The following is a 115,343-nucleotide window of genomic DNA, read 5'->3' on the forward strand; positions in this document are numbered from 1 at the left end:
GATCCAGCCACACGTGATACGCCACCACCAACAACACAGCCAACGCCCGCAACCCCTGAACCTCCGGGCGATACTTCCGCGCCACCCCACCCGAGGACGGCTTGGTGGGGACAGCCACGGGCTCGGCCGCTCGGGACTGCGTCATCGCTGTTGGCCTCCGGTTCTCGGGATCTGCCAGGGGGTGGGTGCAACTGGCCGCTATGGATTACACCGTTCGGGTAGTCGGGCGGGTCGCGCGGGGGTGCAACGGACGCAAAACGGACCACCCCACCAGGCGAAAGTCCGGCTGTGTCGGGGTGCGTGGCTACGCTTCCGCCGTGCAACGCGAACACGAGTACGAGCTGGCCGTCGAATGGCAGGGCAACCGGGGGACGGGTACGAGCGGCTACCGCGATTTCGACCGCACGCACGAGGTACGCGCGGTCGGTAAGCCGGTGTTGTTGGGCTCCGCTGATCCCGCGTTCCGCGGCGACACCGACCGGTGGAACCCCGAGGAACTGCTGGTCGCCGCGCTGTCTCAGTGCCATATGTTGTGGTACCTGCACTTGGCGTCCAGCGCCGGGGTAGTGGTCACCAGCTACCTGGATCGCCCGACCGGCACCATGGTGATGGACGAGCGGGGCGGCGGCGGTGCCTTTCGTTCGGTGACGCTGCGTCCGGAGATCATGGTGACCGAACAGTCGATGGTGACCAAGGCCGAAGAGCTGCATGGCGACATCGGCCCGAAGTGCTTCATCGCGCGTTCGGTGAACTTCCCGGTGCACCACACGCCAGTGGTGCGGGTCGGGTAGCGCGAATGTATCGATGATGTAGACGGTCTCCCTAGGTTGCGATCTGTTCGAGAATCCGGGCACCTAGGGAGCAGCCGTCATGAACCGTATTTCCATCAAGCGGTCGTTAGCCGGGGTCGGTACGGCCGCGGCCGCGCTGGTCGTGCTGGGCACGGCCGCACCGACCGCGGCGCAGAGCGCCGAAACCGCGGAGATCAACTTCCGGACACCGTTCGAATGCAACCAGGAGTGGAACGCGAATACCCGCGCCAACCACAATCCGCAGAATTCGGTGGATTTCCAGCGCGCCGATGCCGACGGGCAGCCGGTGCTGGCGAGCGCGGACGGCACCGTGAGCAGGGTGGAGGACCTGGGTGGCGAAAGCTACGGGAAATTCATCGTGATCGAGCACGCCGATGGCTGGACCACCTGGTACGCGCATCTGAGCGCGCAGGACGTCCAGGAAGGTGACGCGGTGAAAACCGGCGACCCGATCGGAAAGGTCGGTAACACGGGCGGTTCGACCGGACCTCATCTGCACTACGAACAGCGGTCTGGCAGCAGCGTCGAGCGGGTGGTGCTGAACGGCGTGGCGATCAAGTACTACGGCGACACCCCGATCACCAGCAGCACCGGCTGCTGATCGGCGGGAAGCGGGCATCCCGGGGCAGGTGGGTTCACGCGCCCCGGGTACTACCCGCCTCGAGCGAGGCCCAGAGGGATCGTGCCCGCGTTCGGTAGCCGAGCGCGCGGTCCGGGCGGCCGAGTGCTTCGTGGAGCCGGCCGAGCAGTTCGGCTACCTCGGCCGCTCCCCTGCGGTCCGCCCGTCGCTGGTGCACCCGCAGCGCGTCAACCAGCAGCGGTTTTGCCCGCGCCAACTCGCCATCGTCCAGGAACACCGCGCCCAACTCCTGTCGGGCGTAGCTGACGCACTGCTCGTCGCCGAGCTCTTCGAAGATCGTGATCGCCTGCTGGAGGTGTTCGCGGGCGACCTGGAGCGCGCCGGTGAGCCTGCGTAGCCCGCCCAACCGGCTGTTCGCATGCGCTTCGCGGTGCTGGTCGCCGATCCGCGCACACAGCTGGCGCGCCGAGTCGAACCAGTCGGCCGCGGCGGGATAGGCCGAGCGTTCCAGCCACACCGAGCCGATGCCGAGCATGGCGACGGCCGAACCGGACAGATCGTCCATCGCCCGGAACCCGCTCAGCGCGGTCTCGCAGTGCGCGAGGGAACGCTCGTTATCGCCCTGGTGGCGTGCCACGGAGGCAAGGCCGGTACGGGCGACCGCGGCACCATGCTTCTGACCAAGCGATTCGAACAGGTCATGCGCGGCCTCGAAGGCGATCCGCGCCTGCGGGTACAGATCCTGATACAGGTAGAGCTGGCCCTGGTTGCGTCGGATCACCGCTTCGCCGTGGCTGGAACCTGCTTCGCGGGCGGCGCGCAGCGCGATCTCATGGCTGTCCCGCCAGACATCGCGTAGCCCGCGCAGGTCGAAGTACGGCGTGTAGGCGGCGGCGAGTCGCCAGGCCAGATCGGGAAGTCCGCCTTCGGCGGCAACCGAGACCAGCGCTACGACGTTGGCGATTTCGGCACCCAGCCAGTCCAGCGGCGCCGTGCACGGCTGTCGGGGCGCGCTCGGCGCGGCCGGCCGCCAGTGACCGTTCTTTGGCCCCGGGGTCAGGCCGAGAAACCGTGCCGGGATCCGGCTGGTCGCGTCGCCAATCAGAGCAAGGTAGCCCTCGAGCACTCTGCGTAGCGCGGCGAGCCGGTCGCCGATGTCGTCCGTATCGGCGCATTCGATGGCGTGGCAGCGCACCAGCTCCGGTAGGCGGTAGCGGGGCTGGCCGCAGGCATCCGTGCCGGCGAGTTCGACAAGGCTGGCATCCACCAGCGTGTCCAGCACGTGCTCGGCGCCAGCCAGATCGAGCAGGGCGGCGAGTACCCAGCTGGGAAACCGCAGCTGGCCGAGGGTGCTGAGGAGTCGGAAGCCACGTGCCGCCGTGGTGTCCAGCAACGCGTAGCTGAGTTCGACGGCTGCCCGGACCTCGAGATCGCCGATCCGTAACTCGTCGAGCCGATCCCGTTCGTCCCGCAGCCGCTCGGCGAGTAACGCGAGCGACCAGTCGGACCGGCCAGCGAGCTTCGCTCCGGCGATCCGAACCGCCAGCGGCAGCCCGCCACAGGCCCGCACGATCTCCTCGGCGCTTGGTTGCTCGGCCGCGATCCGGTCGTGGCCCGCGACCGCCGCCAGTAGCCGCAGCGCCTCCTGCTCGGGTAGCGCGGGCAGCTGCACGCTATACGCGCCGGCCAGGTCCGGCATCCGGTTCCGGCTGGTCACCAGTACCGCACTGCGGCTGGTGCCGGGTAGTAGTGGGGCAACCTGGGCCGCGCTGCTGGCGTCCTCGAGCAACAGGCACACGCGGGCGCTTGCCAAGCGGGAGCGTAGTAACGCCGCGCGTTCGGCCTGGCCGGCAGGCAGCGCCGATCCGGCTACGCCGAGTCCACGCAGCAGCTCGGCAAGTACATCGCTCGGCTGTCTCGGATGCGCCGCCGTACCACCCAGCTCGACGTGCAGTTGCCCATCTGGATACAGCCCACGCGCGGCATGCGCCAGATGTACGGCCAGTGCGGTTTTCCCGATACCTGGCGCACCGGTGAGCACGACGAGCGCCGGCTGATCGCGCAGCGCGCGGTCCCGCAGCAGTGCGGTGAGCTCGGCCACCGTGGTGTGCCTGCCGGTGAAATCCGGTACATCGAAGGGCAGCTGCCGCGCCGGTGGGATGCTCGGCGGCGCGCTGGTATGCGGCTGGAGCGCCTGGGTGTCGGCCGGGCCAGCCCGGTTGGCCAGGTCGGCGCGTAATCGCCGTAGTGGTGCCGAGGGTTCGGTGTCCAGTTCGGCGCGCAGCATCTGTTCGAGATCGGCATAGGCCTGCAGTGCCTCGGGAACCCGGTCCTGCTCGCGCAGTATGTTGATCAACTGATGCCAGAACGGCTCGTGCAACGGATGCTCGGTGAGCAGGCCACGTAGCTCGGCAAGTACCGAGGGGGCATCGGCATCCAGCTCCGCGCGCAGCGCCAGCCGGCGCTCCTGCGCCCACAACCATTGCTCACCAAGGCTGGCCACCACTCCGTCCCACGCCGGCGTGCCGGGTAGGCCGGCGAGCACCTGGCCACGCCACAGCGCGCAGGCGTTGTCCAGTGCGGCGAGCGCGGCCACCGTGTGTGCGCCGCGCAGCGCTTCACGCGCGGTATCGCAGGCAGCGCGGAACTGGCGCATATCCAGGTGCTCGTCCGCGAGTTCCAGCTGGTAGCCGGACGATTCACGGACGATCCGGGGCGCGCCGTCGACGGTCGGGGCGGGGGTAATCAGCCGGCGCAGCTGATGCACGTAGGTATGCACGTTCGCCGTCGCCGAGGCAGGCGGTCGATCCGGCCAGAGCACATCGATCAACGTGTCGGTGGATACCGTGCTGGACGGATGCAGGAGCAGCGTGGCCAGCAGTAGCCGAGGCTTCGGGCCGCCGAGCGGCAGCACGGCGCCGGCCCGCTCTACCTGGAGCGGACCAAGCACGCGAAACGTCGTGGCAGATGTCAACGGCGCACCACCGGTCCAGCAGGGTCGTGCCGGAATGGTATGCCGGAACTAGCCCAGGTTCACACCAGAATCGACAAATGTCGGTGAATATCTTTCGAAATCGTCGATTGCCTGTGCCGAATGGTGCACTCCAGGCCGAAAAGTGCCCATCACAACACGTACGAGAGGTAACCCACGATTCGTTTACCGAGCGTTTCATCGCCGCTGATCCGAACCTCGTCGAGGTGTTTCGCGGGATCCAGCCGGCCCGCGGCGAGCCGGATGAACAGGCCGGCTGGCAGCTCAAGAGTGGTGCTCGGCTGGCCGGGTAGCTGATCGACCACCTTCGCTCTACCGTCCACAACCACGTGCATCGTCCGCCGCGGCCCGCCGTGGACCTGGATCGTCACCGAATCGCCGTCTGGCACGCCGGCTCGTTTGCCGACGATGAAGCCGAGCGCGCGGGTGATCTCGTCGAGGACCTCTTCCGCGCTCGGGCCCGATTCACGACCAGGAATGCCCGCGGTGTCCCGAATGTCCTGTTCGTGGATCCAGCAATCGAAGTGCCGAAACTGCATGAACCTGCCATAGGTTCCCGGCCCCGCTGGAGTCCATGATGGACCATCAAAGTCCTCTTGCGACATGGCGCGTAGCGCGGCCACCCGTTGCGTGGTGACCTCACGGAACCGCTCGCGCATCGCGGCTGGCTGGTGATCACGAAACGACCGCACCCACCGCTCGTTCATCGCACCGATCTCATTGTGCACATGCGACAGTTCGGTGACGTCGGAATCGTCGTCCGGTGGAGAGTTTCCGAGCAGCGACAGCTCGGTGCCGAGCATATGCGCCACGATGTCCTGAATGGTCCAGCCGGGCAGGTTACTCGGCGCGGTCCACATGGCCGTGGGCAGCTCGCCAAGCAGTTCGTCCAATGCGGACCATTCGGCGGCGAGCAGATCGACGAGCGGCTCTTTGGTGATTGCGGGCGCGGGCATCGGCTGCTCCTAAGATGTATGCTGGAATTCGACGATCTGACCCCGATTCACGCTGTGCCAGTCGCGGCCGGCGAGGTAGGGGCGTAGCGCGGTTTCGATGGCCGCCTGGTCTACCGCGCTCTTTGGTCGCTGTAGCTCGAAGACGTTCGGGAACTGGGACATTCCGGTAACCACTCGCCACAGCTCGACGGCGCGCTGCCCGGTTGGTGGGTCGATCAGCACCGGGCCGAACAGGCACTGCGCGGAGCCGGAGTCGGTGCCGCGCAAGAACAGCGTGGGCACCCCGAAGCCGCCCGCGTCGATCACTCGCTGGTGGTCGGCATGCACGTCCTGATGGGTGCTTTCGTCCTCGATCGCGACCTCGAGTAGCGCGGGGTCGTGGCCGAGTTCGGCGAGCAGCGCCCTCGCCACTTCCGGGTCATGCGGTTTGCCGCCAGCCACGTGCAACGTGTGACCGATCTTCGCGTACCAATCATCGACGAGGGCGTTGTCCGTGCGCCGTAGCAACGCACCGATCCGCATCAGCGACCAGCCGTACGACCAGGGACGCTGCCAGGGGTGTTTCTTGCCCTCGGCGCGGTTGATCTCCTCGAGGCTGAAGAATCGCCAGCGTACGGCGAATCCGAGTACCTCCCGCACCTCCCGCAGCCACACGGAGGTGTGATAAGCGAAGGGGCACATCGGGTCGAAGTGGAAATCTACGGTGTGTACCGCGCTATCGCCCATGACCGACTCCTTGGTGTTCGGCGCCTTGCCTGCCGTCCAGGTGAAGATGCGCGTCGATCAGCTCGCGCAGCGCCGCCGGTACCTCGCTCGCGGGCGAGCCGGTGGCCTTGGCGAGCAGGATGGCGCCTTGTGCCTGCCCAAGGATCAGCTTGGCCAGCCGGTCCGGGTCGGTACGCAGCGCGCCCTCGGCGGCCGCACGATGGCAGGCTTCGGCGATGCGCCGCTCCCAGCGTTGAAAAGCCCCTGCCAGATGCTCGCGGATCTCGTCATCGGTGGTGGCGACCTCGGCCGCGAGGTTGCCAAAGGGGCAGCCGACGACCCTGCCGAACCGTTGCTCGAACCGGGCCTGGATCGCGCCGATCGCCTCGGCGGTAGCCCGCAGGCGTTGTACTGGATCGTCCGTGCGGTGCTCGCTCAGTCGCGCGTCCAGCGCCTCGATATGGAGGTCGATGACCGCTTTGACCAGATCTGCCTTCGAAGGGAAGTAGTGATAGAAGCTGCCCTTGCGCACGTCCGCCGCCGCGCAGAGTTCGGTGACGCCGACGATCTGGTAGCTGCGCGTCAGAAACAGCTTCGCGGCGGCGCGGACGATGCGCTCGCGTGCGTCCGACGGCCGGCCCATAGCCGCCGACGGTAGCGAGTAGTTGACCAGTCAGTCAAGAACTCGTCGGTGTCACCAGGCGCGCCCCACCGTGTAGGAGTCCGTCCAGATCTGCTGCAGCCGGACGTGGTCGCCCGGTTCGGGCGCGCCCCAGATCTTGCCGTTGCCGGCGAAGATGCCCACGTGGTAGACGCTGCCACCGTCGTGGAAGAACACCAGATCGCCAGGGCGCATCCGGTCCCTTGCCAGCTTCGAGGTGGCTTGCCGTTGATCGCTCGAGGTGCGCGGCAGGTTGATGCCGAGACGCTTGTGCACGTACTGGGTCAGGCCCGAGCAGTCGAACTTGTTCGGGCCCGCCGCGCCGTAGGAGTACGGCTTGCCACGTTGCGCGGCGGCGGTTTCCACGATCCGCTGATTGATCGGTTTGCTCGGCGGCGGTGGCTTGGTCGCGGTGATCTGGACGGTTTTCGAGGCGCCGGGGTCGTACAGCCGGTCGCCTCGGTAGTGCAGTCGCCATTCGGCGGTGGCGGTGATCTTCGCCGGAATCGAGGCGATGCCCTCGTCGTTGGTCTTCCCGGTGTTGGCGCTCTGCCACGCCTGGTCGGCGTTGGCGCGGTGTTCCAGGACGACTTCCTTGTCGGTGAGCGGGCGATCGCCGATACCGGTGAGCTTGCCGCTGAAGGTGACGCTCTTACCCGACGTGATCGACTCCGGCGTTGCGTTGATGGTTTGTTCGCTTGGCACGACGGCCGCGGCCGAGGGGGCGGTGCTGATCAACAACGCACCGGTGAGCGCGGACAACAGGACGGCGCCGGTACCGCGGCGTACCGCGCGGGACCTCGGCCGGGGGCTGGCGGAATCGGATAACGCAGAGGTGGACAACGGGTTCTCCGGTGAGCTCGGGGTCGGATTCCGCGTATCGACTAATCGGGGTTGCGCCGATACGCGGAATCGCTCAATCACGGAACAATAAACACATGGCCCACGGAAAGCGCTAGACGAAACTCTGAATTCATTCGGTCAGGGGTACTCACTGCCCGTAGTTTCCCTGCATATGGCCAGTTCAAAGAGCTCGATCAGGGTGGGTTCGCGTCCCGTGCCGCGACCGGCTGTGATTCGTGTTACCGCGCCTTGGTGATCAAGATCGCCATATCACGTGACTATTTCTTTCGCCTTGCGTGCGCATATTATTGACTGTTCTGTCAATCCTGCCTTGCGCGACTGGGTGCTACTCGGGGTGGTTCGTTTGGCTGTTTTGGATACACCGGTGGCCACGGTGCGTCCATCATTCCGGCCGCGAGGTCCCGTTCGGACATCTCGAGTAACGGTTCGAGCGATTGTCCTCGCTCGTTCGCGTCCGCCCAGGGATCACCGAGTGTCGCGACACGGTCGGGAACCGTTGCGATGGTCAGCTCGGCCGGTCGCACCGACTCCAGCTCCGCCCAGCTGATCGGGGTGGACACCACGGCGGCGGCCGTGGGACGGACGCACCAGGCGCCGAATACCGTCTTATGCGGGGCGTTCTGGTTGAAGTCCACGAAAACCCGGGAGCCGCGCTCTTCCTTCCACCACTGTGCGGTGATCAACTCGCCATGCCGGCGCTCCAGCTCGCGAGCCAGCGCCACCGCGGCCGCCCGGACCTGGTAGCCGTTCCACCGGGGGGCTAGCGCGACGTAGACATGCAGGCCTCGGGAACCGGAGGTCTTCAGTCGGGCTTCGATGCCCAGCTCGGTGAGCAGTTCCCTGGTGCGCAGCGCGGCGAGCACAACCTGCTCGAACCGGACACCAGGCGAGGGGTCCAGGTCGATGCGTAGCTCGTCAGTGATGTCCGGATTGTCCGCGCGGTAGGGCCAGACGTGGAAACCAATGCAGCCGAGGTTGACCGCCCAGATGAGATGGGCGAGATCGGCCGCGACCAGCGCATCGCTTGTGGTGCCGTTCGGTGTGGCCACCACGGTGGTGGTCAACCACTCGGGCGTCGACTTCGGCACGCGCTTCTGGAACCAGGACTTGCCACCCGCTCCGTTCGGATAGCGTTCGAGTAACAGTGGCCGACCGCGCAAGGTGGCCATGATCGGGTCGGCGACGGCCTGGTAGTACCGGACCAGATCGAGCTTGGTTTCCCCGCGTTCAGGGAAGAACACTTTGTCTGGACTGGACACCGTGACCTCGGTGCCGTCGATGTCGATGCTGACCGGTTCGCTCATACCCGTCCGTCCCTCCCGGTACCGCCTGTCCCAGATGGACGGCGCGGGTCACCGAGGGCAGGCCCGGATTCCTGCGCGGTTCGCGGTCGTCTCCCGAGTGGGATCCTACGCGGACGAGCGCGAGTTCGGCCAGATTCAGCCGGTCTCCACCGGCTCCGCGGCGGTGGCTCTGGCCGTACGGCGCTCGGCGAGCAGCGCGCGGATCGCGATCGTCAACGCGGTAGCCCAGCCAGCGAGGATTACCACGAGCACGGTGATCGTGGTGGCCGTGTCCACATTCCACGCGGAGAGCAGCGTGTTCGAGTTGGTGAGCACGATCAGGCCGCCCGCGGCGGCACCGAGGATGCGAGCCGGCATGATCCGCACCAGCCAGGCGGCGAACGGAGCCATGATCGCGCCACCGATCAGCAATCCGGCGATCGTCGTCCAGGACAGTTCCTGACCGCCGAGCGCGAACAGGAAGCCGATGCTCGCGGCCAGCGCGACGACGAACTCCGAGGTGTCCACCGAACCGATGACCTTGCGCGGTTCCAAGCGGCCGCTGGACAGCAGGGTGGTTGTGGCCACTGGTCCCCAGCCCCCGCCACCGGTGGCGTCCACGAAGCCGGCCACCAGGCCGAGCGGGCCAAGGAAGCGCATCCCTGGCCGCGGTTTGCGAAGTTTTTCCGCTACGTTCAGGAAGCTGAACCGGATAATCACATAAAGCCCGAGTACCAGAAGCAGTCCGGCCATCCAGGGTTCGGCGAACTCGGTGGACAGCGACGAAAGTACATAGGCGCCAAAAATGGCGCCGAGCGCGCCGGGCCCCGCGATGCGTACCACCACTCGCCAATCCACGTTCTGGAACTTCCAGTGCGCAATCCCGGAAACCAGGGTGGTGCCCACCTCCGCGAAATGTACGGAGGCCGAGGCGATCGCCGGGGTGGTGCCCGCGGCGAGTAGCAGCGTCGTGGACGTGACGCCGTAGGCCATGCCGAGCGTGCCGTCAACGAGTTGGGCGGCGGCGCCGACGAGCGCGTAGATCAACAGCAGCTGCATGGTTTCCTCAACGGGGATCGGACTGGGTGGGGACCGCTTCTGGGGTCGGATTCTCGGTATGCGCGGCTTTGCGCTGCCTGCGGAATACGGCGCCGAGACCAGTCGAGGTTAGGGTTCCTCGCGAATGGCCGGCAAGTTTTCATAAAGCCATGAAAATAACGGGTTCCGGTTTTCTCATATCCCGGAAGCGATTGACGACGGCATTCCGATGCGGCAAAGCTTGCGCACGGGAACCGGCATGTCGCCTGCTGCCGGTCAATCCGGCGGATGGTGGAGGATCGGTTACCATAGACAACTGGACAGAACGGACACCGAACCGGTTTCGCGGAATTTCTTCCGGAAAGAACCGAACGGCCCGGAAGTCGAACAGCTGAGCCGACCGAACCCTCGGCACTTCGAAATTATGAGGTTGACTCCCAATAATGCGCATATCGGAAAATGCCAGGGTGGGTAATCGTGCGGACAACGTGCGGGAATCGAATGCCGCGGCGGTGCTGGCGACCATCCGGAGCCGTGGCGCGCTTTCCCGTGCCGCGATTGCCAGGGCTACCGCGCTGAGCATGCCGACGGTGAGCCGGCAGGTCGCCGCGCTGATCGAGCGTGAGCTGTTACGCGAGCTGCCTGATCGTTCGCCGAATGGTGCGGTTGGCCGGCCCCGGGTGCCGGTGGACATCAACAACGAGGTGGTGGCCGCCTGTGGTGTGCACATCGGCGTGCGGACCACCACCTACGGGCTCGCCGATCTGCGCGGTGGGGTGCTCGATTCGCAGACCTTCGAGACGCCGGGCGGTGGCGCCGAAGACGCGCTGGCGCAGATCGCCGGCCGGGCGCGCGCCTTCCTGCGCCGCTGGCCACGTCGCAAGATCATCGGGATCGGCGTCGCCAGCGGTGGTGCGACCGACCCCACGCGGGGCACGCTCGCGCACGAGGGGCTCGGCTGGCGGGAGGTGCCTGCGCAGACGCTGCTTGAGCGGGCGACCGGCTTGCCGGTGCGGCTGGACGGTCACGTGCCCGCGATGGCAAGCGCCGAACTGCTTTTCGGGTCGAGTACCGGTTCGGGCAGCATGCTGTACTTCTATGCCAGGCAGATGGTCGGCGCGGCATTCGCCGTGCACGGTCGACTGCATCGGGGTCCGGGTAGGGCATCGACGATCGCGCATCTGCCCGTCGGCGGTGACGTCCGCTGTTCCTGCGGAAGTACCGGCTGTCTGGAAGCTAACGTCGCCGAGCTAGCCGTGCTGCGTAAGGCGATCCGCGCCGGGGTGCTCACCGAACCGAGTATCCGACTGCTCAGGGAGGCGGCCAGGGATGGCGACCAGGAAGCCGTCCGGATCCTGAGCGAGCGGGCGCGGACCCTTGGCAGGGCGGTGGCGCTGCTGCGGGATGCCATCGATCCGGATGTGGTGGTGCTCGGTGGACAGGCCATCACCGATGCGCCGGACTACCTGCCCGAGCTACTGGACAGCTTCGCCGCGCATACCGCGTTGCCGGGTACGGATCTGGTGCGGGTGACCGGATTCGGCCCCGACGTGCAGGCAATCGCGGCGTGTACCGGTTTGCTCACCCAGCTGTACGAGTTCCCGCTTTCCGTGGTGCCAAGGGTTTTCGAGTCGAACTGAGCGCGCGCCGGGCGGATTGTGGCGCGGCGCACATGGTGTGCCTGGGAATAGATGCGCGCCTGGCTTCGCTGCACTCGCCGGAGCGTTCGCGGCTCGATGTGGCGCGGCGGGCACGGCTCGACCGACCACGGCCAGGTACCAGCTTGGGGGTTTTATGGACAAGACGGCAGCGCGCGATCCGGGTGCCGTGACGGCGCCGGTCGGATCACCGGAGCTGGCCGAACCTAGTGGCGCGCGACGCATCCGGCTGATTCTGGTGCTCGGCGCGCTGGTCGCGCTTGGGCCGCTGACGATCGATATGTACCTGCCCGCGCTGCCCGCGATCCGCGACGATCTGCTCGCCTCCGACGCGGGGGTGCAGCTCACCCTGACCGGCACCCTGCTCGGCCTCGGGTTTGGCCAGCTGGTCATCGGTCCGTTCTCGGACGCGGTCGGCAGGCGAGTTCCGCTGATCGCGGGTACCGCGTTGCATATCGCGTCCTCGCTGTTGTGCCTGCTGGCGCCGAACATCGTGGTGCTCGGCGGTTTGCGGGTGCTCCAGGGCATTGGTACCGCGGCAACCGCGGTGGTGGCGCTCGCCGTAGTGCGCGATACGTTCAGCGGCCGGTCCGCGGCGACCGCGCTGTCCCGCCTGATGCTGGTGATGGGCGTTGCGCCAATTCTCGCGCCCACCGTTGGCGGCGCCGTCCTGCGGTATACCTCCTGGCGCGGCGTGTTCGGCGTACTGGCGGTGCTCGGCGTGGTGCTGCTTGTCGTCGGGTTTTTCGCGCTGAAGGAGACGCTGCCACCGGAGAAGCGGCGTTCCGGGGAGATCCGGCCGGTGCTGCGCACCTATCGGTCACTGATCACCGACTGGGAGTTCGTGGCGCTTGCGCTGACCGCCGCCATGGCGATGTCCGCGCTGTTCTCCTATGTCTCCGGGTCTTCTTTTGTCCTGCAGGAGCAGTTCGGTCTGGGGGAACAGCAGTTCGCGATCGTGTTCGGGCTCGGCGCGGTGTCGATCATCCTGGCTTCCCAGCTGAACGTAGTGCTGCTCAACCGGTATAGCCCCAAACAGATCGTCTTCACCGCACTGCTCGCGGCCACGGGCTTCGGTGCGGCGCTGGTCGTCGTCGCGGTGCTGGAGATCGGCGGGTTGGTCGGGTTCATGGTGCCGCTGTGGTTGATGCTCGGTGCGGTGGGTTTCGTCATGCCGAACGCTCCGGCGCTCGCGCTCTCCCGGCACGGCGAGGCGGCGGGGACTGCCGCGGGCATGCTGGGCACCGGTCAGTTCGGCTTGGGTGCGCTGTTCGCGCCGCTGATCGGGCTGTTCGGCAATGACGGGCCCGCGCTGGCGATCGCGATGACGGCTGGCGTGGTGATCGCGGTCTGCCTGCTCGGTTCCGTGGTGCGCGGTCAGCGACAGGCAGTGCTTGCCTGATCTCGACTTGTGGCGAACGATGTCGGTTCGCTCTACCGGGCTGTGACAACGATCATCGGATAGCGGACAGTCCGCCACCAACGTGGTTAGTTAGGCTAGGCAAATCTAACTACCGCGGAGGTGTCCGATGCGCCGTCGTGCCGGCACGATGTTGACGATCGCCGTGGCGGGAGCGCTTTTCGCGGCTTCGGCCTGTAGCACGGAGACGCCCGACGCGGGGTCCGGCCAGTCGGGCGCCGGCGATGCCGCTGCCTACCCGGTCACCATCGACACCGAGTTCGGTGCGGTGACGATCGAGGAGCCGCCGCAACGGGTGGTCGCGCTCGGCTGGAGCGATGCGGAGGTGGCCCTCGCGCTCGGCGTGCAGCCGGTTGGCGCGGCCGACTGGTTGGATATCGGTGGGGATGGCCTCGGCCCGTGGGTGGAGCAGAGCTACCAGGAGCCACCCGAGATGCTTGGCACTCTCGAGGTGAACAGGGAGAAGCTGGCCGAGCTCAATCCCGACCTCATTCTGGACACTCGGGCGAGCGGCGAGCAGGAGCGCTACGACCAGCTCAGCGAGCTCGGTGTGCCCGTCGTGGGTCCACCCGAGGACGCGAATGCCTATCTGACCAGTTGGCAGGATCAACTGGCGATGATCGGCAAGGCGCTCGGCAAGCAGGCCGAGGCAACCGAACTGCGCGAGGGACTGGAGGCCGAGTTCGCTACCGCGGCACGGCAGAATCCCGAGTTCCGGGACGCCAGCGTGGTGCTCGGGGTACGCAGCGCGAGCAGCTATGCCGCCTACGTTCGCGGCGGTGGCCGGGTCGAGTTCATGGAGGAACTCGGTTTCCGCAATTCGCCCGCGATCCAGCAGCTCGCCGGCGAGGACTTCTCGGTACCCGTTTCCGAGGAACGTCTCGATCTGCTGGACGCCGATCTCACGGTGATGTTCCTGATCGGCGTTGACGCCAAGGAAGTCACCCAGGATCCGCTCTACCAGGCAGTTCCTTCGGTCCAAGATGGACGATCGGTCGTGTTGTCGGAGGAAACGGTTTCCCAGGCCTTCTCCAGCGCCTCCGTCGCGGGCCTTTCCTACGCGCTGGACAAGACGGTGCCGATGTTCGCCGAAGCGCTCCGCGGCTGATCGGCCTCATGTCGACGGTCGAGGCCGCCACGCGGATTCCCGGCAGGCGCCGACCGGCGCTGGTGGCGAGCCTGTTCGGACTTGGCGCCCTGCTCGCGCTGGTCGTGCTCCTCAGCATCGTGGTGGGTACCAAAGGGCTACCGCTGGGAACCGTGCTGGACGCGCTGCTTCGCTTCGACCCGGCAAACCCGGACCATCTGATCGTCCGCCAACTCCGAGTGCCCAGAACCGTCGCCGGGCTGCTCGTCGGTGCCGCCCTCGGGTTGGCCGGCACGGTGATCCAGGGCGTTACCCGCAACCCGCTGGCCGATCCCGGCATCCTCGGGATCAACGCGGGCGCGGCACTGTGTGTCGTGCTCGGCATCAGCGTGTTCGGTATCGCCAGTCTTTCCGGCTACGTCTGGTTCGGCCTCGCCGGCGCGGCGATCGCCGCCGTCCTGGTGTACGCGGTCGGCTCGCTCGGCAGAGGCGGCGCCACCCCGTTGAAACTCGCCCTTGCCGGGGCCGCGCTGACCGCCGCACTCGGTTCGTTCACCAATGCCATCCTGCTCACCGATACGGTCGCGTTCGACCAGTTCCGGTTCTGGCAGGTCGGCGCGCTCACCGGCAGGGATGCCACGATCGTCGCGCAGGGACTGCCGTTCCTGCTTGCTGGCGTGGCGCTGGCACTCGGGCTTGGTCGGGTCCTCAATGGACTCTCGCTCGGTGCCGATGTGGCTCGCGCCTGGGGGCAGAACGTGGTCGCCAACCGGATCGTCAGCGCGGTCGCCGTGGTCGTGCTCTGTGGCGCGGCGACCGCGATGGCCGGTCCGATCGGTTTCCTCGGCCTGACGGTGCCGCATATCGCGAGGATGATCACCGGTCCGGACTACCGGTGGATCCTGCCGTACGCGATGGTGCTGGCCCCGATCTTGTTGCTGGTCGCCGATGTGCTCGGCCGGATCGTGGCCCGCCCCGCGGAAGTGCAGGCGGGCATTGTCACCGCGGTGATCGGCGCGCCGGTGTTCGTGGCACTGGTGCGGCGCAGGAAGTTGGCGACGCTGTGACCGGGCCGGCAGTCCAGGTGATCGCCAGGGCGCGCGGGCGGGAGACCGCGCGCGTGCGGGTGGTCTCCGCGGGGCTCGCGCTCGCCGTGCTCGGCGTGTTCACCGCGGGCATTGCCTACGGGGATTTCACCATCGGGGTGCCCGATCTGCTTGGCTCCCTGGTTGGGAGCGCGCCGGGGCCGGTGGAGTTCGTCGTACATCGATTGCGGTTACCGCGTGCCCTCACGGGCTTACTGGTGGGTTTCGCGTTCGGTCTTGCCGGCGCGATCTTTCAGCGGCTGCTGCGCAATCCGCTCGCCAGCCCGGACGTGATCGGGGTGACGTCGGGAGCGAGCGCGATCGCGATGCTGAGCATTCTGGTGCTCGGCGCAACGGGTGCGGTCGTCTCGTTCGCCGCGTTACTCGGTGCCGTGCTCGCCGCGAGCGTGATCTACCTGCTTTCCTGGCGCGGCGGGATCAGCGGGTACCGGCTGGTGCTGATCGGAATCGGCATCGGTGCCGCGCTGACCAGTATCGTGTCGTTCCTGCTGACCAGGGCGGGGATCAACGAGGCGGCCAGGGCACTGGTGTGGCTCACCGGCAGTCTCTACGGCAGTTCGTGGGAACGGATCGTGCCGTTGGTAGCTTTTCTCGTCGTGCTGGTGCCAGCCGCGTTCCTGGTGAGTCGCATGCTGCCCGGCCTGCAACTCGGTGATGACCAGGCGCGCGGGCTCGGTCTGCCGGTGGAGCGCGCCCGGCTGGGCTTGTTGCTGACCGGTGTCGCGCTGGCCGGGGTGGCCACGGCGAGCGCGGGCCCGGTCGCCTTCGTCGCCTTCGTGTCCGGACCGATCGCGGCCCGGCTGGTCGGCGGCGCGCGGGCGGCGCTGCTGCCTTCGGCCCTCGTCGGGGCGCTGGTGACGTTGACCGCGGATTTCGTTGCGCAGCACCTGTTCGGCGGTCAGCAGTTCCCGGTTGGGGTGGTGACCGGGGTGGTCGGCGCGCCCTACCTGCTGTGGCTACTCGCGATGACCAACCGCGCGGGGCGCGGTGGATGACGGAGGTGGAGATGGCGGAAAGCGCTGGCGTGCACACCGAGCGGCTGCGTCTCGGGTACGGCGATCGCGAGGTTGTCGCTGGGCTGTCGACCCGGATTCCAGCCGGCCAGATCACCGTGATCGTGGGCCCGAACGCCTGCGGTAAATCAACGTTCCTGCGCGGCGTTGCCCGGCTGCTGCGGCCAAGCTCGGGCGCGGCGTATCTGGACGGCAAGAGCATTCACGCGATGCCGAGCAAGGATGTCGCGAAGAAGCTCGGCATCCTGCCGCAATCGCCCTCGGCGCCGGACGGCATCACCGTGGTGGATCTGGTTGGTCGGGGCCGTTCGCCGCACCAGGGCTGGTTCGATCGATGGTCTGCTGTGGACGATGAAGCGGTGGCTTCGGCGATGACCGCAACCGGCACGCTGGACCTCGCCGATCGCCAGGTTGATGAGCTCTCAGGTGGGCAGCGGCAGCGGGTGTGGATCGCGATGGCACTCGCGCAGCGCACCGGCGTGCTGCTGCTGGACGAGCCGACCACCTTCCTGGATGTGACCCACCAGGTCGAGGTGCTCGATCTGCTCGTCGACCTCAATCGCACGCAGCGTTCCACGATCGTTCTCGTGCTGCACGATCTGAACCTGGCCTGCCGGTACGCGGACAACCTGATGGTGTTCTCCGCGGGGGAACTGGTCGCCGAAGGCGCACCCCGCGAGGTGGTTTCGGAGGACCTGGTGCGCGAGGTGTTCGCGCTGTCCTGCCGCGTCGTGCCCGATCCGGTCGCGGACACCCCGATGATCGTCCCGATCGGACGGCACGATCCGCAGCCGCAGCGCGGGCCAGACGCACACGACGTCTCGAGCGAGGAAGAGCTGCGCTCGGTGGTGCCCGAACCGGCGCCGGCGATCAGGAACAAGGCGGTGGCCGGGATCGACGAGCAGACCAAACGGTTTCTCCGCGAGGCCAGATTCTTTCTGCTCGCCACGGCGAACACCGACGGCAGCATGGATGTGTCACCACGAGGTGATGTGGCCGGCGGCCTGTGGTTCGCCGAGGACGGCCGCGCGCTCGCCTTCGCCGATCGGGCAGGGAACCGCCGGCTGGACAGTATGCGCAATATCCTGCGCCAGCCCCGGGTCGGCATGCTGTTCCTGGTACCCGGGGTCGGCCATACGGTGCGGGTGAACGGCCGAGCCCGGATCACCAGGGACCCCACCCTGCTCGAGCACCTGGCCACCAGCGAGCACCGCCCCGTACTGGCGACGGTGATCGATGTGGACGAGGTGTACGTGCACTGTGGACAGGCGTTCGCGCGCAGTGCGTTGTGGGAACCGGAAAGTTGGCCGGACCGGACCGGCCTACCCAACCCCGGCGAACTGTTCAAGGCCCAGGCCGCACTGCGCGATGGCCAGTCCTAGCCCATATGCGGGTAGGTGTGCTTGGTCGGCGCGTTGAAGGTTTCCTTGATCGCCCGGGGACTGGTCCACCGCTGGATGTTGAACAGCGAGCCAGCCTTGTCGTTGGTGCCCGAGGCGCGACTGCCACCGAACGGCTGCCGGCCAACGATCGAACCGGTTGGCTTGTCGTTCACGTAGAAGTTGCCCGCGGCGTGCCGCAGCTTCCGGTGCGCCTGCTCGACCGCCGCGCGGTCGGTGGCGAACACGGCACCGGTCAGCGCGTACGGGCTGGTCTCGTCCACCAGATCCAGGATCTCGGAGTACTTGGCGTCCTCGTACACATGCACCGCGATAATCGGTCCAAAGTACTCGGTGCTGAACACCTCGTCGGTGGGGTCGCTGCCGACCAGCACGGTGGGCTGCACGAAGTAGCCAACCGAGTCGTCATAGCCGCCGCCGGCCAGCACCTCGAGCGTGGGTTCGGCCGCCGCGCGGTCGAGAGCGGCCTTGTGCTTCGCGAAAGCACGGGAGTCGATCACCGCCCCGCCGAAATGCGTGAGGTCGGTGACATCGCCGTAGCTGATTGTCCGCGTCAGGTCGGCAAGTTCCTCGCGAAGCCCGGACTCCCAGATCGAGCGGGGCAGATAGGCGCGGCTGGCCGCGGAGCATTTCTGCCCCTGGTACTCGAAGGCGCCACGCACCAGCGCGGTCGCCAACGGGGCAGGGTCGGCAGAGGGATGCACGACGACGAAATCCTTGCCACCGGTTTCGCCGACAATGCGCGGGTAGGCGCGGTAGCGGTCCAGATTCTCCGCGATACTGCGCCAGAGCAGCTTGAAGGTCGCGGTCGAGCCGGTGAAGTGCAACCCGCCGAAACCGGGGTCGGCAAGGGCAACCTCGCTCACGGCCTTACCGTCGCCGGTGACCATGTTGATCACTCCCGGCGGCATCCCGGCCGCCTCCAGCAGACGCATCGTGAAGTGCGCGCTGAACTGCTGCGACGGGGTCGGCTTCCAGATGACCGTATTGCCCATCAGCGCCGGCGCGGTGGGCAGATTCCCGGCGATGGCGGTGAAGTTGAATGGAGTGATCGCGGTGACGAACCCGTCCAGCGGCCGGTACTCCATCCGGTTCCATTCGCCAGGAACCGAGTTCGGCTGCTCGGCCATGATCTGCCGCGCGTAGTGCACGTTGAACCGCAGGAAGTCGATCAGCTCGCAGGCCGCGTCGATCTCCGCCTGCTGGATGGATTTGGACTGGCCAAGCATGGTCGCCGCGTTGATCGTGTCCCGCCACGGACCGGCGAGCAGATCCGCCGCGCGCAGGATGACCGCCGCGCGCTCGTCGAATGACGTAGCCGCCCAGTCCGCGGCCGCGCCGGTTGCCGCCTTGACCGCCGCGGTGACATCCTCGGCCGTCGCATTGGCTGAGGTGCCAAGCACATGCGCGTGGTCGTGCGGCTGCACCACATCGAACCGCGCACCACTTGCCAGCCGCTGCTGCCCGTCGATCGTGGCGGTCAGCTCGATCCGATCGGATTCCAGTTCGGCAAGGCGCTTCTGCAGGCTGGCGCGTTCGGCCGAGTCTGGCGCGTAGCCGTGCACCGGCTCGTTCGCCGGGGCTGGCACGTTGGTAATGCCATCAAGCATGACAGGCTCTCCTTGGTGGTCTCGGAATTGGGATCAGCGACTGACCAGCGAGCGCAGGAAGAATCCGAGGTTCGCCGGGCGTTCCGCCAACCGCCGCATGAAATAGCCGTACCAGTCCGCGCCATAAGGTACGTAGACGCGTATCCGGTTGCCGGCGTCGGCGAGCGCACGCTGCTCAGCGACGCGGATCCCATACAGCATCTGGTATTCGAAACTGTCTGACGGCCGGTCGTATGTGCTGGCCAGCGTACCCGCGATAGCGAGCATGCGCGGATCATGCGTGGCGATCATCGGGTAGCCCGAACCGGCGAAGAGTGTATGCATGCAGTGCACATACGCTTGATCCACCGCATGCTTGTCCTGGTATGCGACCGAGGCCGGTTCGGCGTAGGCACCCTTGACCAACCGCACCCGGGAGCCAGCGCCGGCGAGATCGGCGCAGTCGCCAAGGGTTCGCTTCAGGCAGGACTGCAGCACCGCGCCAACCCAGGGGAATTCCGCGCGCAACTGGCTCACCGTAGCCAGCGTCGCGTCCACAGTGGTGTGATCTTCCATGTCCACGGTCACCGTGGTGCCTACCGCCGCGGCCGCCTGGCAGATCGCGACCGCGTGCTCCAGTGCGATGCGCTGCCCGTCCACTGGGAGAGCCTGGCCAAGCGCGGACAGTTTGAGCGAGACCTCGGCGCGGGCCGCGAGACCGGCATCGGCAAGGGTGGCCAGCAGCGTGCGGTAGGCGTCCCTGGTGGCGGCCGCGGCCGCCACATCGGTGGTGTCCTCGCCGAGGTGATCGAGGGTGACCGTGAGCCCGTCGTCCACAAGGGACCGCGTGGTGGTCAGCGCGTCGGCGGTGGCTTCACCGGCGACGAACCGATCGACCAGCTTCCGGGTGGCGGGAAAGGTCGTGACCAGCTGACGAATCCGTGGACTGCGCGCGGCTACCAGCAGCGAGGAACTCAAGAGCATGGCGGAACCTCCGGGGCACGGAACGCGGTATGGCCCCGACAGTAGGCCGACCAGATGGACCAGTCCCATAGACATGTGTAACGGAATTCCGCGCCTGTATCATACAAATGCACAAGCTATTGGCGGGAGGTGCGGTATGCGGCCGGAACTGCAGGACATCGTGGACGATGTCTCCCGGCTACTGTCGGCTCCCACCACGCTGGAGGACCGGGATTTCCACCTGGTCGCCTTCGGCTCGCAGGCCGCGGTGATCGATCGGGTTCGGCAGGAATCGATCCTGCAGCGGCGTTGCTCGCCCGAGGCGCAGGCCTGGTTCGAACAGTTCGGCATCGCGACCAGCGAGCAGCCGGTGCGCACCCCAGCCGACGACGCACTCGGCGTGCTGCCAAGGGTGTGCCTGCCGGCCCGCTGGCATGGGGTCACCTATGGCTACCTGTGGTTACTCGACGAGCACCGGCTGCTCGAGGACACCCTGCTGGTCGCGGCCATGCACCGGGCGGCTCGGGCCGGGGCGGTGATGGCCCAGCAGGCGCGCGCCCGCGAGGATCTACAGGACACCGTGCAGGATCTGCTCGCCACGGACACCACCACGGTGGAAGCCGCCGCGGATCGGATCGCCGAGCTTGGCGCGCTTGGTCGCCATGTCGAGCTCAGCGCGGTGGTGTTACGGCTGGCCGGGCCGCGGCCGCGCACCGTACCGATGAATCTCTGGCGGTTACCGCGTTCGGTGGTCGCGGCTCCCGCCGATGACCACACCACGCTGCTTGTGCCGGGGGAGTCGACCGCGGCCGTGCGGATAGCCGAGCAGGCATGGCGGTTGCACGCGGACCGGCTGACCGACGAGGAGCGCGCCGGACTCGTCGCGGGGGTGGGCGCCCCCGTCGCCGATCTCGCCGCGGTACGGGCCAGTTGGCGACAGGCCAGCCTCGCGGTGCGCGCCGCGCATGCGGTGTCCGCCGTACGTCCGGTCGCGGTGTGGTCCGAACTCGGGGTTTACCGGTTGCTCGGCTGTGAACCCCGGCAGCGACTCGCCGAAGCGGTGCTGGACGCGCCGGTGCGGCGACTGCTGCGAGCTGAGCCAGAGCTGGTGCGCACCGCGAGCAGCTATCTGGACAACGCCGGGCATGTGCAGCGCACCGCGGCGGCGCTCGGTATCCACCGGCAGACGCTGTACTACCGGCTGCAGAAGATCGAACGGCTCACCGGGTTCGATCTGGCTGATGGCCAACACCGGCTGCGTCTGCATCTCGGCCTGACCATGGCGCCGGTACTCCCCGATGGAGTCAAGGCAGATGGAGTCAAGGCCGATGGGGTCAGGAGCTGATGGGCGCGCTCAGGAACTGAGCCGAGCGAGCCGGCCGTGGACCTCCCGCAGGGCGTGATAGCTGGACCGGTAGAGCTCATACAGCTGGTCGTAGCGCGTTCGCACGGTGCGGTCCGGCTGGTAGTCCGCGTCGTACTGGGTCAGCTCGGCCGCGCGCGCCCAGGGATCGGTGCCGGTATCCGCGCTCGCGGCCAGCACCGCGGCGCCAAGGACGGCCGTATCGGTGTTCCGGGTGCGCCGTGCGGGCCGACCGGTGATGTCCGCGATGATCTGGCACCACAGTGGATCGCGCGAGCCACCGCCGGAGATCACCAGCCGCTCGGCCCTTGCTCCTGCCGCGGCTTCGACCGCGTCGAGCAGTTCCCGCACCGAGTAACCCACGCCTTCCAGTACCGCCCTGCTGAGCTCGGCGAATCCGGTGCTCGCGTGCATCCCGGTGAACCAGGCGCGTACCTCGGTGTCCCACAGTGGCGCGCGTTCCCCGAGTAGATGCGGGGCGAAGATCACCCCGCCGGCGCCTGGCTCGGCGGTGCCCGCGGCACCGAGCACGCCGGCGACCTCGTGCCCGGTCGCCGTTGCCCACCACCGCAACGAATCCCCGCCGGACTGGGTGGGTGCGGCGTGCACCTGCCGGCCCCGATACGGCGCGAAGGTCACCACATCGGCACCGTCGGTTCCACCGATACCAACGGTGGCAACCACCGCGGTGGTGCCGAGGATCACCAGTGTGTCACCGGCTTGCCGGAGTCCGCTGCCGAGCACATCGCAGTAGGCATCCATTGTCCCGGTGGCTACCGGCGTTCCCGCCCGGACCCCGTGCCAATCCCGTCGTAGCCGGCCAACCGGATGATCGGGCTCGTACAGCGAAGGTAGGCGCTCGGCAAGCCCTGGCGCCTCGGCGATACCCGGCAGGTAGCCAGCTCCATTGGCGATCTTGAACGAGGCGAGCGGGTCACTCGCGAACTCGCCGGTCAGCCAACCGTTGATGAAGTCCTTCGGGAGCAGCAGCCACCGGGCACGGCGCCAGGCGGCCGGTTCGTGTTCGGCGAGCCAGAGCGCACGGGGGACCGGATTGGACGCATCGATCGGTTGACTGCTTGCCCAGCCCTTGGCGCGGCCGTGCGGGCCGAGCCGGGCATTCAGCGACTCGACGACAGCCGAGGTGCGCACGTCCTGCCACAGCAGTGCGGGCGCAGTCGGTTCACCAGCCTCGTCGACGAGCACATGGGTGTCCACCTGCCCGGTGACGCCGATACCGCGAACCGAGCCGAGGTCGGTATGGCGCGCCAGCTCGGCGACGCATTCCTCGGCGGCGTTGCGCCAGTCCCGCGCGTCTTGCTCGGCGCGGTCTGCTGCCGGTCGGCTGATCGCGTAGTCCACCGAGGCACCGCGTATCGGGGTGCCGTCCGGAGCGAAGGCGACCGCCTTGGTCGCCGTGCTGCCGATGTCGATGCCGAGGTATCCGGCCACGGCCGGCTCGGTGTGCGCTGACGGAGAAGTCACAACGGATATTGTGGGCCATGACGTGCACAGGCGAAGGGTGGTCGCGATGCGCAGCATCAGGTTGGAGTTTCCCGGCTCGCACGGTGCCGCTTTGGCGGCCCGGCTGGAACTGCCGGAACGCCGGCCGCGCGCTTTCGCGCTGTTCGCGCACTGTTTTACCTGCGGCAAGGACCTCGTCGCGGCCGCGCGGATCGCTCGCGCCCTGACCGCGCACGGAATCGCGGTACTGCGGTTCGACTTCACTGGGCTCGGCGAGTCAGGTGGTGATTTCGGTCATACCGATTTCTCCTCGAATATCGAGGACGTGGTCCTCGCCGCGGACTACCTGCGCGCGCACTACGACGCGCCGAGTATCCTGATTGGACATTCGCTCGGCGGTGCCGCTGTGCTCGCCGCGGCGCACTGGATTCCGGAAACGCGTGCGGTGGCGACCATCGCCGCGCCAGCAGATCCGGCGAACGTGCTTGGCCAGTTCGCCGACGACCTCGCGGAGATCGAGCAGACCGGCAGCGCCATGGTGACCCTGGCCGGGCGACAGTTCCCCGTTCGCCGGGAGTTCCTTGCCGATGTCACCGCGCAACACCAGGAGGAGCGGATTCGCGGGCTCGGCGCGGCACTACTGATCATGCATTCGCCAACCGATGACACCGTCGATGTCGAGCAGGCTCGCCGGATATACGACACCGCGCGGCATCCGAAGTCGTTCATCGCGCTGGACGGCGCGGATCATCTGCTTCGCGACCCCGCGGATGCCGCCTTCGTCGCCGATACGGTAGCGGTCTGGGCCGAGCGGTACCTGCCCGAACCGGAAAGCGCCGCCGAGCCGGCGGAAGGCTACGTGGTGGTCTCGGAAAACGGCGAGGGGGCATACGGCCAGTCGATTTCGGCCGGTACGCACGAGTTCCCCGCGGACGAACCGCGACCGATCGGTTTGGACACTGGCCCTTCGCCCTACGATCTGCTGCTTGCCGCGCTCGGTGCGTGCACCTCGATGACGTTGCGGATGTATGCCGAGCGCAAGAAGTTGCCGCTGGAGCAGGTGACCGTGGCGTTGCGGCACGAGAAGGTGCATGCCAAGGATTGCGCGGAATGCGAGTCCACGGAGGGCAAGGTGGATCGCATCGATCGAACCGTGCGGTTGGTTGGCGAGCTCACCGACCAGCAGCGTGCCCGGCTGCTGGAGATCGCGGACAGCTGCCCGGTGCACCGGACGCTGCGTTCCGAGACGGTGATCCATACCGTGGCCGAGGACGCCTAGCACGCGCCGCGGGCGCCGCTATTTCAGCGGGCCCGCGGCAACCTGCTCACCAGGGGTGATCGGCTACCTCGCCGGTCTCCCTGTTCCAGGTGATGTAACCGCCCTCGAAGTTGCTGCGCTTACCGGTCGGGGTATCCAGCTCGTCGGTGGTCGGGTAGCCGAGGTACGAGCCGGTCGCCCCGTTGACCGCCCAATGCGAACGGATGCGTCCCTTGATCCCGTTTGCCCCCGTTTCCTGTGACCAGTAGATCGACGCGCCCTGACCGTCATCACCAACGAAGTCACTGAACGTTCCCCGTCCGTCCGGTGTGGACTCCGTATTGGAGATCGGGTATCCATAGGTACCCGCCTCCCATTGCGCATCCTCCCAGTGCTTCCGAACGGGGCCGTACAACAGTTTCGCGCCGTACTCCGGGTGCCAGTAGATCGACGTGGTACCGCTGCTTTTCGTCCCGACGAAATGGTTGTACCTGCCGACGCCGTCGGCCGTCGGGCATTCGTCGGTAATGGGTGCGCCGAATGCCTTGTGCCCGCCCTGGTCGAGGTAGGTGCCCATGATCTGGCCGCGTATCTCGTGCACGCCGGTCTCCGCCGACCAGTACAACCGACCGTTCTGGTAGACCTTGTAGGAGATCGGGCCGTCCACGATCTCCTCCGAGATCGCCGGGCCGAGCAGTTCCCGCAGATCGGGTTCGGCGTTGTAGCGCTCATCGATTGGCGATGCGGCGGAATTCTCCGCGCTGGCCGGCTGGTAGTCACAGATTTGCCTGGCTGGAGCCGCGCTGGACTCGGCGGGGGTTGAGCCGGCCGGTCCGGCGAACAGCGTGAGCGCAAGCAGTGCGGAACCCGTTACCGGCAAGGACATTCTCGCGTATCGGCGTAGTTCGGTCATCGAATTTCCCCTTATTCCTGATGTCTGTGGACGAACACCTGAACGACGCGAGCCGATCGCCGAGGGTTGCCCTGATTCTCTCGTTTCTGTTGGATTTCTCGGTTCCCGCAGGTCATCACGAGCAACGCTCAATAGTCCACAGTGGATCTATTAAGCAGAGCGGGGCGAATCGTGGGACCTGCACCGGCCGTGCCGTTGGCTGGCGTCGTGGACCTTGCCTGTCCCGCGTTCGGTTGATAGACACGCATCAGTGGTGTGCGATCAGGTGGGAGGCGCCGGTGGACCGCGACGATCAGGACGCCCGGTTGGCGGAGATGGCCCCGGATGTCGACTTGACCAGACCGAACTCGGCCCGGATGTACGACTACTACCTTGGCGGATTCGCCAACTTCGCGGTTGACCGGGATGCCGCCGAAGCTGGTCTGGCCGCGATGCCCTACGCCAGGGATTACGCGCTGGCGAACCGGGCCTTCCTCGGCCGCGCCGTCCGGCACCTGCTCGATGCCGGCGTACGCCAGTTCCTTGACCTTGGCTCCGGTATCCCGACCGCGGGCAATGTGCACGAGATCGCGCAGGCACTCGAGCCGGAAGCCACGGTTGCCTACGTGGATCACGAGGCCGTCGCGGTAGCGCACGCCCGGTCGCTGCTCGCTGGCAATCCGCGAGTGTCCATCACGCAGGCCGATATCCGGCGCCCGGACGAGGTGCTGACGGCGCCAGGCGTGGCCGAGCTGATCGACTTCCGGAAACCCGTGGCGATCCTAGCCGTAGCGATCCTGCCCTTCGTGCCTGATCAAGCCGAAGCGGTCGCGTTGGTCCGGGCCTATCGGGAGGCCTGCGTGCCGGGGAGTTACTTCGCCGTTTCGCATATCTCCCAGCTCATGGCCTCTGATGCGCAGGTGGCGGCCGCCGAGGACGTCATGGCCCGAACCCCAACCCCGGTGCGCTGGCGGGACCGTACGCGGATTGCCGAGCTGCTGGACGGCTACGCTCTGGTGCCGCCCGGCCTGGTGCCAAGCCCGGAATGGAATCCGGAGTTCCCGCCCAGTGACGAGGAGATCGGCCGGGCCAATGCTTACGTCGCCGTAGGCCGCTGCTGACTGGGAGTAATCGTTCGGCTGGCGCCGTGGGGGCGTGTTACCGTTGCGTATCCGGATCGGATAACGGAGATATCAGGGAGGTGTGGTCATGGCTGTCGTTGCGGTCGCCGCTGGGCAAATGTCGACCAACCACACACTCCCGGTCCTCGGCTGAGCGTTCGCACCACTACTCGCTCGCCGCGGCCCTGAACGCAAGGGTGCTACTCCGTTGTCTACTCATGAGAATTCTTCTGCTGGCATGCCTTCTGGCGTGCCGGACAATACCTGCTATCTAGATCAGTTCGGCTGGAACGACGCGGTGGCTCGTTCTTTCGCCGAATACCGCGCCGAAGGGCTGCGGCCCGCGCGGGTAGCCAGGACCGAGCGGGGCCAGTGCATGCTGGTCACCACGGACGGTGCACGAAGCGCTGAGCTGGCTGAGGCGTTACGCGGCGCTGATCCCATGTCCGCGCCCTGTACCGGCGACTGGGTAGCCTGGCAGCCGGGTGACCCGGACACCGTGCGCGCGGTGCTGCCGAGGCAGACCACACTGGCTCGCTCCTCGGCTTCCGGGCGTTCCGAAGGTCAGGTGCTGGCGACCAATGTCGACATCGTGGTGATCGTCGCTTCGCTCACCGCCACCATCGTGCTCAGCCGGATCGAACGGTTCCTCGCGCTCGCCTGGGAAAGCGGGGCGCAGCCCGTCGTCGCGCTGACCAAAGCGGATGAGGCCGAGGATCCGGATGGCGCGCTCGCCGAGGTTTCCTCGGCGGCGGCCGGCGCGGAGGTGTTCGCGATCAGTGCGGTAACCGGATCCGGAATGGCCGAACTGACCGCCGCGCTCACCGGCACAATCGTGCTGATTGGACCGTCCGGTACCGGAAAGTCCACCCTCGGCAACGCGTTGCTTGCCGAGGATCGGCTAGCCGTTGGCCGGGTCCGCGGCCAGGACGGGAAAGGACGGCACACCACGACGAGCAGGGAGCTGGTCGCCCTGCCGTCCGGTGGGGTGCTGATCGACACTCCCGGACTGCGCGGGGTGGGCCTATGGGCGGCCGAAGACGCGACCGGGAATGGGGTGCAGCAAGCGTTTCCGGAGATCGAGGAGCTGGCCGAACAGTGCCGGTTCCGCGATTGTGGCCACGACGCCGAACCGGGCTGCGCGGTACTCGCCGCGCTGGATGCGGGCGAGTTGCCGATGCGCAGGCTGGCCAGCTACCGGAAGTTGTTGCGAGAGAACGAATGGATCGCTTCGCGCAGCGACGCGCGCAAGCGAGCCGAGCGGACAAGGCAGACCAAGGTGATTACCAAGTCGCTCAGGCAGACCTACAAGTTCCGCAACCGCTGATCGGCGGGGCCGGCCGTGCCGCCTTCCCGGCAGGACTCGGGGAGGCGGCACGTGCTTACCGTGCTTTCTTTGGCAGGGCGAAATCGATGGTCTCGGTGGCCACCCTGCGCTCGTGGGTCGAGACGGGGCCGAGTCCACCCAGTGCGCTGATCACCTCATCCACCAGCCGCGGTGGCGCCGAGGCGCCCGCGGTCAGGCCAATCGTATGTCGATCAGCCAACCATTCCGGCCGGATCTCCTGGGGTGTGTCGATCCGTTCGGCCGCGACCCCCAACCGGTGCGCGAGTTCCACCAGCCGCACGGAGTTGGACGAGTTCGCGGAACCGACGACCAGCACCAGATCCGCATCGGCGCAGACCGCGTGCAACGCATCCTGCCGGTTCGTGGTGGCATAACAGATATCGTCGGAGTTTGGCCCGCGAGCGGCGGGAAACCTGGCGCGCAGGGCGCGGACGATCTGCTGTGCTTCGTCCACCGCGAGCGTGGTTTGCATCAGATAGCTGATCCGCCGTGGATCGGGCACCTCGAGGGTGGCCACCTCGTCGACGCTTTCCACCACGACGGTGTGTTCCGGCGCCTCGCCACGGGTGCCGACGACCTCCTCGTGTCCACGATGGCCGATCAATACGATGGTATCGCCCCGAGCCGCGAACCGGCGAGCTTCGTGATGCACCTTGCTGACCAATGGACAGGTCGCGTCAATCACGTCCAGTTCACGCTCGCGCGCCTGGCTGTGTACCTCGGGCGCGACGCCGTGCGCGGAGAACACCACCGTCGCACCAGCCGGCACCTCGTCCAGCTCCTCGACGAATACCGCACCCCGTTCGGCCAGATCATCGACGACCGCGGTGTTGTGCACGATCTGCTTGCGCACATACACCGGACTTCCGCGTTTTTCCAACACTCGTTCGACAACATCGATGGCTCGTTCCACTCCGGCGCAGAACGATCGTGGCCCGGCGAGCAGGATCCGGCGGGGGTGGGCGACCGCGGACCACGCGGCGATACTTGTGCTCATCGCGGTGAGCTCCGGGCGGGTTTCGGCCGCGGCCGCGAACAGCCCTGGGCCGTCGAAGGGATTTGGCGCGCGCAGCCCAATGAGATCGGCGAACCCTGATCGGTCCAACTGGGTGAGTATCACCCTTCGGGTCGAGATCCCCTGCCGGGCCATGCTGCCTTCCAGCAGCGGCATCGCTGGGTAGTCCTCAGGATCTCCTCCGGCGTGGTTCAGTCGGGTGGCCAGCGCGACTGAACCAGATCCTGGTGGGTCCGCGTGCGCCGGAAACAGTTCACAATCGAGCGTGTTCATGCGTGGCACGGCTCCTAGTGATCGCGGGCGGTGATCAGCTCGGCGAGGCGGTGCAGATCCTGAGCCGCCCGCGGCTCCGGGTTGGCCGCCGCCAAGTAGTCGAGCGCGGCGCGATGTCGTTGCGCGATCTGCTCGAGCGCCCAGGCCCGGCCGCCGGCACGTTCGACCAGTTCGGCCGCGGTGCTCAGCTGTGCGGTGGAAAGCGCGGTTGGCCGTGCGTAGAGTTCGGTGAACTCCCGCGCGGCCGCGTTATCCGCGTTCATGGCCGCGGCTACCGGCAGCGATTTCTTGCGTGTGGCCAGATCCGAGTACACCGGTTTACCCGTTCGTTCCGGCGAACCCCAGATGCCAAGGAGATCATCCACCAGCTGGAAAGCAATGCCCAGCTGGGTGCCGAAGGAGCCGAGCAACCGGACCTGTTCGGTTGTGCCGCCACCGACTAGTGCGCCAAGTTCGCAGGCGCAGTTGAGTAGCGCGGCGGTTTTGCATTCGGCCATGGCGAAACACTCGGCAACGGAGACGGTTTCCCGCCCCTCGAAGGCAACATCACGTGCCTGGCCGTCACAGAGCCGAAGTAGCGCGGTGGACAGCTTCGGGACGGCGGCACTGGATTCGGCCGCGAGAATCTCGGTCGCGAGCATCAACAGCGCATCGCCGGCCAGAATCGCGGCCGAGTCGCCGAATACCGTCCACACCGTCGGTCGATGGCGGCGGGTGCTGTCCCTGTCCATCACATCGTCGTGCAGCAGGGTGAAGTTGTGCGCAAGCTCGACCGCGACGGCGGCTTGCAACGCAGCGGTTTCCCGCCCGCCGACCGCCCGGGCGCAGGAACCGACCAGCAGCGGACGGATTGCCTTGCCAGATGGCGCGGAGATGGGTTCGCCAGCTTCGTTCTGCCAACCGAAGTGATATGACACGCAGTCACGCACGGACTCGGGCAAGCGGGTGATCGCGTCCCGCAGCTCGGTCACCACGAGTTCCCGAAAATGATCTCGCTGTGGTGGCACCCTCGCTGAGGTAGGGGAAGCGGTGGTGGTTTCGGCCGTCATAGGCGGCCTCCATTCGCACGCGTTTTGTGGTTACACCATCACCCAGAGTACAAAATGGTTGGCGGCTAACGCTAGCGTACGTTTCAGCGAATCAGACGAGTCGCACTTTCTTCCCGATCCGAACTGTCTACAGTGTACTGATGAGATAGGGTGGCAGATCAGTGCTAGCCGAGCGAGATCCGAACCTCGCCGCCGTCCGGTCGTGCACCGGAAAGCATCTCGCTCGGAATCCGGAACACCCTGCCCGGCACCGCTGGCCAGGGCAATCGACGTTGCGCGATAACCCGGCCGCCTTGCCGTGCCACGACTTTCGGGAACGGGACGTAGCCGTCGACCCAGGCGAGCAAGCGCTTGCGGGCGGGTGGTCGCGCGCCGACTCGCTGGATCATCGGGGCTATCCACCGCAGTGGTTGATCCGCCGTGATCCGCACATGCTGGCCATCACGCCGTTGTTCGGCAAGATAGTCAAGGACACCCGCTGCCACCTGCACCCCGTCGAGCGCCGCGATATCGGCGGTGTCCACCGGATGCAGCACATTACCTGCGGCGAACAATCCCGGTCGGTCGGTACGCAGCTCGGTATCCACGACCGGCCCACGCGTTGCGGGATCCAGCGCTATCCCCGCGGACCGGAACAACTCGTTGTCCGGAATCCAATCACCGGTCAGCACCACGGTATCGCACGGTATGGTCGTGCGGTTACCGCTCGGCGACTCCTCGATTTCCACCGCCCGCACCCGTGGGCTGCCGATGATCCGGGTCACCCTAGTGCTGGTACGCACCGGGACTCGCAGTAAGTGCTTGCCAGGCAGGGAAAACAGAGAGTACGCCTCGACGCGCGGCTGCTCGCTGGTCATCAGCACGGTTTCGCAGCCCGCATGCCGCAGGGTCAGCACGGCCGACCAGCTCACCAGCTCGCTACCGACGATCACGGCGCGACGACCGACCGCGCGCTCCTGCAAGTGCACCATATTCTGCAGGTAACCGGTGGTGTAGACGCCATCGGCGCGATCACCGGGGATCATCCGCGCGCTGCGCGGCCGCTCCCGCGCGCCGGTCGCCACCACCACCGCTCTGGCGTGTACCTCGAAAAGCCCGTCCGGACTGGTCACCTCGAGACCACCGGTGGCCGACCAGCCGGTCACCATCGCCGAGCTACGCAGTACGGCGCCGGCGCGCTCCGCCGCGCGGACCATCCGCGTGGCGTACGCCGGACCACCGAACATCCTGCGCTCATCCCGGATGCCGAAGCCAGTATGCGCGCAGTGCCGGGGAATTCCGCCCGCGCGTGACTCGCGGTCCAGCACGAGTACAGCGCCGGAAACGGCCGGCGCCAGCTCGCGAGCGGCCCGCAGCCCTGCCGGGCCACCGCCCACGATGGCCACGTCCGGTTCCAGCCGGGCACGTGCCGCGGTCATCGGGACTCCTCCTCGTTGGCAGGTGCATCGGCGGGTTCTTCGTTGATCGCTTCGGCGAGCATGCCGGTCACCGTGGCGCCGCAGTAAAAGCCTTGGCAGCGACCGTTCATCGCCCTGGTCCGCCGGCGCAGCCCGCCGAGGTCCCGTGGCGGGATGGTGCTGTGCAACGCATCGCGGATCTCTCCCCGGGTGACCCGTTCACAGAAACAGGTCACCGTGCCGTACTCCGGATCGCGCGCGATGCGCTCCGCGTCCGCGTACGGGCGCAGGCCGGCCTCGCCGATGTTCGGCATCCGCGGTGGCGCGGGCAGGGCGGTTCGTTCGGTGAGCCGGAGCCCAGCCTTGCCCAGCTGGTCCACCAGGTACTCCGCGACGGCCATACTGGAAGTCAGCCCGGTGGAACGAATCCCGCCGGCCACGGCATAGCGCTGTCGATCGTCCACCTCGATGAGGTAGTCGCCAAGATTGCTTGCCGCGCGCAACCCCGCGTAGCTCGCGGTCACCTCCTCGTCCAGCAACGCCGGCATGATTCGCTCGCCCTTGTCCCGCAAGAAAGCAAAACCATCGGCGGAGGTCGAGCTGTCCTCGCGATCCTCGCGGTCCTCGGCGGTCGGGCCGAGCATCACGTTGCCATAGATCGTGGGACTGATCAGCACACCTTTACCGAGTTTGCTCGGCACGGGCAGGACAATCGGGTCCACCAGCGACCTTGCCTGCTTGTCGTAGACGAGCAGTTCGCCCCGGCGCGGGTGTAGCTGAAAGCGGTCGAAGCCGAACAGGGCGTCGATCGTGTCGGAGCCGAGCCCGGCGGCGTTCACCACCCAGCGGGCACGCACCTCACCCGCGTTGGTGTGCAGCACCGTGTACTCGGACTCGCGGCGGACCGAGCTGACCCGATGTGCCCGGCGCAACCGGGCGCCACGGTTGACCGCATCGGTGGCCAGCGCCAGAGTGGCGGTCCAGGTACAGATGATCGACTCGTCGGGCACGGTCAATCCGCCAAGCGCGCCGGGGCCGAGCGCGGGAATTCGCCGGTACACCTCGTCCGCGTCGATGATCTCGGTTTCCCGGTAGCCGTTGCGTTCGGCCTTCTCGCGCAGCCCCGGTAGGGCCGCCAGTTGCTCGGCGTCCCAGGCAACCAGCACGGCACCGGTTGGTTCGTACGGGATACCCGTACGGTCGGCGTAGTCCTTCAGCAGGTGGTAGCCCTCGGCGACCAGCCGGGACTCCAATGTGCCCGGTGCCGCGTCGAACCCGGTGTGCAGGATCGCGGTATTGGCCTTACTCGTCCCGTCACCCACGTCATCGCGCGCGTCCAGCAGCGTCACGTCCAGCTGGTATCCGGAAAGCAGCCGGGCTATCGCCGAACCGACGACCCCGGCGCCGATCACCGCGACGTCGGCTGGTTCACTGCCGGCGTCCTGCGGGGCAATCATGGTGTCTCCTTGCTGATCGCTGCCCGATCAACCGCATCGCGCCAGCGAGCGCGGAACTCCGCCGCGGTCCGTTCGGGTAGTTGGGGGGAGAAACTGGTACTTGGCGCCCAGCTGACGATCGCCTCGGGCAGTGCCAGCTCCGGCGCGTACGCGGTGCGCGCGAAGGCGGCGGCGCCCAACGCGGTCGCATGCGCCGAGGGATACACCTCGACCTGGATCTGTAGGAGATCCGCGAGGGTTTGCAGTAGTACCCGACTTCGGGTGAGTCCACCGTCCACCCGCAGGCTGCGCAGCGGGCGGCCGAGGTCCCGGCTCGCGCAGTCGGCGAGCTCGGCGACCTGCGCCGCGATCCCGTCCAGCACCGCCTTGATCACATGTCCGGCCGAAGTGGACAGTGTCATGCCGGTGAGCGCCGCGGTGGCGGTGGGTTCCCACCATGGCGCGGACAGTCCGGCGAGCGCCGGCACGCAGAGCACGCCGCCCGCGTCGTGGGCGGCGAGCCGGTCCAGCTCCGCCGCGTCACCGAGCAACCCGAGGTCCTGTAACCAGCGCACGGCCGAGGCGGCGGTGGGAACCTGGCCGTCCAAGCAGTACGTGGTTTGCCCACGTACCCGCCAGGCGACCGAGGAAGCCAGTCCGGCGGTCGATCGTGCCGCGGAGGTGCCCATATTGGTCAGTAGGAAGGCCCCGGTGCCGAAGGTGCATTTCGCTTCGCCGGGGTCGAGACAGGACTGGGCAAGCAGTGCAGCCTGCTGGTCGACGACCAGACCACCAACCGGAATCGCCCTGCCGAACGCGGTCGTCTCGCCGATCACCTCGTCGCAGGCGACGATCCGCGGCAACCGCTCGCCGTCAAGGCCGAACAGCGTGAGCAGTTCGGCGTCCCAACCTCCGTCGGTATCTCCAGCCAGGGAGTCCAGATTCGTCAGCAGCGACCGGGAAGCGGTGGCCGCATCGGTGACGAACTCGCCGGTGAGCTGGTGCAGCAACCAAGTGTCCGATGTGGTCACTACGCCGCCCGTGCCGTGGTTGTCGCGAATCCATCGCATCTTGGGCGCGGAGAAGTACGGGTCGAGTACCAACCCGGTCCGCTCGGCGACGAGTTCCGCCGAATCACTGAGGTTGCGGCAGATATCCGCGGACCTCCGGTCCTGCCAGACCACCGCGTTGCTCAGTGCTCGTCCCGTCGCAGGATCCCAGGCAAGTACCGTCTCGCCCTGGTTCGCGAGGGTGACGCAGTCGATCGGCACACCGGCCTGGGCGACGGCGGCACGTCCGGATTCCAGTACCGATTCCAGTAGCTCGGCGGGATCCTGCTCGACGCCGCCGCCGGCGAGATAATCGGGGCGAACCGGCAGTTCCACCACACCGCGCACCTGATCGTCGCCATCCACCACCATCGCCTTGGTGCCCGAGGTTCCCTGGTCGATGGCCAGTACGACGGTCATACCGACTCTCCCTTGGCCGAGTCCGGGCAGATGATCCGGCCCCCGGCGCCAGTGATCGTGCGGGCCAGTTCCTCGGGTGGATAGCGATCAGTGATCACGCCGCCGGTCTGTTCCAGTGGCGCCACCCGGTAGGGCGCGATCCGCTGGTGCTTACCGCTGTCCGCGAGTACGTAGTTCATCGCGGAGTTGCGCATGATGATCCGGCGGACATGACATTCGTCGAGATAGAAGTCGGTCAGCCCGGCTTCGGCGTGTACCCCGCCGGAACCAAGGAAAGCCACGTCCGCGAATACGTCGTCGAAGAAGTTCTGCGCGGCTGGGCCGGACAGTGCCAGGTCACCCTTGCGCATCCGGCCGGCGCTGAGGTGGACCTCGATACCGCTTGCCTCGGCCAGCTCGTTGGCCACCAGTACCGAGCAGGTCAGCACGACGCCGGTGAACTCACCAGCCAGCGCGCGGGCCACCTGCATCGCCGTGGTGCCCACGTCGATGACGACGGTCTGTCCTGGTTGCAGCACGCTCAGGGCGAGCGTGCCAATCACCGATTTGGCCTCGTTCGCGGATCCGGACCGTTCCGCGAACGGCGCTTCGTCGCCAAGGTGGTTGGTGCGAGTGGCGCCACCGCGAACGCGTCGCAGCAGGCCCTTGGTCTCGAGCTCGGCAAGATCGCGGCGAATGGTCTCGGTGGAAACCCGCAGCAACTCGGCAAGCTCCACGGTCGATACGACGCGATCGCCCTGGACGGCTTGGGCGATTCGAGCGTGCCGTTCGGCTGCGAGCATGGCGTCCGACCGTTTCTGTGGAAAGTTGTGACTAGTTGTGGAGAGTATGGCCAGTGCTGGCTGTTCTCGTCAAGGCGGCAGTCCGGGCCGTAAGGGCATCACCTCGGGTATTCGGTGCGTATCCGACGGTGAACAGGGTGTTTCGAAATGATCTCCAGCACAAGAGGGGCTTGCCAATAACCACAGAAACAGTCAACATTGCTCATCTAAAGGCAGAAACACACGCTTTCAGTCATGGTGTTCGCCGTACCCGCTGTGCCTGTCGGGAGGCACGACATAACCCAGGAAGTGTTATGACCGAGAAGTACGCGATGGTTATCGCTTTCACCGTCTTGTTGATTGGTCTTGCCTACCGGTCGTACCGGCGGATCAAGAGCTACCAGGACTACAACCTGGCAGGGCGAAACACCGGGTTTCCCGCGTTGGTCGCCACGTTGGGCGCGGCGGAGTTCAACACCGCGACGCTGATTGGTGGCGCCTCGGTCGCCTACCTGTATGGCACCGTGGGGCTCTGGTACACGTCGTTCATCTTCGTCTTTGTCTTCGGGATCTACGCGTTCACCGTGGCGAAGCCCTATCGCCGACTGCGTATCGCGACGATCGCGGAGTTCTTCGAGCGGCGTTTCCACGGCCGACTGGCAGAGACGACACGGGCACTGGCCAGCGTGGTCACCCTGACGTTCACCTGGATCGCGCCGGCCACCTATCTTGCTGGACTGTCCGTTGTGGCCTCCGTGCTGCTCGGGGTCGATCCACTCACGACGGTCATTGTGATCACCACGCTGTGTCTGTTCCTGGCACTGGCCGGTGGGTTCATGACCGCCGTCTCGTTCGACGTCGTCGCCTACACGATGATCGTGATCTTCGTGCCAGTGATCTTCTTCGTCGGCTTCTTCAACGCGGGAGGGTTCGGCGAGCTGAGCAAGGTCTTCGATCCGGAGTACCTGTCCTTCGAGCCCATCTGGGACCTGGACAACTACGGTTTCGCCGCGATCATGACCTGGTGTTTGCAGAACATCCTGCTGTATGTCGCGGCGCCGTGGTACGGCCAGCGGATCTTCTCCGCGCGTAACGAACGCATCGCCTACCGCGCGATGCTCACCAACACCGTGCTGATCGTGGTGCTCTACGCGCTGGTCGCACTGGCCACGATGTTCAGCAGGGTCGTGTTGCCCAATCTGGACAACCCAGAGGAAGCGCTTCCCAGACTGGTACTCGAGTACACGCCGCCCATCATTCAAGGGCTGCTACTGGTGACGTTGTTGCTGGTCGGGATCAGCACGATGGTCGCGATCTGGAACTCCGCGGTGTCGATCGTGGTCAACGACCTGCTCAAGCGGTACCTGTTCCGGGCGCGTACCGACCGGTTCTACGTGCTCTCCAGCCGGGTCGTCTTCCTCGTGCTCGGCGCCTCGACGTTGGTCTTCGCGCTCACCTTCGTCGGCAATATCCTGCTCGCGCTCACCTATGTTTCGGTGTACACGGCGATGCTCGCGTTCCCGATTCTCGCCGGTCTGTACTGGAAGCGGTTCACCACCGAGGCGGCACTGAGCTCGCTTGCGGTCGGCGTCGGGTACGTGACCGTGGCGTTGCTTGCCAACTTCCCCTATCACCTGGTCAGTCCGGTTGGGATCGTGCTGAGCGCGATCGTCGGCACCACGGTGACCTTTGCGCGGCGCAAGACGACGGTTGATCCTAGGGTAGAAGAGTTCTTCGCGATCGCGCACGGCAGGAAGGAGCTCAACCATGCAGAGGTCTGATCGCGACTACCTTCGGATGCGAGAACAGGGCGATATCCTGAATATCACCGGTTACGCGAACCGGTGGGGCGTTCGTGCGGGAGAGTCGATCGCGTTCTGCGTGAGTACCAACCGGGATACCTACGATGCCGATATCGTGGAACTGCTTGGTGGGATGACCGATCCGAGCTCGACGGAACTGCCGCTGCGCGAAGTCGCCACCCCGGTCAGCGGCAGCTACCCGGGCGCGATCCAGCACACCGACCCCGGTTCGTACGCGACGTTGCCGCTGCCGGCCGACTGGCTCGGCACCAAGGCCTTCAGCCTGCAGCTGCGGTTTCTGCCCACCTTGCCAGAAGCTGGGCACGAGCAGGTCATTTTCAGCTCGGCGGACGCCGAGCAGCGTAACCAGCTCAAGCTCGCGCTGAGCGCCGAGGGCCAGCTGCGATTCGCCCTGCGCGGGGTGGACACCCCCGAGGTCGAGTTGGTCTCGGCTATCGAACCGCGCGCAGGGTGTTGGTTCTCGGTGAGCGTGGTCGGGGATGCCGGAACCGGACTGCTGCGGCTGCACGCCGCACAGGAATCCGGGTGGCAGCGCCACATCCAAGCGGAAACGACGGAAACCTCGGGGACGACGGTAAGCGCCGTGCTGGCCGCGCTCGCGGGTGCCCGGCTCACCGATACACATCTGGCTGGCGCGACCGTGTGGATCGACGGTTCGCGATACGTCGACGATCACTTCAACGGCAAGGTCGAGAACCCGCGGTGCTACGCGCGTGCGCTGACCGGAGCCGAGGTGGCCGCGGCGCGGAATGGTGCCGCCGTACGCGCGACCGGACTGATTGCCGACTACGACTTCGGAGCGGAGTTCGCCGGTACGACATTGCGGGACGTATCCGGGAACAACCGGCACGGTGTGCTTTACCAGTCCCCGCAGCGTGGGGTCACCAGCAGCGCCTGGGATGGGCGCTTCACCGATTACACGGTGGCTCCTGAGCACTATGCGGCCGTGCACTTTCACGAAGACGACCTCGAGGACGCCGCGTGGCAGCAGTCCGTGAGTTGGGACGTGCCAAGCGATACCCCACCCGGTGCATACGCGCTGCGGCTGCGGATCGACGGCGAGCTCGACTACATCCCGTTCTTCGTGCGGCGCCCCGCGAACGCGTCGGCCAAGGTGCTCTTCCTGGTGCCCAGCTTCACGTACCAGGCCTATGCGAACGAGCAGCTGTTCCAGTCGGGCCTGCAGGAAGACTTCATGGTTCACCGGATGTCCCTCGCCCCGCAGGACGAGTTCATGGTCAGCCATATGGAAGTGGGGAAATCGCTCTACGACACGCATTCCGACGGCAGCGGGGTGACCTACTCCTCGCGGTTGCGTCCGGTGCTGAACATGCGTCCGCACTACCACAACTGGCTTTCCGGGCATGTCCGGCATCTGGCGGCAGACCTGTTCATCCTTGGCTGGTTGCGCTCCTTGGGCGAGGATTACTCGTTCGACATCGCGCTCGATGAGGACCTGCACCGGGAAGGTCCGAGCCTGCTTTCCCGCTACCGCACCGTAGTGACCGGCTCGCATCCCGAGTACTGGACCCGGAACATGATGGATTCGCTTTCCGGCTACCTTGGCGATGGCGGCCGGCTCATGTACCTGGGTGGGAACGGGTTCTACTGGGTCACCAGTGCCTTCGAGGACCGGCCGCATCTGGTCGAGGTTCGCAGGGGCAATTCGGGAACACGGTGTTGGGATTCGCCACCCGGCGAGCTGGTGCACAGTGCGAGCGGCGATCGTGGTGGGTTGTGGCGATTCAACGGGTATGTTCCGCAACAGCTGGTTGGTATCGGTATGGCAGCCCAGGGTTGGGGGAAGGCGGCAGGATACGAGCGGCTACCGGACAGCTTCGACGAGCGCGCGACGTTCATCTTCGCCGGGTTGGCCGACGATGAGCCGATCGGCGAGTTCGGCTACGTGCTCGGCGGCGCGGCCGGCGATGAGGTTGACCGGTTCGGTTTCGATCTCGGCACACCCGCGCACGCGCTGCGGTTGGCGACCTCGACCGAACTGGACGATCGCTATCAGATCACGCAGGAAGAGCTGCTGATGACCGCGCCGGGACAGGGCGGTACGGAGAACGAGCTGGTTCGCTCCGATCTGACCTACTTCGAGATCGACGGTGGGGGAGCGGTGTTCTCGGTTGGCTCGATCTGCTGGGCGGGCAGCCTGGCGTGGAACGACTACCAGAACAACGTAGCCACACTCTCCGGCAATGTCCTGGCCAAGTTCGTCCAGGACTGATCGCGACCCCGTTCCGTGACTCACGCCCGCGCTTTCGCGCAATAAACGGAGTCCCGGGTATTGGGTAGGCGAGCCACAGCCCCTATCGTTGGATGACGAGTCCTAGCGTGCTACGCCGGGAATATTGTCAGCGCGCCCGTGGTTGTCGCGGGTACTTCGGCGCGACAGCCGGCCGGTAGCCACGGCTGGACCCGTGGGTCCGGTAGTCAGGGGCGAGAGGCGATGTGGCATGCCTAGCGTGTTTCAACGGGTATGGCGCTGGCTGCGCGATTTCGAGCGAGAAGTCCAGCGCGGGTCTGACCTGCGACCGCTACGGGCGGACGAATCGACACAGCGGCTGTTCACACCGTGGGAACCAGCCGTTGACTGCATCGAGCAGCGCGACCGGTTCGTGATCCGCGCTGACCTGCCTGGGATCCGGGCGGCCGATCTCGACTACCGGCTGACCCGCCGGGGCTTCACGCTTTCCGGGATTCGCCAGGCGGCGCCCCGCACGGGATGCTGCCTCGGCGATGTGCCGGTGGGTCCGTTCCGCCGGATCGTGACGATCCCCTCGGCGCTCACCGAGACCAAGATCCTGTGCGCCACGCTGCACGACGGGATCCTCGAAGTGACCATCGGCGGTCGTCGTGGCATCGGGCGGGGCGCCACGGAATGAGACGGTTGCCTTCTCGTGTACGGCAACGTTTAGCGTCGGGTAAATGCGGATCGGTGAACTTGCCAAGCGTGCTGGGACGACTACCCGTGCGTTGCGCTTCTACGAGTCTTTGGGGCTGCTGGGGGCGCGGCGCGCCGCGAACGGCTACCGGGAGTACGACGAGGCGGACTGCCGGTTAGTTCGCGAGATCCAGATGCTGCAGGCCATCGGATTCAGCCTGGAGGACACCAAACCCTTCGTCGCTTGCCTGCGAGCAGGAAACGAGATGGGTGATTCGTGCGCCGATTCGATCGCCGTCTACCGGCGCAAACTGGGCGAGGTGGATGCCTATATCGCCCAGCTCGAAGCCGTTCGCGCGGACCTTTCGGCCAAGCTGGCCGGCGCGCTGCACCGGGAGACCGGGCGGTGTCCAGTCGGGCGAACCGTAGGCGCGAGCGAGGATGGGCAGGACTGATGGTGACGGCGAGATCCGGCGAGATCACGACGGTTTCCGAAGCGACCTTCGAGGAGGCCGTGCTCGGTTCGCGGGGCCCGGTGGTGGTGTACTTCTGGGCGCGCTGGTGCCCGCATTGCCCGATGATCGCCGCGGTCCTCGGGGAGATCGCCGCAGAGCGAGCGGATTCGCTTGCGGTGTGCAAAGTCGACGCGGACGCGAATCCGTTGCTGACGCGCGGCTATCAGGTCATGTCGCTGCCTACCGTACTGCTGTTCGTCGCCGGGCAGCCGGTGCGTTCGGTGGTTGGCGCGCGGTCGAAGTCTCGGCTGCTCGCCGAGCTGGACGACGCGCTGCGACTGGAGCTCGGCTAATCCTGGTACGTCAGCCCGAGCATCCCGCTGAGTTCGCGCAAGCACTCTTCGAAGACCGGCTCCGCATCGGCGTAGGCGAAGTCCAGCTGATGCAGCACTTCCATGCACAGCAGGCCGTAGAGCCGGATCCAGCAGGTGAGGTACACATGCGCGGCCGCCGGCGGCAAGCGGGATTCGATCGTCGTCACGTAGTCCGTTAGCTGCGCGCGCATACTCGGCGCCAGCTCGTCGAGTTCGGGAACCTCGAACGGGCGCTGCTGCCAGAGCACGACGACTTGGTCGAGGAAGATCTGCTCGAACCGGTGCACCGCGGCCAGTCGCGTCGCGTCAGGACAGTCCCGAAGCTGCGCCGGGCTGGCGAAGATCCAGCCGAACTCCGCCGGGTGGGCGATGGCCCAGGCACGCATACCGCGACAGGTCGCGAGCAGCCGGCGGTCCACGTCGCCCGCCGGCTGCGCGTCCCGTGCGCCTTCCATCGCTTCGCTTAGCTCGCGGAAGAACTCCGTGGTGACCGCGCCGACGAGTTCGTCGTGCCCGGTGAAGTAGTGGTACAGCGCCGGCCCGCTCATGCCGACTTCCCTGGCAACCGCGTTGATCGTCACCGCAGCCGAGCCGCCCGTGGTCAACAGCTTCCGCGCGGCGGCGTGAATATCCGCCAGCGTCGCCTGCCGTAACCGGTCCCGCCGACTCGTGCTCCGTGTCGTCACTGCCGTCCCTTCTCCTCGATACGTTGACAGCCTAGACCATCTATGCATACTTAATACATCTAGATTATCTAGAGATATTAAGGAGTCAGATGAGAACCACCCGACGTAACCCGCTGGCCCGTTCGCTGGCGAAGTACGTGGTGACCGCGCGAATCAGCGAGACCGAGCTGGTCACGCCGACAATGCAATGGATTCGCCTGGTGGCCGATCAGCCGATCAGCTTCGCCTACCGGCCCGGCCAGCACATTCGGGTTCAGCTGCACGATCCGCTTTCGCTGTACGGGATCGTGCGGCCGGCCGAGACGCTGCGCACCTACACGATCTGGCGATTCGATCCCGCCGAACGTGCCGTGGAGCTACGGGCGCATCTTTACGAAGGGGACGGGATCGGGCTGCGGTGGGTGCGGTCCGTGCGGCCAGGTGACCCCGTGACGTTCTGGTGGCCGCAGAGTGACTACCACACCGGCGACGCGTCATACCACCTGTTTGCCGGGGAGGAAACGGCAAGTGCCGCATTCGGGCCGATGACCGCCGCGCTCGCCGCCAGCGAGCGGGTGTACGGCGTGCTGGAAAGCGAGAATCCGGCGCAGGACCCGCCGATGCCCGGACCGCACCAGTTTCACCGGGTGTACCGGCACGGTGCCTCCGCTGTCGCGTCCGAGGCGCTGATCAACGCGGTGACCACACTGGACTTGCCCGCGGATCCGGGTGCCGCGTACCTCGCGGGCGAGGCGAGAACGTGTCAGCGGATTCGGGATCACCTGGTGCGGGATCGTGGCTGGCCGCGTACCGCGATCAAGGTCAAACCGTTCTGGGCGGTGGGTAAACGGGGTCTGCACTGAGTGTGGCGGCTGTGCCGGAATGCGAGGCTAAACGGTTCGCGGGCAGGCGATCACGTGGCTACGCTGGCGAGAATCCAGTGAACTCCTGCCGGTAGGGAGGAATCCGTGCCAGCTGCCGCGCGGTACACCGCATTGTCGCCGCACCTTTCGCTGCCGGCGGTCGACAAGGAGATCCTGCGATTCTGGCGCGAGCACGACATTTTCGCCCGCAGCCTCGCCCAAACCGAGGATGGCGCGGAATGGGTGTGTTATGAAGGGCCACCCACCGCGAATGGCAGACCCGGCGTGCACCACGTCGAAGCTCGGGTGTTCAAGGACGTCTTTCCGCGATACCAGACAATGCGAGGATTCCACGTGCGGCGCCAGGCAGGCTGGGACTGCCATGGGTTGCCGGTGGAGATCGCGGTGGAGAAGGAGCTCGGGCTGGCTCGGGAAATCGTTCGCCTGGTACAGGCCGCCCGCAAGGAAGCCGGGTTCGCGGTGACCGATCGTATTCGGCTGTTCTGGTCCGCTGCCGGCGCCACCGCTGAAGCGATGCGGGAGCACGCCGAGGACATCGCGGACACGGTGCTTGCCACCGAGGTCACCGAGCGCGTGTCCGGTACAGCCGGCGGTCCGCACGAATGGGCCGGCGAGGAAACCGAGCTGGGCATTCGATTCTGGCTGACGAGGTAGGCTCCCGGCAGAACCTGGACGTGAGCATGGCAGGTGACGAGGGGCGGAGACGGTGACCGTGCAGGAACCCGACGAGCTGGCCGATACGCTCGATCGTGCCTATCGGCTGATCCTCGGCCGTCCGGCCGATCCGGATGGCGCCACCGGATACCTCGTGGCGCTGCGCGCGGGCGAACTGGACATAGCGGATGTCTGCGCGACACTCGCCGGCTCCGCCGAGTTCACCGAACGACTGCGTCCCACCACACCGACCGAGGAGGCGGTGGACGGCCCGGCGCCTGCCGACGATCCGGACTGGGTGGATGTGGCCGAGCTGATCAACACGACGAGCGTTGCCGAACTCGCGGAGACCGCGGAGAACTATTTCCGTGCCGTGGAGGATCCGGACAACCTGCTCGCCAAGCCGGTGAAGGACGCGGGCGAAGCGCCGGACCTGTTTGTCACCTTCGGCCAGGTGCTACGCGGACTGCAGGTGCTACCTGGGATGACGGTGCTTGATTTCGGCGCGGGGACCTGCTGGACAAGTCGGTTACTCGCCCAGCTCGGCTGCCGGGTCATCGCGCTGGACGTATCCCCGACGGCCCTGGAGTTCGGTCGCCAGCTGTTCGACCGGCAGCCGCTCATTGGTGCCCAGCCCACGCCCGAGTTCCTTGTCTTCGACGGTAAACACATCGACCTGCCGGACGCCAGCGTGGATCGCGTGCTGTGTTACGACGCGCTCCATCATGTGCCCAATGTGGACGAGGTGATCACCGAGCTGGCTCGGGTGCTCCGTCCCGGTGGTATCGCGGCCTTCTCCGAACCGGGCGAAGCGCACTCCGCGCATCCGCAATCCCAGTACGAAATGCGGCACTACGGCGTGCTGGAAAACGATCTGTCCATTACGGATATCTGGCAGACCGCGGGCAACGCCGGTTTCACCGAGCTACGGCTGTGCTTGCTCGACATCAATCCACAATGGGTCGATCTAGCCACCTTCCAGGACATTGTTGCCGGCCGCGCGGGTACCGACTGGTTTGTCGACGCCACCCGCGCGGCCGTCGGCAGTCGCCGAATGTTCTGGCTGCGTAAGGTTGGTACCGAGCCGCTGGACAGCAGGGCAGCGCAGGGGCTGGTTGGCGAGCTGGCGATCGACGACCTCGAGGTGGACACGTCGGGCGGGAATCCGGTGTGGACCGGTACCTGCCGGGTGCGCAACCCGGGGCCGCGGAGCTGGTTGCCGTCCGACGCGGGCTTCGGCGCGGTTTCGCTCGGTGTACGCCTGCACCTCGGCGACCGGACAACGCGAACCCTGGCGCGGATTCCGTTGCCCGGCCACGGGTTTGAGCCGGGACAGGAGACGAGCTTCCCGGTGCGGGTGGAGATCCCCACGCAGCCCGAGCGCATCACGGCCGTCGAGTTCGATCTGGTCAGCGAGAAGGTTTGCTGGTTCAGCGTGAACGGTTCGCCCGTGGTGACCGTCGGCCTTTAAACCTCAGCTCCGCAGCGGGGTGTGCTCGGCTGGCACCCGCTCATCGGCCGGCGGTGGCGGCGGGGGAGTGCCGGTACCGAATGGCCGACCACCAAGAGCGTCCCTGCCGTGTGGGGCGAGCCAGTTGGCCAGGTCTGGCCCGGCCGGCACGACTCCGGTGGGATTGACGTCCCTGTGCACCTCGTAATAGTGCTGCTTGATGTGCACGAAGTCGGTGGTGTCGCCGAAACCCGGAGTCTGGAACAGGTCACGGGTATACGCCCACAGCACGGGCATCTCGCTGAGCTTTGCCCGGTTGCACTTGTAATGCCCGTGGTAAACCGGGTCAAATCGGGCCAGCGTCGTGAACAGGCGGATATCCGCTTCGGTGATCGTGTCACCCACGAGGTAACGCTGCCCGCTCAGCCGCTCGGACAACCAGTCCAACCGGTCGAACAGTGCGTGGTAGGCCTGTTCGTAGGCCTGCTGCGTGGTGGCGAAACCGGCCCGGTACACGCCGTTGTTGACGTCGCGGAAGACAACCTCGTTGACTTCGTCGATCTCCGCGCGCAGCGCTTCCGGGTACAGCTCGGGCGCGCCCTCGCGGTGCAGGGCTCGCCATTCGAGCGACAGATCGATGGTGATCTGGTTGAAGTCGTTGGTTACCAGCTGACCGGTCGGCACCTCGACGATCGCGGGAACGGTGATTCCCTTTTCATAATCGGGAAACCGTGCGAAATAGGCTTCCCGAAGCCGCTCGATGCCGAGTACCGGGTCGCGTCCGCCAGGGTCGAGATCGAAGGTCCAACTGCGTTCGTCATGGGTTGGACCCGCGATTGCCATGGACAGCGCGCCCTCCAGGCCGAGCAGACGTCGCACGATCATCGCGCGGTTCGCCCAGGGACAGGCGCGGCTGACCACCAGCCGATAGCGCCCGCTTTGCACCGGGTAGCCATCCCTGCCGTCCTCGGTGATGCGCGTCGTCACATAGTTCATGTCCCTGGTGAACTCGCCGGTATCCGCCGTCATCGTTCCTCCGTCCTCGGCTTCTCCCACCAGCCTAGCGTTGGACGAGACGCCCCGGTCAGTGTTTCAGCTCGCGGAAACTGGGTGCCGCGGCCAACACGGTGCAGGCCTGCCAGATTCGGATGGCCTCGGCCGGTTCGGGAACGTTGCTGAGCACCGGGCCGAAGATCGTGTGCGGTTCACCAGTTGCCGTGCTGAGCGCCAGGATCGGCGTGCCGACCTCGGCCTCGATGCGGCCAACCGCGTCCTGGTGAGACGCGCGAAGCACGGTGTCGTAGTCGGTGCTCCAGCCGGCGCCGGCCAGCGCGGTGGGTAGCCCGCCGCGGTGTAGCGCCTCCTCGAGATCACCGAGCCATTCGCGTTCCGTGCCGTCCGGTTCCGTCCACAAAGCCCAGTAGAAGGACCGCAGGGCGGCGCTGCCGTGTTCGTGCCGTACGGCAGCGCCGATCCGGGCGGGAATCCACAGGTAGCCTTCCTCGTCACCCTCCGGGTCGACCTCGCGATGTTCGTTGAGGATGGAAAGGCTCATGATCCGCCAATGCACCTCGATCGCCAGTTCGCGGGCGACTAGCTCGAGCCAACGGGCCGTGTTCCTGGTGAGTGGGCAAGCGGGGTCAAGCCAGAAGTCGACGGTCCACGGGCCGTCGCTAGTGGCTGGTTCCGGCACGGTAGACACCGGAACATCCTATGCGGAACCACCCTTCCAGCGGTCGATATCCGCCTGGGTGATCTCCACCGGCTGGCTGGCCGGCTGGGTGATACGGAGGTGATTGCCGAACGGGTCACGCAGCGCGCAGTCGATTCCGTACGGCTGCTCGGTCGGCTCCTCGGTGAACTCGACGCCGTCCGCGCGGAGCTTGTCGTAGGTCGCCTGGCAGTCGTCGGTATTCAGAATCGCGACCGCACCGAGAGCGCCCTTGGTCACCAGATCCCTGAGCTGGGCCGCGGTCTCCGCGCTGTGTTGTGGCGATCCTGGCACTTCGAGCAGCAGGTGCCGGTCCGGGTCGGTGGGAAGCGCGATGGTCAGCCAGCGCATGAAACCCATATCGACATCGGCGGTTACCTGAAAGCCGAGCTTGCCTACGTAGAAGTCGAGCGCCTGTTGCTGATCGAGAACGGTTACCGAGGTGATGCTGATTTTGCTGAACATACTCGGAACACTACGGGCGCGATGACTCCGGCCGCTTATCCAAAACGACCGGTCTGGTCCACGCCTTGACGAAACAACGCGGAACCTCCAGCGGGCGCGAGTTCGCCCGGTATTCGGTTGGCGAGACGCCGACGATCGTCCGGAAAGTACGGCTGAACGTGCCGAGGCTTTCGAAACCGACCTGGCCGGCGACATCGGTCACCTGCGCTTCCGGTTTGCGCAGCAGTGCCATCGCGCGCTCGATCCGGCGTCGCTGGAGGTACCGGTGCGGTGTTTCGCCGAACGTGGCGCGAAACGAGCGGGTGAAATGCGTGGGTGACATGACCGCGATTCGTGCCAGCGCGGGTACGTCGAGCGGCTGGTCGAAGTCCCGGTCCATGGCGTCCTTGGCGCGCAGCAGCCGCAGGTTCTGCTCTTCGCGTGGAGTCAGGAAAGCGCTCGTCACGGACTCCAGCCTACGTTCACCCGGACCGGGGCGCGCGGTTTCCTCGCCCGGCTAGCGGCCGAGGATCGTCGAGTTGCCGAACACGAAGGGACTCGCGGCCGATTCGGTCAGGAAATCCGCGTACGGGCCTGGTTCGAATGGTGCCGCGGCCTCCAGAGTGATGACCGTCTCCGCCGGTAGCCGCAGCTCGACCGCGGCCAGGCTGTCCGGGACGCGGTCAGCGTGCCGGAAACCAACGATCGGATGCACCACGGCCGAGCGGGCCATGGTCCACGCAATGGCCACCTGACCTGGGCTCGCGCCCAGCTCACCGGCGACCTCGCGGAGCGCGGCGACCACCCGCCGTTGGCGCTCGGTCGGCTCCGCCACCCTGGACGATCCGGTGAGCCCGCCGTGGTCCAACACGCCCCACGCCGCGATGCTCAGCCCAAGATGTTCGGCGAGCGGCACGATATCCCGTTCGATATCGCGGTTGACCAGGCTGTACGGCACCTGGATACCGGCGAACGCGGTCCAGCCGCGCCATTCGGCGAGCAGATCGGCACGGCTGATCACCCAGGCTGGCGTGTCCGATACGCCGATATAGCGGATCTTGCCGGCGCGCACCAGGTCGTCAAGGGCACGCAGGGTCTCCTCGATGGGCGTGTGCCGGTCCCAGGTGTGCACCCACAGCACGTCGAGATAGTCCGTACGCAGTCGGCGCAGGCTCTGTTCGAGCGATCCGATGAGGTTCTTGCGGTGATTACCGGCCGCGTTCGGGTCCTGCTGGTCCCTGCTGAGCGTGTACTTGCTCGCGAGCACGAAGCGGTCCCTTTCGGTCGACGGGAACCGTCCTCGGCCGGCCAGTGCCTCGCCGAGCAAACGTTCGCTGTCGCCGTAGGCCGAGGCCGTGTCCAGCACATTGCCGCCCGCTTCCGCGTAGGCAGCCACAATGCGCCGGGTTTCGGCCGCATCGCTGAGCGTCATCGCGCCGAGAAACAGCTCCGAAACCCGTAACCCGGTACGCCCGAAAAGTCGATATCGCATGCCGTCATCCTCACTGGTCGGCGGGCATCCTGGGAGGCCGTGCCAGGGCCAGCCAGAAGAACGGCGAGCCAGAAGGAAGCCAGCCAGTAGACTCGCGACCATGGGGCAGACCGCGGCCGGGGCGCTTGGCGATACGGACAACGCCCTTGGCGCGTTCCTGCGCGCCCGCCGCGAAGGCGTACCGCCCTCGGCGGTCGGTTTGCCGAGTGATCCCGCCCGGCGTACCCCTGGCCTGCGGCGGGCCGAGCTGGCCGAGCTCGCCGGCATGAGCGTGGACTACCTCACCCGGCTGGAACGTGGCGCCGACCGTCGGCCATCGCCGCAGGTACTCGGCGCCCTCGCGGACGTACTCCGGCTCACCGAGGACGAGCACGTCCACCTGCTGCGGCTGGTCAAGGCGGGGGGAGGCATGGGTTGCACGGGCGAGACACCGCCAGCTCCGCGGCCTTCCCTGTGTGCGCTGCTTGACCAGCTCGAACCCGCGCCCGCGGTGCTGCTCAACCGGTGCGGCGACATCCTCGCCCGTACCGAGGGGTTTCGGGTGTTCGGTGTTCCCGAGGAGCTGACGAACCTTCCCCAGTTCGTCTTCACCAATACCCGCGCTCGCCGGCTGCTGCCGGACTGGGACGTGATCGCCGACGAGTGGGCCGCCCGGCTGCGTGCCGCGGTGGACCTCGGGGATCCGTATGCCCGGCTGTTCGCGACCGAACTGGCGCTGCGGGTTGGCGCCGAATTCGTCGCTAGGTACGACCGCGCGACGCGAGTTCCGATGTGGACCGGTACCGAGCGGTGGGCGGATTCCGCCGGTGTCATCCGCGACTGGCGGTACGAGGCGCTTGGGTTGCCGGAAACCGAGGAGCACCGGTTGCTCGTGTACTTGCCCGGCTAGCAGGTAGCGGTACCGGCGTCATTGTGTGCAACCACCACCACCCGGTGGTTGTTCCGTCCATTGTTGAGGCCCCCGGCCGCTTCTAGCGTGATGTACGGCCCGAGCGATCGTCGCGGATCGGGCGTCCAGACGCTTCGGAGGGTCATCTGATGGACCTGGTGAGTTTACTGCGTACCGGTGCCGAACGGTACGCCGAGCGCCCGGCGATCAGCTGCGATGGTGGTACCCAGAGCTATGCGATGGTCTACGAGCGGTGCTGTCGACTGGACAACGCGCTCGCTGGGCTGGGGCTACAACCGGGGGACCGGGTAGCCACCCTGACTGACAACAGCCCGGAGGCCCTCGAGCTGATCCTCGGCATCGCGCTTGGCGGGTACGTGCGTGCTTCGCTGTACACGCACAACAGCATCGACACCAACCTCTACCTGCTCGACAGGGTCGGTGCCAGCGTGCTGATCGTGCAGCGCGATCACTACGACACCATCGCCGCGCATCTGGGCGCGGCGCGCACGCTGCGGCATGTTCTTGTCCTGGATGGTCCCGCGCCAAGCGGGGTGCTCGACTACGCGGAGCTGCTCGCCGCCGCGTCGAATGTGGACCGAGGAGTCGAGCTGCCGCTGGACGCGCCGCAGACGATCCGCTTCTCCGCGGGCACTACGGGGAAGCCCAAGGGCATCATGCATTCGGTCCGTGCCTGGACCGGCCTTGGCAGTGAGACGGCGTCCACGCTGCCCGAACTGACCACCGAGGACTGTTATCTCGCCGGCGGCCCCCTTTCCCATGCCACGATCATGCCGGTACCCGGGGTACTCGCGGCCGGCGGCTCGGTCGTCGTGCTGCGCGCCTTCGACCCTGCCGAGTTCCTGGCCGCGATCGAGCGGCATAAGTGCACGCTGACCTTCGGTGTGCCAACGATGGTTCAGCTGGTGGCGCGGCACCCAGCCGCACGGCAGACCGATCTGAGCAGTCTGCGGGCGATCATCTATGGCGGGTCGCCGATGACCGAGACCGCACTGCACGAGGCGCGCGCCGTGTTCGGCGACATCATGATCCAGCTGTACGGGCAGAGCGAAGGCGCACCGGTCACCTATCTGCCGCCCGAGGACCACACCGCGCAGGGTGGCCGGCTGCTGCGTTCGGCTGGCAAGCCAACGATCAACTCACGGATCACCATCGTCGACGAGCAGGGCGCCAAGCTGTCGCAGGGTGAGGTGGGGGAGATCGCGTTCCAGTCGCCAAGCGCGTTCACCGAGATCTGGGGCGATCCAGCGGCGACCCGAGCCCGCAAACTGCCGGATGGTTCGGTGCTGACCAGGGATATGGGTTATCTGGACGAGCAGGGTTATCTCTTCCTGACCGACCGCAAGGAAGACATGATCATCTCCGGCGGCTTCAACATCTGGCCGGCTGAACTGGAGAACGCGCTGGTCGCCCATCCGGCCGTAGCCGAGGCCTCGGTGGTCGGGATCCCGCACGACAAATGGGGCGAGACGCCGATGGCTCTCGTGGTGCTTGTGGACGGTGCCAGTGTTACCGAGGACGAGCTGATCGCCTGGACCCGCGAGAAAGTCGGTCCAGTCAAACGTGTCACCAGCGTCCGTTTCGGTACGGAACTACCGAAGACTCCGGTGGGCAAGGTGCTGCGCCGGCAAGTGCGGGTCGAGTACGGCCCGCGTGTTACCCAGTGACGATCGGAAACCAACCGCTATGAAACGCGTATTCGTTGCCGGTGTCGGCATGACCAAGTTCGACAAACCGGGCAAGCCTGACCCCAACTATCCCGAACTCGCCCAGCAGGCCGGAACCGCGGCGCTCGCGGACGCCGGAATCAGCTACGCTGATATCGAGCAGGCCTGCGTGGGTTACGTGCACGCCGATTCCACCGCCGGCCAGCGCGCGGTGTACGGCCTGGGCATGACCGGTATCCCGGTGCTGAACGTGAACAACAACTGCGCGAGTGGTTCCTCGGCGCTGTACTACGCCCGGCAACTGGTCGCCGGCGGGCTGGCGGACTGTGTACTCGCGCTCGGTTTCGAGAAGATGCGGCGTGGTTCGCTCGGCACCGCGGTTCATCCACAAGCGACCGATCCGGTCGGGAAGTTCGTCAAGGCGGCGGCCCAGTTGCGGGAGCCAACCGGCGCTCCGGTGGTACTGGAGATGTTCCGCGCGGCGGGGCTGGACCATATGGAGCGGTACGGCACCACCCGCGAGCAGTTCGCCAAGGTGGCGGAGAAGAACCACCGGCATTCCGCTGCCAATCCGAACGCGCAGTTCCAGGATGTCTACTCACTCGAGGAGATCCTGTCGGCGAACCTGGTGTGCGATCCACTGACCAAACTGCAGTGCTCGCCGACCTCGGACGGCTCAGCGGCGGCTATCGTGGTCTCCGAAGAATTCGTCGATCGACACGGCCTCGCCGATCAGGCTATTGAGATCGTGGCGCAGGCGCTCACGACGGACACCCCGGACGCCTACGACAACGCGTTCAATCTGGTAGGTAAGGGCGTCAGCGAGCAGGCCGCGCGGCAGGCCTACGCGCAGGCGGAACTCGGCCCTACGGACGTCGACGTGATCGAACTGCACGACTGCTTCTCGATCAACGAGATCCTGAGTTACGAAGCGCTCGGGCTGTGCGCGGAGGGCGAAGGCGCGACGCTGATCGATGCCGGGGCGACGACCTACGGTGGCAAGTGGGTGGTCAACCCTTCCGGCGGGTTGATCTCGAAAGGACACCCGCTCGGGGCGACCGGTCTGGCGCAGTGCGCCGAGCTGAGCTGGCAGCTGCGTGGCGAAGCCGATCGGCGGCAGGTGGAAGGCGCGCGGGTCGGGCTGGCCCACAACGTCGGTCTTGGCAGCGCCGCCGTGGTGACCATTTACCGTAAGGCGGCCGCATGAGTGATCAGGTGTTGTTCGAGCGCCGCGAGCATATCGCGGTGATCACGATCAACCGGCCGGAACGCAAGAACGCCTTCGACCGGGCGACCGCGTACGCGATGGAAGCGGCCGTGGACACGTTCGAGGCCGATGACGAGTTGCGGGTAGCCGTACTGACCGGCGCTGGCGGCGTGTTCTGTGCGGGTCAGGACATCATCGCCGCCGGCAAGGGCGAACTCGGGCTGACCGAACGCCGTGGCGGCGGTGGGATCATGGCGCTACCACCGGAGAAGCCGGTGATCGCCGCCGTTGAGGGACATGCTGTCGGCGGTGGGCTCGAACTCTGCTTGAGTTGTGATCTCGTTGTCGCGGCGAGTACCGCCAAGCTGGGGCTTCCCGAGGCGAAACGCGGTTTTCCCGCAATGGGCGGCGGGTTGTTCCGGTTGCCACGGCGGATCCCGTACGCCATCGCGATGGAGGCCGCGATCACCGGGGCTGTCTGGCCGGCAACCAGGTTTCACGAGCTCGGGTTGGTCAATCGCGTCACCGAACCGGGCGAGGCGTTGTCGGGCGCGCTCGAGCTCGCTGGCGAAGTGGCGGCCGCCGGTCCGGTCGCGGTGCGCGCGAGCAAGGCCATCGTGCGTCACAGTTCCGAATGGACAGACGAGGACAGCTGGCAGAACCAGCAGCCGTTCGTCGACCAGGTAGTGAATTCCGCTGACTACCGCGAAGGAATGACCGCCTTCGCTGAAAAACGTGCACCGGTATGGAAGGGACGTTGAGCCGATGAGCCAAACTCGACAGATCATCGATATCGAGGGCCGTGTTGCCGTCGTCACCGGCGCGGGCCAGGGCGTTGGCCGTCAGATTGCCCTGGACCTTGCCGCGCACGGCGCGGGCGCGGTGGTGGTGAACGATATCGACGCCGCGCGCGCTCAGCGGGTCGCCGATGAGATCAGCGAGCAGGGCACCAAAGCCATGGGATTGCGCTGTGACGTATCGAATTTCGACGCGGTCGGCGAGATGTTCGCGACGATCCAGGAAGCCTACGGCCCGGTCGGCGTGTTGGTGAACAACGCCGGAAACCAGGGTGGGGACAAGGCGCCACCATCGCAACCGTTCTGGGAACAGGGGCCAGCCGAGTGGTACCCGTCGATCGGGGTGAACCTGCACGGCGTGCTCAACTGTGCCAGGTATGCGCTCGGGCAGATGGTGAACGCTTCGGGCGGCGGCCGAATCGTCACGGTCATTTCGGATGCGGGCAGGGTCGGCGAGATCAACGGACTCGAGGCGTATTCCGGAGCCAAGGCCGGCGCGGCCGGGCTTACCAGGGCACTGGCCCGGCTCGGCGGCAGGTACCAGGTCACCGCGAACTCCGTCGCGCTCGGCGCCACGCGTACGCCCGCGACCGAGGAGTACCTTGCTGACCCGGATATGCGGAAGCGGGTTCTCGGGCAGTACATGGTGCGCAGGGTCGGAGAGCCCACCGATGCCTCGGGCATGGTGGCTTTCCTGGCATCGGCCGCCGCCGGCTGGATCTCCGGGCAGACCATCCCGGTCAACGGCGGATACTCGGTGACGCTATGACCGGTGACGCCACCGATTTCACCGCGGAACTGTTTGGCATCGCGGGCAAGACCGCCGTGGTGACCGGTGGTACCAGCGGGATCGGCCTGATGATCGCCGAAGGGTTGGTCCGTGCCGGTGCCACGGTGCTGGTCTCCTCGCGCAAACCGAAGGCGTGCGCGGATACCGCCGAGCTGCTCAGCGAGTTCGGTAGGTGCACTGGTGTGCCCGCGGATGTGGCCACCCCCGCCGGCGCGGAGACGTTGCGCGAAGCCGTGGACGAGCGGTTCGGCGGCCAGCTGGACATCCTGGTGAACAACGCGGGCGCGACCTGGGGAGCTCCGCTGGAGGAATTCCCGGACGCGGCGTGGGACAAGCTGGTGAACCTCAACCTCAGCGGCGTGTTCCGGCTGACCGTGGCGCTGCTGCCGGCCTTGCGGAAGGCGGGCAGCGCACCGGATCCAGCGCGGGTCATCAACATCGGATCGATCGCCGGGATGCGGGTGCCGGCGATGCAGAACTATGCGTACAGCTCGACCAAGGCGGCCGTGCATATGTTGACGCGGCATCTGGCCAGTGAGCTCACCACGGACCACGTGACCGTCAACGCGCTCGCGCCCGGCTATTTCGAGAGCCGGATGAGTGCCTTCGTTTTCGAGGATCCCGAGGCGAAGCAGGCGCTCGATGCGTCGATCCCGATGGGCAGGACGGGCGCCGCCATGGATATCGCCGGTGTCGTGCAGTTCCTGTCCGCGCGGGCGGGTGCCTACCTGACGGGGGCGGTTATCCCGGTGGACGGGGGTATCGTCGACTGCACCTGAGTTGGCCGGAAGCGGGCTCTATGGTGGGTCACCACTGAACGGTGCCAGTTCCACCGCGACGCGTAACGCGAGGCTTCCCGGATCGACGGGTCGGCCGAGGATTTCCTCGATCCGCTCGACTCGCTTGATCACCGTGTTCGGGTGTACGTGCAGGCGCCGTGCGGTTTTCGTTGGGCTGGCGAGCTCTTCGAGGTATACGGCAAGGGTGCGGAGCAGCCGGTGCGCGGACTCGTCGGAGCTGGCCAGTCTGCCCAGCTGGCGGTGCACGAACGCGTTGGCCGCGACGAGGTCGCGGGAGGCGAGTGAGGCGACGGCGATGTCGTCGAAGAGCACCGGCTTGTTAATGGCGGTGAGCCCGACGGCCACGCTGACCCTGCGGGCTTCCAGCGCTTCCAGATGGCTGGCGCGAAAACCGTCCACGCCTTGCTGTGGCGCGCCGAGCGCGAGGTGAATGCCGTCCGGCAGGGTTTCCTCACGAAGGGCCGTATGCCAGGCGTCCCCGCTGGAGATCCAGCCGAACAGGCTGCGTTCGCCATTCGGCACGGCGAGGTGCTGACGAGGGCGTAGCCGTTCGAACAGTCGCGTGGTGACACTGTCCAGCCTGTCCAGTTCGGACAGCGCGTCCACCCAGGCGATATAGCCGACATGGCTGGTGTTGAACTCGTACCCGAGGGTCGATTCGGCTTCGGTGACGGGAATCGAGCCGGCGAGTAGGGCGGCGATGACTTCCGCGCGCCGGGACATGCTTCGCCGTTCAATCAGGGCTCGTTCGCTGGCGTAGGCCGTCGCGGTCGCCTTGGTCGCGGTCTGGAAGTAGGCGAACAGGTGCGCCGAGGCTAGTTCGAGTACTTCGGCTCGATGTTCCGGGGCAAGCTGATAGGGGCCGTCCCGCAATGCCGCGGCCAGCCTCCGCCACAGCCCGGCGTGCACGATCTCGAAAGCACGCAGTAGTGCGGTCAGGGGTGGCATGTCCTGGCGGGCAAGCGCCCTGGCGTGTCGATCGATCAGCGGGGGCATGGCGATCTGCCCGCCCCGCGGCGACTGGCCGACGCAGTTGACGAGGCTGACCAGGTGTACCCGGACAGCCAGCCGGATCGCCGCTCGTGGGTCCTCCCGCGCGATGGCCAGCTCGGGGACCTCGGCGAGTTCACCGTCCACCAGGGAGTCGAGTACCTCGTCGAGTTCCGTGTTCAGCCAACGGACCAGCCAACCGAGTGGCTGCTCCGTGAGATCCGCGTGCCCAGGCGGTTGCTCGGGCGTGCTGAACGTCGCCATGGCCGGATTCTAGACCGGGCGAGCCCAGTAGACCGCATCCTTGCGGATATCGCGGTTGCTCAGAGACGGGGGTCGACCGGTTCGGACTCCAGGGCCAGTACCGCGAAGACCGGTTCGTGTACCCGCCACAGTGGCTCCGCGGCCACGAACCGGGAGAGCGATTCGATACCGAGGGCATACTCGCGCAGTGCCAGCGACCGTTTCCGGCCAAGGGAACGCTGGCGCAGCCGGTCCAGATGCCGTGGCTCGGTGTAGTCCGGTCCGTAGACGATCCGCAGGTACTCGCGACCACGGCATTTCACCCCTGGCTGGACCAGCTTTCCGGCCACGGGCTCGGCCGGTTTGACCACCATGCCCTCGCCGCCGGCTTCGGTGAGTTCAGTCCACCAGTCGATGCCAGCCGCCACCGATGCTTCGTCGGCAAGATCCACCCGCAGCCTTCGGGTCGACCGCAGCAGTGCGGGATCCGCCGCGACGAAGCGGTCCAAGAGCGCGCTGTGCCAGTCCCTCGGCTTGGTCGCATGGACCTGGCCTTCTGCCGCGAGCACGGTGAACGGAGCAAGCGAGATCCCCTCCAGACCGTCCACCGGCCAGCAGTACCGCCCGTAGGCCGCCACGTAGCCGCGCGCGTTCGACAACCGGCTTCGCTGTTCGGCCAGCAGACCGGTGAGGTCTACGCCGCGTGCGGTCGCTTGCTCGAGGGCGGAGATCGCGGCCGGCAGCGCCGAGGTCGCCGCCGCGCCGACCGGGGCGTACTGCCGCTTGAGTAGTTCGTCCGCCTTCGCTGACCACGGCAACAGTTCAGCGTCCAGCACAACCCAGTCACTGTCCAACGTGGACCACAAGTCAGCCGCGTTCGCCGCCGCGCGTAGCCGGTCAAGGAAACCGTTCCGCTCGTGGAAGAACGCACGGCCGGTGCGGGTGTACACGGCGCCGGCCGCGCCGTCCAGAGCGCCGAACCGGCGCCGGCCGACCTCCTGATCGCGACACAGCACCACGACAGCGCGGGAACCCATGTGCTTCTCTTCGCACACCACGGCCGGCACGCCGTCGGAGCGGTAGGCGTTGAACGCTTCCCTGGGATGCTCCAGCATCCCATCCATAGTGGACGTCGCGCACGGCGCCATCGTCGGTGGTAGATATGGCAACCACTGCGGCGCGATCGCGAACCGGCTCATCACTTCGAGCGCGCCAGCGGCATTCTCCTCGCGGATCTTGAGTTTGCCCATCAGCCGCGTGTCCACATGCCGGGCGCCGAGCACATCGTCGATGCGCAGGACATCCGGCGCGCGGGTCGGCGTTTCGAGCGGTTTTGCCGGCTCGTAGTACATCCGCTCAGCGGGTACCGAGACCAGTTCCTTGGCCGGCCAACGCATCGCCGTGAGTGCGCCGCCGAACACACAGCCGGTATCCAGGCAGATGGTGTTGTTCACCCATTCCGCCTCTGGCACCGGTGTATGGCCGTAAACCACGGTCGCCGCTCCCCGGTAGTCGTCCGCCCACGGGTAGCGCACCGGCAAGCCGTACTCGTCGGTTTCCCCGCTCGTCTCGCCATAGAGGCAGAAGGAGCGCACCCGGGCAGAGGCGCGGCCGTGGTATTCCTCCTTCAGCCCGGCATGCGCGACAACGAGCTGGCCGCCGTCCAGCCGGTAGTGGCTGACCAGCCCGTACATGAACTCGCGGGCCGCCGTGCGAAACTCCTCGGATTCCTCGGAAAGTTGCGCCAGCGATTCGGCGAGTCCGTGCGAGACCTTGACATTCTTGCCACCCAGCGCGCGAACAAGCTTGTGCTCGTGGTTACCCGATACGCACAACGCGTTGCCCGCGTTGACCATTCCCATCACCAGGCGCAGTACCCCTGGAGTGTCCGGGCCGCGATCGACCAGATCGCCGACGAACACGGCGGTACGGCCCTCCGGGTGATACGCCGTATCGGGGCTGACCACGTATCCCAGCTTGGTCAACAAGGACACCAGTTCGGCGTGGCAGCCGTGCACATCGCCAATGATGTCGAACGGGCCAGTCAGTTCCCGTTTGTCGTTGTAGGCCCTCTCGTACTCGATGGACACACTGTCCTCTGGAGACAGTACGTGGACCTTGCGGAACCCTTCCTTGGCGAGGTGCCGGATGGACCTGCGCAGCGCGTCGTGCTGCCGGCGGATTACATGCTCGGGCAGGTCGCGGTGGCCCTTGTTCCGTTCCCGCAGTGTCCCCAGCGGGACATCCAGGACGACCGCGACCGGCAACACATCGTGTTCCCTGGCGAGCGTGACAAGTTTCGCGCGGTCATCGCGCTGCACATGCGTGGCGTCGACAACGGTGAGCCGGCCGGCGCGTAGCCGGGTTCCCGCAACGTAGTGCAGCGCGTCGAACGCGTCGCTGGTCGCCGACTGGTCGTTCTCGTCGTCGGCGACCATGGCGCGAAACGCATCAGAGGACAGGATCTGGGTCGCGGCGAAATGCTCGCGGGCGAAGCTCGACTTCCCGGAGCCGGTGACGCCGACCAGCGCGACGAGGCTCAGGTCGGGGATGGCGATGCGCTTGGTCATGCGGCCCTCCTGGTGAATACCGCGAGCTGGGTCGGCGAGCCGACTTCGGGGTCAACGGGTCCAATCGGCACATGTCGTACGTCGTAGCCGTGCGTCGCGCAGATGTCGTCCGCCCACGAGCCCAGCTCCGCGCGGGTCCACTCGAAGCGATGATCCGGGTGTCGAAGGTGGCCTGCTGGCAGCGATTCCCACCGGACGTTGTACTCCGAATTGGGAGTCGTCACGAGCACGTGTCGTGGCGCGGCTGCACCGAAAACTGTTGCCGCGAGCGCGGGAAGTCGAGGTAGGTCGATATGTTCGACTACTTCGGACAGTACGATCGCGTCGAAATCGGCGATCCGTGGGTCCGCGTAGCTCACCGAGCCCTGGTGCAGACTCACTCGCTCACGCTGCCGATCGGCGAATCGTTCGACCTGCCGCGCGGCCGAACGCAGTTGGCCGGCTGCGACCTCCACGCCAACGATCTCGGTGAAGGTGGGCTCGGCAACCAGTTCGTGCAGCAACTTTCCTTCGCCGCAACCCATATCCACGACACGGTGTGCGCCGATGGCGCGTAGCTCGTCTACAATGGTCGCGCGCCGTTGTTGCGCGAGTGACCGTTCCCGCGCGGGCGGCTCCGCGTGTTCGGCATCCTCGGCTGGCCGATCGTCGAGTTCGGTCAACCGCTCGAGTGCCTCTGCGGCATAGCGGCCCTGGTGCGCGAGGTAGCGGGTGGTGATCAGTTCGCGATCCGGATGCGTCGCGAGCCAGTTCGCGCCGACCCGCAGTAGTTTGTCGATCTCGTCGGCAACAACCCAGTAGTGCTTCCCGTCATCGAGCACGGGCAGCAGCACATACAGCTGCGCGAGTGCGTCCGAGAGGCGAAGCGTGCCGGTCAACCGCAGGTCGGCGTACGGGCTCTCGCCCCAGTCAGCGAAGCTGGGATCGAGCTGTTGGCTGGTGACGGCCACGGTCCAGCCCAGCGGCGTGAACAGCCGCTCGGCCAGCGCCGAGGGGCAACAGGGTAGGTGAATTTCCAGCGGGATCGGGGTTTCCGCCAGTTCGGGCCGAGCATCGCAGCGACCGCGCAGCGCGGTGCCGAACACCTTGCCGATAGCGACAGCCAGCAGCGACGAGGCGGCGTACGGGCGATCGTTGACATACTGACCGAGCGTGTTACCTGCTTTGCGGACAAGCCCGATCGGGTCGACGTCCAGCAAGAGGGTCGCCGTGCAGCGTTGCGCGGACGCCTCGGGGTAGAAGACGTGCGCGGTGCCGGTGGATACCTCGAACCGTTGCGCGCGGTCCGGGTGCTTGTGCAGGAGGTATCCGAGATCGGTCGCGGGCTGGTGCGTCGTCGTGATGCTGACAAGCATGACGACGAGTATCCCGTAGCCCGCAATTGGTTTGGCGTGAGGTGGGGTGCGTGCCGACGACGGCGACCGTCAGATCGTGGTGCCGATCATGGTGGCGGTGGACAGTCCGAGCAGCGCCACATAGCTCCACGCGTAGGGTCGGTCGGGTATGCGCGGCGGGCGCCGCCGCAGTATCACGATCACCGGTAGCGCGCCGGCGAGCAGCGCGGCAGCCGAGCCGAGATCCACCGCACCGACCAGTGCGATGCCGCCATTGCCCGCGATATCCGGGCGCTGGGCAAGAAACACCAGGAACGCGGGGACCGCGATGGCAAGGGTTAACGGGTTGGCGAGTGTGGTCGCGACCCGCATGGGCTGGCCAGCTCGGCGCAGCAGCGGCACTGTCATCACGCTGCCGCCCACGCCAAGAAACGCCGCGATCGTGCCGATCGGCAGCCCAGCCACGGTGCCGATGGCCATTCCGCCCGGTGTGCGGTCGGCGGCGGTTGCCGGGCGCAGGAATCCAGGTCGGGCGAGAACGTCCACGATGGTTCCGAGCATGTAGCAGACGAAGCTCCAAGTGATCAGCGCGGCAGGGGCGAGTTGTGCCGCACTCGCGCCGATCGCGCCGCCGAGCCCAAGCAGTCCGAGAAGTCCCGTCCTGCCGCGTAGCAGCGCAAGTATCTGGCGGTCGGTCGCGGCGGTGGCCACCAGCGCGTTGACGATCATGACAGCGCTCGAGGTGGCGACGGCGATATGCGCGACGTCAGAGCCGGTGGCGCCGTGCACCGCGACGATCGCGGGTACGGTCACGAATCCACCGCCGAAGCCGAAGAGCACCGTCGTCGTACCGGATAGCAGCCCGACAGCGAACAAGAGCAGCAGTTCACCCACGAGCATCAATTCCAGCGGCTGACTAGCTGGCAGACAATCGATGTTCCGCCAAGATATTTCGAGAGTTGGTCAGTATCCTGGCCATGTGCGGAACGTGTCCTATGAGTGTTATGACCGGGTACCGAGGGACGTGCTGCCGATCGGAACCGACTACGAACCCGGCTACCTGCTGGACTGGCATACCCACCGCAGGGCGCAGTTTCTGTACAGCGCGACCGGCAGCATGATCGCCGAAACCGAGGACGGCACCTGGACCGTGCCGAGCGACCGGGCGGTACTCATCCCGGCGGGTACCCGGCACCGCATCCGCATGCTGGAGGCGAGCACCCGCAGCCTCTACATCGAGCCGTCCGCCGTGCCGTGGTGGCCGCGCGTATGCACCGTCGTCGATGTCACCCCGCTGTTGCGCGAACTGCTGCTGGTCGCCGTCGACTTCGGACCGGACTATGACCTTGCGGGGCGGGCTGGCGCCGTTGCTCAGCTGCTGCTGTTCGAGCTCGCGGGGCTGGCGCCGCTGCCGCTACACATCGGGCTGCCCGCGACACCGGAGCTCGGCGCGCTGTGCCGGGAATACCTCGCGCATCCGGAACCGGGTGTCACGAACGCGGACTGGGCACGGCGGCTCGCGCTCAGCGAGCGCGGGCTCGCCAGGCGCTTCCACCTCGAACTGGGCATGAGCCCTGCGGCCTGGCGGGTGCGCGCTCGGCTCATCGCCGCCGTCCCGCTGTTGCGCGCGCATCCGATCGCCCGCGTCGCTGGCGAACTCGGTTACGCCTCACCAGCGGGGTTTACCGCGGCATTCAGCCGGGTCTTTGGCCTGCCGCCCTCGGCGCTGCACGGCAGGTGAGCGTCGACCGGCCGTCGGGTGATGATCAGGAATCGAGAAGTCCAGCGCCGCCTTCCGGGTTAGCGTGGCAGTACCTCGATAGCGAAGGAGTGCGACACGATGGCTGCGGGAAAGTCCGGTGACAAGGCGGCACCGGGGTTCAACGAGCAGGAGCGCGCCGCGATGAAGGCGCGTGCGGCTGAGGTGAAGGCCGAAGCGCGTGGCGGCAAGGGGGCAAAGAAGGCCGCGGCCGATGAAGCCGCGATGCTGGCGAAGATCGCCGAGATGTCCGAACCGGACCGGCAGCTGGCCGAGCGGGTACACGCCGTGGTCACCGCGGCGGCGCCGGATCTCGCACCGAAACTCTGGTACGGCCAGCCAGCGTGGGCCAAGGCGGGAAAGGTGCTGTGCTTCTTCCGGAGTGGGCAGGTGGACAAGGAACGTTATTCGACCTTCGGGTTCAGCACCGAGGCCGAGCTCGACGAGGACAGTGGCCTGTGGGCAACCTCGTTCGCGCTCACCGAACTCAGCTCGGCAGGCGAGAAGACGATCACGAAGTTGGTGCGCAAGGCCGTGGGCTGAGGTCTCGGGCTATCCGGCTTCCGTTGTCGAATCGGTGGAACCCGGGGTGATCAAGCCGGTCTCGTAGGCGGTTGCCACCAGCTGCGCTCGGTCGCGCGCCCCCAACTTGCTGAACAGACGGCCAACATGGGTGCGCGCGGTGGCTGGGCTCATGTGCAGACTGCGCCCGATCTCGGTGTTCGACTGTCCCTCCCCGACCTTGGCCAGTACCTCGCGCTCCCGCTCGGTCAGTACGTCGAGTGCGGCTGAGCGCGTGACGGGCCCACTCGCCGCCGCTCGCATCACGCGTCTGGTGACCGAAGGGGAGAGCAGCGCATCGCCGTTGGCGACGACCCGCACGGCCGCGCGCATGTCGTCCGGGCTGGTGTCCTTGAGGAGAAATCCCGCCGCGCCGGCACGCACCGCGTCCAGAATGTGCTCGTCGGTGTCGAACGTGGTGAGCACGATGACCTGCACCCGATGCAGTTCGGGATCGTCGACGATCCGCCGGGTCGCCACGATCCCGTCCTCGCCGGGCATCCGGATGTCCATCAGCACCACATCGGGCCGTTCCCGTGTGATGATCCGGATTCCGGCTTCCGCTTCCGCGGCCTCCCCGACGATGGTGATGTCGTCGGCGCGATCCAGGAGAGCGCGCAGTCCGGCCCGGATCAGCTGCTGGTCGTCGACCAGGACCACGCGGATCATGCCGGCACCCGCGCAGGAATGCGCGCCTCGACGGCGAATCCGGCACCCGGTCTCGACGTCGTGTGTAGCTCGCCGCCGAGCAGGGCGAGGCGCTCGCGCATTCCGATGATGCCAAGGCCCGTGTGGTCCACGGTGGCAGTGGTCGACCCGCCACGGCCGTTGTCGGTAACCCGAATCAACACGGTTTCCTCGCTGTAGTTCAGTTCAATGTGTACGGTACTGGCGGCCGCGTGCCGCAGCACGTTGCTGAGCGCTTCTTGAATGACTCGGTAGGCGGTGGCATCCGAGATCGCCGGCAGCGCTACCGGCGTGCCGCTTGCGCTCACTCGAACGTCCAGCCCGGTAGCCGTGGCCGTATCGACAAGGGCGTCGAGTCGGTCCAGTCCCAATACCGGGGTGTTCTCGGCGCAGTCGGGTGCGCGCAAGGCATGCAACGTCGCCCGCAACTCCTGACCGACATCCCCGCACGCCGCGCGCGCCGAGGCGAGGGAACGCTCCGCGGTGTCCGGATCATCGCGTAGCGACTCCCGTGCTACGTCGGTGTGCAGGGAGATCACCGAAACCGTGTGGGCGAGCAGATCGTGCAGGTCTCGTGCGATGCGCAGACGCTCCTGCTCGACCAACCGGGCAGCCGTACGCTCGCGCTCCAACTCGGCGGCGTGGGTTTGACGCGCCAGTTCGGCACGCCAACCGCGACGCGAGCGGAGGCTGTCCCCGAGCGCGATCACCGTGGCCATCAGCGCGGCCGAGGTCGGTATCTCCAGACCAAGCACGAAACTCAGGTCATCGCCCTGGCCGATACGTACCCCGGTCGAGATGGCGAGCAGCGCAAGCGCCGTGCCCATGGCCCAGTACAGCCGGCCGAGTTCGGCGGCGGAGAACAACGCTGCGGCCACCGGTACGGCGAGCCCGATGGGTGGATAGGACAGCGCGTAGTAGCCGAGCAGTCCGGTGGCGGTCACCATCAGCGTCGCTACCGGCCAGCGCCGGCGTACCAGCATGAGCGCGCCGAAGAATGCCCCGAATGCATAGGCGGGCAGTCCGGGTGGACCGGTCCGCCCGAAGTTCGCGGTGATCGCGGTGCCGACTGCGATCAGCACGAGCATGCCAAGGCCCGTATCGACGGCGAGATTCCGTCGGTCCGCGGCGTCGGTGTGCGGGCTGATGACTGCTCCTGGTGGTTGTCACTGTGGCCGGAACGCGGGTACCAGTCTGGCCAATAGCCAGCTCGCCGCGCCGGTACCCGCGCCAAGCAGCACTCCGGTGAACAGACTGCTGCCAAACGCGAATAGTCGCACGACCACAGCTTCCATTCCTGGCGACAGCGTGCCCGCGAGGTTGCCGCCCAATTGTGGCGGATCGCCCGCGAAGGCCGCTGTCCACAGGATCTGGTGGGTGATCCCGAGCAGGGCACCATAGGCAAGGCCGACCGCGAGCAGCGTCACCAATGGATTCGGCACCCGCTTCCACAGCACGTAGGCGATCCAGACGGCGATCGGCACGAACACCAGCAGCCCGTTGACCAGCGGGCCGACCAGGGCGAGGTCGTGCGCGATAACCCTGGGTACGCCGAGCGCGGCAAGGGCGAGGACGGTCAGCGGCCCCAGGCCGATCTTGCGCGGTCCGTCGCTCATGCCCGGCTCCTGACGAGCGTGCGTTCGCGCTGGTAGCGCAGGAATCCGACGAATGCCAGGGTGGCGGTGAGCGCGCTCATCCCGAGCCGAAGCCAATGGCCGGTTTCGAACTCTACGGCCGTTTGCCGTAGCACTTCCGCCGTGTGCACGGCGATTCCTTCCTCGAACATGAGGTCGTTTCGCGGCCAGAAGTACAGCACGGAAAACAACCATTCGCCGATCGCGAGGCTGCCAAGGCTGGCGGTGACCCACCACCGTGCCGGTCGAGCTCGCCACAGCAACGCCACGGTCGCCACGGCGGCGATCGCGGTGACCAGGCCCATCGGTGGAAAGAAGTCGGCTGGCCCGGTCACCGTGAAGAACTCCATGGACTGGGCGAGCGAGCTGGGTACATTGTGGAACACGTTCGGGTAGATCACGATGGTTTCCACGGAGATACCGCCGAAGGCTACCATCGCGATCCAGACATACGCGGCCGAAACGGCAAGCGGGACCGCGGATGCTCGCATGGCAACTCCGTTCGAAATGGACTGTGTGCCATCTGAACGTACGGCCGAGGAAGCTGGCGGCACATCCGTTGTCCCGCGCGTACCGGGTACGTCGCTCGACGTAGGTGAGCGGGTGAAGCCCGCGCGGTGTGGTGCCGTTCAGCCGGACTGGCGGCCATCGGGGTCCGCGGCTGCCAGGTCGGCGATACGCCGTAGGTAAGCATCGCGGGAAGGCAACAAGTGTGCGCGGCAGGTGTCCGCGAGCAGCTCGGCGTCGCCGGTACGCAGCGCCCGCAACATCGTCCAGTGCTCGCTCCTGCTGCGCTCGAGGTACTCCGGGTCGGTCACCGTGACCGAACGCATCACGTGCGCCATCCGGGCATGCCGGCCGATCGCTCGAACCAGCACGATGTTGTCCGCCAAGCCGAACAGTGCCTGATGGAAGGCCATATTCGCGGAAACCACGGCGCGCAGGTCCTTAGCGGCCACTGCGGTGTCGTGTCCATGCTGGATCTCCGCCAGCTCATCGATCCGCTCGCCGGGTACCGGGAACTCGATCAGCTGCGCGCAGCTGGTCTCCAACAGCTCCCGCACGTTGTAAAGATCGCGGACTTCCTTCGCGCTATAGGACTTCACGAATGCGCCAGCGTTTGGCTTGCGCTCGGTCAGACCCCGGTTCTCCAGTTCCCGCAACGCGCTGCGAACTGCGTGGCGTTTCGCGTCGAATCTCGCCATCAGCTCGTCCTCGATCAGCCGCTCCCGGGGGAAGCGCAGGCCAAGGACGATCTCTTCCTCGAGACGGTCCGCGACGGCCGTCGCACCGATGGTCACAGCGCTGGGTCCCTCCAAGATCAAAACGGCGGATATAGCGCACCGTAGTTGCACACCCGGCGCGGGCATGATTCTATGTCCCGAAGTTTCATCGCCAAAATTATCAATAATGGAGTCGATAATGGCCGAAGGCGACCCGGGCGGGCCCGCGGAGCGACCTGTCGGTGCCCCGAGCAAGCCAGCCGGTATGCGCGGCAACCTCACCAACTACGGCGATGCCGAGTTCGCACTGTTCCTGCGCAAGGCGTTCATCAAGGGCGCCGGATACACCGACGACGCCGTGGACCGCACCGTGGTGGGCATCGTGGACACGGGCAGCGGATTCAATCCCTGCCACGGCAACATGCCTCAGCTGATCGAGGCTGTTCGCCGGGGTGTCATGCTGGCCGGGGCGCTACCGGTGGAGTTCCCCACGATCTCGTTGCATGAGAGTTTCGCGCAGCCCACCAGCATGTTCCTGCGCAACCTGATGGCGATGGACACCGAGGAGATGATCAACGCCCTGCCGGTGGACGCGGTCGTGCTGATTGGCGGCTGTGACAAGACGGTGCCCGCGCAGTTGATGGGCGCCGCTTCCGCGGGCAAACCAGCGATCCAGCTGGTCACTGGCTCAATGCTGACCGGCGCATATCGCGGGCGCACGGTGGGTGCCTGCACTGACTGCCGGGCGTTCTGGGGGCAGCATCGCGCTGGGGAGCTGGACGAGCAGGAGATCAACGAGGTCAACGGCAGCCTGGTGGGCAGCGTGGGCACCTGCTCGGTCGCCGGGACCGCCAGCACGATGGCGTGCGTGGCCGAGGCCATGGGGATCGCGTTGCCCGGCAGCGCGACGCCGCCCGCGGTGACCGCGGACCGCATGCGGATTGCCGAGCAGACCGGCCGTCGAGCAGCTGAGCTCGCCGAGGAGGGGCTTACCGCGGACCGGATCCTCACGCCGGCGGCGTTGGAGAACGCGCTGCGCGTGCTGCTCGCGGTCGGTGGTTCGACCAATGGCCTTGTGCATCTCGCCGCGGTCGCTGGCCGTCTTGGCCACCCGCTCGACCTGGCGCGATTCGATGAGATGAGCAGGGAAACGCCGGTACTCGTCGACTTGAAGCCGGCTGGCAGGCATTACATGGAGGACCTGCACAAGGCCGGTGGGGTGCCCGCGCTTCTCCACGAGCTACGCGACCTGCTGAATCTGGACGCGCCCACGGTGACCGGGCGTACCCTCGGCGCGGAGCTCGATCGTGCGCCGGAACCGTTCGCGCAGGAGGTAATCCGGCCGCGCACCATGCCGATCTACCCTTCGGGGAGCATCGCGGTGCTGCGTGGCAACCTCGCGCCGAACGGGGCGATCATCAAGCAGGCCGCGGCCGCACCGGAGTTGCTGGAACATCGGGGTCGCGCGGTGGTTTTCGAGAACTCCGCGGACCTCGCCGCCCGGATCGACGATGAAGATCTCGATGTGCGGCCGGATGACGTGCTGGTGCTCAAGAACATCGGCCCGGTTGGCGCTCCCGGTATGCCGGAGGCGGGTTATCTGCCCATTCCGAAGAAGCTTGCCCGCGCGGGTGTGCGGGATATGGTGCGCATCTCCGATGGGCGAATGTCGGGCACGGCCGCGGGGACGATCGTGCTGCACGTGTCTCCGGAAGCCGCGGTTGGCGGACCGCTGCGGCACGTGCGGAATGGTGACCAGATCCGGCTCAGCGTGCAGGAGCGGTTGATCCAGCTCGAGGTGTCCGAAAAGGATCTTCAGGAACGGGAGCGGGATTCGCCGGTCAGCCAGCCTGTGCCCGCTCGTGGCTACCGCAGGCTGTATGTCGAGCAAGTCACGCAGGCCGAGGAAGGCTGCGACTTTCGCTTCCTGCAGGCCGAAACGAACCAAGGAACGGTGCCAAGAAAGTAGCGCACACACCCGGCTACGCACATCGACGAGGATGAGATGCAAAGTACCGCTTGGATAGTGAGCGCGGCCGTACTTGCGGTCGTGCTGTTGTTGTTTCTGGTTATTCGTGTCAAGGTGCAGGCATTCATCGCGCTGCTACTGGTAAGTATCGCTTTTGGGCTCGCCACCGGAACGAATCCGGTCCGGCTCGTTGACCTGATCGTCGAGGAGATGGGCGGTTCGCTCGGGCAGGTGGCCATCGTCATCGGGCTCGGCGCGGTGTTCGGTGAGATACTCAAACGCGCTGGGGCCGCTGAACGACTGGCTAGCCAGTTGATCGGGCGGTTCTCCGATCGCAATGTCGCATGGGGACTCGGTTTCGCCGGGTTCCTGATCTCTATCGCGGTGTTCATCGACGTGGCGATCGTGATCCTGGTGCCGATGCTGTACGTCATCGCCAGGCGTACTAAGAAATCGCTGCTGTACTACGGGATTCCATTGTGTGCCGGGTTGAGCGTCACGCATACTTTCATCCCGCCGACGCCGGGCCCCATCGCTACCGCCGGCATTATGCATGCTGACCTCGGGTTGGTGATCCTGTTTGGCGCGATCTGCGGGACCATGGCGATGGTGGTCGGCGGTCCGGTGTTCGGCAAGTTCATCGCCAAGCGGATCTATGTGGCGGCGCCGGAAGAAGAGCGCAGTTCGGTAACGACCGGACCTGGCACCGGAACCGGTTCGGCCGGTGCGGCCGGGGACGAGCAGGAGCTCGCGCAGGATGGTTCGCCACTGCCCAGTTTCCGCGCCGTTCTCGGTGCGCTGTTGCTGCCATTGGTCCTGATCCTCGGCGGCACTACCGGAGACGCGCTACTGATCGAAGGCAGCGCGCCGCAGATTGCCTTCGCGTTCATCGGCCATCCGGTAATCGCCTTGCTGGTCACCTGCCTGTACACGCTGTGGTTCTTCGGTGTGCGGCGTGGCGCCAACCGGGCGGAGCTGCAGGAACTCGCCACCCGAGCGCTTGCGCCGGCCGGTGTGATCATCCTGATCACCGGTGCCGGTGGGGTATTCGGTGGGCTCCTGGTGGAAACCGGGATCGGCGAGGTCATGGCCGACGCGATGACCGCGTGGGGTATGCCGATCGTGGTCTTCGGGTTCCTCGCCGCGGCGATCATCCGGATCTCCCAGGGCTCCGGTACGGTAGCGATGATCACTGGCGCCACCCTCACCGCGCCACTGGCCGAACAGATGAACCTGAGCGATCCGATGGTCGCGCTCACCTGTATCGCGATCGCCTGTGGTGGCACCGCTTTCTCGCATGTGAACGATTCGGGCTTCTGGATGGCCAACCGGTACTTCGGCATGTCGGTAGCCGACACGCTGAAATCGTGGACGGTGATGAAGTCGCTGGTCGGGATCACCGGATTCGTCTGCGCACTGATCCTCAGCGCGTTCTTCTCCTGAGCTTGCCTGGGCTGTCAGGTAAGGCGGATGACGGTTGCGCTACCGGGTTTCGCGTACCACCGTCATCCGGTAGGTCCTGTTGTTCAGTTCCACGGTGCATTCTGGTTCGAGATCAGTGGGCTCGTACGCGGCGTGAATCCAGGCATACACCGCGGAAGCCAGCGCGGTTGGTGGGGCGTCGTTGGCGGCGAGACGCCAGCGGTCGCCGCTCCGCGACTGGATTACTACGTCGGTGCCGTTCCCGGTTATCGCGGCGAGAGTGGCACTCGGGTACTTGTGGAGGATGTCGCCGGCCAGCTCGCCGTTCGCGTCGGCCCGGCTAGGCATACTGCAGACAACACTGGCGTTCGCCACGAGCGTCCGCTGTGGATGGTCTAGTTGGCATAGCAAGTGGGTGGCATCGGCATTGTCCGGGTTGGCGAGCCGCGTGGACATCGCTGGGAAGCGGACGAGCTTGATCAGTCTGGCTGCCGCGTCGACCGTGGCCGAAACGCGTAGCGCGGTTGGTCCGCTGAATTCCGGTGTGTAGGCCGGCAACGTGTCCAGTGGTGGCTCACCAGCTGGCGGATCCAACGCGAGCAACCGGTAGAACAGGGCGCGCAGGCGGTTGAGCGCGTCGCCGGGAGCAGAGGTGATCGACGCGTCGAGCCAGCTGTACCGCCTGGGGTCATGCTGCCGCAGCGCGGCCTCGAGTTGCGGCAGGAGCGGCCGATTGCGGTCCAGCCGCTGTGCGGTCGAACCGAGCGCCGCGATAGGAGAGGCTGGGTCGATATCGGTATCCGCGAACGTGGCAAGCAGGGTGGGATGACCGAGTGCAGCGCCATAGCCGGTAACCGACCCGTGGTCACCGATGATGATGTCGGCGGCGATCAGACCGCTTCGCCAGCCGTCTATTTCCGGCAGCAACACCATTCCGGAGCGCAGGCAGTCGGCGAGCCAGCTCCGCACTTGCCACGCCCCGTGGCCATGCCAGATGTTCGGGTGCAGCGCTACGGCCACCTGGTAGGAGTCGATCGGCAGCTCTGCCATCAAACGACTCAGTAGATCCGGCCACGACCCTAGCAATGCATTGTGAAACCACGTGCTGGACACGTATACGAGTTTTCGGTCTTTTGTGTCCAGTGCGTGTCGATAATGTGCACGCTGGTCGAGACTGGCGAGGATCCTGTCATAGCACGGGTCGCCGACGACTTCGGCGACAGGCTCGGCGGCTGGGGTGCTGGCACGTAGTCGGTCGACCTGTTCCTCGTGGGAAAAGGCGAGGGCGGCGGCGATGGGCTGACCGTCGTAAAGCAGCCATTGCGGCGAAAGTCCGAAAGTTTGCCTGTTTCCTGTTTCCTGTTTCCTGTTTCCTGTTTCCTGTTTCCTGTTTCCTGTTTCCTGTTTCCTGTTTCCTGTTTCCTGTTTCCTGGTGAATACTTAGTATAGCCTATTCCATGCGAAAGAATGACAACAGGTGCGGTGATATCGCTGAGTCCGCCATGATGGCTGGCGGCGATGGCCAGATCGAACCGGGTGTGTCGTGCCTGGTCCCAGCCGATCGTGACGAGTCCCAGTTCGTCGAGTAGCTCGGCAAGGCCCCGATGAAATGGGTCGGACCCACTCCACGAGACGACGATCTGGATTCGAGGGTCGCTGTCGAAGGCGGGAAGGATATCCAGCAGCCTGGTGACGGTGGTGACGTTGTGTGCGATAAGCAGGATACGTCGGTGCGGAAGCACGGTCACCCATTGATCGGCCCGAAGTCCAACGGGTACTTCCACCGGCTGCTCGTTCATCGTTTCCTTCCGTGCTCGGGCGTCGTTACCCGAGAACCGTAGCCGAGTCGCGCTAGGGCCGGTCCACTTCGAGGTCGATTCGAATCGTGGACAGGAAGCGTTCGGTTGCCTGAAGAAGCATGTCGACTGCGTGTCGATGATTGGCCGCGTCTCGTTGGTCGACCACGTCACCGTGGGCCGGCTTGCTGTTCACGCGGATGCCGCTGACCACCTCGGCCAGCGAGCTTGCCGCGGCGAGCAACTCGGTCACCTGCTGCCGGACCGTCTGCGGGGCGAAAAGCTGGACGCGTTGCGCGTTGCGATCAATATCGTCCAGCAGTGCGTGTGGATCGCCTGCCGAACTCGGCCACACCGGAAGTCGCGCGAGGCGGTTGGCCGCATGCAGCAGCTCCGGATAGGACTCCACCTTTTGTTGCCGGGACAGGCGAAACCGTTCGGTGCGGCGATTGAGGATGGTGAGGCCAAGACCAGCGAGCGTGGTGATCAACACTCCAGCGATGGTGAAGAGGCCGGAGACCCACCACGAGTTGGACGCGTTCATATCCTGTAGAAGATAGTGTGGCCGATTACCTGTTCCTGCCATATCTGGCACATGGGCATGTCAACCCGATGATGCCGGTGGCCGCCGAGCTCGCGCGACGTGGCAATCGAGTGACCGTAGCGGTGAGCGAGCGGTTCACGAGCCAGGTGACGGCCGCGGGTGCTACCGCGTTGCCGATACCTGGGCACGAGGTGCGGGTTCCGGCGGGCTATTCGTTGTCCGAACTGGGCGAGCGAGGCAGGGTACTCCTCGCCCGCTGGGGCGCCTGGGCAGCGGCGATCCGGACAGTCCTGCGATATCTCCGTGCGCACCGTTCGGACGCTGTCCTTGCCGATGTTCGGCTGCCGTGGGCGGGCACGTTGGTGGGTTGGACACGGAGTGCCTTGGTGTGGTTGAGCACCACGCACCTCGGCGGGTCGCGACGTCGTCCGGTGCTGGTCAACATGCCGCCCACACTGGAGTCGACGAGGCGATCGCCTGATCGGGCGCGTTTCATTACCCCGCTGGTCAGGTCGGCCGCCGTGGCAGGGAGCGCAGGGGGCGAGAGGCTCGATGCTCGTCCGCTCGTGTTGGTGTCGCCGGGCACGGTATTCGCGCGGAGCCCGGATTTCTTCCGTCGGGTGGCAAGGGAGTTCGCCAACTCGCCATGGCAGGTCCTGATGGCGACCGGCGCGACTCCGGTTAGCGACATAGGGGCGTTGCCACCCAATGTGCTGGCGCGCGACTGGCTCCCACAGCGTGCGCTGTTGCGTCATACCGCCGTTCTCGTCGGCCATGGCGGGATGAATTCGGTGCAGGAAGCGCTGCTTGCTGGGGTACCGATGGTCCTGTGCCCGCGTAGCCGGGAGCAGAAGTGGACCACTCATCGTCTTGTCGACCTGGGCGTGGCCGTTCGTGCCAACGACGCCGTCCGGTTACAGGTCGAACAGGTCGCCGACGACGAGCGGATGCGGGCGCGATGCCAGGCGATGCGTGCCCAGCTACTCGCGGAGCCGGGCGCCGCGCTGGCTGCCGACGTGTTGACTGAGGTTGCGCGACGGGATGTGCCGAATCGGTCACGCCGCGCCACCATGAACGATAGTGTTCGAGGCGACAACCGTAAGCAGCGTTAGGGGTACCGACCGTGTCTGTTTCCCGAGTCTTGCCTAACCGGCGGCCATGCGTGGACCGGACCGAACTGCTCGACAGGTTTGCCGGGGAGGCACAGGCTGGCGACTCGAGTCCGCGGTTGGCCGTTACGGGGCAGCAGGGCGTCGGCAAGACGACGTTCGCGATCGAACTGGCCCACCGGATCAAACCCGACTTTGACGTCTGCTTGTTCTACCCGGTGGATGCGACGCAGGCGGGCCGAATGGTGAGCGCTGGGCAGGTTGCCGGGCATTTTCTGCGGAAGCTCAAGGTGTCAGCTGATGAGATTCCGGCCGACGACGTGGAACGGTTCCTCACGCTTGCGGAATTGTTGGACGACCGCAGAGTGCTGCTGTTGCTGGACGATGTCCAGGATGCGGCCCAGCTCGCCCCGTTCGTCCAATACGTTGCCGCGGATGCGTTCATCGTAACGAGTCGCAACCAGATGCCGGTACTGGCCGCTTCCGGGTTTCGCCCAGTCGAGCTGGAAATGTTCGACGTGCACAGCTCCGGATTGTTGGTGCGCCACATCATTCCCGAATCGCCTGAGGTGAACGACGAGCTGGTGCGTAGGTTGCACCGCTGGTCAGGCGGGCTGCCATTGGCATTGTCGTTGATGGCCGCGCGGTTGTCCCAAACCGAGATCACCGTAGACGATTTCGAGGTACTGCTGGCCGATCCGCCGGAACGTGATTCCGCGGGTGCGATGGCTGTGGAAAGCATGTTCCAGGAGTTGGAGCTCGAACAGGCGCGTCAGTGCGCGATCCTCGCGTTGATTCCGGGAACACACTTCGATCCGGTTACCGCGGCGGTGGCGCTGGGCGTCAGCGAATCAGTCGCGCGCCAGGTACTGCGTGGACTGCGCGATGCTCATCTGCTGCTGCCGCCGGAAGATGATCGGTACGGGTTTCACGACATGTTGCGCCGGTTCGCGCTCGACCGCGCGCTGGCCTTGTTGTCGGATACGGAGCGGCAGGATATCGCCAGCAGGGTGATTGAGCATCGCTGGCTGCGGGTCGTGGCTCTGGACAAGTCGATCTCCAACCGGCCGGTGCCAGAGCCGGTGGCGCAGTGGTATGCCGGAATTGAGCCCGCGTTCACCGGGCAGGAAGGCGTCCGCGCGGCATTCGAGGAATTCGACCGGGAGTGGCGGAACTTTGTGGCCGCTGCCGATGAAGCGAGGAAGCTACCGAACAGCGAACTCGGCTCGCTGTTTCCACTTGGACTATGGGCATACTCTTTCCAGACCGCTCGGCATGCCGAGATCGTCGAAATACTGGATGAGGCGCTCGGGGCTTCGGTAGATGCGATCCGGCGCTGGTTTTTGTTGCGGGACAAGGCAGCGAGTTGTCACGGTATGCGTGACAACGCCGCGACCAGCGAGGCAATCAGGCAGGCGAGCCAGCTCGATTTTCCCCAGGGAAAGCAGAGTCTGCACGACTGGTACGGCAATGCGCTGGAGGGCCAGGGTGATTACGAGGGCGCGCTAGGTCAGTTTGAGTTGTCGCGGGCGGCAATCCCGGCGATGGCGGATCCGGCGCAACAGGAACGAGCGGCCGCGTTGCTGGATATGCACGTCGGGCGGGTACTGGCCAAACAGGACAGATTCACCGAGGCGGGGCAAGTGCTTTTCCAAGCGCACCACTACTTTGCCGCACGCGAGGCCGAGTCGGTCAACCGGGCTCGCGCTGGCGCATGGCTCGGCAAGATCACGCTGGATTACGTCACCGCGCACGAACTGCTCGCCGACGCGCTGGCCGTGTTCATGGAACTCGACATGCTGGACTTGGCAATCGAGGTCTGCACCTCGCTTGCCGAACGAGCAGAATCGGCCAGCGGGCACGAGGATGCCCAACATTATCGGCAACTAGTGGAAGAACTCGCCCGAAAACGCAAGCGATTCGACGACTGATCGTGCGGCTGGCCCACCGAGGCGAATCGCATGAGTTGGCTCGTGCGAGCACCCGTGCGCCCGCTCGAGCGCCGGGCTAACGCGCGGCACGTCGTTCGGTCCAGAGTCTGCCGAGGTATCGCATGAGCGCGGGATAGACGATCGCGTAGCGGAACGGCTTGATCAAGGCCAGGTACGCCTTGCCGAGCGTGCCGCGTGGCTTGACGTAGACGGTCATGTGGGCCTGATACCGGTCATCGCCTCGGTCCACCCAGGCTAGGTGCATGACGCCATATACGGTCCGGTTTGAGATCTCCTCGGCAAACTCGGTATCGGTGCGATACAGCGGACGGAATGGCTTGTCCCCGAGGCGAGAATCCGTTGTCGCGCTGCGGAGTTCCGCTGGCAGCCGGTCGGTCAACGAGGGCTCGTCAGTTTCGGGTACGGGTGGCCAGACGCCGGCCTGGTCCGCTGATGTGGAAACACGACCAATCCCGAATACGCGGCCGAGTAGGTCGCGAATGCCCCACAACAGGCGTACCGGCATTGGTGCAGAGTCGGGAAAGTCGATGAATTGTATGAGGTCGATGACGTCCTCGAAGTCGGCGGGACCACCCTCGATCGGAAGTGCCCAGACATCCTCGATGTCGAAGTCGTGGGCGATATCGTCGATGATCCATCGCTGGGCTTTCAGCGCATCGTTGGGGACTCTCCTACGGCTGGTGCTCCCGCGCGCGCTGAGCCACCGGATCGGGCCGATGAGGGCGCGATAGAACGGCCGGACCATCCGTCCGTCGATACGAGCGTGGCGCTCCTCGTGCCAGACGCGTCCTCGCGGGTGCCCTTCGATCAGTCGGTCGACGATACCGGAACCGAGACGGTGTACCGGCAGCGTCGAGCACACCTCGATAAGGCAAAGGTGCTTGATGTTCACGTAGCCGTACTGCGTCGGGCAGACCAGCCGAACGGGCGCACCGTGGTCACCGGTGAGTGGCTGTCCGTTCAACTTGTCAGCTAGTAGGACATCGTCGGCGAGCGCGTCCCGCAACTCGACCACCGATACGACACCGTCGAGGCCTTCGAACGCGAGGTGCGTCACCGCGGTGTCCCGTTCCAGCGTGGGTTCGATGAACGCGCGATAGAAATCGGCGAAGCGCACGCCTTCCCAACGTAGGTCGGTTGCGGTCCAGCCTGCCACGCAATGGAAATCGGCCACGATTTCACGCCGGGGCAGCTGGGACAGTTCCGCCAGCCGCACCGTGCGTCCGGGTACCGCGCCGCTCAGGGCGATTTCGGGGTCCACCGGAACGGCAGGTGGCGGCCGGTGCAGGTGTGTCCCGAAACGCGGGAATCCGTCAATGCGGCGTTGTCCGGGCGGAAGCGTCTTCATCGTAGACTCCAGACTGACCGGTAGTCGTTCACCGACCGTCGGTCAGTCTGTATGTTGGGCCGGTGACTGTCAAGCGACTGCGGGAACGGCAAGCCGAGGCCACGCGTGAGCTACTGGTCGGGATCGCGCGGGAACGCTTCGTCGAGCAGGGCTACGCGGCGACCGCGATCGACGACATCGTGCGACGCGCTGGTATCGCGAAGGGTGCGCTCTATCATCACTTCAGTGGCAAGGATGTGCTCTTCAAGGCGGTCTATGACGTGGTGCTGGACGAAACCGCCGAAGCGGTCCTGGCCGCGGCGCTGGCCGAACAGGATCCGTGGGCAGCGGTGCGGGCGGGACTGTCCGCATTCCTCGACGCCTGTTTGCAGCCGGCGTTTCGGCGGATCGTGATCATCGACAGCGTGGCTGTGCAGGCCGCGGGCTCATGGGAAGGTGGCCTCGAAGGCGTCGAGTTGCCGATGCTGCGTACCGTGCTGACGCCGCTGGTGGACAACGGAGCCTTGCCGGGTGTCGGTGCCGACCCATTGGCGCACGTCGCGCTCGGCGGGCTCTACGGTGCAGCGCTGTATATCGCCCGGGCCGCTGATCCACACACCGCCCGTGTCGAGGCCGACGCGGTGCTGGACATCGTTCTTCGCGGCGTGCGAGCTGTGGCTACTGAGCACAAGTGACGCCGCGTCCCTCGACCGCAGTCTCCCGTCATGTCAGGTTGGCGCTGCGTGGTTACCGGGTGCCGGGCTCTGGCGCAGGCGCGGCCAGCCGTTCTTCGAGCATATGCCGCAGGGCTGAGGCGGTGAGTGCCACTGGCTGGTCCTCGTCATTGGACAGTTGCCGCAAGGTGCTCAGTGCTACGGTTCCAGGCATCTCGGCGAGTGCTTGGACCAGTCGGATGCGCACCGCCGAATCCTCGGTATGTGTGGCGAGTTTCCCTTGTAGCGCGCTCATGATCTGGTCTGTCCATTTCGGATCCTGTGCCAGTGTTCCCAGCAGCTCGGCCGCCTCGACATCGTTCGAACCTTCGACCACCATCTCGACCAACGTTGGCACCGCTTGGGTTACGCCCCGCGCGCCCAGCGCGAGTGCGGCATGCCCACGGATCATCGGGTCGGTGTCCACAAGCGCATCGGTGAGGAGAGTGGTTGCCTCGTCGTCGGGTAGCTCGGCGAGTGCCAGGACCGCGCGCCGCCGGACGTCCACGTCGTCGGAGGCCATGCCGGATCCCAGGCTCGCCACCCCGTCGCTGCCAGTCCGGGTGAGAGCCCACCGCAGTGCCCCGGCAACGTTCGGATCAGATTCGGCCAGTACCGCCTCGGCCAGCAGCTCCGCGGGAACCGAAGCGTGGTCGGTCGAGGCAAGTACGGCCTGCTGCCGCCTCCCGGCGCTCTGTGATCTCAGCCCGCGCAACAGCTCGACGATACGCGCAACGTCTTGCCAGCTCGCGGGCTCGGTCGCATCGACCGCGCGGAGCCGATCGAGTAACTCCTGCTCGCGGTTCAGTCGTTCTTCGGTTGCTCGGATGAGGTCACCGACCAGTGTGGACGGAGTGAATCCGGGATCGTCGAGAGCCTGGGCGATCTGGCGCAGCGACAGGCTGAGGGATCGCAGGCCCTCGACGTGAAAGATCCGCCGGATGTCGTCCGACGTGTACTCCCGGTATCCACCCACGGTGCGGCCGGTCGGCCGTACCAGCCCGATGGAGTCATAGTGCCGCAGCATCCGGGCACTGACTCCGGTACGCCGCGCGACCTCACCGATCAGCACGCATGGCCTCCTCCCGCTCCGGACCGAGCGCGGCAACCCGTCTCGCTTCATCAACGTCCAGCTCGAATCCGGCCTCCGGGTCGTGCAGGAGTCGCTCTGTAGCGCCCGCGTGTGCACGCACCGTGGGGTCGTTGCTGGCCATCGCCGCTCGTAGCGTCGGCTCAACCAGGTCACCGAGGGCCACCATGGCACGGCTCAGGCTTAACCGCATCTCGCGGTCGCCGCGCCCAAACTGCGTGGCCAGTTCCGCGGCCAACGCTTCCTCCTGTCCATAGGGGACGAGAACGGCGGCAGCACGCCATGCACTCCGGGCAACCTCGTCGTTGGGGTCGTGCAGCAGGGACCGTGTGATGGCCGGCCATGCGCTGTCGTCACCGATCTTGGACAGGGTGTGCAAGGCCTGACTCCTGGCTTGCGCGTGCTCGGAAAGTAGCTCTTCCCGCAGCTTCGGAACCGTGACGTTCGCTGGGAAACGGGTCAGGGCCCAGGTGAGCATGTCGCGCACGAAGAAGTCCGGCTCGATCGCGCACCGCGCCACGAGCGCGTCGACATAACCAGGCTCGGGATTTGTGCCCATTGCCATGGCTGCTTTCAGCCGCGTCGTGGAATTCTTGGCGGCCAGCGCGGCGAGCAGTTGGGTCTCCTGTGGATACCCCGGTACCGAGTTCATCGGTATCACCTCCGCCAGCCAGTGAAACCCTTATCACGATGACAAGGTCAAGCTCGGTGGCGCGTTTTTCGCGGAAGTAGCGCGCCGCACACCCGTGGTCAGTCTTGAATGACGCAGAACTCATTGCCTTCTGGGTCCTCCAGGATGACGAGTCCCTGTTCTGACGATGCGGGTTCGAACCGAGTGGCGCCGAGACCGAGAAGGCGCCGCACCTCGGCGTCGAGGTCGGTGGCGGCAATATCGAGGTGAACCCGATTCTTGACGGCCTTGGTTTCGGGGACTGTCTGGAACCACAGCCGAGGCTGGTCCGGCGGGCCTTCAACGAGGACCGAGGGGTCGTCTTCCGGGTCATCGACGCCCAGCGAACGCAGCCGTGCCAACTCTTCCGCGTCGTAGGCAGCTACGGCATAGCCATCGAGGGCTTGTGCCCAGAACCGGGCCAACGATGCGGCGTGCTGGCTGTCGAAGACAACATCCCGAATCTGGGCCATCGGCTGGGCTCCCGTTGGTTGCCGATCACGTGTCCACATGACCGTAGTCCGAGTCGAACGTCATGAACCTACGTAGTGGTGTCGGGTAGGCCAAGGGGATTGCCGGTGATGATGCTGAGCTCGGTGGCGATATCGAGAGCATGCGTCCGCAGCGCGGCAAGTTCGTCGCGGAGATCGTCGTGCTGTTCCCATGCGCGCTCGTGCTCAATCCGGCTGATGTGTGCTGGTCGCTGGTCCTCGTGCGCGCTGAGCTCGTTGTGCCAGTGCGTGAGAGTGCCCCGGAGGACGTCGTTGACCAGGCGTTCGGCCAGCGTGCCGAAACCAGGGCGCGTGGTCGTCGAGGCGCGGGCCGCGGCCGGGTGCAGGCTGGCCCGCGTGGTCCTGGTGATCTGCAGCAACGTATGGAGGGAGCTGATCGCTTCCCGCAGCGAGCCTTCGCCTGGCGGTAGCGGATGCCCAGTTATGCGGTTCAAGAGCTCGGTTTGCACTCGGTGCGCGGCGCGCCGTTCTTCGTCATCGTAGAACTGCCGCGGGCGGGTTGCCGGCAAGGACGGCGGATCGATCTCGCGCACGGTCAGCGTATGCATGGTTAGGCTCCGCAGGTGTTCGGCACGTGCCTGGTCAGGATCGAGACGCTGGATGGCCAGCCGAAGCGCGGCGGACAGGGCTACCGATGCCGCGTCGACCGTTCCGGAGAGGAGTCCCGAGCCGAATAGGGTCAGGACGGCTCGCTGGACCGGCGCGATCTCGGTGACCCGGTCGGAGCGCCGCACCGTGGCGAGGATGTCGGCGAGCCGGGGGATCGAAACGGTCGCGGGAGAAGCTGCGACCAACACGCGCAGGATGTCCCAGCCATAGTCGTCGGTAGTGCGGAGCGGTTGTTCCAAGCGCTGTTGAAGGTGGCCGAGCGCATCCACCGTGCTGGTGGGCAACCGGTGCAGGGCGGCGTCGAGCCCGTGTTCATCCGCGAGGCTGGCGAAGCGAGCTTTTGCGTGCGGACTGCCGTCGGTGGCCGTGCGCACCTGATCGACGGCATGTCCGGCCTCGCCAGCGCTGATGTGGCGCCTGAACAGGTACTGGGTATCGGGCTTGCTGAGGTCGGTCAACTCGTGAGCGTTGCCCAGTTCGGCCAACCGTGGGTCGCGGGCGAGGACCAGACAGCGTGCTCCTGGCGCCGTTGGTAGGCAATGGCGAATCGTGTCAGGGTCGCCGGATGCGTTGTCGATCACGTACAGCCCGCTGCCTTCGTTGGGGTTGGCGGGAGGACCTGCTTGCTCGCGCTGGTCGTACCAGACAACGCCTGCGGGAAAGCTGCCACCGAACCTGCGGACGTACTCCGCGGCGAGGGCGGTCTTGCCGATACCGAGGGTGCCGTGCAGGACGACGATCGGCGGGGTTGGTGGGCTGGTGAGCGGACTGAGATCGGGGTGCAGCGCCGAATGCAGCCACCACAGTTGAGCCCAGCGTCCGGTGAATTCTGCTGGGGGATGTACTGGACTGCCATTGACCCAGATGGGTTGCCGGAGTTGCGCCTCGCCGATTCGGCGGGTGTGGCCCTTCGCCTTCGCGGCGATGGCCTCGGCGACGGCGGCCATACCGGCGGCCGAGACCGGGGGAGTGGGGAGCAAGGCGTCGCGAAGTTGACGCGGCTCGATGTGCGCGAAGGTGCGTTCGGAGTTGATCGCCAGCACCCGTCCGAGCGGGTCTCCTTCGGCCTGGCCGGCAAGGTAGGCGGTGGCGAACTCATGCTGGCAAGCGGGTCGCGTGGCGTAATCGGGGGAGTAGTAGGCGACCAGGATTGAACTGTCCGCCAACCCCTGCAGCACGGCCGACGAGATGGAGCTGAAGGTGTCCACGTCGTCCGCGGCGCGAAAAACCCGTAGGCCACAGGTGCGCAGTGCCTCGGCCAGTCGGATGGCCATCGCCTCGTCGGTGTGACTGTGGCTGAGAAAGACATCCCACCGTGGCCGGTGCGGGGGCATGGTGGTCACCGAAATCCCGCCTGCCAGCCAAGATCAGCGGAAAACGACGGGGGGGGGTATGGCAAATCGCTCACGGGTGCGCCGAAGCAAGGGGAGTGGACCGGCATTCGACGATGCTAACCAGCCTTCGCCTGCCCCACTGAGACGGCAAAGCCCTCGGTGGGCTGCCCGAGACCGATTACATCATGTTCAGCGCGAGAACATCGACCTTCGGCCTCCCTGGCGTGGGCTTGGCCGACGCGTCGTCATCGAGCATGTCCCTGGTCAGGGTGAACAACCCGTACAGCGAGGACAACGCCTCGTCCGCGCGCCCCGCACCGTCCCGCAAAGGCTGGATGGCCACCCGGCTCGCCATCTGTACGACGATCCGGCGCGCCATCACGCGATGATCCTTGGTCACGGCAAAGGTGATGCGGCTGAGCTGCGGCACGGTCACCTCCACTTCGGAGACGGCCGCCGAGCTGCTGAACCAGCGGAGCACGGAAAAGACGAGCACGCCGGCGACACCGCCAGCGAGGAGGTACAGGCCGACGCCGCTGAGCAGCGAGGCGTAGTAGACCACCGCGCCGCCGACGGTCCCCACCACGATCGCGAGCAAGAGGACCGGCAAATGCCGGCGGGACCAAGCCCACACCGTAAGACGACGTGGCCGCGTTTGCTCTCCACCCAGATCCGCGCGCACGGCCAGCACCCTACTACCTGCCGTCACCTCCGAAAGAACGCGAACACGGGACGTCACCAAAACCGTCGCGCTCGGCGACCGCAAGACCCCTAAAGATTGCGGGTTCTAGTGGACGCGACCTCCCGCGCTCGCCCAGCAGCGTTCTTTGAGATCTGCGGGAAGGCCTCGAGGCAGCGCTGGCCACGTCCAGCTGTCGGTTGTCCGCCTAGTTCGTGAGCGCGAGGACACCGACTATTGCACTGATTACTCCGGCAACGGTGCTGACGAGGGTGCAGTAGAAGACCGCGGCGTCGCGGGCGCCTTGCTGGGTTGCGGCCGGTTGTAGCGAGGTGTTCGGGGTTCCGGCGCCGGGGCGGGCGGGTGGTGGGTCGTCAGGAGAAGCCCACATGACGCGGAACAGGGTGCCCGGATTCTTCAGACGACAAGCGCGCCAGAGGGCATCGCGCTTGTCGCGGGCATGAATTCCGCAACCGCGAAGCTTGCCACGGACGCGCCAGCGACAGGGTCTGTTGCGTTGCGTGCGGTAGTCGCAGTAAGTGGGCATGAAGAAGCTGATCCAGAGCATGAAGACGGCGAGCGCGATCAGCGCCCAGCTGACGGTCGGTAACAGATGGCCGTAGATCACATGGACGACTGCGCCGATGATGATCAGTGCGATGAGCTCGCCGAACTTGGACGGCTTGGTCTTGCGCGCCATGCCGCGTCACCCCCAGGTGATGTGCTGTACGAACTTGCATCATCACCCGTTGTGATTACGCGAGATACCCGCCGAACGGGTTACATCGGTGACTGGAGGTCTCGGCGCTTGAGCGTTATTCCGTTCCGCTCCCTGTCCCACGTGTCCGCGGTAACTCCGGTAGCCCGCAAATGATGTTTTTCGACTTTGCTCGTGGGTGTCTTGGGAAGCTCGGCAAGAATGCGAACATAGCGGGGAACCATGAAGTAGGCCATGCGTTCGGCTAGGAACGCAACGAGCTCTTTTGGTGTGATTGATTTTCCTGCGTTGGGTGCGATGACGGCGAGTATGTCGTCCTCGCCGTGCGGGCTGGGAACCGCCACAACGGCGGCTTCCCGGACGTTCGGATGGGCAAGTATTTCGCTTTCGACATCGAACGATGAGACGTTTTCTCCGCGTCGTCTGATGGCATCTTTGACGCGGTCATGGAAAAAGTATTCACCATCTTGCTTTCGGAATGAGTCGCCAGTGTGATACCAGCCGTTGCGCCAGGCATGGGCGGTAGCTTCGGGCATATTCCAGTAACCGGAGTTCATGGACCACGGGCGATCGGCCCGAAGGATAAGTTCGCCACTGGCACCGTCGGCGACTTCCCGATCATGCTCGTCGACGATTCGTGCCTGCATGCCATAGCGGAGACGTCCGCAGGTGCCGGGTGTCCGCGGGTTGAGTTCGGAAATGATCGGGATAGCGGTCTCGGTCATGTTGAACATGGCCACGAAGTCGACACCAAAGCGTGCCGCGAAGCCGTGCGCGTCGTCGATAAGCGGCACCATGTAGACGTGCCGGAGGGGATGGTCGCGGTCACGCGGGTCGGGTTGCTGTTTGCTGAGGAAGTTGGCCATGACGCCTAGCAGGGTGACGTGTGTGGTGCCAGTAGCGCGGACGGTGTGCCAGAACTGATTGGTGTCGAATCGGTCGACGACGGCGATGGAGCCGCCCAGGAGCAGTGCCGCGTAAGTGCCGACGGTGCCGCCGGCATGGAAAAGGGGGAGGTTGACCATGTACCGGTCACCCGTGCCGAAATACTCGGTAAATGCCGCCGAAGCGGCGGTCGCCAGTTGCGCGTACGAGCAGATGACGCCTTTGGAAGGGCCGGTGGTTCCCGAGGTGAAGATGATCGCGTACGGGTCCCAAGGTTGCACTGGCCGATCTGGTGTGACGGCGTCACCGTCCACATCAGTCCACTGGTCAGCTGCCAGCGCAACGACCTGCTCGACGTGAGCGGCGTCGACGTCCTGGAGTTCGGCGGCCAATGCGGGGTGCGCGATCATGATTCGGGCGCCGGAGAGGCTGATGACGTGTTCGAGTAGTCGGCCGCGATACGCCGGGTTAAGGGGTACGTAGATCGCACCAAGCAGGTTCGCCCCGTACCAGACGCGCAGCGCGTCCGGCCCATTGGGAAACCACGACAGCACCCGATCACCGGGGCCCACTCCCCGCGCTTGGAGCTCTCGCGCGAGCGCGTTGGCCGCTTGCCATGCGTACCCGTTAGTCCACTGTGTCCCATCAGCGAAGACGGCGTGAACCTCCTCGGGGCGATCGCCCGCCGCCCGATGCAGGAGCGGTCCAAGGACGCATTCCTCGGCTTCGGGGACCTCTGCGCTCCACCAGTCCATCGCTCGCCTCGCTTCATCGCGGTCATGTATGAGCGTTTATAAACCTCATTGTCCTTACTGGTCAACCTTGCGATCCCGCGGATCTGTATGTACGTTCATTTATATGAGTGCTGGCACTGTGCATGTCCTGGGCGGGGTACAGACCGACTTCGCGCGACGCTGGGGGCGCGAGTCCGGGCGGCCGCTTGCGTCGATGCTGGAGTCCGCCGTGCAGGACTGTCTCGATGAGACTGGTGTGCCCGCGCGGCAGGTCGGGACCGTGCACGTGGGTAACTTTGCTGGCGAACGGTTCGCGGGGCAGTCCCACTTGGGCGCGCTGGCCTGCTCGCTGTACCCGGAATGGGCCTCGCTGCCAGCGAGTCGACACGAGGCGGCATGTGCATCCGGGAGTATGGCAGCCCTGGCGGCGATGGCCGAGATCGAAGCTGGCCGCTACGAGACGGCACTGGTCGTGGGCGTGGAACTGATGCGCAACGTGCCGGGGTCGACTGCCGCGGAATACCTCGGCTGCGCGGCCAGCGTGCCAGACGAGCTCAACGCGGACGTGCTTCCGTGGCCGAGCCTTTTCGACGCCATCGCACAGGAAACCGAACGCCGCTACGGGCTTGATCATGCGCACCTCGGCCGGATCGCCGAGCTGAACCGGTCGAACGCCGTGCGCAACCCGTGGGCGCAGACGCGCGACTGGGTCAGCTCGCCCGGCGAATTCAGCGCGGACGATGTGGCGAACCCGACGGTAGTCGGGCGGACGCGCAAGAGCGATTGCGGTCGGATCACCGATGGTGCCAGCGCCGTACTGTTGGCTGGCCCGCGGTTCGCCGCCAGGTGGGCTCGCCGTCACCCGCGGCGGCTGTTGAGCACAGTGCGAGGGTGGGGCCATCGCACCGCGCCGCTTTCGTTGGCGGATAAGCTCACGCTGAGCAGGGACAGCGAATACATGTTTCCGAATATGCGCGCAGCGATCGTCGATGCCTACACCCGAGCCGGCATCGCGGGGCCGGGCGACGTGGACGTGATCGAGACCCACGACTGTTTCACGATCACGGAGTATGTGGCGCTGGATCATTTCGGGCTGACCAAGCCAGGGCGCGCCTGGGAGGCTGTTGAGGACGACCGGATCGGGTTCAATGGTTCGATCCCGGTCAATCCATCGGGCGGCCTGATCGGCGCCGGGCATCCAGTCGGCGCTACCGGAGTGCGGATCCTGCTAGACGCGCACCGCCAGGTGACCGACACCGCGGGCGAGTACCAGGTTCCGCGGGCACGGACGGCTGCGACATTGAATGTGGGCGGCAGCTGCAGCACCGCTGCCAGCTTCGTCGTGGGCACGGCCGATGAGCACACTCGATGACCGTGGCACGCCACTCAATAAACGCTCATACACTAGCGCGGACTAGTGCCGTACAGTCGGCGTCGCCACGGGTAGTAGCTCGCCGTCAGTCGCGAAGGCGGGCCTGGCAGGACCGGAGTGGGAATCGATGCCGCCGCGCAGCAGAAGCCGATCAAGGAACGATCGCCATCCACGTGATCAGCTCAAAGAGGCCGGTACACGCCTGTTTTTCGACAAGGGCTTCCACGGGACCACCGTGCGGGACATCACCGAAGCGTGTGGGCTCACCCCGGGGGCGTTGTACAACCATTTCGGATCAAAGGAAGAGGTACTGCGGGCCATCATCCTCGACGGCCATGCCGAGCTGGACAACCGGCTCGCCGCCGTGCCAGCGGGCCCTGCGCCTGAGCGGCTACGTCGTCTACTCGAGGTGTTTGTGCTCCACCACGCCCGGTTTCGCCGCGAGGCCATGGTCGGCGACGAATGGAAAGCCCTGGAGCCGAAGGCACGTAAGGAAGTGCGCGCCAAACGACTGGCCCTACGGGAATCGTTCGAGTCCACGATTCGCGCTGGCGTGGAGGCCGGCGAGTTCGTCGTACCGAAGGTTGACGGTGGGGATCCCGTCCGGTTGGCCACGATGGCATTGCTGGACATGGGGTTCCGGACCTGCTCGTGGTTTCGCCCCAAGAGTGGAGTGGTTGACGCTGAGTTCGCCCGGTTCTACGCCGATCTCGCGTTGGCCACCCTGCTCAAACAGTAACTGGGCGACAGGACAGGAGTACCGGCGATGAACAGTCAGCAGCAGATCATCGATGTCGCCGGAATGGTGTTCGACGAAGATTGCTGGGAAGCCTACCTTCGCACATTCGCCGAGTACGCTCCGGACTACGCGACGATGCTCGCGCGTCGCTTGGCGGTCACGGCGGGTTTCTCACCCATCGAGTTCGCGGACGGTCCTGTTGACGATCTGCTGAGCGCGTTGCGTGAGTCCGGCGCGTTGCGACTTGACCTGGACGCCTACGTGACGGGATTGACCGCGGGCGGGATACGACACCAAGTCATCCACAGCACACCGTGGTCCTTGCCAGACGGAACGAAGGTCAACGACCGGGTGGCGAGCTTTGCCCGCCGACACCCCGATCGGTTGCACGCGTGGGCCAGCGTGAATCTCGCTGATCCCGACGAGGCGATCGCCGAGGTACGTCGTTGTTACGAACAGCTCGGGTTACGGGGTGCGTCGGTAACGCATTTCCTCGATGTCGCCGACCCGGTCGGGGACGGCGCGCACGCCTTCTACCGGGTCCTCGAAGAGTTGCGGATGCCGCTGTGGGTGCACACCGGCCACAATCTGTCCCGGCGTGTGCCGATGGATTGGTGTATGTGGCGGCATCTGGACACGATCGCGCGCTGCCATCCCGACCTGATCTTGATCGCCGGGCACGGCGGGTGGCCGTGGATCGGCGAGATGATGGCGCTGTGCCAACGACACCCGCACGTGTATCTGGAACTATCCACGCACCGCCCGCGGCACATGATCAAGCCTGGTAGCGGATGGGAATCGTTATTCGCGCATGGCGCTTCGTCGATACGGCACAAGGTGTTGTTCGGCAGCATCTCGTGGGTGCACGGCAGATCCGCACCGGAACTGGCCCACGAAACCAGCGAATGGCCGATCACCGAGACGGTACGTACGGCCTGGCTGCACGATAACGCCGCACCGATCCTCGGACTGTCCCGATAAGAGCATCCCGCGCGACGGCAACAATTGTGCTGAGTTGACGAATACGACGCTCCGGCATACTTTCGCCGCGAACATATGTGGCCCACCGTCGACCATTGTTGTCCATAGTCGACGGTGGGCCTGACGGGTGAGGTCGCGGCCCGTAGCTACCCGGTCGTCGAGGCGATCCGCAGGCCGAGGCGGTGGCGGAGCCAGGCACCAATTTCGTCGATCGCCTCGTCGGCTTCGACCGCACGACCAGCCATCAACTGAAAATCGTGCTGCATTCCTACCGCTACCTGCAGGGTAATATCCACGCCGTGGTTACGGGCTCGCTCGGCGAATCTGGTGGCGTCATCGAGCAGGGTCTCCTGATCACCAACTTGGAGCAGCACCGGCGGAAAGCCGGTCAGATCAGCGTGCAGCGGATTGACCAGTGGCTCGGTTGGCTCGATGGCCGTCCCCAGCAATGCGGCACGCATCTGCTCGAGGACTGGCCGCTGGACCCCGGCGTCGTATTCGGCGTTGCTGTCCAAGCTTTCTCCCCGTAGCTGCATGTCGTACCACGGGGATATCGCCATGACTGCCGCCGGCAGTGGCAATCCTCGGTCTCGCAGCCGCAGAACTGCCGTCGTGCATAGGCCACCGCCGCCGGAATCGCCCACCAACGCTATGTGCTCGGCAGCCACGCCCCGCTCGAGTAGCCAGCGGTAGGCAGCCTCGACGTCGTCGAGCTGCGCTGGAAACGGCGACTCGGGGGCGCGCCGGAAATCAAGCACCAGTGCGAAAGCCCCGGCAGCGCGTGCGATGTGGCCGGCCAGCTTGCGATGCATGTGCATTGACCCGACCATGTAACCACCGCCATGGGTGTACACTAGAACCCGATCGGTCGCGGATTCGATCGGCTGGCACCACAGCGCGGACACGCCCCCAGCGTCCACTTCGGCATAGCAGACTCGCTCCGGCTCCGCCGTTGCGGTGTGTAGCGACTCGTAGATGTCCCGCATCGTAGCCAGGTCCATATTGGCCTGGCTGGCCAACCGCTGACCGATGCGCTCGTATGCGGCTTTGAGCTCCCGCGATTCAATGCTAGACACGTCGTTGTGTTCCTTTTCGGCTCAAGCTATCGGGATTCTTCGGTGATCAACTGCCAGGTGTTGCTGCCGTTCGCACTGTTGCGACTCGGTGCATGCCATCGAGGAAAACCGCGGAGCGTCTGTCCACCGTCGACCAGTAGGGCAGTCCCGGTGACGTAGTCGGCGGCTCCGCTGGCCAGAAACGTGATGACGTGTGCGATCTGCTGTGGTTCACCGATGCGACCCGTCGGCGTGTGGTCCACCATGATCTGTCGCATTCGGCCATCAGCATGATTCAACAGCCCTCCCGTCATGCCAGTTTCGACGACGCCGGGGCAGACTGTGTTGACCCGAATGCCTGACGGGCCAAGCTCGTCGGCCATGCACCGTGCCAGCATCTCCACACCGGCCTTGGTGGCCGCGTAGGCACCGAACATCGGCGTGGAATGGATAGCGGCGCTGGATGAGTTCAGCACGATCGCGCCGCCACCACCCGCGACCATCCGCCGTGCCGCCGCCTGGACCACCAGGAAGGTGCCGGTCAGGTTGATATCAACGTGACGGCGCCAGCCAGCCAAGTCCTGGTCCAGGATTCCCGCCACTCGTCCGTACCCGGCATTGGCAACGCAGATGTCCAGCCGGTCGCCGACACCATCGGTAAACAGGTGATCGATTGACTCCGGGTTGCTCTGGTCGAAGGCGCACGCGGTCGCGTCCAAGCCATCGGTCCGGAGTTTATCCACGGCCGCACGTAGTCCCTGTTCATCACGGTCCGCTAGGACCACGCGGGCACCCATGATCGCAAACGTCTCGGCGACGGCTCGGCCGATAGCGCCGGCTGCTCCCGTGACCAGTGCGGTTTGTCCCTCGAACGTCTCGTCCGTGTGACTCATCAGTTTGCCTTCCGTTCCAACGTTGGTCACTAATAACGGACCCAGCCGCCATCAACGAACACGGTCTGCCCGGTGACATAGCGAGATTCATCGCCGGCCAACCAACGCACCGCGTCAGCCACCTCGTTCGGCTCACCGAAACGCCGGATCGGCAAGGTGGCGACCGTCTTCTCGCCGATCGCCCCCAGATCGTCGGTACGAGCGATATCGGTGTCGATAAACCCGGGAGCGACGGCATTCGCGCGCACCCCTTCCCGCCCGAGCTCGGCCGCCAACGACCGCGTCAGGGTCTGCAGGCCGCCCTTCGAAGCGTCATAGGAGATCTGTCCGAAGAACCCGGTCACCGCGACTGAAGCGATGTTCACGATCGCCCCGTGTCCCGAACTGGCCAGATAGTCCGCCGCGGCCTGGGCAAGATAGAACGGGCCACTCAGGTTGACGGCCAGCACCCGCTGCCAATCCCGCACGGCGTGTTCCCGCAGCTTGGCTCGACACACGGTTCCGGCGTTATTGACCAGCACGCCAAGTCCGCCGAACTCCTCCGCCGCGCCAGCGACGACGCTTTGGGCGGTGTCCGGGTCACTGATGTCACCCGCGACGACGACGGCCCGCCCGCCCGCCGTGTTGATCTGGTCGGCCGTGTGCCACGCACCTGACTCGTCGATGTCATTGACCGCAACCCGTGCCCCATTCGCGGCCAGCCGTTCAGCGATTGCGGCGCCGATTCCCCCGCCAGCGCCTGTCACCAGTGCCACCCGTCCCGATAGCCCGCCTGCCACGGGTCCTCCAGCCATAAACCAACGTGCATTGCTCCTGACCAGGTGGACTGTAATGTATGAACGCTCATTTATCTACAACCGTTTGGTGCCACCGTCAGCTGGGTCACCGCGCCGATCCTGGTGGCACCCGGGGGCGACGACGACATCGCCCGCGATTTCACCCGAAACATCGGCACCGACATCATGAGGCGCGCGTTCGGCCATCGTTCACGCTGAGCGACACAACATCCCACTTCGTGGGCGCCACGCCGCATTCGGCGCTGAAGACGGCGAAGGCCGCCGCGGATGGCCGGGACGTGCGCATCGGCGGCGGCGTAACGACCATCCGGGAGCTCCGCGACGCGCGGCGTCGTGCGCCACTTCTTCTGGTGGCGCCAAGTACAAGAAGCGACACTGGTATCGGCCCACCAATGAAGCCTTATCGGCTTCCTCGAAGCTAAGCAGCGAGATATTCAGCTAGCCCGCGCTCTGCTGCAGCGAGCTCGACCGCGATTCGGCCCCGGCTGGTCCCTAGCCTGCGGGCAAGTTCCACACGCCGCCTGTGTTCGAGGTGTACATCGCTGACCAGTTCCGCTTGAAGCGGTGTCAAAGCTCCGTCGAGCATCGCTCCAGCAAGAACAACATCGACATTTCCGACGTGCTGCGCCCGCTCTTCTGGCATATCGGCAGGCAGTTCGAAATGCCGCCTGGCAAAGTGGTTCTCGCGATTACAGGCGTTCTCGCCGCTACGTACCGCTGCCCTGTACAGAACGGTGGGTAAATCCGGTCGCCACGTATCGGTGTTGCGAAGTGAATGACAGAAACCTTCCAAGATTGCCGAGTCAAGATCACGCCGGTCGCTTGGATAACGGGAGCCGAGCTTGCCGCCTATGGACTTGAGTCCGGGCAACATCATTCCGATCGCCGCGACCTCCCACGGATCAGACTGTGCTCGCGCCAGCAGCACTAATTTCTTCCAGACTATGGCCTTGGTTTGCGGATCGGTTCGTCGTTTCAGGATCTGCACTTGAAGATCGCGAAGTGGAGTCCCGTCGAGTGAGAGAGGTTGCCTGCCACGTGTAAGGCTGGTGAACCGCGTCTCGATCAGATCCAGGCATGACATTGAAGAATGGCGCAAGATCATTCCTTTCTTCGTTTCGGAAGGAGAGGAGGGAATTCATACTCCGTGATGGCTGCTGCTGGAATACGCTGACCGAAGAATCACCTAATCGGGTGGCCTGTCGCTTCGCTTGCGGTCGAGCCATGCTGTGCCGTCATATCGTGGATACGGCGGCACAGCATGGTTTACTGAGTCAGTCGATACTGCCGGCGAAATCAGCGCCGTTGTCTACATCGGCAATGTCAACAGGACAACTCTCGATTCCCATCGCTTTCATTAATTCCATCGTCGGAACCCGGTAACGCCAGCCCAATCGCCAGATTCGACAGGGGAACTCGTTGCGCTGTGCGAGTTTGTATGCGGTATTGACGTGAACGCCGATTGCACACGCCGCCGTTGTCATGTCGAGGGTCGCGGGCAATTCGAACACCTCGGGAAAGGACATGCAACGTACGTGCCCGCGACGGGTTCCCTGTACCGAGGAGTACGCCGACCGGTAGGCCCGTCGTGAACTCACGCGGCATCGCCTTCCCCATTGCCCCGTGCGGAAACGGCGTATCCGCGATCGCTGGGTGCGCCACGGACTCGTCCTGGGCGCCATCGGTAGTCGAGGGACCGAACCGGCGACCGTCGTTGTTTGCGAATGCTTTCTCGTAATCCGTGTCGCTTGGCGATGGCGCCGAGGCGCTCACCCTCGACCCGGCCATACGCTGCCGGATGGTCCGCAATGTCAATGACATCGGCAGCAACCGGTCCGGTAGATGATTCGACGGAATGGTCGTATGCCGACTGGGTTGCGACTAGCTCAACGTCAGCGTACGCCTTCTCGTGGATTGCCTGGGCACAGGCATTTCTGGCAATCCGAAAGGTCGTCCACCATAGCTTCGCCCCCAATGCGTGTCGATCAGGGGAGGTCCGCCGCATGGCCTCGAAGAAGCCGACGATCACGTCGGCACGAACGTCGTCCAGATCGGTGCGCCAGGCGCGATAAAGCCGGCCAGTGATTGCCTTCAGTCCGGGCAGCATTACCCACAGGGCGATGCGTTGCCAAGCGCGCGGTTCGCGCTGAACGCGCCGCAGCAAAGTAGACAAGATTGCGTCGCTGATTGCGGACTCCGTAGCAGGGTCGGACAAGATCCGCCTCGCCTGCCGCGCATCGATCGCCTCCGCGGGGGCTCCGTTGCCGAGCGCGCCCGCGTGGAGCAGCACGTCGGAAGGCTTGGCGGGGCAGCGAAACTCATTCTCGATACAGGTGAACACGTTGGCATGCAAACGATCAAACCCGCGTTGAGCGCGCTCGGAATCCATGCGCTCGGAAAATTCAACGAGGGTATTCGAGTCTTCTTCCGTCATGTTGTCCCTTCGGCGGACGTGTTGTCTATATCTCCAAATAGGAACGGCAACGACCGCTTTGCGCGGAATCCGCCCGATAGTGTGGCCGTGGGCCGCTGGAACGAGGTGAGCAAACCGACTGGAGCCGACACATCACGTCATGTGTTGACCGAATAGCCGAGAGATCTCCGCGTGTGTGAGATAGCGGACTACCCTGGGCACGACAGAATGTCATGGATCGTGGTGTAGTGGGTCAACGTGTGGGCGAAGCGCTGGCGGCCCCGCCGAGTCTCCCGCAATAGGGTTAGTAAAAGGTTAGTTGTTCTTCGGCTGATCGTCAGCAAACGCTCTGACCTGCAGTTAGTGCCCCCGGCAGGACTCGAACCTGCGACCAAGAGCTTAGAAGGCTCCTGCTCTATCCGCTGAGCTACGGGGGCGTCGAGGGCTGGCTCGTTGCGAGCCTAGCCGCCTCGTTCTTCTTGATCGTTCCGAGCCTGGGAATCGTTTCTCCCCTGTCGGGTGATCTGGCCTGTCGGGTGGTCGTGCCTATCAGGTGATCCGGTTCGGACCGTTCGTGGCGGCGCGAGTCCCTCCGGCGCGCCTCGCCTCCCCGCGGACCCTGCCCGGCCCTCCCTTCCGTGGGTCCTTCCATTGGGGCGCCGGCGCGCCGCCACGAACGGAGCTCCTAGCGCCAGCGGTGGGCGCTCAGTTCCAGAACTGGATACCCCGGACGACGAACGGTGCGACTGGCACATAGGTGCCCTCGCCCGGGTACGTGGTGAAGTCGCCCTCCGTCGCGCAGTGTCGATCCTGATACACCGTCACCAAACGGTCGGTTCGGTTGACGAACGAGCGCCCGTCGAATCCCTCGGGTAGTGGTGCGCACTCCTCCGGGTTCACGTTGGTCAGGTCTGCTCGGTTGATCGCCCCGCTGTATGACGTGCTTTCCCACAGACAGAACTCACCCACGTCGCAGCGGTACTGCTGTTGGTCGTTCTCCGCTTGTGCTGCCGGCGCGCTGCCGAGCATGGCCGCGGCGATGAGTGCGAGTCCCGTTGTGATTCGTGTGCCATACGACATAGTCCCCAGTACTCCCCAGTCTGTTTCGGACCGCTCGCCCGCGGTGGGCGATTGCTTGATTGCGGTGCGTCAAGCTTCGGTGATGCGGGGTGAGCAAGACAATGGATTCGGGCCGCGTCACTCGGACGAACTGGAACGAATGTGCCGCTTGTTCACGAATCGGGCAAAAAGTCACTGAGCGTGAGGTGCGGGGCCACTCGATTCGCGGATGATCAGCTCTGTCGGCAGCTGAACCGGGGGACCGGCCTGGTGTCCAGCAAGCAGGCGCTGCGCCAGTTCCCCGGCGGTACGACCCTTTGCCGCTAGGTCCTGGCGGATCGTGGTCAACCTCGGTGCAACCTGGGTCGCCAGCCAACTGTCGTCGAAACCGACGATGGACAGCTCTTCGGGTACCTGGATGCCAAGCTCTGCGGCGGCTTGTGCCGCTCCGACGGCCAGATGATCGGTCATGCACAGCAACGCGGTCGGTGGCGGATCCTGATCAAGCAGCCAGCGCGCGCCCCGTGCGCCAAGTGTCGCGTCAATACCGCCGGCTTCCCACGTGCGCACCTCGCCGATTCCGGCCGCATCCAGCGCCGACCGATAACCGTGGAAACGTTCGGCACTGACCCGGTAACCGATCTTCGCGAGCCGGCCCGCGTCAGCTGGTCCGCGGTACTGGTCCGGCTGTATTTCATCGGCGAGGATGGCGAACCGGCGATGGCCGTGGTCAAGCAGATGTTGCGCGGCCAGATTCGCGCCGCCCCTGTCGTCGATCCCCACCATCGCGGCACCGGCAAGCATCGGCGAGTCGATCACCACGACCGGCAGCCCGCGCGCGGCCACCGCGCGCATCGCCGGCGTGTCATCGGCGAGCGAGTACGCCACCAGCACATCCGCCTGCGCGCGCCGCACTCGTTCCGGGCTCGGTCCACCCTCGGCGCTGCCGGCCAGCAAGAGTAGGGCGTGGTCCTCGGAATCCATCGCCGACGACAGCGCGTCCAGTGTGATCGACAGCGCCGGGTCGGAAAAGGCGGTGGACAGGTTGGTGTCGGTCAATACCGCCACCGCTCCGCATCGCTGGGTGGCGAGACTGCGCGCCACCGGATCCGGTCCCGCGTAGCCGAGCCGCTCGGCGGCCCGCAGGATGCGCTCGCGCAGCTGCTCGGACAGCTGGTCGGGCCGGTTGTACGCATTCGACACGGTTGCCCTGGACACGCCGACCTCGGCGGCGAGGGTGTCCAGTGTGGGACGGCGGCGGTCTTCGGGCACGTCGCGAGCCTAGACCGCGTATCCAGTCGCGGGCACCGAGCCTTCTGGCGGAAAATCACCATCGACGAACTGAAGCGCTTCAGATAACCTCATCGTGGTCTGTGATGAGGAGGTTCGGGTATGTGGTTCGCGCGCACCGCGGTGTTCGTGGTGTTCGGACTCAACGGCTTCGCGTACGGAACGTGGGCGCCCCGGGTGCCCGCTCTTGCCGATCAGGTAGGCGCGCAGGTCGGTGCGCTCGGTCTGGCGCTGCTCGGCGCCAGCGTCGGGATGGTGATCGCCGCCTCCGTGACTGGCCGGATCTGTGCCGCGGTCGGCGCGCGTGCGGTGGTCTTGGCGAGCGTCATCGCCTGCTATGCGGTACTACCCGTTCTTGGCTTGGTAGAGTCCCCATTCGCGCTCGGAATTGTCCTTTGTGGACTAGGCATGGGTATTGGCGCGCTGGACGTTTCGATGAACGTCGCCGGTGTCACCGTTGGGCGAATGCTGGATCGGCCGATGATGCCGGTTTTTCATGCCGGTTTCTCCTTCGGCGGACTGTTCGGTGCCGCGGGCGCGGCGGGTGCCGCCTGGCTGCGACTCCCGCCCCTACAGCACTTCCTGATCATTACCGCGGTGGGGATCCTCGTCGTACTGCTGCTGATCCGGTTCGTGCCGAACGAGGCCGGCGCCGGCCAGCCTGCCCTCGCCGCCGCGTCCTCCGGGCCCGCGCCGATTCGCCGCCCAGTGCTCTGGCTGCTCGCCGCGGTCGCATTGTGTTCGGCGATCGCCGAGGGCACCAGTGCCGACTGGTCGGCACTGTTCCTGGTAACCGAGCGCGGTGTGAGCGAGGGCTCCGCGGCCATCGCCTATGGCGCGTTCTCCATCGCGATGGCCATCGCACGGTTGTTCGGAGAACGGATGGAACGTAGGTTCGGCTCCACCCGGTTGGTCGTGCTGGCCAGCGCGACGGCCGCGGCCGGACTGCTGTGTGCCGCGCTGATCGCGCATCCCGCCGCCGGATACCTCGGGTTCATCCTCGCTGGCGGTGGCCTTGCCTACTCCTTCCCGGTGGCACTCGGGCTCGCCGGTGCGGCTGGGCAGCGAGCCGACGGCGGAGGCGGTGAGCGCGAAATCGGGCTGGTCACCACGATCGCCTACAGCGGATTCCTCACCGGCCCGCCACTGATCGGCATGCTCGCGCACGTCAGCAGCCTGGCCGTGGCAGTTGGTACGGCTGGCCTGATCGCCGCGCTGATCGTGCCAGCGGTGCTGGGCGCGCGTGCGGCCCGCCGCGCCGAGCGGGCGCACATCGTCGAGCCCGTTCACTAGCCGCCCGCGGGGCGCGCCTACCCTCGAGCCGTGCCACGTTCACCCGCGACAACCACGGACCGCGCCCCGATCCTGCCGGTGATCCTCATCGGCACGCTGCTCGCCGCGCTGGTCGCGGCTGGACTGGTGGCGATGACGGGCGGTGCCGCCGCGGTGATTCCGGGTCTCGGTGATCCAGGTGCGGTCACCAAGTACGGCGTCACCGTCGTGCGCCTGATCGCCGAGGTTGCTTCGGTCGTGACGATCGGTTCGCTGTTGCTCGCCGCGTTCTTCGTGCCGCCGCAGCGGTCCGGCACGCTCGGCGCCGATGGCTATGCCGCGGTGCGCACCGCCGGATTCGCGGCTGCGATCTGGTGTGTGGGCGCGCTGGCTTCGGTGGTGTTCACGGCAGCCGAAGCGGCAGGACGACCGGTGAGCGAGGTGCTCGACACTCAGGTCCTTTTCGAACTAGTTGATGCGATCGAGCAGGCGAAAGCATGGGGCTACACGGCCGCGATCGCGCTGATCGTCGCGATCGGCTGCTGGGTCGTGTTGTCCTGGGGCTGGACGGTCGTACTGTTCGGTGCCTCACTTGCCGGCATGCTCCCCGTCGGTCTAGCCGGGCATTCGGCAAGTGGCGGCGCGCATGACGTTGCGACGAACAGCCTGCTCTTCCACCTGGTTGGTGCCGCGTTGTGGGTCGGCGGGCTGATTGCGGTGCTGGTCGTCGGTGCTCGAAAGAGCTCGCACCTTTCCCTTGCCGTGCAACGGTTCTCCCGGCTGGCCCTGGTGTGCTGGGCAGTGATGGCGGTCTCGGGCGTGGTAAACGCGCTGGTTCGAGTGCCCCTTGGGGACCTACTTGGCACCGAGTACGGGCTGCTTGTGCTGGTCAAGCTGGCCGCACTGATCGTCCTCGGCGCGTTCGGCCACCAGCAGCGCAACCGCAGCGTGCGGGCGGTGGTGGAGCGCGCCGATGGCCGTGGCCTGCTGCGGCTGGGCGGCGTCGAGGTGCTGGTGATGCTGGTCACCATCGGTATCGCGGCGGCCCTGTCTCGCACCCCACCGCCGACCGAAGTCACCGGGCAGGTCTCTACGACCGAGTTGCTGATCGGCTACGAACTGGACGGCGCGCCGACCGCGCTGCGGCTGTTGTTCGACTGGCGATTCGATCTGATCTTCGGAACCGCCGCGGTCGCGCTCGGCGTGCTCTACCTGCTCGGTGTGCGACGCCTGCGGAAACGGGGAGATGCCTGGCCGGTTGGTCGTACCGTGGCTTGGCTGTCCGGCTGCGCCACCCTGCTGATCGCCACCTCGTCCGGGATCGGCCGCTACGCGCCGGCGATGTTCAGCGTGCATATGAGCGGTCACATGATGCTGTCCATGGCAGTGCCCGTACTACTGGTGCTCGGTGGGCCGGTCACTCTCGCCCTGCGTGCGCTTCCCGTCGCTGGCAAGGGAAACCCGCCAGGACCGCGCGAATGGCTGCTCGCCGCGGTTCACTCGCCGATCTCCCGGGTACTGACCAATCCGGTCGTCGCGCTGGTGCTGTTCGTGGGCTCGTTCTACCTGCTGTACTTCTCCGGACTGTTCGACAGTGTGGTCAGCGAACACGCTGCCCATCTCGCGATGAACGCACATTTCATCCTCTCCGGCTACGTGTTCTTCTGGCCGGTGATCGGAGTTGATCAGGCACCGCGCCGGTTGCCGCCGCTCGGTCGGCTGGGTCTGATGCTTGCCGCTACGCCTTTTCATGCGTTCTTCGGCGTGATCCTGATGAACATGCAGACGGTCATTGGCGAGAACTTCTACCGTGGGCTGGATCTGCCCTGGGCTGGCGATCTGCTCAACGACCAGCGCACGGGCGGCGGTATCGCCTGGGCTTTCGGTGAGCTGCCGGTGGTGCTGGTACTCATCGCATTGCTCGTCCAGTGGTCCAGGGCAGACGAGCGCGCCGCGCGTCGCCGGGATCGCCGCACCGAGCACACCGGCGACGCGGAACTCGAGGCCTACAACGCGATGCTGCGGCGGTTGTCCGAACCATCCGGCGCGGCAAGGACAACAGAGTCCGCGGATTCCCTAGAGGGGTCGCCGGAATCCACGGACGGCCGCGAAAACCCCAATCGCGAGTAGCCCGGCGCTCGTCGCGACAGCGCCCAACACCCCACCGCCGACGGGCATCGCCAATGCCAGATTTCGCGCGGCATCCACCGCATAGGTCAACGGGTTCACCGTGGCCACCGCACGCAACCAGCCCGGTAGGCCCTCCAGCGGAACATACGCACTGGATGCGAACATCAACGGGAACATCGCGAGAAAACCCACCTGCTGCATGGTTTCGGCATTCCGTAGCCACGCGCCAACGGCAAGAAACACCCAGCTCAACGCCCAGCTGACGATCAGGGCGAGGCCGAAAGCCGCTGCGATCCCCACGAATCCTCCGGCAGGGGAGAAGCCAAAAAGGACAATCGCGAAACCAAGCAGGATCAACAGTTGCACCGCGGTGCGAATCAGATCGGCCGCGCTGCGGGCAAACAGTACCGACCACTGCTGGATCGGCAGCGAGCGAAACCGGCCGAGAACCCCGTTCTTCATATCCGTCACCAGTCCAATCCCGGACTGCAGGGCCGCGCCGAGACCCGAGGTCATCAGGATGGCTGGCATCAGGTAGTCGATGTACTGCACGCCTGGCGGAAAGGCCGAGGTCTGCGCGATCCCGCTGAACACCTGGCTGAACAGCAACAGCATGATCAACGGCTGTAACAGGCTCAGAACCACCAGGCGTGGTTCATTGACCAGTGCGCGCAGCGATCGGCCGGTGAGCACGCGCAGCTGCGTGCCGATGCTGCTACCGCGCCACTCGCGTGGATGTAGAGCCGATTGGTCGGCGACAACGCCGGAGTTCGTCATTCGTGGTCTCCGCTCGGGCTCAGGCCGTGCTCTTGGCGAGGGCGAGGTACACGTCGTCGAGAGTTGGTTCGCTCAGTGCGATATGCGTGACATCGATCGCCGCTTCGTCCAGTGCGCGGACCACGATTGTCAGATCCGTGGACGCGGTGACCGGGATGGTCAGCTCGCCCGCTGCCGTGTCCTGCGCGGGATTCAGGCCAGCTGAGCGCAGCGTGTGCAGTGCGTCGGCGGCTCGATCCGGTTCGCTGAGTGCCAGGTGTACGGCGCGTTTGCCCACATCGGCTTTGAGCTGGGCCGCTGTTCCGGAGGCGATAACGCGTCCGTCGGAAAGTACGGTGATGGCGTCGGCGAGTCGGTCGGCCTCATCCAGGTACTGCGTGGTCAGCAGTACCGTCGTGCCTTCGTCAACGAGTCGTTCGAGGACTTCCCACAACCCGATACGACTGACTGGATCGAGCCCGGTGGTCGGCTCGTCCAGAAACAGCACATCGGGTTGGCCAACCAGACTCGCGGCGAGATCGAGCCTGCGCCGCATGCCACCCGAGTAGTTCTTTGCCTGACGTTGCGCGCTGGCGGTCAGCTCGAAGGTCTCCAGTAGCTCGTCTGCCCTGGTGCGTGCCTGACGCCGGCTGGCGCCGAGCAGCCTGGCGATGAGCACCAGATTGTCCCGACCGGACAGTTGTTCGTCCACCGACGCGAACTGCCCGGTCAGCCCGATCCGGCGGCGTACCTCATGGCCCGCGCGAACCACGTCGAACCCAGCGACGCGGGCACTACCGGTGCTCGGCGGAAGCATCGTGGTCAGGATGTTCACCAATGTCGTCTTACCCGCGCCGTTATGGCCGAGTAGGCCGACGATCTCGCCTTTACGGACGGTGAGATCCACATCGGTCAGTGCGGATAACTCATCGAACGTTTTGCCAACTCCGTTGGCCTCGATCATTGTGTCTGTCATAGATTCCTCGGTGGTGGTTGGTGGTTCGTCAGTCCGTGCCCTGTCCGTTGTGGATAGTTCCGTGTAGGAAGATCTCGACCAGCTGATCTCGACTGATGAGTACGTCGTCGTACTGTGGCTCGCCGGGTGCACGTCGGGCCACGATCAAGCTGAGCAGGATGCGTGCGGCGGCTTCGGGGGCCAGCCGCAAGTCGGCGCGCTTGCGCTCCAGTAGCCGTGCCACCGCGCTGATGGCTCCGCCGAACCGCTCCGGTTTGTCGCCCGAGCGTTTCGAGTGGACTTCTCCCGCGATCTCGGCACGGCTGACGCCCGCGGCGTGCAGCACGTGTAGCAGGGACCAGGCGCGGTGCAGATGTTCATCAACAACGGACAGTGCGATCGTCAACTGCTCGCGCAGCGCCAGCTGAGGATCGATCAGTGCCAGCTGCGCTTCGACTTCGTCATGACGGGTCTCGTGCCGGGCGCAGGCGACGAGGAGCTCACGCTTGTCCGTGAAGGCGCGGAAGACCGTTCCTTCCGCGATACCGGCCGCCTCGGCGATCTGCCCGGTGGTCACGTTTCCGCCGTGCTCAAGGAGCAGCGGCACGGTCGCGTCGATGATGGCCTGCCGGCGCTGATCAGGCGTCATGGCTGGGGCGCGGCGGCGCGGAGACTTCTGGGGCACGTTCTCAACTGTATGAGTGAGCGCTCACTCGTGTCAATGAGTGGACACTCACTCGGGTTGCCCCGGCGGCCAAGGTGGCGTTATCCACAAGCGGTCGGGTTGTCCACAGCGGAGGAATTCGCTCTGGCTGGATCCGTGGCCGTAGCGGAATCTGGACACCACGGCGGATAGGCCGGTGGCTCCCGCTTCATGGCGACGCCAGCAGGGAAGACGCCAGTGGGAAGTGAGGAACGTTACAGCTGGAGCGGGGTCAGGGTTGGCACGTAGATGTTGAGGGGAAACAACGATGAACGAGACCTATACGACAGTCGTGGGGCGGGTCGCCGGTGAGGTGCGTCAACGCAGCACCTTCGAAGGGCACAAGGTGGTCAATTTCCGGCTTGCCTCGAACGAACGGCGGTATGACCGGGAAGCCGGGCAATGGGTGGACGGAAACTCGCTGTATCTGACCGTGACCTGCTGGCGAAAGCTCGCCGCGGGGGTGGCTTCCTCACTGCGCAAGGGCGATCCAGTGCTGGTCACCGGCAGGCTGTCACTGCGCGAGTTCGAGTACCAGGGGCAGCGTCGAACCAGCCTCGAGTTGGACGCGCAAGCCGTCGGCCCGGACCTGACCTGGTGCACCGCGGAGGTCTGGCGCCGGCGCCGGGGCGCCGACATCGGATCGACCGGTGACGAATCGACCGACCGTGCCGCGGAGTCGGCCGACTATCTACCCGGTGCGGGGGAGGAGGTTGCGGGCAGCCGCGCTCCGGCCGGCGGCGAGCCAGTGGTCGCCGCGTAACCCGGCTGCGTCTGGTCACCGCACGCAGCGGTGGGATCAGCACAAAACCGCTATAGACGATCACGGCCTAGCGTCGGTTGGGTGGCGGACCAGGGCTTATGTCGGCTCAATTCGACCAGGAGGGGATGCACATGGGGTGAAGCCGGTGACCGGCGTCTTTTGCCTTCGGGCGTCAATCTACGATCGCGGACATGGCCGAGTTCATTTACACCATGAGGAAGGTGCGCAAGACGCACGGGGACAAAGTGATCCTCGATGACGTCAGCACCGCGTTCTATCCCGGCGCCAAGATCGGCGTCGTTGGTCCGAACGGCGCTGGTAAGTCCAGTGTCCTGAAGATCATGGCCGGACTCGACCAGCCGAGCAACGGGGACGCGTTCCTTCAGCCTGGGGCTTCGGTAGGCATCCTGCAACAAGAGCCGCCGCTGAACGAGGACAAGACCGTACGCGGCAACGTCGAGGAAGGCCTTGGCGAGATCAAGGTCAAGCTTGACCGGTTCAACCAGATCGCCGAGCAGTTGGCCACCGACTACAGCGATGAGCTGATGGAAGAGATGGGCAAGCTGCAGGAAGAGCTGGACCACGCCGATGCGTGGGAGCTCGATTCACAGCTAGAGCAGGCGATGGACGCACTGCGCTGCCCGCCGGGGGATGAGCCGGTCGAACACCTTTCCGGGGGTGAGCGGCGCCGGGTCGCGCTGTGCAAACTCCTGCTGTCAAAGCCTGACCTGCTTCTGCTGGACGAGCCGACCAACCACCTGGACGCCGAGAGCGTGCTGTGGCTCGAACAGTTCCTCGCGAACTATCCGGGCGCCGTGCTTGCCGTAACGCACGACAGGTACTTCCTGGACAACGTGGCGCAGTGGATCATGGAGCTGGACCGCGGGCGGGTTGTCGGTTACGAGGGCAACTACTCCACCTACCTGGAGAAGAAGCGCGAGCGGTTGGAGGTGCAAGGCAAGAAGGACGCCAAGCTCGCTCGACGCCTGAAGAACGAGCTGGACTGGGTTCGGTCCAACGCCAAGGCCCGGCAGACGAAGTCGAGGTCTCGACTGCAGCGCTACGAAGAAATGGCGGCCGAGGCGGAGAAGACCAAGAAGCTGGACTTCGAGGAGATCCAGATTCCGCCGGGACCACGGCTGGGCAACGTCGTCGTGGAAGTCGAGAACCTGCGCAAGGGTTTCGATGACCGCCTGCTCATCGACGGCCTGTCGTTCGACCTGCCGCGCAACGGCATCGTTGGCGTCATCGGTCCAAACGGGGTGGGTAAGACCACGCTGTTCAAGACGATCGTGGGGCTGGAAGAGCCGGACTCGGGTTCGGTCAAGATCGGTGACACCGTCAAGCTGTCCTATGTGGATCAGTCGCGTGCCGGTCTGGATCCGAACAAGACCGTCTGGGAGATCGTGTCCGACGGCCTTGACTACATTCACGTCGGGCAGAGCGAGATGCCGTCGAGGGCGTATGTGAGTGCCTTCGGTTTCAAGGGGCCCGACCAGCAGAAACCGGCCGGGGTGCTCTCCGGTGGTGAGCGGAACAGGCTGAACCTCGCGTTGACGCTCAAGCAGGGCGGTAACCTGATCCTGCTGGACGAGCCAACCAACGACCTCGATGTGGAAACTCTCGGCTCGCTGGAGAACGCGCTCGAGCAGTTCCCCGGTTGCGCCGTGGTCATCTCCCACGACAGGTGGTTCCTGGACCGGGTTGCGACCCACATCCTCGCCTGGGAGGGAACTGACGCGAATCCCGCCTCGTGGTTCTGGTTTGAAGGTAACTTCGAAGGCTACGAGAACAACAAGATCGAACGGCTGGGCGCGGAAGCCGCCCGGCCACACCGGGTGACTCATCGCAAGCTTACGAGAGATTAAGCGAGGTTGTTCGCCGTGGCAGCCAGTGACCGCCGTGCCGGTTCGGCGAGTTCGCCGGCGGGTAGCTCACCAGAGCGCCTGCTTGCGCAGGCCGAGCGGTTGCGATGGCTGGCACCCGAACTCGCGTTGGTGTTCGCCGAACGGGTTCAGGCGATCGGCGCTGCCTCGACCAGCGGTGTAGCCGCCGCGAGCAGAGAACGCCTACGCCTGCGGGCCGAGGCGCTCGCCGTCTTCGGCCTGGTTCGGATGGGACGACGCGCGAGTACGGTGCGGCGCGCCCTGGTGGCACTCGACGAGGCCGAGGCCGCCGGGCATGTCGACATCGGCTGGCAACTACGCACGGACCTCGCGGTGTGTGCCCGCGGGGTCGGGTTGCCGCAGGTCGGGCTGGCCGGGTTGGCTCCCGTGCTCGGCGCGGAGGACGTGCCGGCGGTTCTGCGTGCCCAAGCGCTGACGCAGCTCGCTGGCTGCGCCATACCGCTTGGTTACACCGCCGAGCTCGACGGTGTGCTGCGTACCGCCGACCGCGCCTGTCGAGGTGAGGCCGAACTCGATCCGGGGACCAGGGCGATCCTGTTGGCGTTGGTCCAGGCCGACGTCGCCGCGTACCGCAGGCAGTGTGGCGACTTTGTTGGTGCCGAACAGGCTGCCCGTGCAGGTCTGGGCGCCTTGGGCGAAACCGTGCGCCCCGGCGCCGATGCGGGCCAGGCAAGTATTCGCCTCACGCTCGAGTTGGTGTGGGCCCTGCTTGATCGGGGCGATGTTGAGGAGGCGATGGCGGCATCCCGGCCGGTGTTCGCCGAACCCCTGCGAACGGTCGCCGCCGGCGCGTCGGGCTGGCTCGGTCTGGCGCTCGCGAGCCGGGTGCTCGTACCGGCACACGAGTACGGCCGGGCGATCACGATGCTGCGCGATGCGGCTTATCGCGCGGAGCGTAGCCCAGTGGACGGCTTGGCCGCCGCGCTCTGGGCCGAGTTGGCACACGTGCACGAGCTCGCCGATACCCCGCAGGAAGCGCTCGCCTGCATGCATCGGGCCCGTGCGGCCGAGTCGCAGCACAGCAAACTTCGGCTCGCCGCACGGGAGACGCTGAGCAATGCGTTTGGCGAGCCGGAGCTCGATGCGGCCAGTGTGGCGGCGATCGTCACGGATGGGCTTGGTAATGGGTCCGTGGGTACACGTCGGAGGGACCGCGAGTCCGGCGCGTTCGAGTCAACGGCCGTATTGGCTGACGAGTCTCCTTTTGCCGACCGCATGCCCGATGGCCAGGTTGCCGATGACTGGTCAGCCGACGCCCCGTCACACGATGCCTGGTCGAACGATGACCGGGTATCCGATGCCCGGACCGCCGACGGTGGCGCCGATCGTTGGTCCGCCGATAGCTTGACCGCTGATCGATGGGCCGCCGAAGACCCGGCCGCCAGCGAATGGGAGATCGAGCCGGGCGGTGGCGGCGCGGTAACCGAGTTCAGTCGTACCGAGCGCACCCGGCGGCGCCGCGCACAGTGGTCGCCGTCCGTGGTCCGCGGTGGTGGGGCTGGCGCTTCGGTCGCTCGCCGGCGTGGGCGACGGCGGACGGACGAGCGCGATGCCGGCGCCTGGACAGGCGGCGAGGAGCCAGTGCAGCCCGAGCTTTCCGCTACCGAGCGCTGGCGGCGATCGCGGATCGCCAGGGAACACGACGGTGTCGAGCCGGACGGGGACGCCGCCCAGTTCGGAGCTACCCAGTTCGGAGCTACCCAGTCCGGGGCCGACCAGTTCGGGGCCGAGCAGTTCGGAGTTGCTGAGTCAGTCGGTCTCTCTGAGCCGGTCGGTCTCTCTGGGACCAGTGGTTCGCGGAGAGCCGACACCAGGTCAGCAGACCTACCGGATGCTAGCCTGGCCGGGGACGATCGGCCAAGCCACGCGACTGGCGACGGGTCTGCCGACATGCGCGTGATGCTCGGTAAGGTAGCGGACCGTTACGCCGCGAAAGCCGAATCAAGACCTGTTGACACGGAACGGGAAACCGAGCGCGGCATCGACGAGATCGCGGCAGAGCTGAACGACATTCTATCTAAAATGGATAGACAGGTCGGCGGCTCGGACGGCTCGACGGGCGGAGGGAACCGGAGCGGCGAGCCCGCTCTGGCGGAAACTAGTTACGCTGATGCTGGGCCTGCTGATGATGGGCCTGCCGCCGGGCTATCAGCCGAGCTGGACCTGTTCCCCGCCGGCGAAAGCGAATCTGAAATGGACTCGCCGGCCATCGCGGATTCGTTCCCTGACTTCGAGCCTGCCGACTACGCGTCACCGGCAGGCTACGACAGCGCGTTGCTACCAATGCTTCGGGTTCCTGAAGTGCTTGCCGCACCGGAATCGGCATCGGGGCAGAACGATTCGCTGGAGCCGTGGGGTTGGCACGACGATGGCGAAGCGGGCGGTACCGGGCAAGCCATGCAGGGCGCAGGGCGACACGCGGTGCCAGCCGACGATGAACCGGGTGAACCCGCCGCCTCGGTTGGCTGGCCGGACTCCGCTGGCTCGCCCGACTCGCTGGACTGGCCGGAATCCCGGGAACCAGTGGATGCCGTCGACCCGCCCGATTCCGGTGACCAGCCGGCCCCGGGCGACGACGAATCCACCGGACGTGAACTTGGCCTTGCCGATCTGCTCGCGGGCGCGCTCGCAGCGTATCGCACGACCGAGGCCGGCGGTATGGCAGATGAGTTCGGGGCGGTCGACGAACCAGCCGGTCAGCCGGACCAGCCGAGCGAGCGATCCGCTGGTGACTGGGGTGTCGAACCCTCCGTCATGGATATCGCGCCCACCGCCGACGGCGTGGAACCTGGCCACTTCGCGCGCCACGGCGTGCAGGGAAGTGGCTACCGGCCGACTACCCGCCGTGCCGCTCCGGATCCGATGGGCACCCAGGATCCAATAGGTATGGATTCCCTCGGGCTGGACCGTGGACGACATCGTTCCGCCGAGTGAGCCGTGGGGGATCTGTCCGGGGTCGCCGTGACGTCGCTGGACACCCTCGGGCAGCATGGTTTCTGGTACCGCATGATTACCGATTAGTCGCGTTCGATAGGCAGGCACACTGATGTGCCCCGCAGCGTGGGAGGCGCTTGTACATGACCTCGACCGGAGTCTCCGCAACAACAGCCCCGGCTACCGGCGAGCAGGTGATCAGCCTGGAGCAACGACGAGATGAGTTGATCGAGGCCGCCGCGGACCACGCGTCGGATATCGCCGACCTGATTCGCCTGTATTTCCGGCATTTGCCACCCGAGGAGTTGATCGCCGATAGCCCGGTCGACCTGGTTGGCATCGTGCGCTCGCACCTGTCCCTCGCCCAGGAACGCGTGCCTGGCCGGCCGGTGGTGCGGCTGTTCAACCCGAACACCGGTGATGACGGCTGGTACCGGCCGGCGACGGTCATCCAGCTCGTCACCGACGATATGCCGTATCTCGTCGACTCGGTGACCGCTGGGCTCGGCCGCGCCGGCGTCCATGTGCAGCGCGTGGTGCACCCGATCATCGTCGTCGGCAGGGACGTGGCCGGCGGTCTGCAGGAGGTCCTCACCCCGGCCGACGTGGATGCGCCACCTGAGGGCGCCGCCACCGAATCCTGGATGTATATCGAGGTCGACCTGCTCACCGATCCAGATCGAGCCCGCGAGCTGGAGAACCGGCTTGCCTCCGTGCTCGGCGACGTGCGCGAGGTCGTGGAAGACACCGGCAAGATGCTCGACGCGGCATTGCGGCTGGCCGATGAGCTGGAGGTCGCCAAGCCGGCATCCGACGAACAGGTCGCGGACGGAGCTGCGTTGCTGCGCTGGCTGGCCGACGGGCATTTCACCTTCCTCGGCTACCGCAACTACGAGCTGGTGGGCGCCGGCCCGGACGAGGACGCGGGCACTGCCGAGCCGGACCAGGATGCCGAACCAGCGTTGCGTGCGGTACTCGCGTCCGGACTCGGTGTGTTGCGCCAGGACAGCTTGGCGGCGCGCAGCCTCATCGCCGGTCCAGACGCGGCCGCCCACGCGCTGTCCAACGACCTGCTTGTGCTCACCCAAGCCAGTGCGCCATCCACCGTGCACCGTTCGGTGCACCCGTACTACGTCGGCGTGAAGACCTTCGACGAGGATGGCAACGTCACCGGCGAGCACCGGTTCCTTGGCCTTTTCAGCACCACAGCGCTACATGAGAACGTCCTGGACATCCCCGTTGTGGCGCGTCGCGTCCGCGAGGTCATCCACCGCGCGGGCTTCCCCATGGAGTCCTACTCCGGTCAGCGGATGCTCGAGGTGATCCAGAACTGGCCGCGGACGGAACTGCTGTCCACCGACAGCGACTCCCTGTACAACGCGGCCACCGGGGTGCTCGCGCTCGCCGAACGCCGCAGGCTGCGCCTGTTCCTACGCCGCGATCCGTACAGCCGCTTCTACTCCTGCCTGGTGTTCCTGCCACGGGACAGGTACACCACCACGGCCCGGTTGGCCATGCAGGAGCTGTTGCTCGCCGCACTGGAGGGCACCAACCTGGAATACGGCACCCGGGTAGGCGAGACCGCGCTGGCCCAGGTGCACTTCACCGTCTACACGGACCAGTCGAACCAGGTTGAACCCGACGTTCCGCGCTTGCAGGAGGCGCTTGCCGACGCTGTGCGCAGCTGGGACGACCGGATGATCGACGCGATCCTGCGCGAACAGCGCGCGGCAGCCGAGTCGGGTTCGGCGATTACCGGTGAATCCGCCAACGAGCTTGGCCAGGCGTACGCGGCGGTGTTCCCCGAGTCCTACAAGGAGGAGCGCACCGCTGATGAGGCGCTCGCCGACCTGCGCAGGTTGCAGCGCCTGCGCGACGGCGATATGGATATGTCGTTTTACATGCCGGCGGATGCCGCCCCTGGGGAGCGGCGGTTCAAGCTGTACCTGCTCGGCGCCGGCGTAACGCTGTCCCAGGTACTGCCCGTGCTGCAGCAGATGGGCGTCGAGGTCATTGACCAGCGCCCCTACGAACTGCGCAGGGAGGACGGCCAGCGCAGCTGGATCTACGACTTCGGGCTGCGCATCGACCCCGCGATCCTGGAACAGCTCACCGCTGACGGGCTCGAGTCCCTGCGCCACCGGTTCGAGCAGGCGTTCGCGGCGACCTGGCGGGGTGAAGCCGAAGGTGACCGGTTCAACGCCCTTGTGCTGCGCGCCGGGATGACCTGGCGGCAGGCCGCGGTGCTCCGCGCGTACGCGCGTTACCTGCGGCAGGCGGGCATCGCATACAGCCAGACCTACATCGAAGACGCCGTACTGCGGCACAACGAGATCGCCAAGTCGTTGGTGCGGCTGTTCGAAGGTCGCTTCGACATCAACGGTGGCAGCGGGTCAAGGGAAGGCCAGTCCAAGGCCGTCGCCGCCGAGATCTCCGCCGCGATCGACGAGGTCACCAGCCTCGACGCGGACCGGATTCTGCGCGGCCTGCTCAGCGTCATCATGGCGACCCTGCGCACCAACTACTACGTCACCGACGAGCAGGGCGCGCCCCGGCCATATCTGTCCATCAAGCTCGAGCCGCAGGCGGTACCGGATCTGCCGGAACCGCGCCCCGAGTTCGAGATCTACGTGTACTCCGCACGGGTGGAAGGGGTGCATCTGCGCTTCGGTTCGGTTGCCCGCGGTGGGCTGCGGTGGTCGGATCGGCAGGAAGACTTCCGCACCGAGATCCTTGGCCTGGTGAAGGCACAGGCGGTGAAGAACGCCGTGATCGTACCGGTGGGCGCCAAGGGCGGGTTCGTGTTGAAGCGAAGCCCCGCGCCAACCGGCGATGCCAGCCTGGACCGGGAGGCCTTCCAAGCCGAAGGAATTGCCTGCTACCGGATGTTCGTCTCGGGCCTACTCGACGTGACGGACAACCTTTCCGGTGGCGTGACGGTGCCGGCGAGGGATGTGGTCCGCTACGACGGGGACGACACCTACCTGGTCGTCGCCGCGGACAAGGGCACCGCGACGTTCTCCGATATCGCCAACGAAGTAGCTATGAGTTACAACTTCTGGCTCGGTGACGCCTTCGCCTCCGGTGGTTCGATCGGCTACGACCACAAGGCGATGGGGATCACCGCACGTGGCGCATGGGAGGCGGTGAAGCGGCACTTCCGGGAGCTGGGCGTGAACACCCAGACCGAGTCGTTCACCGTGGTCGGGGTCGGGGACATGTCCGGCGACGTGTTCGGCAACGGGATGCTGTGCTCCGAGCACATCCGGCTGGTCGCCGGATTCGACCATCGGCATATCTTCATCGACCCGAATCCGGACGCGGCCACCGGCTACGCCGAGCGCCGCCGGCTGTTCGAACTGCCCCGCTCCTCCTGGGAGGACTACGACAAATCGCTGATCAGCGAGGGCGGCGGGGTATGGCCGCGAACGGCCAAGTCGATCCCGGTCAGCGAGCAGGTCAGGCAGGCGCTCGGGATCGCCGAGGGCGTCACCAAGCTGACGCCGAACGAGCTGATGCAAGCGGTATTGAGCGCGCCCGTTGACCTGCTGTGGAACGGCGGCATCGGCACCTACGTCAAGGCATCCACGGAAACCCATGGTGAGGTCGGCGATCGCGCCAACGACGCCATCCGGGTTGATGGCCAGGATCTGCGGGTCAAGGTGGTGGGTGAGGGCGGCAACCTCGGGCTGACCCAGCGCGGCCGGATAGAGTTCGCTCGCAACGGCGGCCGCGTGAACACCGACGCGCTGGACAACTCCGCTGGCGTGGACTGCTCGGACCACGAGGTGAACATCAAGGTCCTGCTGGACAAGCTGGTCGCCGAAGGCAAGTTGGATCAGCCGGGGCGTAACGAGCTGCTCGCGCAGATGACCGACGAGGTCGGTGAACTGGTGCTGACCGACAACTACCGGCAGAACTCGGTGCTCGGGGTCAGTAGGGCGCATGCCGAGCCGATGGTCTCCGTACACCAGCGGTTGGTCACCGATTTGGAGGAGTCCGCCGGTCTGGACCGTGAACTGGAAGCGCTGCCTACCCAGCAGCAGTTCAAGGCACTGGACAAGGCTGGCCAAGGCCTGACCTCTCCCGAACTCGCCACGCTGATGGCTCATGTGAAGCTTGCGCTGAAGCAGGATGTGCTGAACAGCGAGCTGCCGGACGCGGAAGTGTTCGCGCGCCGGCTGCCGGAGTACTTCCCCACCGAGCTGCGCGAGCGGTTCGGCGCCGCCATCGGCGACCACCCGCTGCGTAGGCAGATCATCTCGACGATGGTCGTCAACGAGGTGGTCGACGGCGGCGGGTTGTCCTACGCCTTCCGGCTACATGAGGAGCTGAACACCACCTCGACCGAGGCCGTTCGCGCGTATTTCGTGGTGACCAGGGTGTTCAACTTGCCCGAGGTGTGGGCGGAGATCGACGCGCTGGACAACACGGTGTCCTCGGACGTCACGGACAACCTGGTACTCGAGACGCGCCGGCTGCTCGACCGTGCCTCGCGCTGGTGGCTGACCAACCGCCCGCAGCCACTGGCCGTCGGCGCGGAGATCAACCGGTTCGGCGCGCTGGTGCAGAACCTGGTGCCACAGGTCCCCGAGTTGCTACGCGGTCAGGAGCTGGTCGTGGTGCGCGAGCACACCGAACAGCTGATCCAGGCCGGCGTATCGGCCGAGCTGGCGAACCGGGTAAGCGGCTTGCTGAACAGTTACGGCCTGCTCGACGCGATTGAGGTCGGCGAGCTCGCCGAGCATGAAGGCGGGGTGGAGCGCAGTCACGAGGAGTCGGTCGAGCTGTACTTCGCGCTGTCCGAACACCTGGGCATCGACAGCATGTTGACCTCGATCAGCGCGCTCGAGCGGGGCAACCGCTGGCATGCGCTCGCCCGCCTCGCGTTGCGTGACGACCTGTACTTCTCGCTGCGCGCGATTACCTTGGACGCCCTACGACAGAGTGATCCGGGGGACAGCGCGGACGAGAAGATCGCCAAATGGGAGCACGCCAATGCCGCGCGGTTGAACCGTGCTCGCGTCTCGCTTGATGAGATCGAGCGGTCCGGGCGGTTGGACCTGGCAACGTTGTCCGTAGCAACCCGACAGATTCGCAGCATGGTCCGGTGAATCCGGCTGAGGAGGTGAGCTGATCCGGTGGCGCCATACCTTGCCGAGGTGCGCCCGCGCTGGTCGGATATGGATGCCTTCGGGCACGTCAACCACGCCAACCTGGTGACCCTGCTCGAGGACGCGCGCATCGAGTTGTTGTTTACCGCGGCCAAACGGGCGGGTATCACTGGGATGGCGCGCGGTTCGGTCGTCGCCAGGGTGGTCGTGGATTACCACACGCCGTTGGTTTTCGATGGGTCCGCGGTTCGAGTGGAGATGGCGGTTCGCGAGGCGCGGGCGGCGTCCTTCTTGATCGACTACACGGTGCGTGCCGGGCTGTCCGAGGTTGAACCGATTGTCGCGACGGCGGAAACCCTGATCGTGCCCTACGACCTGGTTGCCGCGCGGCCACGCCGGCTGACCTCGACCGAGCAGGCGTTTCTGAGGAGTTGGGATGGGCAGGTGCGGCATGGTTGAGTCCGGCGGATATGGGGCTGGAATCGCGGCCGCCGCCGGTACCGGAGAACACCCCAGTACCGGAGAAAACCCCAGTACCGGAGGGAATCCCCGGCTGCGTATCCCGGACGCGGCGCAACGTGACGATCTCGGCGCGTTCGTGGCCCGTGCGGTGCGGCTGGATCAGCAGATCGTGGTGCGGTTGAAGAACCGGGCAGGACCGGGTGAGGGGCCCGAGGACGACGTGGTCGAGGCCTGGGTGGCCACGCCGTTCGATGTGCTGGCCACCCGCGCGGTCGCCGGTTCGGTAGTGCCATCGGATGCCACGGTGTCCGGCAACGAACTGCTGGCCGAACTGGCCGTGGTTGGCGGTGCTGAGCTGAACGCGGGAACGCCCCGGGATCTGCAGTGGCGCTCCGCGCTGCCCACGACGGGGGGTTGGCAGGCCGTGGACGAGTTGCCGGCCACGGTCGTCGCCGAACTCGCTGACTCCGGGATCGCGCTTGCCAGGGAGAACGCCGGACCGCACGGCACCCCGCCGGCGTCGTTGCTTGACCAGACGGTGCTCACGGTCAGTGGTTCGGACACGACCGTGAAGATTCCGCTGCGGTGTTTGTTCGCGCTGTCCGGGATGGGGTTCATCGGGACGAACGGCTCGGACGAGATCGTCCGCGTCAGCGCCACGGATTCCTGGTTGCGGATCGATGCCCGATTCGGCGCGGTTGTGCGTCGCCGGCACGCCCTGTTGCCCTTGCTGGTCTGAGGGCGAACCGAACCCGTCCTCGGTATGCGGCGTACACCAGAAGTGCGGTTTCGCCGGACACGCGCCGCCTCGGCGAGTATTTTGAGACGAACCGCGCGAGGAGGTGGTCGCCATGCCGGAGAACGGGCACGACGGCTGGATCGACCGGAACGTGACCGAGCCCGTCGACTGGGAACAGCAGGCTGGCCCGGCTCGACCACGGCATATTCGGGAAGCCGAGGCCGCCCAGCTGGGACCGGAGACGCCCGAGAAGTGGCGCAGGGTCCGCGCGGTCGCCGAAGCCGCTGGTAAGGCCGCTCCCTATGTTGGCGCGGCCGGACTGGTCGGCTACGCCGCCACCGAGGATTGGGACGGCGACGGGCACGGTGACCTCGTCGATCTTGGCGACTACGGCGATTCTTTTGGCGGCTGGGGCGGCGAGTCCTAGTCCTCGGCCGCGGGAATCAGCCAGGCCGCGGTTTCGCCAGGGAGCTCGCCACCGCCGGAGGTGTCGGCGCTGTCTATCGGACCGCTGGAGAGCAGTATTTCTCCGGGCGGCAGTGGCACCGGGGCCGCCGAGGTGTTCAGCGCGCAGATCAGCCCGCCACCTTTGCGACGGAAGGCGAAACAGCCGGGTGGCGCGCCGTACCACTCCAGCTCCTCCCCGGAGAACTCCGGGCGTTCCCGGCGAAGTTCCAGTGCGCGCCGGTAAAGCGACAACACCGAATCCGCGTCCTCGAGCTGGGTTTCCACGGTAAGGCCGGCCCAATCCTCGGGTACCGGCAGCCAGGATCGTGTGCCGGTGGAAAAACCGAACGGCGCCTGTTCGCCTTCCCACGGCAGCGGAACGCGGCAGCCGTCTCGACCTCGGTCGACATGTCCGGAGCGTTCCCACACCGGATCGCGTAGCGCCTCGTCGGGTAGGTGCACATCCGGCAGGCCGAGCTCTTCACCGTTGTACAGAAAGGCAACGCCCGGCAGCGCCAGCATGACCAGCGCCATCGCCCGGGCGCGGGCAAGGCCTCGCCAGCCGTCGCCGTACCTACTCACCTGGCGGCCGACGTCGTGGTTGGCCAGCGTCCAGGTTGGCTGCGCGCCCGGTCCGCGTACGGCGTCCAGCGAATGCTCGATCGCCTCGCGAATCCGGTTGGCGTCGAAATCGGTGGTGAGTAGCCGGAAGTTGAACCCCAGCTGGAGTTCGTCAGCGCGCAGATATTTGGCGAACCGCTCGTCATCCAGTATCCACAGCTCGCCGACAGCCATCCGCCCTGGATAGCTGTCCAGCACTTTGCGTGCCATCCGGTGGATATCGTGCACGCTGTCGTTGTCGAAACGCGGGTCGTAAACCCCGGGTACGACCAGCGCGCCGGAGTCTCCGGCCGCAGGCTCCATATCCGGCAGGTCGGGTGGTTTCGCCATCGCGTGCGCCACGTCGATCCGGAAACCGTCCACTCCGCGGTCAAGCCAGAACCGCATGGTCTGCTGCAGATCATCCTGCACTTCGGGATTCGCCCAATTCAGATCGGGCTGCTCGGTGTCGAAAAGGTGCAGGTACCACTGACCATCAGCTACTCGCGTCCACGCGGGACCGCCGAACACGCTGGTCCAGTTGTTCGGCGGCTCGGTGCCATTCGGGCCCCGGCCGTCCCGGAACAGGTAGCGCTCGCGTTCCGCGCTGTGTGGCGGGGCCTGCAGCGCTTCCTGGAACCAGTGGTGCGCGCTGCTGGTGTGGTTTGGCACCAGATCGATGGTGACCTTGAGGCCGTACCGGTGTGCTTCGGCGACCAGCGCGTCGAAGTCGTCCAGCGTGCCGAACCTGTCGTCCACCGCGCGCGGGTCGGCCACGTCATAGCCGTTATCCGCCATCGGCGAGGGGTAGAACGGAGTCAGCCACAGCGCGTCTACGCCGAGCAACTCCAGGTAGCCCAGCCTGGCGCGGATTCCGCGCAGATCGCCGATCCCGTCGCCGGTTGAGTCGGCGAAGGACGGCACATATACCTGGTAGAAGACACAGTTCCGCCACCAGACGTCCTCGTCGGTAGCCGATTGCCGAATGCCAGCTGACCTACGCACAGCTTGTCATGTTGCCACAGCTATAACGGAAAGTGATCGTCGAACGGGATCGCGACCGATTTGTCTAGCTAGATCGGGTGACTAATCCCAGCTGTTCATTAGCGAGTGCGCCGCCATTTCCAGGTACTGCCAGAGCCGGTCTCGTTGCTCTTCCTGCAGGTCAGCCTCGTCTACCGCGATTCGCATGCAGCGCAGCCAGGCGTCCCGTTCGAACGGGCCGATCTTGAACGGTGCATGCCGCATACGCAGGCGCGGATGTCCGCGTTGCTCCGAATAGGTGTGTGGTCCGCCCCAGTACTGCATCAGGAACAGCCGCAGCCGTTCTTCCGCGGGGCCCAGATCCTCCTCCGGATAGAGCGGACGCAGCAGCTCGTCCTTGGCTACCTCCGCGTAGAACCTGGCGACGATCTGCCGAAACGTCTGCTCGCCGCCAACGAGGTCGTAAAAGGTTTCCGAGGTCGCCATATCGGTCATTGTGTCCTATCCATGAGAAGCGGATCGCCTGCCGGGGCCTCAGGCGTCGCCCTGCTGGGCGGTGCTGGAGCCGCCCTGCGGGCCGGTCCCGAACAGCCGTGCCATCGGTGGTTCGAAGCCGGCGTCCTCCAGCGCGGCCATGATCCGGCCGCGCAGTACCCGCTGCACCCGCCATTGCTGTCCCGGTCGTACCTTCACGGTCAACCGCAGCGTCAGACTCTCCGCGGAGACCTGTTCGACGCCGAGCACCTCGGGCGGTTCCAGGACGTGCTGCGCGATGCTGTCGTCGGAGGTCGCCTCCTCTGCCACCGCCGCGAGCAGTCGCGTCGCTTGCTCGACATCCGCCTCGTAACTGACCGGAAGATCCACCACGGCGACCGCGAAACCCTGGCTGGAGTTGCCCACCCGGATCACCTCGCCGTTGCGCACGTACCAGACGGTGCCACCCACGTCGCGCAGCGTGGTTACCCGTAGGCCAATGGCCTCGACGGTGCCGCTTGCTTCACCTAGATCCACCCAATCGCCGACGCCGTACTGGTCCTCCAACATCATGAACATTCCGGACAGGAAGTCCTTGACCAGATTCTGCGCGCCGAAACCGAGCGCGACCCCGAGAATGCCGGCCGAGGCGATGATCGGCCCTAGCTGGATGCCCAGCTCGCCGAGGATCAGCACGAAGGCAAGACCGAAGACCACGAAGGACGTGATCGACTTCAGCACCGAGCCGATCGTGCGTGCCCGTTGCCGCCGACGTTCCGAGTTCAGCGCGCTGAGACCGGCCGGGGCCCGCTCTCGCAGCGGCCGCAGGATCGCCGGTGTCTTGATGCCGTTGCCGCTGGTGAGCCGGTTGATCACCCGGCGGGCCAGCCAGCGCACCACGAAGGCGATCACCAGGATCAGCAGGATGTTGAGCGGCTTGGCGACCAGCCACTCGGCCGAGGAAGCCAGCCAATCGTTGTGCGTCAGGCGGTAGATCTGGTCGCACCAGCTGCCGGCGGACTCCGTGCAGGCCGGCGGTGTTGGCGCCGGGCCCTGTGCGATGGGCGGGAGATCCGGTGCGGCGACGAAGTTGCCGCCGAGCGGGGTCTCGGCGGCATGGACAGCGGTGGTAGGTCCGTTCATCTGCGGTTCAGTCATGCTCCAGCCGTGCGGGGTGGCGGCGCGGTCATGCTCCGGGGTGGGCCGCCAGTGGGTTCCTCCGACCAAGGTACGTGCGTTTGAACAACCGTGCGCGGGAGTGATCACCTCGCCGGCGCTATGTGTTTGGTGACACGTCACGCAACAGACGTGCGTTCCGGGGGCCAAATGTGGTCGACTATGCCTGCACCTGTGGAGGTGGTCGAGTGCCAGATCGACATCCAACCCGAATAGGCGCCCCGGATCGCGCCGTGACCCGGGCAGCGTCTGAGGGCACGCTGCGCTCCGGGCCAGGT

Annotated in this window: 103 protein-coding genes and 1 tRNA gene (1 of these 104 running past the window's edge); 46 read left to right on the plus strand and 58 right to left on the minus strand. The window is 66.0% G+C overall.

Annotated elements, in window-relative coordinates:
• Positions 1–317: 317 nt before the first annotated feature.
• Positions 318–791, plus strand: a complete 474-nt coding sequence (locus EV191_RS20330) for an OsmC family protein (RefSeq protein WP_243659088.1) — start codon at positions 318–320, stop codon at positions 789–791.
• Positions 792–870: 79 nt separating this feature from the next.
• Entirely contained in the window at positions 871–1,413 is a 543-nt protein-coding gene (locus EV191_RS20335) for a M23 family metallopeptidase (RefSeq protein ID WP_132878734.1), read from the plus strand.
• A 34-nt stretch (positions 1,414–1,447) separates the two neighbouring features.
• On the opposite strand, the gene EV191_RS20340 is transcribed toward EV191_RS20335, so the two are convergent.
• The 7 genes from EV191_RS20340 to EV191_RS20370 all read right to left on the minus strand — a co-directional run bounded on the left by EV191_RS20340 (position 1,448) and on the right by EV191_RS20370 (position 9,912).
• Positions 1,448–4,366: an AfsR/SARP family transcriptional regulator gene (locus EV191_RS20340; protein WP_132878735.1), complete on the minus strand. Its 2,919-nt coding sequence runs from the start codon at positions 4,364–4,366 to the stop codon at positions 1,448–1,450.
• Positions 4,367–4,515: 149 nt separating this feature from the next.
• A complete protein-coding gene (locus EV191_RS20345) occupies positions 4,516–5,340 on the minus strand; it encodes a maleylpyruvate isomerase family mycothiol-dependent enzyme (protein ID WP_132878736.1) in 825 nt (274 codons plus the stop codon).
• Positions 5,341–5,349: 9 nt separating this feature from the next.
• Positions 5,350–6,066: a mycothiol-dependent nitroreductase Rv2466c family protein gene (locus tag EV191_RS20350; RefSeq protein ID WP_132878737.1), complete on the minus strand. Its 717-nt coding sequence runs from the start codon at positions 6,064–6,066 to the stop codon at positions 5,350–5,352.
• Positions 6,056–6,688: a TetR/AcrR family transcriptional regulator gene (locus EV191_RS20355; RefSeq protein WP_132878738.1), complete on the minus strand. Its 633-nt coding sequence runs from the start codon at positions 6,686–6,688 to the stop codon at positions 6,056–6,058. The genes EV191_RS20350 and EV191_RS20355 overlap by 11 nt, the downstream gene beginning before the upstream one ends.
• A gap of 51 nt (positions 6,689–6,739) precedes the next feature.
• A complete protein-coding gene (locus tag EV191_RS30905; protein WP_341539630.1) occupies positions 6,740–7,549 on the minus strand; it encodes an NlpC/P60 family protein in 810 nt (269 codons plus the stop codon).
• 320 nt (positions 7,550–7,869) lie between these two features.
• Positions 7,870–8,874 carry a non-homologous end-joining DNA ligase gene (gene ligD, locus EV191_RS20365; RefSeq protein ID WP_132878739.1) on the minus strand — a complete coding sequence of 335 codons (1,005 nt, stop codon included), beginning with the start codon at positions 8,872–8,874 and terminating at the stop codon, positions 7,870–7,872.
• Positions 8,875–9,009: 135 nt separating this feature from the next.
• On the minus strand, positions 9,010–9,912 hold the full coding sequence (locus EV191_RS20370) for a sulfite exporter TauE/SafE family protein (RefSeq protein WP_132878740.1): 903 nt from the start codon (positions 9,910–9,912) through the stop codon (positions 9,010–9,012).
• A 422-nt stretch (positions 9,913–10,334) separates the two neighbouring features.
• Between EV191_RS20370 and EV191_RS20375 the strand changes: the two genes are divergently transcribed.
• From EV191_RS20375 to EV191_RS30910, 6 genes are all read left to right on the plus strand, one after another.
• Entirely contained in the window at positions 10,335–11,531 is a 1,197-nt protein-coding gene (locus tag EV191_RS20375; protein ID WP_132878741.1) for an ROK family transcriptional regulator, read from the plus strand.
• A 154-nt stretch (positions 11,532–11,685) separates the two neighbouring features.
• Positions 11,686–12,951, plus strand: coding sequence for a multidrug effflux MFS transporter (locus tag EV191_RS20380; RefSeq protein WP_132878742.1), 1,266 nt, complete (start codon positions 11,686–11,688; stop codon positions 12,949–12,951).
• Positions 12,952–13,078: 127 nt separating this feature from the next.
• A complete protein-coding gene (locus EV191_RS20385) occupies positions 13,079–14,077 on the plus strand; it encodes an iron-siderophore ABC transporter substrate-binding protein (protein ID WP_132878743.1) in 999 nt (332 codons plus the stop codon).
• Between the two features lie 8 nt (positions 14,078–14,085).
• On the plus strand, positions 14,086–15,123 hold the full coding sequence (locus EV191_RS30375) for a FecCD family ABC transporter permease (protein ID WP_132878744.1): 1,038 nt from the start codon (positions 14,086–14,088) through the stop codon (positions 15,121–15,123).
• Positions 15,120–16,157 carry a FecCD family ABC transporter permease gene (locus tag EV191_RS20395; protein ID WP_132878745.1) on the plus strand — a complete coding sequence of 346 codons (1,038 nt, stop codon included), beginning with the start codon at positions 15,120–15,122 and terminating at the stop codon, positions 16,155–16,157. Before EV191_RS30375 ends, EV191_RS20395 begins: the two co-directional genes overlap by 4 nt.
• A complete protein-coding gene (locus EV191_RS30910) occupies positions 16,154–17,557 on the plus strand; it encodes an MSMEG_1061 family FMN-dependent PPOX-type flavoprotein (RefSeq protein WP_341539631.1) in 1,404 nt (467 codons plus the stop codon). The genes EV191_RS20395 and EV191_RS30910 overlap by 4 nt, the downstream gene beginning before the upstream one ends.
• Here EV191_RS30910 and pruA read toward each other — a convergent pair.
• Both pruA and EV191_RS20410 read right to left on the minus strand, forming a co-directional pair.
• Positions 17,554–19,185 (minus strand): L-glutamate gamma-semialdehyde dehydrogenase, encoded by a 1,632-nt coding sequence (gene pruA, locus EV191_RS20405; RefSeq protein WP_132878746.1) that lies wholly within the window; start codon positions 19,183–19,185, stop codon positions 17,554–17,556. The two genes, EV191_RS30910 and pruA, sit on opposite strands and share 4 nt — an antisense overlap.
• A 33-nt stretch (positions 19,186–19,218) precedes the next feature.
• Positions 19,219–20,148, minus strand: a complete 930-nt coding sequence (locus tag EV191_RS20410) for a proline dehydrogenase family protein (protein WP_132878747.1) — start codon at positions 20,146–20,148, stop codon at positions 19,219–19,221.
• Positions 20,149–20,284: 136 nt separating this feature from the next.
• Between EV191_RS20410 and EV191_RS20415 the strand changes: the two genes are divergently transcribed.
• Positions 20,285–21,472: a PucR family transcriptional regulator gene (locus tag EV191_RS20415; RefSeq protein ID WP_165913030.1), complete on the plus strand. Its 1,188-nt coding sequence runs from the start codon at positions 20,285–20,287 to the stop codon at positions 21,470–21,472.
• 9 nt (positions 21,473–21,481) lie between these two features.
• Here EV191_RS20415 and EV191_RS20420 read toward each other — a convergent pair whose 3' ends face one another.
• Positions 21,482–22,975 carry a xylulokinase gene (locus tag EV191_RS20420; protein WP_165913031.1) on the minus strand — a complete coding sequence of 498 codons (1,494 nt, stop codon included), beginning with the start codon at positions 22,973–22,975 and terminating at the stop codon, positions 21,482–21,484.
• A gap of 46 nt (positions 22,976–23,021) precedes the next feature.
• Here EV191_RS20420 and EV191_RS20425 point away from each other — a divergent pair, with 46 nt between their 5' ends.
• Complete coding sequence (locus EV191_RS20425) at positions 23,022–24,233, plus strand: bifunctional alpha/beta hydrolase/OsmC family protein (protein ID WP_132878750.1); 1,212 nt, start codon at positions 23,022–23,024, stop codon at positions 24,231–24,233.
• Between the two features lie 46 nt (positions 24,234–24,279).
• Here the strand turns inward: EV191_RS20425 and EV191_RS20430 are convergent, their stop codons facing one another.
• Positions 24,280–25,125: an LGFP repeat-containing protein gene (locus EV191_RS20430; RefSeq protein ID WP_243659089.1), complete on the minus strand. Its 846-nt coding sequence runs from the start codon at positions 25,123–25,125 to the stop codon at positions 24,280–24,282.
• A gap of 278 nt (positions 25,126–25,403) precedes the next feature.
• Between EV191_RS20430 and EV191_RS20435 the strand changes: the two genes are divergently transcribed.
• Together EV191_RS20435 and rsgA are read left to right on the plus strand one after the other, a co-directional pair.
• Complete coding sequence (locus EV191_RS20435; RefSeq protein WP_243659090.1) at positions 25,404–26,225, plus strand: SAM-dependent methyltransferase; 822 nt, start codon at positions 25,404–25,406, stop codon at positions 26,223–26,225.
• 238 nt (positions 26,226–26,463) lie between these two features.
• Positions 26,464–27,552: a ribosome small subunit-dependent GTPase A gene (gene rsgA, locus EV191_RS20440; protein WP_132878751.1), complete on the plus strand. Its 1,089-nt coding sequence runs from the start codon at positions 26,464–26,466 to the stop codon at positions 27,550–27,552.
• Positions 27,553–27,607: 55 nt separating this feature from the next.
• On the opposite strand, the gene ispH is transcribed toward rsgA, so the two are convergent.
• The 6 genes from ispH to EV191_RS20470 all read right to left on the minus strand — a co-directional run bounded on the left by ispH (position 27,608) and on the right by EV191_RS20470 (position 34,994).
• Positions 27,608–28,861, minus strand: a complete 1,254-nt coding sequence (gene ispH / locus EV191_RS20445) for a 4-hydroxy-3-methylbut-2-enyl diphosphate reductase (protein ID WP_132878752.1) — start codon at positions 28,859–28,861, stop codon at positions 27,608–27,610.
• Between the two features lie 14 nt (positions 28,862–28,875).
• The gene (locus EV191_RS20450; RefSeq protein WP_132878753.1) at positions 28,876–29,910 is read right to left on the minus strand and encodes a polyprenyl synthetase family protein; all 1,035 of its coding nucleotides are present in this window, start codon (positions 29,908–29,910) and stop codon (positions 28,876–28,878) included.
• Between the two features lie 164 nt (positions 29,911–30,074).
• The gene (locus tag EV191_RS20455) at positions 30,075–31,328 is read right to left on the minus strand and encodes an NAD(P)/FAD-dependent oxidoreductase (protein WP_132878754.1); all 1,254 of its coding nucleotides are present in this window, start codon (positions 31,326–31,328) and stop codon (positions 30,075–30,077) included.
• Positions 31,325–32,764: an NAD(P)/FAD-dependent oxidoreductase gene (locus EV191_RS20460; protein ID WP_132878755.1), complete on the minus strand. Its 1,440-nt coding sequence runs from the start codon at positions 32,762–32,764 to the stop codon at positions 31,325–31,327. Before EV191_RS20460 ends, EV191_RS20455 begins: the two co-directional genes overlap by 4 nt.
• Positions 32,761–34,212, minus strand: coding sequence for an FGGY family carbohydrate kinase (locus EV191_RS20465; RefSeq protein ID WP_132878756.1), 1,452 nt, complete (start codon positions 34,210–34,212; stop codon positions 32,761–32,763). The genes EV191_RS20460 and EV191_RS20465 overlap by 4 nt, the downstream gene beginning before the upstream one ends.
• Positions 34,209–34,994, minus strand: a complete 786-nt coding sequence (locus tag EV191_RS20470) for a DeoR/GlpR family DNA-binding transcription regulator (RefSeq protein ID WP_132878757.1) — start codon at positions 34,992–34,994, stop codon at positions 34,209–34,211. The genes EV191_RS20465 and EV191_RS20470 overlap by 4 nt, the downstream gene beginning before the upstream one ends.
• Positions 34,995–35,287: 293 nt before the next feature.
• Between EV191_RS20470 and EV191_RS20475 the strand changes: the two genes are divergently transcribed.
• From EV191_RS20475 to EV191_RS20495, 5 genes are all read left to right on the plus strand, one after another.
• Complete coding sequence (locus EV191_RS20475; RefSeq protein WP_132878758.1) at positions 35,288–36,754, plus strand: sodium:solute symporter family protein; 1,467 nt, start codon at positions 35,288–35,290, stop codon at positions 36,752–36,754.
• Positions 36,741–39,029 carry a N,N-dimethylformamidase beta subunit family domain-containing protein gene (locus EV191_RS20480; RefSeq protein WP_132878759.1) on the plus strand — a complete coding sequence of 763 codons (2,289 nt, stop codon included), beginning with the start codon at positions 36,741–36,743 and terminating at the stop codon, positions 39,027–39,029. The genes EV191_RS20475 and EV191_RS20480 overlap by 14 nt, the downstream gene beginning before the upstream one ends.
• Positions 39,030–39,258: 229 nt before the next feature.
• Positions 39,259–39,687 (plus strand): Hsp20/alpha crystallin family protein, encoded by a 429-nt coding sequence (locus EV191_RS20485; RefSeq protein WP_132878760.1) that lies wholly within the window; start codon positions 39,259–39,261, stop codon positions 39,685–39,687.
• Positions 39,688–39,730: 43 nt separating this feature from the next.
• Positions 39,731–40,141 (plus strand): MerR family transcriptional regulator, encoded by a 411-nt coding sequence (locus tag EV191_RS20490; protein WP_132878761.1) that lies wholly within the window; start codon positions 39,731–39,733, stop codon positions 40,139–40,141.
• Positions 40,141–40,494 carry a thioredoxin family protein gene (locus EV191_RS20495; protein WP_132878762.1) on the plus strand — a complete coding sequence of 118 codons (354 nt, stop codon included), beginning with the start codon at positions 40,141–40,143 and terminating at the stop codon, positions 40,492–40,494. The genes EV191_RS20490 and EV191_RS20495 overlap by 1 nt, the downstream gene beginning before the upstream one ends.
• On the opposite strand, the gene EV191_RS20500 is transcribed toward EV191_RS20495, so the two are convergent.
• Positions 40,491–41,201, minus strand: coding sequence for a TetR/AcrR family transcriptional regulator (locus EV191_RS20500; RefSeq protein WP_243659091.1), 711 nt, complete (start codon positions 41,199–41,201; stop codon positions 40,491–40,493). The two genes, EV191_RS20495 and EV191_RS20500, sit on opposite strands and share 4 nt — an antisense overlap.
• A gap of 89 nt (positions 41,202–41,290) precedes the next feature.
• Here EV191_RS20500 and EV191_RS20505 point away from each other — a divergent pair, with 89 nt between their 5' ends.
• The 3 genes from EV191_RS20505 (at position 41,291) to EV191_RS20515 (ending at position 44,189) form a co-directional block, all read left to right on the plus strand.
• On the plus strand, positions 41,291–42,043 hold the full coding sequence (locus EV191_RS20505) for a siderophore-interacting protein (protein WP_132878764.1): 753 nt from the start codon (positions 41,291–41,293) through the stop codon (positions 42,041–42,043).
• Positions 42,044–42,148: 105 nt separating this feature from the next.
• On the plus strand, positions 42,149–42,718 hold the full coding sequence (locus EV191_RS20510; protein ID WP_132878765.1) for a class I tRNA ligase family protein: 570 nt from the start codon (positions 42,149–42,151) through the stop codon (positions 42,716–42,718).
• Between the two features lie 52 nt (positions 42,719–42,770).
• Positions 42,771–44,189, plus strand: a complete 1,419-nt coding sequence (locus tag EV191_RS20515) for a class I SAM-dependent methyltransferase (protein ID WP_132878766.1) — start codon at positions 42,771–42,773, stop codon at positions 44,187–44,189.
• A gap of 3 nt (positions 44,190–44,192) precedes the next feature.
• Here the strand turns inward: EV191_RS20515 and EV191_RS20520 are convergent, their stop codons facing one another.
• From EV191_RS20520 to EV191_RS20540, 5 genes are all read right to left on the minus strand, one after another.
• Entirely contained in the window at positions 44,193–45,197 is a 1,005-nt protein-coding gene (locus EV191_RS20520; RefSeq protein ID WP_132878767.1) for a glutathione S-transferase family protein, read from the minus strand.
• Between the two features lie 55 nt (positions 45,198–45,252).
• Positions 45,253–45,870, minus strand: coding sequence for a mycothiol-dependent nitroreductase Rv2466c family protein (locus EV191_RS20525; protein WP_207894596.1), 618 nt, complete (start codon positions 45,868–45,870; stop codon positions 45,253–45,255).
• 9 nt (positions 45,871–45,879) lie between these two features.
• Positions 45,880–46,344: a VOC family protein gene (locus EV191_RS20530; RefSeq protein ID WP_132878768.1), complete on the minus strand. Its 465-nt coding sequence runs from the start codon at positions 46,342–46,344 to the stop codon at positions 45,880–45,882.
• Positions 46,345–46,354: 10 nt separating this feature from the next.
• A complete protein-coding gene (locus tag EV191_RS20535) occupies positions 46,355–46,723 on the minus strand; it encodes a helix-turn-helix transcriptional regulator (protein WP_132878926.1) in 369 nt (122 codons plus the stop codon).
• A gap of 117 nt (positions 46,724–46,840) precedes the next feature.
• Positions 46,841–47,815: an aldo/keto reductase gene (locus EV191_RS20540; RefSeq protein ID WP_132878769.1), complete on the minus strand. Its 975-nt coding sequence runs from the start codon at positions 47,813–47,815 to the stop codon at positions 46,841–46,843.
• A gap of 100 nt (positions 47,816–47,915) precedes the next feature.
• On the opposite strand from EV191_RS20540, the gene EV191_RS20545 reads away from it, so the two are divergent.
• The 6 genes from EV191_RS20545 to EV191_RS20570 all read left to right on the plus strand — a co-directional run bounded on the left by EV191_RS20545 (position 47,916) and on the right by EV191_RS20570 (position 53,965).
• Positions 47,916–48,704 (plus strand): helix-turn-helix domain-containing protein, encoded by a 789-nt coding sequence (locus EV191_RS20545; RefSeq protein ID WP_132878770.1) that lies wholly within the window; start codon positions 47,916–47,918, stop codon positions 48,702–48,704.
• A 149-nt stretch (positions 48,705–48,853) separates the two neighbouring features.
• A complete protein-coding gene (locus EV191_RS20550) occupies positions 48,854–50,392 on the plus strand; it encodes a class I adenylate-forming enzyme family protein (protein ID WP_132878771.1) in 1,539 nt (512 codons plus the stop codon).
• 19 nt (positions 50,393–50,411) lie between these two features.
• Complete coding sequence (locus tag EV191_RS20555) at positions 50,412–51,599, plus strand: thiolase C-terminal domain-containing protein (protein ID WP_132878772.1); 1,188 nt, start codon at positions 50,412–50,414, stop codon at positions 51,597–51,599.
• Complete coding sequence (locus EV191_RS20560) at positions 51,596–52,360, plus strand: crotonase/enoyl-CoA hydratase family protein (RefSeq protein ID WP_132878773.1); 765 nt, start codon at positions 51,596–51,598, stop codon at positions 52,358–52,360. Before EV191_RS20555 ends, EV191_RS20560 begins: the two co-directional genes overlap by 4 nt.
• Positions 52,361–52,364: 4 nt before the next feature.
• Entirely contained in the window at positions 52,365–53,165 is an 801-nt protein-coding gene (locus EV191_RS20565) for an SDR family NAD(P)-dependent oxidoreductase (RefSeq protein WP_132878774.1), read from the plus strand.
• Positions 53,162–53,965 (plus strand): SDR family oxidoreductase, encoded by an 804-nt coding sequence (locus EV191_RS20570; RefSeq protein WP_132878775.1) that lies wholly within the window; start codon positions 53,162–53,164, stop codon positions 53,963–53,965. Before EV191_RS20565 ends, EV191_RS20570 begins: the two co-directional genes overlap by 4 nt.
• Positions 53,966–53,983: 18 nt before the next feature.
• Here the strand turns inward: EV191_RS20570 and EV191_RS20575 are convergent, their stop codons facing one another.
• From EV191_RS20575 to EV191_RS20590, 4 genes are all read right to left on the minus strand, one after another.
• Positions 53,984–55,240 (minus strand): PucR family transcriptional regulator, encoded by a 1,257-nt coding sequence (locus EV191_RS20575; protein WP_132878776.1) that lies wholly within the window; start codon positions 55,238–55,240, stop codon positions 53,984–53,986.
• Positions 55,241–55,299: 59 nt separating this feature from the next.
• Positions 55,300–57,789, minus strand: a complete 2,490-nt coding sequence (locus tag EV191_RS20580) for a polynucleotide kinase-phosphatase (RefSeq protein ID WP_132878777.1) — start codon at positions 57,787–57,789, stop codon at positions 55,300–55,302.
• Positions 57,786–59,144: a 3' terminal RNA ribose 2'-O-methyltransferase Hen1 gene (locus tag EV191_RS20585; RefSeq protein WP_132878778.1), complete on the minus strand. Its 1,359-nt coding sequence runs from the start codon at positions 59,142–59,144 to the stop codon at positions 57,786–57,788. The genes EV191_RS20580 and EV191_RS20585 overlap by 4 nt, the downstream gene beginning before the upstream one ends.
• A gap of 69 nt (positions 59,145–59,213) precedes the next feature.
• A complete protein-coding gene (locus tag EV191_RS20590) occupies positions 59,214–60,023 on the minus strand; it encodes a sulfite exporter TauE/SafE family protein (RefSeq protein ID WP_207894597.1) in 810 nt (269 codons plus the stop codon).
• Between the two features lie 79 nt (positions 60,024–60,102).
• Here EV191_RS20590 and EV191_RS20595 point away from each other — a divergent pair, with 79 nt between their 5' ends.
• Both EV191_RS20595 and EV191_RS20600 read left to right on the plus strand, forming a co-directional pair.
• On the plus strand, positions 60,103–60,864 hold the full coding sequence (locus EV191_RS20595; RefSeq protein WP_165913032.1) for an AraC family transcriptional regulator: 762 nt from the start codon (positions 60,103–60,105) through the stop codon (positions 60,862–60,864).
• A 99-nt stretch (positions 60,865–60,963) separates the two neighbouring features.
• Positions 60,964–61,425 carry a DUF1801 domain-containing protein gene (locus tag EV191_RS20600; protein ID WP_132878780.1) on the plus strand — a complete coding sequence of 154 codons (462 nt, stop codon included), beginning with the start codon at positions 60,964–60,966 and terminating at the stop codon, positions 61,423–61,425.
• A 9-nt stretch (positions 61,426–61,434) separates the two neighbouring features.
• Here EV191_RS20600 and EV191_RS20605 read toward each other — a convergent pair whose 3' ends face one another.
• From EV191_RS20605 to EV191_RS20625, 5 genes are all read right to left on the minus strand, one after another.
• On the minus strand, positions 61,435–62,112 hold the full coding sequence (locus tag EV191_RS20605; protein WP_132878781.1) for a response regulator transcription factor: 678 nt from the start codon (positions 62,110–62,112) through the stop codon (positions 61,435–61,437).
• Positions 62,109–63,278 carry a sensor histidine kinase gene (locus tag EV191_RS20610; protein WP_424565488.1) on the minus strand — a complete coding sequence of 390 codons (1,170 nt, stop codon included), beginning with the start codon at positions 63,276–63,278 and terminating at the stop codon, positions 62,109–62,111. Before EV191_RS20610 ends, EV191_RS20605 begins: the two co-directional genes overlap by 4 nt.
• 18 nt (positions 63,279–63,296) lie before the next feature.
• Positions 63,297–63,746 (minus strand): hypothetical protein, encoded by a 450-nt coding sequence (locus tag EV191_RS20615; protein ID WP_132878783.1) that lies wholly within the window; start codon positions 63,744–63,746, stop codon positions 63,297–63,299.
• On the minus strand, positions 63,743–64,255 hold the full coding sequence (locus EV191_RS20620) for a DUF1772 domain-containing protein (protein ID WP_132878784.1): 513 nt from the start codon (positions 64,253–64,255) through the stop codon (positions 63,743–63,745). The genes EV191_RS20615 and EV191_RS20620 overlap by 4 nt, the downstream gene beginning before the upstream one ends.
• Before the next feature lie 138 nt (positions 64,256–64,393).
• Positions 64,394–65,065, minus strand: a complete 672-nt coding sequence (locus EV191_RS20625) for a GntR family transcriptional regulator (protein ID WP_243659093.1) — start codon at positions 65,063–65,065, stop codon at positions 64,394–64,396.
• A 121-nt stretch (positions 65,066–65,186) separates the two neighbouring features.
• Here EV191_RS20625 and EV191_RS20630 point away from each other — a divergent pair, with 121 nt between their 5' ends.
• Complete coding sequence (locus EV191_RS20630; RefSeq protein ID WP_132878786.1) at positions 65,187–66,956, plus strand: IlvD/Edd family dehydratase; 1,770 nt, start codon at positions 65,187–65,189, stop codon at positions 66,954–66,956.
• 36 nt (positions 66,957–66,992) lie between these two features.
• Positions 66,993–68,399 carry a GntP family permease gene (locus tag EV191_RS20635; RefSeq protein WP_132878787.1) on the plus strand — a complete coding sequence of 469 codons (1,407 nt, stop codon included), beginning with the start codon at positions 66,993–66,995 and terminating at the stop codon, positions 68,397–68,399.
• 39 nt (positions 68,400–68,438) lie between these two features.
• Here EV191_RS20635 and EV191_RS20640 read toward each other — a convergent pair whose 3' ends face one another.
• From EV191_RS20640 to EV191_RS20650, 3 genes are read right to left on the minus strand one after another with little or no spacing between them, the layout of a single operon-like run.
• Positions 68,439–69,428 carry a hypothetical protein gene (locus EV191_RS20640; RefSeq protein ID WP_132878788.1) on the minus strand — a complete coding sequence of 330 codons (990 nt, stop codon included), beginning with the start codon at positions 69,426–69,428 and terminating at the stop codon, positions 68,439–68,441.
• Positions 69,429–69,457: 29 nt separating this feature from the next.
• Complete coding sequence (locus EV191_RS20645; RefSeq protein WP_132878789.1) at positions 69,458–70,177, minus strand: hypothetical protein; 720 nt, start codon at positions 70,175–70,177, stop codon at positions 69,458–69,460.
• A 52-nt stretch (positions 70,178–70,229) separates the two neighbouring features.
• On the minus strand, positions 70,230–70,718 hold the full coding sequence (locus tag EV191_RS20650; RefSeq protein WP_132878790.1) for a hypothetical protein: 489 nt from the start codon (positions 70,716–70,718) through the stop codon (positions 70,230–70,232).
• Positions 70,719–70,735: 17 nt separating this feature from the next.
• Between EV191_RS20650 and EV191_RS20655 the strand changes: the two genes are divergently transcribed.
• Together EV191_RS20655 and EV191_RS20660 are read left to right on the plus strand one after the other, a co-directional pair.
• Positions 70,736–71,830: a glycosyltransferase gene (locus EV191_RS20655; protein WP_132878791.1), complete on the plus strand. Its 1,095-nt coding sequence runs from the start codon at positions 70,736–70,738 to the stop codon at positions 71,828–71,830.
• 50 nt (positions 71,831–71,880) lie between these two features.
• Entirely contained in the window at positions 71,881–73,758 is a 1,878-nt protein-coding gene (locus EV191_RS20660; protein ID WP_165913033.1) for an NB-ARC domain-containing protein, read from the plus strand.
• Between the two features lie 76 nt (positions 73,759–73,834).
• On the opposite strand, the gene EV191_RS30610 is transcribed toward EV191_RS20660, so the two are convergent.
• Positions 73,835–75,127 carry a DUF2867 domain-containing protein gene (locus EV191_RS30610; RefSeq protein ID WP_243659094.1) on the minus strand — a complete coding sequence of 431 codons (1,293 nt, stop codon included), beginning with the start codon at positions 75,125–75,127 and terminating at the stop codon, positions 73,835–73,837.
• Between the two features lie 62 nt (positions 75,128–75,189).
• Here EV191_RS30610 and EV191_RS20670 point away from each other — a divergent pair, with 62 nt between their 5' ends.
• Positions 75,190–75,801, plus strand: a complete 612-nt coding sequence (locus EV191_RS20670) for a TetR/AcrR family transcriptional regulator (RefSeq protein ID WP_165913034.1) — start codon at positions 75,190–75,192, stop codon at positions 75,799–75,801.
• A 52-nt stretch (positions 75,802–75,853) separates the two neighbouring features.
• Here EV191_RS20670 and EV191_RS20675 read toward each other — a convergent pair whose 3' ends face one another.
• The 7 genes from EV191_RS20675 to EV191_RS20705 form a co-directional block, all read right to left on the minus strand.
• Positions 75,854–76,891 carry a HEAT repeat domain-containing protein gene (locus EV191_RS20675; protein WP_132878794.1) on the minus strand — a complete coding sequence of 346 codons (1,038 nt, stop codon included), beginning with the start codon at positions 76,889–76,891 and terminating at the stop codon, positions 75,854–75,856.
• Complete coding sequence (locus tag EV191_RS20680; protein ID WP_132878795.1) at positions 76,878–77,561, minus strand: HEAT repeat domain-containing protein; 684 nt, start codon at positions 77,559–77,561, stop codon at positions 76,878–76,880. The genes EV191_RS20675 and EV191_RS20680 overlap by 14 nt, the downstream gene beginning before the upstream one ends.
• A 98-nt stretch (positions 77,562–77,659) precedes the next feature.
• On the minus strand, positions 77,660–78,052 hold the full coding sequence (locus tag EV191_RS20685) for a VOC family protein (protein WP_132878796.1): 393 nt from the start codon (positions 78,050–78,052) through the stop codon (positions 77,660–77,662).
• A gap of 68 nt (positions 78,053–78,120) precedes the next feature.
• Complete coding sequence (locus EV191_RS20690; protein ID WP_243659112.1) at positions 78,121–80,034, minus strand: toll/interleukin-1 receptor domain-containing protein; 1,914 nt, start codon at positions 80,032–80,034, stop codon at positions 78,121–78,123.
• A gap of 178 nt (positions 80,035–80,212) precedes the next feature.
• A complete protein-coding gene (locus tag EV191_RS20695) occupies positions 80,213–80,743 on the minus strand; it encodes a hypothetical protein (protein ID WP_132878798.1) in 531 nt (176 codons plus the stop codon).
• 178 nt (positions 80,744–80,921) lie between these two features.
• Positions 80,922–81,413: a hypothetical protein gene (locus tag EV191_RS20700; RefSeq protein ID WP_132878799.1), complete on the minus strand. Its 492-nt coding sequence runs from the start codon at positions 81,411–81,413 to the stop codon at positions 80,922–80,924.
• Between the two features lie 80 nt (positions 81,414–81,493).
• Positions 81,494–83,071, minus strand: a complete 1,578-nt coding sequence (locus EV191_RS20705) for an AMP-binding protein (protein ID WP_132878800.1) — start codon at positions 83,069–83,071, stop codon at positions 81,494–81,496.
• Positions 83,072–83,174: 103 nt separating this feature from the next.
• Between EV191_RS20705 and EV191_RS20710 the strand changes: the two genes are divergently transcribed.
• The 3 genes from EV191_RS20710 (at position 83,175) to EV191_RS20720 (ending at position 86,142) form a co-directional block, all read left to right on the plus strand.
• The gene (locus EV191_RS20710) at positions 83,175–84,422 is read left to right on the plus strand and encodes an acetyl-CoA acetyltransferase (protein WP_132878801.1); all 1,248 of its coding nucleotides are present in this window, start codon (positions 83,175–83,177) and stop codon (positions 84,420–84,422) included.
• Positions 84,423–84,549: 127 nt separating this feature from the next.
• Complete coding sequence (locus tag EV191_RS20715; RefSeq protein ID WP_132878802.1) at positions 84,550–85,161, plus strand: TetR/AcrR family transcriptional regulator; 612 nt, start codon at positions 84,550–84,552, stop codon at positions 85,159–85,161.
• A gap of 27 nt (positions 85,162–85,188) precedes the next feature.
• Complete coding sequence (locus tag EV191_RS20720; RefSeq protein ID WP_132878803.1) at positions 85,189–86,142, plus strand: amidohydrolase family protein; 954 nt, start codon at positions 85,189–85,191, stop codon at positions 86,140–86,142.
• A 146-nt stretch (positions 86,143–86,288) separates the two neighbouring features.
• Here EV191_RS20720 and EV191_RS20725 read toward each other — a convergent pair whose 3' ends face one another.
• The 9 genes from EV191_RS20725 to EV191_RS20770 form a co-directional block, all read right to left on the minus strand.
• Positions 86,289–87,218 carry an alpha/beta hydrolase gene (locus tag EV191_RS20725; RefSeq protein ID WP_132878804.1) on the minus strand — a complete coding sequence of 310 codons (930 nt, stop codon included), beginning with the start codon at positions 87,216–87,218 and terminating at the stop codon, positions 86,289–86,291.
• Positions 87,219–87,244: 26 nt separating this feature from the next.
• Positions 87,245–88,090: an SDR family NAD(P)-dependent oxidoreductase gene (locus EV191_RS20730; protein ID WP_132878805.1), complete on the minus strand. Its 846-nt coding sequence runs from the start codon at positions 88,088–88,090 to the stop codon at positions 87,245–87,247.
• A 29-nt stretch (positions 88,091–88,119) separates the two neighbouring features.
• Positions 88,120–88,884 (minus strand): SDR family NAD(P)-dependent oxidoreductase, encoded by a 765-nt coding sequence (locus EV191_RS20735; RefSeq protein WP_132878806.1) that lies wholly within the window; start codon positions 88,882–88,884, stop codon positions 88,120–88,122.
• 421 nt (positions 88,885–89,305) lie between these two features.
• The gene (locus tag EV191_RS20745) at positions 89,306–89,986 is read right to left on the minus strand and encodes a hypothetical protein (RefSeq protein ID WP_132878807.1); all 681 of its coding nucleotides are present in this window, start codon (positions 89,984–89,986) and stop codon (positions 89,306–89,308) included.
• Between the two features lie 175 nt (positions 89,987–90,161).
• Positions 90,162–90,413 carry a helix-turn-helix domain-containing protein gene (locus EV191_RS20750; protein ID WP_132878808.1) on the minus strand — a complete coding sequence of 84 codons (252 nt, stop codon included), beginning with the start codon at positions 90,411–90,413 and terminating at the stop codon, positions 90,162–90,164.
• Positions 90,414–90,481: 68 nt separating this feature from the next.
• Positions 90,482–91,321: a hypothetical protein gene (locus tag EV191_RS20755; protein WP_132878809.1), complete on the minus strand. Its 840-nt coding sequence runs from the start codon at positions 91,319–91,321 to the stop codon at positions 90,482–90,484.
• A gap of 343 nt (positions 91,322–91,664) precedes the next feature.
• A tRNA-Arg gene (locus tag EV191_RS20760) sits at positions 91,665–91,737 on the minus strand.
• Between the two features lie 268 nt (positions 91,738–92,005).
• A complete protein-coding gene (locus tag EV191_RS20765; protein WP_132878810.1) occupies positions 92,006–92,380 on the minus strand; it encodes a peptidase inhibitor family I36 protein in 375 nt (124 codons plus the stop codon).
• Between the two features lie 171 nt (positions 92,381–92,551).
• Positions 92,552–93,631 (minus strand): LacI family DNA-binding transcriptional regulator, encoded by a 1,080-nt coding sequence (locus tag EV191_RS20770; RefSeq protein ID WP_243659096.1) that lies wholly within the window; start codon positions 93,629–93,631, stop codon positions 92,552–92,554.
• A 120-nt stretch (positions 93,632–93,751) separates the two neighbouring features.
• Here EV191_RS20770 and EV191_RS20775 point away from each other — a divergent pair, with 120 nt between their 5' ends.
• Together EV191_RS20775 and EV191_RS20780 are read left to right on the plus strand one after the other, a co-directional pair.
• Positions 93,752–94,942 carry an MFS transporter gene (locus EV191_RS20775; RefSeq protein WP_132878811.1) on the plus strand — a complete coding sequence of 397 codons (1,191 nt, stop codon included), beginning with the start codon at positions 93,752–93,754 and terminating at the stop codon, positions 94,940–94,942.
• Positions 94,943–94,972: 30 nt separating this feature from the next.
• On the plus strand, positions 94,973–97,051 hold the full coding sequence (locus tag EV191_RS20780; protein ID WP_243659097.1) for a bifunctional copper resistance protein CopD/cytochrome c oxidase assembly protein: 2,079 nt from the start codon (positions 94,973–94,975) through the stop codon (positions 97,049–97,051).
• On the opposite strand, the gene EV191_RS20785 is transcribed toward EV191_RS20780, so the two are convergent.
• From EV191_RS20785 to EV191_RS20795, 3 genes are read right to left on the minus strand one after another with little or no spacing between them, the layout of a single operon-like run.
• Positions 96,998–97,828, minus strand: coding sequence for an ABC transporter permease (locus EV191_RS20785; protein ID WP_132878812.1), 831 nt, complete (start codon positions 97,826–97,828; stop codon positions 96,998–97,000). The genes EV191_RS20780 and EV191_RS20785 overlap by 54 nt on opposite strands.
• A 19-nt stretch (positions 97,829–97,847) precedes the next feature.
• A complete protein-coding gene (locus EV191_RS20790) occupies positions 97,848–98,783 on the minus strand; it encodes an ATP-binding cassette domain-containing protein (protein WP_132878813.1) in 936 nt (311 codons plus the stop codon).
• A 28-nt stretch (positions 98,784–98,811) separates the two neighbouring features.
• Positions 98,812–99,447 (minus strand): TetR/AcrR family transcriptional regulator, encoded by a 636-nt coding sequence (locus EV191_RS20795; protein ID WP_132878814.1) that lies wholly within the window; start codon positions 99,445–99,447, stop codon positions 98,812–98,814.
• Positions 99,448–99,733: 286 nt separating this feature from the next.
• Here EV191_RS20795 and ssb point away from each other — a divergent pair, with 286 nt between their 5' ends.
• From ssb to EV191_RS20830, 7 genes are all read left to right on the plus strand, one after another.
• Positions 99,734–100,228 (plus strand): single-stranded DNA-binding protein, encoded by a 495-nt coding sequence (ssb, locus tag EV191_RS20800; RefSeq protein WP_132878815.1) that lies wholly within the window; start codon positions 99,734–99,736, stop codon positions 100,226–100,228.
• Positions 100,229–100,419: 191 nt separating this feature from the next.
• Positions 100,420–102,096, plus strand: coding sequence for an energy-dependent translational throttle protein EttA (gene ettA, locus EV191_RS20805; RefSeq protein WP_132878816.1), 1,677 nt, complete (start codon positions 100,420–100,422; stop codon positions 102,094–102,096).
• Positions 102,097–102,111: 15 nt separating this feature from the next.
• Positions 102,112–105,069, plus strand: a complete 2,958-nt coding sequence (locus EV191_RS20810; protein ID WP_132878817.1) for a hypothetical protein — start codon at positions 102,112–102,114, stop codon at positions 105,067–105,069.
• A 143-nt stretch (positions 105,070–105,212) separates the two neighbouring features.
• Entirely contained in the window at positions 105,213–110,183 is a 4,971-nt protein-coding gene (locus EV191_RS20815) for an NAD-glutamate dehydrogenase (RefSeq protein WP_132878818.1), read from the plus strand.
• A gap of 27 nt (positions 110,184–110,210) precedes the next feature.
• On the plus strand, positions 110,211–110,642 hold the full coding sequence (locus tag EV191_RS20820; protein ID WP_132878819.1) for an acyl-CoA thioesterase: 432 nt from the start codon (positions 110,211–110,213) through the stop codon (positions 110,640–110,642).
• Complete coding sequence (locus EV191_RS20825) at positions 110,635–111,384, plus strand: DUF8185 domain-containing protein (RefSeq protein WP_243659098.1); 750 nt, start codon at positions 110,635–110,637, stop codon at positions 111,382–111,384. Before EV191_RS20820 ends, EV191_RS20825 begins: the two co-directional genes overlap by 8 nt.
• 112 nt (positions 111,385–111,496) lie before the next feature.
• On the plus strand, positions 111,497–111,811 hold the full coding sequence (locus EV191_RS20830) for a hypothetical protein (RefSeq protein WP_132878820.1): 315 nt from the start codon (positions 111,497–111,499) through the stop codon (positions 111,809–111,811).
• On the opposite strand, the gene EV191_RS20835 is transcribed toward EV191_RS20830, so the two are convergent.
• From EV191_RS20835 to EV191_RS20845, 3 genes are all read right to left on the minus strand, one after another.
• Positions 111,808–113,436 carry a glycoside hydrolase family 13 protein gene (locus tag EV191_RS20835; RefSeq protein WP_132878821.1) on the minus strand — a complete coding sequence of 543 codons (1,629 nt, stop codon included), beginning with the start codon at positions 113,434–113,436 and terminating at the stop codon, positions 111,808–111,810. The genes EV191_RS20830 and EV191_RS20835 overlap by 4 nt on opposite strands.
• A gap of 81 nt (positions 113,437–113,517) precedes the next feature.
• Positions 113,518–113,901 (minus strand): globin, encoded by a 384-nt coding sequence (locus EV191_RS20840; RefSeq protein ID WP_132878822.1) that lies wholly within the window; start codon positions 113,899–113,901, stop codon positions 113,518–113,520.
• Positions 113,902–113,949: 48 nt separating this feature from the next.
• Complete coding sequence (locus EV191_RS20845) at positions 113,950–115,047, minus strand: mechanosensitive ion channel family protein (protein ID WP_243659099.1); 1,098 nt, start codon at positions 115,045–115,047, stop codon at positions 113,950–113,952.
• Positions 115,048–115,298: 251 nt separating this feature from the next.
• Here EV191_RS20845 and EV191_RS20850 point away from each other — a divergent pair, with 251 nt between their 5' ends.
• Positions 115,299–115,343: the start of an HNH endonuclease gene (locus EV191_RS20850; protein ID WP_165913036.1), read on the plus strand. 618 nt of this gene lie beyond the right edge of the window; 45 of the gene's 663 nt are visible here — the first part of the coding sequence; it begins with the start codon at positions 115,299–115,301; its stop codon lies beyond the right edge, outside the window.

The sequence above is a fragment of the Tamaricihabitans halophyticus genome (assembly GCF_004340875.1).
GTDB lineage: Bacteria > Actinomycetota > Actinomycetes > Mycobacteriales > Pseudonocardiaceae > Tamaricihabitans > Tamaricihabitans halophyticus.

Coding starts and splice junctions, on each gene's coding strand:
- EV191_RS20775 (WP_132878811.1), top strand. CDS start 93,752: ATGTGGTTCGCGCGCACCGCGGTGTTCGTGGTGTTCGGACTCAACGGC.
- EV191_RS20460 (WP_132878755.1), bottom strand. CDS start 32,764: ATGATTGCCCCGCAGGACGCCGGCAGTGAACCAGCCGACGTCGCGGTG.
- EV191_RS20650 (WP_132878790.1), bottom strand. CDS start 70,718: ATGAACGCGTCCAACTCGTGGTGGGTCTCCGGCCTCTTCACCATCGCT.
- EV191_RS20335 (WP_132878734.1), top strand. CDS start 871: ATGAACCGTATTTCCATCAAGCGGTCGTTAGCCGGGGTCGGTACGGCC.
- EV191_RS20585 (WP_132878778.1), bottom strand. CDS start 59,144: ATGCTTGTCAGCATCACGACGACGCACCAGCCCGCGACCGATCTCGGA.
- EV191_RS20385 (WP_132878743.1), top strand. CDS start 13,079: ATGCGCCGTCGTGCCGGCACGATGTTGACGATCGCCGTGGCGGGAGCG.
- EV191_RS20505 (WP_132878764.1), top strand. CDS start 41,291: ATGAGAACCACCCGACGTAACCCGCTGGCCCGTTCGCTGGCGAAGTAC.
- EV191_RS20720 (WP_132878803.1), top strand. CDS start 85,189: ATGAACAGTCAGCAGCAGATCATCGATGTCGCCGGAATGGTGTTCGAC.
- EV191_RS20380 (WP_132878742.1), top strand. CDS start 11,686: ATGGACAAGACGGCAGCGCGCGATCCGGGTGCCGTGACGGCGCCGGTC.
- EV191_RS20645 (WP_132878789.1), bottom strand. CDS start 70,177: ATGAACGAGCAGCCGGTGGAAGTACCCGTTGGACTTCGGGCCGATCAA.
- EV191_RS20635 (WP_132878787.1), top strand. CDS start 66,993: ATGCAAAGTACCGCTTGGATAGTGAGCGCGGCCGTACTTGCGGTCGTG.
- EV191_RS20535 (WP_132878926.1), bottom strand. CDS start 46,723: ATGGACCGGGACTTCGACCAGCCGCTCGACGTACCCGCGCTGGCACGA.
- EV191_RS20825 (WP_243659098.1), top strand. CDS start 110,635: ATGGTTGAGTCCGGCGGATATGGGGCTGGAATCGCGGCCGCCGCCGGT.
- EV191_RS20355 (WP_132878738.1), bottom strand. CDS start 6,688: ATGGGCCGGCCGTCGGACGCACGCGAGCGCATCGTCCGCGCCGCCGCG.
- EV191_RS20520 (WP_132878767.1), bottom strand. CDS start 45,197: ATGACGGCGGATACCGGCGAGTTCACCAGGGACATGAACTATGTGACG.
- EV191_RS20690 (WP_243659112.1), bottom strand. CDS start 80,034: ATGCCCCCGCACCGGCCACGGTGGGATGTCTTTCTCAGCCACAGTCAC.
- EV191_RS20630 (WP_132878786.1), top strand. CDS start 65,187: ATGGCCGAAGGCGACCCGGGCGGGCCCGCGGAGCGACCTGTCGGTGCC.
- EV191_RS20750 (WP_132878808.1), bottom strand. CDS start 90,413: ATGTCCTTTCCCGAGGTGTTCGAATTGCCCGCGACCCTCGACATGACA.
- pruA (WP_132878746.1), bottom strand. CDS start 19,185: ATGCTTGATGGCATTACCAACGTGCCAGCCCCGGCGAACGAGCCGGTG.
- EV191_RS20430 (WP_243659089.1), bottom strand. CDS start 25,125: ATGACCGAACTACGCCGATACGCGAGAATGTCCTTGCCGGTAACGGGT.
- EV191_RS20680 (WP_132878795.1), bottom strand. CDS start 77,561: ATGAACTCGGTACCGGGGTATCCACAGGAGACCCAACTGCTCGCCGCG.
- EV191_RS20465 (WP_132878756.1), bottom strand. CDS start 34,212: ATGACCGTCGTACTGGCCATCGACCAGGGAACCTCGGGCACCAAGGCG.
- EV191_RS20475 (WP_132878758.1), top strand. CDS start 35,288: ATGACCGAGAAGTACGCGATGGTTATCGCTTTCACCGTCTTGTTGATT.
- EV191_RS20715 (WP_132878802.1), top strand. CDS start 84,550: ATGCCGCCGCGCAGCAGAAGCCGATCAAGGAACGATCGCCATCCACGT.
- rsgA (WP_132878751.1), top strand. CDS start 26,464: ATGCCTTCTGGCGTGCCGGACAATACCTGCTATCTAGATCAGTTCGGC.
- EV191_RS20470 (WP_132878757.1), bottom strand. CDS start 34,994: ATGCTCGCAGCCGAACGGCACGCTCGAATCGCCCAAGCCGTCCAGGGC.
- ettA (WP_132878816.1), top strand. CDS start 100,420: ATGGCCGAGTTCATTTACACCATGAGGAAGGTGCGCAAGACGCACGGG.
- EV191_RS20845 (WP_243659099.1), bottom strand. CDS start 115,047: ATGACTGAACCGCAGATGAACGGACCTACCACCGCTGTCCATGCCGCC.
- EV191_RS20415 (WP_165913030.1), top strand. CDS start 20,285: ATGCGGCCGGAACTGCAGGACATCGTGGACGATGTCTCCCGGCTACTG.
- EV191_RS20495 (WP_132878762.1), top strand. CDS start 40,141: ATGGTGACGGCGAGATCCGGCGAGATCACGACGGTTTCCGAAGCGACC.
- EV191_RS20830 (WP_132878820.1), top strand. CDS start 111,497: ATGCCGGAGAACGGGCACGACGGCTGGATCGACCGGAACGTGACCGAG.
- EV191_RS20480 (WP_132878759.1), top strand. CDS start 36,741: ATGCAGAGGTCTGATCGCGACTACCTTCGGATGCGAGAACAGGGCGAT.
- EV191_RS20450 (WP_132878753.1), bottom strand. CDS start 29,910: ATGACGGCCGAAACCACCACCGCTTCCCCTACCTCAGCGAGGGTGCCA.
- EV191_RS20755 (WP_132878809.1), bottom strand. CDS start 91,321: ATGACGGAAGAAGACTCGAATACCCTCGTTGAATTTTCCGAGCGCATG.
- EV191_RS20455 (WP_132878754.1), bottom strand. CDS start 31,328: ATGACCGCGGCACGTGCCCGGCTGGAACCGGACGTGGCCATCGTGGGC.
- EV191_RS20425 (WP_132878750.1), top strand. CDS start 23,022: ATGCGCAGCATCAGGTTGGAGTTTCCCGGCTCGCACGGTGCCGCTTTG.
- EV191_RS30610 (WP_243659094.1), bottom strand. CDS start 75,127: ATGAAGACGCTTCCGCCCGGACAACGCCGCATTGACGGATTCCCGCGT.
- EV191_RS30910 (WP_341539631.1), top strand. CDS start 16,154: ATGACGGAGGTGGAGATGGCGGAAAGCGCTGGCGTGCACACCGAGCGG.
- EV191_RS20575 (WP_132878776.1), bottom strand. CDS start 55,240: ATGGCGACGTTCAGCACGCCCGAGCAACCGCCTGGGCACGCGGATCTC.
- EV191_RS20840 (WP_132878822.1), bottom strand. CDS start 113,901: ATGGCGACCTCGGAAACCTTTTACGACCTCGTTGGCGGCGAGCAGACG.
- EV191_RS20730 (WP_132878805.1), bottom strand. CDS start 88,090: ATGAGTCACACGGACGAGACGTTCGAGGGACAAACCGCACTGGTCACG.
- EV191_RS20580 (WP_132878777.1), bottom strand. CDS start 57,789: ATGACCAAGCGCATCGCCATCCCCGACCTGAGCCTCGTCGCGCTGGTC.
- EV191_RS20345 (WP_132878736.1), bottom strand. CDS start 5,340: ATGCCCGCGCCCGCAATCACCAAAGAGCCGCTCGTCGATCTGCTCGCC.
- EV191_RS20785 (WP_132878812.1), bottom strand. CDS start 97,828: ATGACGAACTCCGGCGTTGTCGCCGACCAATCGGCTCTACATCCACGC.
- ispH (WP_132878752.1), bottom strand. CDS start 28,861: ATGAACACGCTCGATTGTGAACTGTTTCCGGCGCACGCGGACCCACCA.
- EV191_RS20620 (WP_132878784.1), bottom strand. CDS start 64,255: ATGCGAGCATCCGCGGTCCCGCTTGCCGTTTCGGCCGCGTATGTCTGG.
- EV191_RS20565 (WP_132878774.1), top strand. CDS start 52,365: ATGAGCCAAACTCGACAGATCATCGATATCGAGGGCCGTGTTGCCGTC.
- EV191_RS20555 (WP_132878772.1), top strand. CDS start 50,412: ATGAAACGCGTATTCGTTGCCGGTGTCGGCATGACCAAGTTCGACAAA.
- EV191_RS20540 (WP_132878769.1), bottom strand. CDS start 47,815: ATGCGATATCGACTTTTCGGGCGTACCGGGTTACGGGTTTCGGAGCTG.
- EV191_RS20640 (WP_132878788.1), bottom strand. CDS start 69,428: ATGGCAGAGCTGCCGATCGACTCCTACCAGGTGGCCGTAGCGCTGCAC.
- ssb (WP_132878815.1), top strand. CDS start 99,734: ATGAACGAGACCTATACGACAGTCGTGGGGCGGGTCGCCGGTGAGGTG.
- EV191_RS20370 (WP_132878740.1), bottom strand. CDS start 9,912: ATGCAGCTGCTGTTGATCTACGCGCTCGTCGGCGCCGCCGCCCAACTC.
- EV191_RS20815 (WP_132878818.1), top strand. CDS start 105,213: ATGACCTCGACCGGAGTCTCCGCAACAACAGCCCCGGCTACCGGCGAG.
- EV191_RS20600 (WP_132878780.1), top strand. CDS start 60,964: ATGGCTGCGGGAAAGTCCGGTGACAAGGCGGCACCGGGGTTCAACGAG.
- EV191_RS20570 (WP_132878775.1), top strand. CDS start 53,162: ATGACCGGTGACGCCACCGATTTCACCGCGGAACTGTTTGGCATCGCG.
- EV191_RS20530 (WP_132878768.1), bottom strand. CDS start 46,344: ATGTTCAGCAAAATCAGCATCACCTCGGTAACCGTTCTCGATCAGCAA.
- ligD (WP_132878739.1), bottom strand. CDS start 8,874: ATGAGCGAACCGGTCAGCATCGACATCGACGGCACCGAGGTCACGGTG.
- EV191_RS20700 (WP_132878799.1), bottom strand. CDS start 81,413: ATGGCGCGCAAGACCAAGCCGTCCAAGTTCGGCGAGCTCATCGCACTG.
- EV191_RS20485 (WP_132878760.1), top strand. CDS start 39,259: ATGCCTAGCGTGTTTCAACGGGTATGGCGCTGGCTGCGCGATTTCGAG.
- EV191_RS20790 (WP_132878813.1), bottom strand. CDS start 98,783: ATGACAGACACAATGATCGAGGCCAACGGAGTTGGCAAAACGTTCGAT.
- EV191_RS20410 (WP_132878747.1), bottom strand. CDS start 20,148: ATGCTCTTGAGTTCCTCGCTGCTGGTAGCCGCGCGCAGTCCACGGATT.
- EV191_RS20705 (WP_132878800.1), bottom strand. CDS start 83,071: ATGGACTGGTGGAGCGCAGAGGTCCCCGAAGCCGAGGAATGCGTCCTT.
- EV191_RS20550 (WP_132878771.1), top strand. CDS start 48,854: ATGGACCTGGTGAGTTTACTGCGTACCGGTGCCGAACGGTACGCCGAG.
- EV191_RS20685 (WP_132878796.1), bottom strand. CDS start 78,052: ATGGCCCAGATTCGGGATGTTGTCTTCGACAGCCAGCACGCCGCATCG.
- EV191_RS20615 (WP_132878783.1), bottom strand. CDS start 63,746: ATGAGCGACGGACCGCGCAAGATCGGCCTGGGGCCGCTGACCGTCCTC.
- EV191_RS20350 (WP_132878737.1), bottom strand. CDS start 6,066: ATGGGCGATAGCGCGGTACACACCGTAGATTTCCACTTCGACCCGATG.
- EV191_RS20765 (WP_132878810.1), bottom strand. CDS start 92,380: ATGTCGTATGGCACACGAATCACAACGGGACTCGCACTCATCGCCGCG.
- EV191_RS20605 (WP_132878781.1), bottom strand. CDS start 62,112: ATGATCCGCGTGGTCCTGGTCGACGACCAGCAGCTGATCCGGGCCGGA.
- EV191_RS20735 (WP_132878806.1), bottom strand. CDS start 88,884: ATGGCTGGAGGACCCGTGGCAGGCGGGCTATCGGGACGGGTGGCACTG.
- EV191_RS20490 (WP_132878761.1), top strand. CDS start 39,731: ATGCGGATCGGTGAACTTGCCAAGCGTGCTGGGACGACTACCCGTGCG.
- EV191_RS20560 (WP_132878773.1), top strand. CDS start 51,596: ATGAGTGATCAGGTGTTGTTCGAGCGCCGCGAGCATATCGCGGTGATC.
- EV191_RS20545 (WP_132878770.1), top strand. CDS start 47,916: ATGGGGCAGACCGCGGCCGGGGCGCTTGGCGATACGGACAACGCCCTT.
- EV191_RS20375 (WP_132878741.1), top strand. CDS start 10,335: ATGCGCATATCGGAAAATGCCAGGGTGGGTAATCGTGCGGACAACGTG.
- EV191_RS20710 (WP_132878801.1), top strand. CDS start 83,175: ATGAGTGCTGGCACTGTGCATGTCCTGGGCGGGGTACAGACCGACTTC.
- EV191_RS30375 (WP_132878744.1), top strand. CDS start 14,086: ATGTCGACGGTCGAGGCCGCCACGCGGATTCCCGGCAGGCGCCGACCG.
- EV191_RS20590 (WP_207894597.1), bottom strand. CDS start 60,023: ATGCTCGTGGGTGAACTGCTGCTCTTGTTCGCTGTCGGGCTGCTATCC.